Origin of the sequence: Rufibacter latericius (assembly GCF_003721515.1) — a bacterium.
GTDB classification, from domain to species: Bacteria; Bacteroidota; Bacteroidia; order Cytophagales; family Hymenobacteraceae; genus Nibribacter; species Nibribacter latericius.
The window spans coordinates 230,686-346,028 of sequence record NZ_RJJD01000008.1 but is presented as its reverse complement, the minus strand read 5'-3'; the positions used below and the strand labels follow the sequence as shown (position 1 = coordinate 346,028).

Here is a 115,343-nt window from a genome sequence, read left to right as displayed (position 1 = left end):
GATTGGAGAGTTGGCTCAACCAGAACATGCACGGCCAGATGCACTACATGGCCAACCATTTTGACAAACGTCTGGACCCGCGCTTATTGGTAGAAGGGGCTAAATCGGTGGTGAGTCTGTTGCTGAACTACTTTCCGGAGGAAACCCAAGCTGAGGATACGTTCAAAATCTCTAAGTACGCCTACGGCCAGGATTATCACTTCGTGATCAAAGATAAGCTCAAAACACTGTTCAACTACATTCAGGAAGAGATTGGCGAAGTGGGCGGAAGGGTGTTTGTTGACTCAGCTCCGGTGATGGACAAAGTCTGGGCAAAGAAAAGCGGGCTGGGCTGGGTAGGAAAAAACAGCAACCTCATCAGACCGGGCGTAGGCAGTTTCTTTTTCATCGCCGAACTCATCCTGGATCTGGAATTGGAACCAGATGGCCCTATCAAAGATTACTGTGGCACCTGTACCAAATGTATGGACGCCTGCCCTACAGACGCAATTTCAGAACCGTACGTGGTAGACGGCAGCAAGTGCATCTCGTATTTTACTATTGAACTAAAAGACCAGATTCCGCAGGAGGTAGAAGGGAAGTTTGGGAATTGGGTGTTTGGCTGTGACATCTGCCAGGATGTCTGCCCTTGGAACAGGTTCAGTAAAGCGCACCGTGAACCGGCGTTTGCGCCTCACCCAGAGCTGCTCCATCTTTCTCAGAACGATTGGATGGAGCTCACCCAGGAAGTTTTTCAGGAAGTTTTCAGGAAATCGGCGGTAAAACGGACAGGCTTTCAGGGGCTTACCCGTAACCTTCAGTTTGTGGTAAACGAACCCTCGGCCTTAAGAGGCGACCAGCACGTCACCGAAGACCTTATCTAAGATACTGTTGTAAGAGCCTGAGAAGTGAGTGTAGCACCATTCGCGCAGGGTTTCCACCTCGTTGTGGATCAACATGCGCATACTTTTGCGCAATTCCTTCTCAAATAAACTGGAGTCGAAGCTTACTTTGTCTAAGATCAGTTTTACGTACTCTAACATGGCTTAAGTAAAGATTGATTAATAATTGAATGTAGTATTGGTTTGTTATCTATCAGACGCAAAGATGCAATTTATAATTCAAGTATTTATACTGAATTTTAAAATAAATAACTGTTTTTATTAAAAATTGAACAAAAAAAAGACGGCTTTATACGAGCCGCCTCCTTTTTGTATTTTATCTAGAGCTTTAAGCAATGAATGGCATCACAATGGCATTCACCTGTGCTACGGTCAATGGTTCGTCAAAGGCCTCTGATGCAGCATTGGCATCTATGGCTATTCCGTTGAATGTTCCAACCAGGTTTACACCTCCTTGGGTAGTCGCCTCTTCCCCGTCATAGATCCCTTGGAATTCGGTTGGCAAGCCTCCTCTGTCTTTCATGGTAATCCACGGTTTCAGGCCAGCTACCCCGTTCATCATGTCACGACGCATGCGACGTAAGTGGGCCGCATGTCTCGCTTCTACCGAGTGAATCTGCAGGGCTGCCTGTAGTACGGCGTCATTGTTGATAAGGGCCGGAGCGGCACCTTTGTAGGCTCTCACGCCAGTGTCTTCAAAGGCCTGGGCCACAGCCAGCATGGTTGGGTAGCTTGTAAAGGTATTATTACCTAAAAGGCCATTAGCCGTCCAGTCGAAGTTAGCATCGGTGTACGTGGTGGGGGCTGCTCCGCCCAAGCCGGTGATAGCGGTTCGGAGAAAGTCCACGTGGGCTTTCTCATGGTCCCGGATCACACCGAAAGCGGTTTTACCTGCCGCTGAAGGGAATATGTCAGTAGCGGCGGCTTTCAGGTAAAAATGATATTCCAGGTTTTCAAGCAACAGCGCGAACTCCAGCACTTCGCGCACCGAGGGCGTAGCGGAGGTTTGCCCATACGCCTTGTTCAGCATAGAACCGAACGCTACCGGAATGGCGGCAGCGGCCAGTTTCTTTCCGAATCCGCCGAAATGCTTGAAGACAGACCTGCGTGGGTCAATACGGTCAAAGATTTCCGGATCTACTTTCTCTACTTCTTTTAGTATATTGAAGATATTCATGGCTTTCTTGAATTAGGTAGTTGGCAAATTGCTTCCGTTAATGGTCTCTTGGATGAAGGGCTGCGCGGCGGCCAGCACCTGGGCAGGCGTCAAGGCTACATCCAGGCCATTGGCATCCACGATGTTGCCCGAAGTGATACCGGCGGCTCCGCTGGCAAAGGTGCCGTTCTCAATCATGTCCCTGATTTCGGCGGCGTGCCTTGCTTCCACAGAAACAATTTTTCCCGCAATGCTCAGGAAAGTAGGGTTGGTCAGCAATTTGCCGGCTCCGTTATAGGCAGCCACACCCAGGTCTTCAAAGGTTTTAGCGGTGGCCAGAATAGAGGCTCTGCTGGCCAAGGCACTGGGATCTAATTTTGGAGTAAGGCTGGGGATGATCTGGCTTGGGGCTGCGGCAGTGATAGCGGCTTTGAAGAATTCGCGGTGCGCCACCTCATGGTTCCGGATGTCCGTAAGCACCTGTCTTTCGGTGGCGCTGGTGAACAGGGTAGAGAAGTTAGGCAGGGCCACCACCGCGGTGTAGAAGGCAGCTTCCAGTTGTTCCAGCGCATAGGCATAGTTCAGGATGCCCACATCATTGGAGCCCAGGTTCACCGTGCCCGGCATGTTGGTATCGGTCATATCATCGTCGTCATCGCAACCAGCCAGCAAAAGGGCCGAGGCAGCAACGCCGGCACCGGTGTACTGAAGGAAAGAACGTCGGTTGAGGGGATTCTTCAATCCCTGCAAAAAGTCCTGTTCAGGAATAGGGTTCGTGTTTTTTGACATAGTTTTAAAATTGAAGATGAAACAAGTGCATTTACCGGCGTTATGGATTGACCCAGGCTACCGGCTCCTCCAGAGCCTTTCTCCGTCGGAATCAGCGAGACCTACGACGTGCTCTATTCCCCCGGATTTCAGAGACTTGAAAAAAAGTGTAAAAATTTTGAGGTGTTCCCTGGCAGGCATTCGGTTTGGTAAGGATGGGACACCAAGGCTAGCCGGAAATTTGTACTTTTGTGAAATGAAAATGACGGCCGTTTTAAGGCTGTTTTAGTTAAAACAAATGAAAAAAGCGCTTTTCTTCTTTCTATGGTGCATGGGATGGGCTGCCTTGGGCGCGTCTCAGGACCATACCGTAGAATATGGCGCCACGGTCATCCCCATTGACCAGTATTTCACTATTTCTTTAAAGTCGCCGGCCACCCGCCCCACCAAAGTAGAAGGCTTCCCCGAGATTGAGGGAATGCAGAAAAGCACCCAGAAGTCCTTTACCACTACCATTACCCGAGGCACCAAAACCTCTATGGTGTACACGCTAACCCAGCAATATGCCCCCTTGAAAGAAGGAGAGGTGACCGTAAAGCCCTTCACGTTGCTGGTAGACGGGAAAAGTGTGCCCGTACCCGGAATAAAGGTGAAAGTGGGTGCCTCGCTTCCGCCGGTACCTGGAACAAAAGATAGCGCCGCTACGGCCGTGGTTCCTCCAGCCGCCCCTGAGTTTGTGGATGTGAAAGAAAATGCCTTCCTCACGCTGCATGTGCCCAAAGGCCGCGTGTTTGTGGGGGAGGCTGTGCCGATCTCCTTGTGGTTCTACGTGGCCGATGCAGATTTAGGGCTCCTGGATTTCTTTGAGTTTGAAGGCCAAATTGGCAACATTGTACGGCAACTGAAACAGCGGAGCGCCCTGGAGGAAGTGGTGCAGCAGGAAGAGATACAGCCCGAGAAAATCAAGATAGGGGAAAAGGACTTCACCCGGTATAAGTTACACGAGACCATTTTGTTTCCTATCACCTCACAGGCATTGCGCTTTCCGGTGGTAAGCCTCCGGATGATCAAGTACAAAGTGGCCAAAAATCCATCGCTGCTCACCCAGAACCGCTTGCCTGAAAACAAAACCTACTCCACCCAAAGCAAAGAGGTGGTGGTAAAGGCCTTGCCCCCGCACCCTCTCCGCGACCAGGTGGCGGTGGGCGTTTTCCGGTTAGAGGAACAGTTGTCCCGCAAGACTATCACCCTGAACCAGAACCTGGTTTATCACTTCAACATTGAGGGAGAAGGAAATATCAGAACCTTGCCCTCGCCCCAACGCCTGGCCGTCTCCAGCGAACTGGAAATCTATTCCCCCGAGATCAGGCAGCGTCAGGAGGTTTCCCGAGGGCAGATAGCAGGAGGTAAGGATTTCAGGTACTTTATAGTTGGGCGGCAGGCCGGTGAGTTTCCGCTGCGCGATCTGTTCCAGTGGGTGTTTTTCAACCCGGTGACAGCCCGATATGATACCCTTCAGCCCTCGCTTACCGTGCGGGTGCGGGGCCAGGAGGACCTAAATAGTTTTATAAGGGCCCAAGATGTGGGCGATTTTTACAATATTGCCGCCACAGAAAGCAATGAGCTCATCAGCATAGACCAATTCAAGGAGGTGCGCCTGTACACCAATGTGGCACTGGCGGTTCTGCTGACGGTTGCTTTGTTTATTTTCATACTTAAGAGAAGATGAGTAACACCTACGGATCTATTTTTCGGATCACCACCTTTGGCGAATCGCACGGTACGGCCGTGGGCGTGATCGTGGATGGCTGTCCTGCCGGGCTCCCCATTACCATAGAAGAAATACAGGCCGCGCTGGACCGGCGCCGGCCGGGACAGTCCAAGATCACCACGCCCCGTGATGAGAAGGACCAGGTTCAGATTCTCTCTGGTATTTTCAACGGGCAAACGCAGGGTACACCCATCGCGTTGGCGGTGTTCAACAAAGACCAGGCAAGCCACGATTACTCGCACATAGAGAACGCCTTCCGCCCCTCGCACGCAGACTATACCTATACCGCCAAGTACGGCTCCCGCGACCACCGTGGCGGAGGCCGAAGCTCGGCCCGTGAAACCCTTGCCCGGGTGGCAGCCGGAGTGCTGGCCCAGAAGTTCCTGGCGCAGCAAGGCATCCAGATTACCGCTTACGTTTCGCAGGTTGGACCCATTCATGCTCCCGCTGATTACACTCAACTTGACCTGAGCCGGGTAGACAGCAACATCGTGCGCTGTCCGCACCCCAAAACTGCCCAATCCATGATCCAACTCATTGAAGAAACCCGCGATAAGCTGGATACCGTAGGCGGTGTGGTGTCTTGCGTCATCACCGGGGTACCGGCTGGCTTAGGCGAACCCGTTTTCGATAAACTACACGCCGAGCTAGGCAAGGCCATGCTGAGCATCAACGCGGTGAAAGGCTTTGAGTACGGCAGCGGCTTTGAAGGCGTAAGCATGTACGGCTCGCAGCACAACGACGTCTTCTACACCGATGAAGATGGTCAGGTGAAAACCCGCACGAACCACTCAGGCGGCATCCAGGGCGGCATTTCCAACGGGCAGGACATTTATTTCAAGGTAGCATTCAAGCCGGTTGCTACCATTCTGCAGCCTCAAACCACTATTGACCAGAGCGGTCAGGAAATCACCTTGCAAGGCAAAGGCCGCCATGACCCCTGTGTTTTGCCGCGGGCCGTTCCCATTGTGGATGCGATGGCTGCGCTGGTCTTGGCAGATTTTGTGTTGCGGCAACGCACGAATCGGGTAGAATAGTAAGTGGTGGTTAGGGCCTGTTTTGGGAAAAGCAGGCTCTAAATGTTTTGGGAAAGAGTTTTTGTGGACGCAATCTGTTTTAGCTGGCGTAGCTGCAACTGTTCAATTTTCAAGAGCTATTCCGTTTCATTGCTTCTCTCCGAACGTTCACGGCCGCGGGGCCCCGTCTTCCGGGTTCGCGCTGTGCCAGCTTCCTTTGCTCCTTGTAGTCCCAATGCCTGGCGGCACCGGAACTTGCCTAGGCGCTCACCCGAAAGGCTGGAAATAAGAAATGCGCAGGATAATTAGTGAACGATTGGATAGCTACCCCTTTCACCATGGTTCAAGTCTGTGACTTGGACCTAAAATGACCGGCAGTTTGCAACTGCCGTGAGGCGCAAGCTCTAAATAAAGTGTTTCAGAAAGGCTTACTTAAACTAAAACCCGTTTCGGAGCAGTTTCTTGTAAAACTGTCCCGAAACGGGTTTTAGTTTTATTTCCCTACAAAATTTCTAGAACCCAGATGAGTGCCAAGACCGGCAAGAGGTATACCAGGGAGTACTTGAAAACGTATTGGAAGAAGGGGGGCATCTTGACTCCGGCTTGCTCGGCAATGGCTTTCACCATGAAATTAGGGCCGTTCCCGATGTAGGTCATGGCGCCGAACAGCACTGATCCGATAGAGATGGCTTCAAGGATAAGGAGGGTTTCAGGGGTTTGGCCCAGGCCATTGGCAAAGGCATATACCTGGGAGGTGTCGGCGTAGTTGAGATGATATTTGGCCATGCCCAGCGACAGGAAGTTGGCGTAGGTAGGGGCGTTGTCCAACACCCCAGATAAAGAACCTGCCACCCAGTAGAATACCGAAGGCGTCAGTTTGGAAGCGAACTCCGGTGAAGAGGCCAACTCAGCGGAAAGCTGAAGTGCGGGCATCATGGTAAAGAAAATTCCGAAGAATAGGAACACCACTTCAAGAATAGGGTCGAAGGAGAAATGGTTTCCGTTCAGGGCGGTACGGCTGGCAAACTTAAAGCACAGAAGCGCGGCCACTAGTTGGACAATCTCCCGCACAAACGAGACTTTGATGCCGCCTTCCAACGGAATATACGGCAACCAGTCAAAGGAACTGGGGTTCAAAAACGTAGCCCCAATGATGACGGCCAGCCAAAGGAGATTACGCTTTCCGGTGAAGAAGAACTCGGTGGTAGCTTCTATCTTGGCTTGCACTGCGGGTCTGGGGGTGAAACTCTCTTTGTTTCTGCTATCCAGAATGAAGAAGATGGCACAGAGGCAGGCATTGGCAACCATCCAAGGGGTGAGAAGGTGTTGCAATGTCCAGAAAAACGGTACTCCTTTCAGAAACCCGATGAACAGCGGCGGATCACCTAGCGGGGTCAACAAGCCACCAGCGTTGCTCACGATGAAAATGAAGAATACAATCTGATAGGGCTTGATACGGTGGTTATTGAGCCTGATGAACGGCCTGATAAGTAGGAGGGAGGCGCCCGTTGTACCGATCACGTTGGCGATGATAGCCCCAAACAGCAGAATACCCACGTTGATCAGCGGAGTGGCGTTCGCGTTGGCGTTAATGTAGATTCCGCCGGCGGCGATGTACAAAGAGCTGAGTAGAATAGCGAAAGAAGCGTACTCGGCCAGAGTTTCGGCGGGCAGGTGCGTGTCATGCAAGACAAACAGGTAATACGCCAAGACCAGCAGGCCCAGTCCTACCGAAATTTTCTTGAACTGGGTATGCCAGAAATGCGGGAAAAAAATGGGGCCGGTGGCAATCAGGCCGATGAGCAAGGCAAAGGGAATGATCAGGAAACCAGGTACATCTGGCGGGGTAGAGGCCAGCAGAACAGTGGCAAAAGGCATAGGCACACGGGTTTTGAAAGCAAAAGATAGAGGTAAAGGTACGTTTTCCGGAGAAAAGGCTGGGCGTTTCTGCCCTCATTTCCTGAAAACGGGTTCTAACCGGATAAAAGGTGGTACCCAAGAAGTAAGTAACAGGTATCGGAAATTCTCGCTAATTTTGGAAACTTAAATACTTGAGCGTAAGTTTTTACTATAAATAAGAAGACAGCCATGACTGATAATACAATCAAACAGGTTTCTGTGTACGCAGAAGCGAACCCGAACCCGGAGTCAATGAAATTCGTCCTGAACTCCACTTTGTTGGGCGAAGGCGGCAGCGTGGATTATCCAACTCTGGAAAGCGCTGTGGAGTCTCCTTTTGCGCAGGAACTGTTCAATTTTGACTATGTTTCCCGTGTGTTCATCGCGAGCAATTTCGTGACGGTGACCAAGAACTCACCAGTTGCCTGGGCGCAGCTGATCCCAGAATTGAGAACGTTCATCAAATCATATATTGAGGCGGGCGGACCTATCTTCATCGGGAACCCGGTGACGTCAACCGCGGCTTCCGCCTCAGCTGAGGTGTCTGCTGATCTTTCTGCCGAGGATACTGAAATCTCCCAGAAAGTGATTGACCTGCTGGAGAACTATGTGCGTCCGGCGGTAGAGCAAGACGGCGGTAACATTACTTTCCGCTCGTACAAAGAAGGCGTGGTGACCGTGAACCTGCAGGGTTCTTGCAGCGGCTGTCCGTCTGCTACCGTTACCCTGAAAGCCGGCATCGAAAACCTGCTGAAGCGGATGGTACCCGAAGTACAGGAAGTGGTAGCCGAAGGCGTAGTGCTGTAAGGTATTATTTTCCCATCATGAAAAAGGCCCTGAGAGATCAGGGCCTTTTTTCATGTCAAGGTTTTCCTGTTCTGCTTTCCTACTAAGCGTTAGTAAGCAAAATAAGGGAGAGAGGAGGCGTTCTATATGCCGGTAAAGAGATATTTCCGTTTCTTTTGCCTATTTTCAAAGCTGATTACTTAAACACACCTGAATGTCAACATCAGCTTCAAAGCATCCGAAGGGCCTTTATTACCTTTTCCTGGCGGAAATGTGGGAACGTTTCGGCTATTACCTCATGATAGGTATCTTCTTCCTGTACATGACCGATACTCAGAGCGGCGGAATGGGACTATCCAAAAACCAAGGCTCAGATATCTACGGTACCTTTATAGCATTAGTCTTCTTAACCCCTTTTATTGGTGGCCTTTTAGCCGATAGATTATTAGGCTACCGTCTTTCCATCACTATTGGCGGCGTGCTGATGGGGCTGGGTTATTGCGGATTGGCCATGCCCGGCGATACGTTCTTCTATCTGTCGCTGGCGCTTATTGTCATTGGTAATGGGTTCTTCAAAGCAAACATCTCCACGCTGCTGGGTAACCTATACTCAGAGCCTCAGTACCTTCCTCAGAAAGACACCGGGTACAACATCTTTTACATGGGTATCAATGTGGGGGCCTTTATCTGCAACTTCGTGGCGGCCTATCTGCGAAACACCTACGGCTGGGGCTTTGCGTTCCTGGCGGCGGGTGTGGGCATGTTCATCGGGCTCATCATCTTCTGGGCCGGAAATAAAACCCACCGCGACTATGACATCCGAAAACCGGCGCAGCCGCATGACATGCCGCTCTGGAAAGTGTTCGGGCTGGTGATTTTGCCGGCCATGGTAGTGGGAGTGCTAAGTTGGGTCCTGATTCCCGGCGACGTGTTTGGCTCAGATTCAACTGATGCGTTCATCTTTGGCTCTATTCCCATTATTCTGTTCTACGTGAGCCTTTGGGCCAAGGCCTCAGTAGAGGATAAAAAGCCCATTGCCGCGCTTCTGTCCATCTTTGCGGTAGTGGTGGTGTTCTGGGGTGTGTTCAAGCAAAACGGAACAGCGCTCACCACCTGGGCCGAATACTATACCGATCGTAGCTTGCCCCAAACGCTGGAAAAACCAGCAGCTTCTCTAGGAATGGTGCAGAAAGTGGATGCCACCCCCACCACCGTGCCAGCCTTTGACGCTGCCTTCCGGACCCGCACCGACGCCGAAGGAAAAGTAATCACCAAGGAAGGTCCCGCACCTTATCTGAATAACTTGCCCCAGGAAGAATGGCCAGAGCAAGGAAATTCTCTGTCTTTGATCTCCACCGAGTTGTTCCAGTCCATCAACCCGTTTTTTGTGATAGCCCTGACCCCGTTAGTGGTAGGTTTCTTCGGGTTTCTGCGCCGAAGAGGCAAAGAACCGAGCACCCCGGCAAAAATGGCTCTGGGCCTTTTCATCACAGGTCTTTCTACCTTGGTGATGGTAGGTGCCGTTTGGGCCGGTGACAACGGACAGGATAAAGTCTCCAGTTTATGGCTGGTAGGTACTTATTTCGTGGTGACGTTGGGAGAACTTTGCCTTAGCCCGATGGGCTTGTCCCTGGTGTCAAAAGTTAGTCCGCCCCGGTTGACGGCGCTTATGATGGGCGGCTGGTTTATTGCTACCTCCATCGGAAACAAGTTGTCCGGGATTTTGGCCAGCCTCTGGGATACCTATGACGATAAATCGTACTTCTTCTGGGTGAACTTCGCGGTAACCGTCTCTGCTGCATTGGTGCTGGTGCTCATGCTCAAGTGGCTGCGCCGAATCATGGAGAAACCCGCCCTGTAGATTGTTGCTGATAGAAGGGTAGACCTTCTACCAGTAACAAATCTCACCTTTGTAGACTATCCAAACAAAAACAAATTGCCCCTGCTTTAGGCTCGTTTCCTGGAAAACAGACCAAAAGCAGGGGCAATCTTTTTCTATTCCAATCCTCTCAGGAGGGGATCTTCTTTGTGTATTACAGCAGGATTCCGGCCAGAGCTGCAGACATATAAGACGCCAGCGTACCGCAGATCAAGGCTTTCAGGCCAAGAGCTGCCAGGTCTTTTCTCCGCTCGGGCACCAACTGCCCGATACCACCCACCTGAATAGCGATAGAGCTGAAGTTGGCGAATCCGCATAGGGCGAAAGAGGTAATCAGCAGGGTCTTAGGGTGCAGGTTGGCTTTGATGGCGGCAAGGTCAAGGTAGGCCACAAACTCGTTGATCACGATTTTGGTCCCCATCAATGAGCCAGCGGTGAACATATCCTGGGAAGGAACCCCCATCGCTAGTGCGAAAAGAGAGAACACGCTGCCCAGAAGGCTCTTCATGCTCAGGTTCTCCAATGGAATACCCACGGCATCAAGAGACATCCCCATTCCGGCTAGGGATCTTCCCAGGAAACCTAAGAAGTAGTCTACCAAGGCAATCAAGGCGATAAAGCCTACCAGCATGGCCACTACGTTCAAACCAACGCGTAATCCGTCAGAAGCACCGTGTGAGATGGCATCTACCAGGTTGGCGTCCTGTTTCTTAACTTCAATACCCACTTTTCCTTTCGTTTCAGAAACTTCGGTCTCAGGGAAAACGATTTTGGAGATCACCAACGCTCCCGGCGCAGCCATGATACTGGCGGCAATCAGGTACTCGGCGGGTACGCCCAAGGCAATGTACACGGCCATTACGCCACCTGCAATACAGGCCATACTTCCGGCCATAGAAGCCAAAAGTTCTGAGTTGGTCATGGTGGGCAGGTACGGCTTGATCATGATCTGGGCTTCTACCTGACCCACGAACACGCTGGCAACGTTAGAAACTGCCTCGCTACCGCTTACGCCCATCAGTTTGTGTACGCCGCGGGCCACAACAGACACAATGCGCTGCATGAGGCCAATGTGATAGGCAATGCTCACCAAAACGGCCACGAAGATGATGGTAGGCACAATCTTGAAGAAGAAAATCACGTCGTTGCCCACACCGAAAGCCCGGTCCATTTTCTCTTTGTTCACCAACGCCCCGAACACGAATTCTGCGCCGCGGTCAGAGAAGCTCAGGATTTGGGTGATGTAATGGCCCAGTTTCTGGAAAATCATTTGCCCGAAAGGAACCTTCAGGATAAAGAACGCTAGTCCAAGTTGGAGAGCAAGGCCCACCACTACCAGCCGCACGTTAATGGCTTTTCGGTTATTTGAAAGTAAGAATGCAATACCTAAGATCAGAACAATGCCAATCAGGCCGGTAAATCTGTTCATATAAAGTAGAAAGGGTTTTGATTTTTGGCTGGTTTGAAGGCAAAACTTGATCCTGGAAACGTAGCGATCATCGGGAGTGCCCTGGGTTTATTCGGCCGAAGCCACACTGATTAAAAAAAGAAAACCTGCCGAGGGAAAAACGGGTAGGCAAAAACAGCAACGTCGCCGGGGCGAAAGCAAGGAAGGGAGACGTCTTTGAGGCGCTGTTAAAAAACATGGTTACAAAAATACGGATATTTAGCTGTAAAACCTTAATGCCTAAAATATTATCTGGCCCTTTGGGAAGCAGTAAGGTTTTCTCCTGTTCAGGAAAAGAAAGAGCCTTTCCTTTACCACGTAAACGCGTCTTTTCTCCAGCCTTAAGCTGCTAAAATCAAATTAGGAATACCCTATTTTTAGGTCCGTTTTCTTTAAATAGGTCAAAAACAAGGATAAATGGATTGGCAAAACCCCTTGTCGTTTTAGAAGTGTTTTGGTGAAAAGAACCTGAAAACGGATGTTATACGCGTCGCTGCTTTCCCGTGGGGGCCTTCTACGCAGGTGACGGATGGAAGAAATGGGCCACCTTTCTGAGATTATTCGTTTCTTTATAGAAACTTTCCAAGTACTATGGATACTTCAAAGCAGTTGAACCGGACCCTGGGACTTCGCCTGGTGGTAGTGGTGGTGATCGGGAACATCATTGGGTCTGGGGTTTACAAGAAGGTGGCACCCATGGCAGCCGAACTGCACTCGCCGGGTTGGGTGCTCATCTGCTGGATTCTGGGAGGCATCATCACCTTGTTTGGGGCGCTCAGCAACGCCGAGATCGCCGGGCTTTTAGCCGATACCGGGGGCGAGTACGCCTATTACAAGCGCATCTACAATCGGTTTTTCGCGTTCATCTACGGCTGGTCGCTTTTCACGGTGATCCAGACGGCGGGTATTTCGTCGCTGGCATACGTCTTCGCGCAGTCCTTGAATAGTGTGGGGCCGTTGCCGGCGGTCTTACCGGGTTTGGCAGATTACAGCCTGGGCGGCGTGTTTTACCCGTTCGCCGATTTTAACGTGAAGCTGGTAGCCATCCTGCTCATTATCGTTCTTACCTGGATCAACAGCCGGGGCGTGAAAACAGGGGCGGGGCTGAGCACGGCCATTCTCATACTGGTGTTCGCCGGAATTTTCATGATCATCTTCTTCGGGCTCAGCAGCGGACAAGCAGACATCACCCGCAGTTTTGATGTGAGCACCACCAACAACACGCCGGTTACGTTCAGCGCAGTCTTCGCGGCGATGCTTTCGGCGTTCTGGGCGTACCAGGGCTGGGCCTCCATCGGGTTTGTGGGCGGCGAGATCAAAGATGCCAAGCGCAACATTCCACGCGGTATTTTCATTGGGGTGCTGTCGGTGATTGCCATTTACCTGCTGGTGAATGCGACGTACCTGGCCTTGCTGCCCATTCCGGTGCTGGAGCAGGTGTATGCCGCCGGAAACCAGATTGCTGCTATTGAGGCGGTGAAGAGTTTCTGGGAAGCCGGTGGGTTCTTTATCTCGGTCCTGATTCTCATTACCACCCTGGGTTGTACCAACGCCACTATTCTGGCCAGTTGCCGCACCTACTTTGCCATGGCCCGCGAGGGATTCTTCTTCCGGAAGGCCGCCGATCTGAATAAATCCCAGGTACCGGCCAATTCCCTGATTTTCCAGTGCGTGTGGGCCTGTGTTCTGGTGCTCTCGGGTACCTTTGACCAACTCACCGACATGATCATTTTCGCGGTGTTCATCTATTACGGAGCCACCACCCTGGGCGTGTTCATCCTGAGGCGTAAAATGCCCGATGCGCCACGTCCGTACAAAGTTTGGGGTTATCCGGTGGTGCCCGCCATCATGGTGCTTTTCTGTACTGCTTTGTTCTTCAATACCATCCTGGTTCGGCCCAGAGAGGCCGGAATAGGCATGATCCTGATGCTGACCGGTATCCCGATGTACTGGTGGTTCCTGAAAAACAATGTAGGGAAACAGGAACCCATGCCGATAGAAAAGAGCGCGTAAAGCCTTTATTGCTTTCCTTTTCTGATCCATTAAAAAATCCCGATCTTGTTTTAAGCCTGATTCTACAGAAACCAGCCTAAAACGAGATCGGGATTTTAGTTGAATATGGGAAAGTACCTGGCAGGCAGGATAAGTTTAGTGCAATGGCCTTCTTTTCACCATGCCGCCATCGGTGTCATCAATGCTCTGCTGGATCAGGAAGGCGTCTGGGTCAATGAGTTTCACTTCCCGGCGTAGAGCCGGAATCTCCAGCCGGGTTACCACGGTGAAGATGATGTCAATCTCCAGATTGTGGCCTCGCTTCCCGAAACCTCTTTTCCCTTGGTAAATAGTAACGCCTCGGCCCAGTTTCTCAGTAATGGAAACCCGTATTTCCTCACTCAGCGCTGAGATGATGGTCACGCCCGTATATTGCTCAATTCCGTGCAGCAGGAAATCAATCATTTTAGAGGCGGAAAAGTATGTTAAAATGGAGTAGAGTGCCACATCGGTGCCCAAAAAGAGGGCAGCGGTCATAAAGATGATGATGTTTAGAAGTAGGATCACGTCACTTACCTTTAAAACCGGGTACACTTTGCTCACCATCACAGCCGCAATCTCGGTGCCGTCCAGCACAGACCCGCCCCGCATGGCCAATCCTATCCCTAAGCCAATAAACACGCCCCCGAAAATGGCTGTGAGCATGGTATCTGTGGTGAATTCAGGAAAGGAGATAAAAACCAGACTCAGGGAAAGACCCACAATGGCCAGGGCACTTTTAATAGCGAAAAGGTGGCCTACGTACCGGTAGCCCATGAAGATAAACGGCAGGTTGAGCCCCACAATCAACACAGAGAGCGGTATCCCAAATAGGTGGGTCAGAAGCATGGAAATACCGGTCACGCCTCCGTCAATCAAGTGGCTGGAAAGCAAAAAGCCCTTAAGGCCCATGCTGGCCGATAGAATGCCCAGGAGAATGAGGATAACGTTTTTTACTTCTGAGGAAAAGGTAAAATGTTTAGTAGCGACTGTCTGCATTAAGAGGGGTTTGAGGTGGTTTCTGTGGTATGGAGCTTTTAAATATAAGTAAAATGCGTTTATAGTCTAGTTTAGAGGAACATTTGCCATTTAAGGCATTTAGCTTTTATTTTGTAATAATGCTGAATTACCTCCTCAGAATAGCGAAACATCATCTGAAATACCCCCTTATGTGGGTGGTGTTGCTCTGGGCGGTGACCTTGCCGGGTCAGGAGGTGGAAGTGTACCGGTTTCTGTTTTTCGGCCCTACTGCCAAAAACACCCTTGAAACGGACCTAGGTTCAGCAGACAATGAACAGGCGGTTGTAAAGCAGGAAGGCGTACACGCTTTTCCAGATGCCAAGGCTTCCTCTTCGCCCGTCCTCAAGTTTCCGCTGGCGCTGCATCCATTGCAGCCTGAGCTTCCTTCCCGCCATTTAGCTACCCTGGACCCAGACCCGCACGGCGGCATTTCCTTTGTCCCTGATTTCCACTCGCGGTTGTTGCTATCTTCGCAGCAGCCCAATGCCCCGTAGGCAGCCTTCCTGTTTCCGGCCTGAGAATCTACCAGCCTTAGCCAATTTGCGTAAAAAGACAAACCAGGGCAACCCTGAAGCCGTGTTGTTGTTAGCTTCGTTTTAAGGCTATTTTACTGAAAACAGGCCCAAATCTGCTGGACTACTTTGTGCCGCTGGTTTTCTGTTAACTCCTTCGTTGAACTTCAGTGTTCTCTGCGGTTGCGAAATTAAGTACCTGGAATTAACCTTCTGTATGGTTTTGCTTTAGGTGCTGGCAAACACAGCCCGTACCCTTTTCCTTGACATGAACCCTTGGTGGTCCGCTGGATTTTATCGGTTTCACCCTTGCGTTTACTTTCGATCACAAGTTAAAATTTATGACACACCTACCACATTTGGTAACCGACCTGGGCCTTATTCTTGGGGCCGCCGGCATTACCACGCTTCTCTTCAAAAAGCTGAAGCAACCTTTGGTGCTGGGCTACATCATTGCGGGGCTGCTGGTTGGCCCCCACGTGGCGCTGTTTCCCACCATCATGGAAAACGAGAGTATTACTATTTGGGCCGAGATTGGAGTTATTTTCCTTCTTTTCAGCCTGGGGCTGGAATTCAGCTTCAAGAAGCTGGTGAAAGTAGGAGGGGCCTCCTCCGTAATGGCGCTAATAGAGGTAGTGGTGATGCTGCTGCTGGGCTACCTGGCCGGAAAGATTCTGGGTTGGTCTACCATGGATAGCATCTTCCTGGGCGGTATTCTCTCCATTTCCTCCACTACCATCATCATCAGGGCTTTTGACGAACTGGGCGTGAAGTCGCAGCGGTTTGCGGGCCTGGTGTTTGGCGTCTTGATTGTGGAAGATCTGGTGGCTATTTTGCTTTTGGTGCTGCTTTCCACCCTGGCCGTAAGCCAACAGTTTGCCGGTACCGAGATGCTGGCCGCCGTCCTTAAACTGGCTTTCTTCCTGATGCTCTGGTTCCTGGGCGGAATTTTCCTCATCCCCACGTTTCTGCGCAAAGCCAGCAAGCTTATGAACGATGAGACCTTGCTCATTGTCTCCCTCGCGCTTTGTTTTCTTATGGTGATTCTGGCCGCCCAAGCCGGATTCTCTCCTGCTTTGGGCGCGTTCATCATGGGATCTATCTTAGCGGAGACCACCAAAGCCGAAAAAATAGAGCACCTTATTTCCTCAGTAAAAGACCTTTTTGGGGCCATTTTCTTTGTTTCCGTCGGAATCCTGATTGACCCTGCTACTATCGTTAATTACGCCGGCCCTATCGCGGTCATTACCATTGTCACGTTGGTGGGTAAATTCTTGAGTATCTCCGCAGGCGGACTGATCTCCGGGCAAGGCTTGAAAACCTCTATTCAGTCGGGGATGAGTGTGTCGCAGATCGGGGAGTTCTCGTTTATCATCGCTACCCTGGGCGTGACGCTTAAAGTAACCAGCGATTTCCTGTATCCAGTGGCGGTGGCGGTATCCGCGATCACCACGTTTACCACTCCCTACATGATTAAACTAGCCGAACCGCTGTACAGAACGGTTGACCGGGTTCTGCCGGAGAAGTGGCGTAAATCATTGAACCAGTACAGTTCCGGCACCCAGACCATCTCCACCACCAGTGACTGGAAACTGGTGCTCCAATCCTACGGCATCAATTTGGTGGTGTTCTCGGTGATCATCATCAGCATTGTGCTGCTTTCGGGCCGTTACCTCAATCCCCTTATTACCCAGCATGTGGTGGAAGGAACCTTGGGCAACATCGCCACTACGGTGATCACCCTCATCTTCATGGCTCCGTTTCTGTGGGCCTTGGCTGTGCACCATCCGCAGAAAGAGGCGCAAGGGCGTATTTGGGCCAACCGCAATTACCGAAGCCTGATCATTGTGCTTGAGTTTGGCCGCATTGCGGTGGCAATCCTTTTCATTGGGTTTCTGCTTAACCAATTCTTCTCGGTGCAATTAGCGGTTTTTGGCGGATTGTTGATCACTGCGCTCATGGTGGTTTTCTCCAAGAGAATCCAGCGATTCTATATCCGGATTGAGAACCGGTTTGTGCGAAACCTAAATGCCCGGGAAATCCAGGAGGCAGCCAAAATGCACCACACCCTTACGCCCTGGGATGTTCACCTTACCAGTTTTGACGTCATGCCTGAGTCTGCTGTGGTAGGGCAAAGTTTGCTCGATCTACAGATCAGGGAGAAATATGGGATAAATGTGGCTGTCATTGAACGCGGCGATCGCACCATTCTGGCACCTACGCGCAACGAACTGCTGTTCCCCAAAGACAAGCTGTACGTTTTTGGGTCTGATGAGCAGATGGAGGCGTTTAGGCAGTTTATCCAGAACAAAGTCCTGTTACCAGATGAAGTTGAAGGGCAGAAGGAAGAGGTGAGGTTGCAGAAACTGCAGGTGAAATCAGACTCCGCCTTGTTGCACAAATCCATCCGTAACTCCGGGGTCCGGGATAAGACGAAAGGCTTGATTGTGGGTATCGAAAGGAAAGGCCAGCGCATTCTTAACCCAGATTCTGAGCTTGTTTTTGAGGAAGGTGACCTTGTCTGGATTGTGGGTGTGCCCAGGCGCATCAAGCAACTGGAAGGTACGTTGGTGAATGAACCGGCCCCGTTGTAAACAGCAAAAGCCTTCAGGTTTCCAGACTCTGAGCTAATGTTTTAGCCCCGGTTTTAGGAAAACAGGGCTAAAGCATTTCAGGAGTAGTTTCCCGGATAGTCCAGAAGTGAATTGAAATTGAAAAAGCCAGATACATTTCTGGCCTTTTGGTTTCCTTTTCTAAAAGGAGGCCTAAAACATGGTTGGCTCAGAAACAGGTTTGTGGTGGTTTGCCATTTCAAGCCTCCTTTTGGAAAAGGACAGGTAAAGCAGTTCCAGAAGATTTTACTCCTGGGGTTAAGTCAGCCATAAAAGGAAGCAATAAAAAAGGCCGGGTAATTGCCCGGCCTTTTTTATTGCTTCCTTTTATGCTGACTGCAGGATTAGCCTGCGGTCACAACTGGCTTCACAGCCACTAGTTTCTCTTTGTCCACATTGGTGGTGTCCACCACAATAGGAGCGGCAATGAACAACGTAGAGTAAGTACCGGTCAAAGAACCAACCAGCATCGCGAAGGAGAAGCCTCTCAGGGTCTCGCCACCGAAGATGAACAGGATGATCACCACCAGCAATACCGTTAAGTTGGTGATGATGGTACGGCTGAACGTGCTGTTCAAGGCTGGGTTCACAATGTCACGGAACTTCATGCGTGGGTTCTCCTGGGTAAATTCCCGGATACGGTCAAACACAACCACGGTATCGTTGATGGAGTAACCAATGATGGTCAGGATAGAAGCGATGAATACCTGGTCCATCTCGAAGGAAACCCCAAACAGGTTGGCGATGGTAAAGGCGGAGAACACGATCAACACGTCGTGGATCAAAGCGATTACCCCACCCAAGCTGAACTGCCAGCGGCTGAAACGGAAGGCCAGGTAAAGGAAGATACCAGCGAAGGCAAGCAACACCGCAATCATGGCTGTCTTCTGGATGTCATCGGCCATGGTAGCCCCAACCTTAGAAGAACTTACAATTCTTGGGTTCTGCGTCTGGTATTCTTTAAGACCCTGTACCAGAGCAGTTCTTACAGCCTCATCCGCTTGGGTAGACTCGTCCTCAGCGATGTAACTGGTGGTGACTTTCAGACGGTTGCTGGCGCCATAGGTTTTCACCTCAGTACCCGCACCTTTGAATTCGTCATCCAACGCAGATCTTACTTCTGAGGCAGGAACCGCGCTGTTGAAGTCTACCACGTAAGAACGACCACCTTTGAAGTCCACGCCCAACGGCAGTTCACCTTTGATGAACACCGCCACAATACCGAACAGAATGAAGGCAGCCGAGAAAATGTAGGCTTTCTTGCGGTTACCCAGGATGTCAAACTTGATGTTCTTGAACCAGTTTCTGGAAAGCGGAGTCTCCAGAGAGAGGTTGGCGGTTTCTTTGCCTTTGGTCATCCACTCAATCAGTAAACGAGAGATGTAAACCGCAGTGAAGAAAGAGGTAGCAATACCAATCATCAACGTGATGGCGAATCCTTTTACCGGACCTGAACCGAAGAAGTACAGGATGATACCGGCCAATAACGTAGTCACGTTAGAGTCAAAGATAGAGCTAAACGCTTTGCTGTAGCCTTTCTTGATGGCTTCGCCCATGCTCAGGCCGCCGTGCAACTCTTCCTTGATACGCTCAAAGATCAGTACGTTCGCATCCACAGACATACCCATGGTCAATACCATACCGGCAATACCCGGCAAGGTCAAGGCAGTACCAAACTGCGCCAGAATACCAATGATGAAGAAGATGTTGAACAATAGGGCGATGTTGGCAATCAGACCACCTTTGCTATAGTACGCAAACATGAACAGAACCACCAGGCCCATACCGGCCAGAGCAGAAAGCAAGCCTTGGTTGATGGCTTCCTGACCCAAAGACGGACCTACAATGGCTTCTTCCACAATACGGGTAGGAGCAGGCATTTTACCGGCTTTCAGGATGTTGGCTAAGTCTTGGGCTTCTTCAATGGTGAAAGAACCAGAGATAGAAGAGTTACCGCCGGCAATCTCGCCTTGTACCACAGGGGCAGAGTACACATAGTTATCCAGTACAATGGCCACTTGTTTCCCTATGTTGTCACCGGTCAAGCGCTGCCATTTCTTAGAACCAGCGGCGTTCATGCTCATATTGATCTCCGGGCGACCTTGCTGATCGTAGTCCTGACGGGCATCTGCAATGTACTCACCGGTCAAAGGAGCTTTTCCTTCGCGGCCTTTTTTCACAGCGTACAGTTCCAGGAACTCAGCACCATCGTTAGAAACGATTGGCTTCACACCCCATAAGAACTTCAGGTTTTGTGGGAACAAGGCTCTTACTTCCTGCTTGGCAAACAAGGCGTTTACTTTGGCAGTGTCACGTACGTTGGTACCTAAACCGTTAGGCAGAGTAGTGAACAGACGAGCCAGAAGTGAGCTTTGGTTCGGGTTGATGGAGTCTTTCTTGGCAGCAGCGCTATCGGCTGGTTTGCTTAACTGGGCAGCTAAGGCAGAAGTGTCTTTGGCAGCGGCTCCGGTTAAGGCATTGGCAGAAGTATCAGCGGCAGAAGCCAAAGAAGCAGCACCGGCAGTGTTGCCTTTCAGTTTGTTTGCAGCCTCTTGTTTTACCAGGTAGTCATTCAGTTGGGTGAAATAAGGACCATAGTCCTGAATGCTCCATACTTCCCAGAACTCCAGGTTAGCAGTTCCTTGTAAGAGTTTACGCACACGCTCTGGGTTATCCACGCCGGGCAACTCGATCTGGATACGGTTGGTACCTTTCAGGTGCTGGATGTTTGGCTGGTTCACCCCGAACTTATCGATACGGGTACGAAGGATGTTGAAAGAACGGGCTACCGCGTCATCCACTTCTTTGTTGATGACCGCTAATACTTCCTTGTCGGTAGAGTTGTAGCTCAGGTTACGGGTAGTGCTGTTAGCGAAGATAGAAGCCAGTTTCGCGTTTGGCTGAATCTCGCGGTAAGAGTTGTAGAACAGGTTTACAAAGCTCTGCTGGCTTGTGGCCTGCAGTTTCTGGGCACGGGCAATCGCCTGCTCAAACGCGGCGTCTTTACGACCGCCGGCCATGGCACGGATGATTTCCACCGGAGAAACCTCCAGCGTTACGTGCATCCCACCTTTCAAGTCAAGGCCAAGGCCCAGTTCGCTTTCCTTTACCTGCTGGTAGGTGTACTCGGCTCCCAGGAAGTTGAACACCGGAGCTTTCCACACCGAGTCAAGGTACGATTGTCTTTTGTAGTGGTCTAGCTTGCCATTAGCCGTGGTGGCAAAAGCAGTAGCGTCTTTCTCAACGCCTTTAGAGACCAGCGAGAACGATAAATAGTAAAGGCACAACGCCGATACAATTACCGTCAATACCAGGATAAAACCTTTGTTACGCATTGGTGATAAGTGAATAGATAAAATTAAACGAAATGATAGCAGAGTTAAATACCAACGGATGATTCACCGCCTGACCCCTGTGGGCAGTGCGAAGATCAACGTGAGGCACAAGAAAATGCAGGGTTTCCCCGAAAACAGGCTCAAAACGCCAGGTTTCCGGAGGGTGCCGTCAGGGAGCGTTGGGAGAGATAGGCTGCGTTGCTACTTTCTGGAGCAGGAACGTCCAGGAAGGGGAGCCTAAAGAGGTGGTAACCGCCTGCTGCACCGGCGTCACAAACGTGATGGGCAGGAAAGGGGCTGGTTGGGCGATCTGGAAATCTACGAAGGAGGTGGTCGCCTCAAAGGTAACCTTCTGTTTCACCACCGAGGATTCCGCGTCACGACCCTGCTTGTTAACCGAGGTGTGGTCTACGGGAGAGGCAGCCGCGTGGGCGTACGCCGGAAGGGCCCTGTGGTTTACAGTAAGCGCCAACAGCAAGGCAATGCTGGTGAACAGCAGCCGCCAATTACGTTGTATGTAGTGCCCGGGTTTCATCTCTGTAAGCAAAGGTAGAGGATTCTTGAAATAAAACAAAAGCCTCTGCTGTGGGTTGAACAGCAGAGGCTTTTGATAAGTGCCCTTCCAGTAATAAATAGGGCTATTTTTTGATTTTGGAGTTCAGATACGTCACCAGCACCTCTAAACCCACCTCAAAGTTACGGTTGTTGGGGATGATGACATCGGCATCGTTCTTGAACGGCTTGATGTATTTCTCATAGGTGGGCGCCACGTGGTTGGTGTAGCGGTAGAGCACATCGTCCAGGTCATAGCCACGCTCTACTTTGTCACGCAAGATGCGACGCTGCAGTTTAATGTACTCTTTGGCGTCTATGTACACTTTCATGTCCAGCAGCTTGGCTACTTCTTCAAAGTAAAACACGAAAATACCTTCCACTACGACAATGGGCGCTGGCTTGAACTCCAGCTGGCGTGGTACCACGTTAGGGTTGTTGAACGTGTATTCTTTGCGGTAGACGGTCTCGCCTTTGCTTAGTTGAAGAACGTCATGAGCATAGGCCGCGCTGTCAATAGAACTCGGTAAATCGAAATTGTGGAAACCGTTTTCGTCTATGTACTGTTTGTCGCGGTCGTGGTAATAGTTGTCCTGAGAAACCAGGCAAATCTCCTCAGGTGCATACGAAGCCAGTAGCCTGCTCAGGAATGTGGTTTTCCCCGATGCGCTTCCTCCCGTTATTCCTACTATAAATGGCTTTTGATGCATAAATACGTATGGTTTACGGGGTGCAAAATTACTCTTTTGTAGGTACCAAGCCTAATGCCGGTTCAAAAGAATTTCTCAGGTGCCGGTTTGCACGTAACGGTGCTGCAGAAAGGAAACCAATTGCTGTACAGCCCGGCCCCGGTGGCTGATCTGGTTCTTCTCCTGGCTGTCCATCTGGGCGAAGGTTCGGTCCTGGCCCTCGGGCACGAAGATGGGGTCGTAGCCAAAGCCTTGCTCGCCCTGTGGGGCGTCAATAATGTGGCCTTCCACGATGCCATCAAACAGGTGCTGCTCGCCTTCCTCCAAAATTAATGCGATGGAGGTCCTGAACCGGGCTTTGCGGTTGGTCTTGTTTTTCAGGCCTTCCAGCACCTTCTGCATGTTGGCTTGGTTGTCGCGTTCCGGGCCAGCGTACCGGGCCGAGTACACGCCGGGCTCGTTGTTCAAGGCTTCCACTTCCAGGCCGGTGTCATCGGCGAAGCAGAGCACGTGGTATTTCTCCCACACGTAGGACGCTTTCTGCAGGGCATTTCCTTCCAGGGTGTCCTGGTCTTCGGACAGTTCCTCGGTACAGCCCAAAGCCTCCAGGCTGATCAGCTCAAAAGGGGCTCCCAGCAATTGCTGGATTTCTTTCAGTTTATGGGCGTTGTTGGAGGCGAAACAGATTTTCATGCGGTGTCTGGTATAAAGGATGGAAGTTAGGGGTAACAATGATACTACGTGTGTACGGCAGTTCAAAGCAATCAGAAACCGCCTTCATTTTGTAAAACCTGCCTTTCTGAGGGCCTTTAAAGCAGAGGTTCCTCTGCGTCAGTTTCTTCTGAACTACTCAACGCCGCAGTTCGCTTGCCCGTACCTGTAACTCATGTTTCTTTTTAATAGGTCCTCAGGCTTTTTGATGTAATTTTGCCGCGGCTTTCCTAATGGAACCGGAAAGTTTCCGTTTGGGCAAGAACGTCCCCGATGGCGTTTTAAAGCAAATTTCCTGTTTTAGAGCCTTTTTCAGGAAAACAAGCCGAAAGCAGGTGCTTTCCTGATAGGTTGCGTTTGGGTACTTCCGGTCACCCTAGGAAAAATGCCGCGCCGGTGACCACAAGGGGAGAAAGGCGACAAAGTAAGGGCGCAGTTAAGGTAAACAGCGCTAGACAGGTGTCCTGAAAAAAAGGGTGCCGCAGATGATAACAAGAGCAATTGATGAAGTTTCACAATGATGACGACCAGCCGGCAAGACGGCCCCGCGGACAGGCGATCTCCAGAAGGTTGAGCCGGATTTTTGCGGAGCTGTATTCTATCGCCTCGTTTATTGGTCGTTTTTTCAAGGAGGTTTTTCTTCCGCCGTATGAGTTCAAGGAGATTATCCGGCAGTGTTTTGAGATTGGCGTAAAGTCGCTGCCGCTTATTTCCCTTACAGGTTTTATCATAGGTATTGTGTTCATGAACCAGTCAAGGCCGTCATTGGCCGAGTTTGGAGCTACGTCCTGGCTACCTTCACTGGTATCACTGGCAATTGTGCGGGCGCTGGCTCCGCTGGTGACTGCCTTGATTGGGGCAGGCCGCATCGGGTCCATGATCGGGGCTGAGCTGGGTTCTATGAAAGTGACCGAGCAGATTGAGGCTATGGAAGTGTCCGCTACCAACCCGTTCAAGTTCTTGGTGGTGAGCCGGGTGCTGGCCACTACGTTCATGATTCCGGCCCTCATGATGTACACCATGCTGGTGGCTTTATTGGGTGCTTTCCTGAATGTGAACGCAAACGAAGGCACCAGTTTCACCACGTACTTTACCCAGGTTTTTGATGCCATTACCTTTCTGGATATTTTTTCTTCGGTGATTAAATCAGCGTTGTTTGGCTTCACCATTGGCGTGGTGGGGTGCTACAAAGGCTATCATTCGTCAAAAGGCACTGAGGGCGTAGGCAAAGCGGCTAATTCTTCCGTAGTAACGGCTATGTTCCTGGTCTTTATTGAGGAGCTGCTGTCGTTGCAGGTGATTACGGCGCTCAGGTACCTTTAATAAGTTTTAGCGATGAAGGAGACACAACCGGTTATAGATAGAAGCAACTGCGTCATCAACATCAGAGGGCTGGAGAAATCCTTCGGTGACCTGCATGTATTGCGCGGCGTGGACCTTGACCTGTACAAAGGCGAGAACCTGGTGGTGTTGGGAAAATCAGGCACCGGGAAATCGGTGCTGATCAAGATCATCTCAGGGTTGTTGAAGCCTGATGCAGGGACCGTGAACGTGCTGGGAGAGGAAGTAAACAAGCTCAAAGCCCGTGACCTAGACCATCTGCGCCTGAAGATTGGGTTCTCGTTCCAGAACAGCGCCTTGTATGACAGCATGACCATCCGGAAGAATCTGGAATTTCCTTTGGTGCGCAACCGCCGCGATATGACCCGGGGCGAGGTAGACCGCATGGTAGAAGTGGTGCTGGATGCCGTAGGACTTTCCCAAACCATCAACCAGATGCCCTCAGAGCTTTCCGGCGGACAGCGCAAGCGCATAGGCATTGCCCGTACGTTGATTCTTCAGCCCGAGATCATGCTCTACGATGAGCCTACCGCCGGTCTGGACCCCATTACCTGTATTGACATCAACAACCTGATAAACGAAGTGCAGAGCCGCTTCCATACCTCTTCCATCATCATCACCCACGACCTCACCTGCGCCAAAGACGTGGGCGACCGCGTGGTGATGCTCCTGGACGGCCAGTTCCAGCGCCAAGGCACGTTTGAGGAAGTGTTCAACACTCAGGATGAGCGGGTGCGATTATTTCATGATTACAATTTCATAAACTAAATGAGTGCAGTAGAAAATAGGAGAGCCGTTGTAGTAGGAGTCTTCGTGTTTTTGGCCCTGGTGATTCTGGTGGTCGGTATTTTTGTGTTGGGTGGCCAGCAGAAACGGTTCACCAAAACCATCCAGGTATCGGCCATCTTTGATGACGTAACCGGCCTGAAGATAGGAAACCAGGTGCTATTCTCCGGGGTACGGGTGGGCGTGGTGAAAAGCATCGCCTTTGAAGGACCCTCGCAGGTTGCTATCGCGATGGACATCACCGAGGAAGCCCAGAAATACATCCGGAAAGACGTGAAAGCCAAGATCGGCTCAGAAAGCTTTATCGGGAACAAGGCGATTGTGCTGTACGGCGGCACCCCGCAGATGCCGGTAATCCAGCCCGGCGACCGGCTAGCCACCGAGGCTCAACTCAGCACCGAGCAAATGATGGCGACCTTCCAGGAAAACAACAAGAACCTGGTAGCCATCACCACCGATTTCAAGAAGTTGAGCTCTGGTTTGGCCAACGGCGAAGGACTGGCCGGCGCTCTTTTGACTGATGACCAACTGGCCCAGAATTTCCAGGCCATTCTGGCGAACCTGCAGAAGACCTCGGCCACCAGCGTACGCGCATCCCAGGCTCTGGCTCAGTTCTCGAACAAACTGAATACTCAGGGCGGCCTAGCCGATGAACTGCTCACCGACACCGTCACCTTCAACCGCTTGCGGGCCACCATGACCCAACTGGAGCAGGTCATGAGCACCACCAACCAACTCACCAGCAAACTGAACCGCACCACCGACAAACTCGGCTCCAACAACAATGCCCTGGGCGTGCTGCTCAACGACGAACAGTTTGCCCTTGACCTGCAGATGACCATGCAGAACCTGGAAGCCGGCACAGACAAATTAGACGCTAACCTGGAAAGCCTGCAGCACAGCATCCTGCTCAACGGCTTTTTCCGGAGAAAAGCCAAACGCGACGCTAAGCAAAAGGAACGGGAACTAGAACGCCAGCAACGACTAGAAAAGCTGGAGCAGAAGCAGGATAAGAAGAAACCGTCTCCCGTTAAAACCACAACTCCAACGGGCCAAACCGTCCCTGATACACTGGCACCAGCTAATTAGGGTTCTATTCAGAATCAGCTATTCGTTTAGGCCTTTGTTTTGGGAAAACAGGCATAAACCTCTTAAAGAGCGAATCTGAATTTGTGGCAGTATAATGTAGAAAGGTCTTATGAGTTGTTGGTGAAAACACCAACAACGGCAGGCGGGCTGATGATGAGGGAACTCCTCTAAACTCAACTTCAAATATGTAGGGCACCTCTTGTGGGTGCCCTACATATTTGTTGCCACTGATAGTTGCGGGGGATGCGTTCAGAGACAAGGCCTGCTTTTTCTCTGGATTTTTCCTTTTAAAGGGAGTTATGGAAGATGTTCTTTCTCAATTAGGTAAATGTAAAATCGAGGTTATCGCCTCACTTTAGTTTGCAAACTGAAGGTTATAGTAGGTCTAGGTCACAGACTTGAACCATGAAAGGTTCTTTGTCTTAGCAGTAAAGGCTTAAACTAAAACCAATATTTCCAGTCTTTCGGGTGAGCGCCTAGGCAGGTTCCGGTGCCGACAGGCATTGCGACCTTCAGGGAGCAAAGGAAGCTGGCACAGCGCGAACCCGGAAGACGAGGCCTCGCGGCCGTGAGCGCTCGGAGAGGAACGATGCAACAACTAGGAAGTCGAAAACTGTACAACAGAAGCTACGCCCGCATAAGCCAACTGCGTTCACAGAATAACCCCACACTTTAAAATACGTTTTTAAGGCAAATTCCCCAAAACACCTCTAAAATCGCCTACAGCAAATAGGCATTCCAGGCATCCTCCGCCCAAACAACCCTGATATGCTCCCGCAAAGTCGTTGCTAGAGAATAGCCGGTGTAGGTAGACGAGATAGGGTACAGCGTGTGATGGCGGTTGATAAGTGTGGCGATCTCCAGTTTCTTGCAGTTCTTGTCCAGGAACTCCCGCAGGGTATAGGCCAGAGTTTTGCCGGTGTTCAGAACATCGTCTACCAGCACCACGGCGGTGTTCTCTAGGGTAGAAAGGGCAGGGGTGATGACGATGTCATGGGAGAGGGGCTCGGTTTTGTGCAGCGTCACTTCCATTAGTTGGACATCCAGGGGAGAGATGGCCCGCAGTTCCTGGGCTAGGAGTTGCGCCAAGAAGTAGCCGTTCTCGTGAATGCCGGCCAAGACCAGCTGTTTTTCCTCAAAGTTCTGTTCGTAGATCTCAAACGCCATGCGCTTGATTTTCTGCAGGATCTGGTGGTGGTCCAGGATGCGGTTCTCTTGGGTGAAGACCATGGTTTGTTGCTGTTTACAGGCCAAATTACCAAAATAATTGCCAAACCAGCCGCATGGTACCGGGCAGAGTTGTATCTTTGAAAATATTTCCAGGAAAAGGTTTTAATTGTGAGGCAAATGCCCTACTTTTGCAGTCCTATTCCAGAAATCCGTTGTTTAAAAATATAGAATAATGAAAAAGGACCTTCATCCTGAATACAGAGAAGTAGTTTTCCAGGACACTTCCTCAGACTTTAAATTCATCACCCGTTCTACCATGAACTCTAACGAGACCATCACCATGGAAGACGGAAAGACCTACCCAGTGGTTAAAGTGGAGGTTTCTTCTGCTTCGCACCCGTTCTACACCGGTAAAAACATCTACGTGGATACTGCCGGACGTATTGACAAGTTCAAGCAGCGTTACAAAAAATAAGCGTTTCGCGGTTCTCCGTACAGAAGTCTTCCTGAACCTCAGGAAGACTTTTTTATTTTTGCCTTATGAACATCATTCTCTTTGACGACCCGGTGCTGCGGGCCAACCTGTTGCCGCTTACCTTTACACGGCCTGTGGCCCAGATCCGCATCGGGATCATGACCATTGCCGAGAAATGGCAAACCATTTCCAGGGAATTGGTTTCTCACCTCACCCAGGGCTACCTGCAGGGAAAATTCCCGCAGCACCTGGATGGTGGCGACAACCTTTACGTGAACGGCGCCATCTGCCCCACCCCGGAACTGCTGGACCAAATCAGGCACCTGCCGGTGGGCGGCACCTTGTTCCATGATGAGATACTAGTAGCGCTTAACGCCGATCATCTGGAACTGCGGAGCGTGGATGAAGTGTACCAGCATAACACCTCTAAAAGGATTCAGGTAGAGCTTCCGGCGCATACAGTGGTGCGGCATCTGTGGGACATCTTCAAGTTCAACGGACCCCAGATTCGGGAGGATTTCAAACTGGTGACCCAGGGCCGCGAGAGCCAAAAAATCTCCGATCCACATACGGTGGCCTATAAATCCGAGGATATCTTCATTGAGGAAGGTGTGATTTTCAAAGCAGCCATTCTGAACGCCGAGGCTGGGCCCATTTACATAGGGAAGAACGTGCAAGTGCAGGAAGGAACCGTGATCAGGGGGCCGTTTGCCATCTGCGAGGATAGCGTGATCAACATGGGCGGTAAGATGCGCGGCGACGTGACCGTGGGACCTGGCTGCAAAGTGGGCGGCGAGATCAGCAACTGCGTGTTCTTTGGGTATTCCAACAAAGGCCATGACGGGTTCCTGGGCAACTCGGTGGTAGGGGAGTGGTGCAACTTCGGGGCAGATACCAACACCTCCAACCTTAAGAACAACTATTCCAACGTGCGGCTCTACAGCCACGCGGAGGAGAAAATGGAAGACACCGGCCTGCAGTTCTGTGGCACCATCATGGCAGACCATGCCAAATGCGGCATCAATACCATGTTCAACACCGGTACGGTAGTGGGCGTGGGCGCCAACGTATTTGGGGCAGGTTATCCGCCTAACTTTGTGCCTTCCTTTACCTGGGGCGGATCAGAGGAGGCGCAGACGTTCAAGCTGAATAAGTTCTATGAAGTGGCTGAAGCCGTGATGAGCCGCCGCGGATTGGCCGTTTCAGAGGAGGACCGCAAGATCTTCGACCACGTGTTTGAGGAGACCAAAGCCTCCCGCACCTGGGAAAGGGAGCCCGTGGGCACCACTGCGTAGGACCTGCAAAAACATAGAACCCCGGCGCCGGATGGTTTTTACGCTATTTTCTGAAAAGTAGGGCAAAAACGGTCCGGCGCCGTTATCTTTACAGACCAATTGGCGCGGGACCAGAGTTTCCGGGCTATCTGTTTAAAATTAACCTTCATACGTGCAGTTTTCCCAGATTTACGGCCACCAGGAAACAAAGCAACTGCTGCTGAACTCCGTGAAGTCACAGCACGTGGCCCATGCCCAGCTTTTCTTAGGATCTGAAGGGAGTGCCAACCTGGCGCTGGCGCTGGCCTATGCCCAATACCTTAACTGCGAGGACCCGCAGCCCCAGGATTCCTGCGGCGTGTGTCCCAGCTGCAACAAAATTAGCAAGCGCATCCACCCGGATCTGAATTTTGTGATGCCGGTGACCAAAGTGAAAGACCAGGATGCCCTGAGCAAGAACTTTGTGACCCAATGGCGCGCGTTCCTATCTGACAGTCCATACCAGACCCTCAACGACTGGATGCAGTTCATCGGGGCGGAGAACAAACAGGGTACTATTCCGGTAGGCGAGAGCCGCGAGCTGGTGCGCATGACCTCTTTGAAAGCCTTCGAGGCGAAATACAAAGTCATTGTCATCTGGCTGCCCGAGCTCATGAACGCCAGCGCCGCCAATGCGCTCTTGAAGTTGTTGGAAGAGCCGCCGGCAGCTACGGTGTTCTTGCTGGTGAGCAACGCCTCAGACAAGATCATGCCCACCATTCTGTCCCGTACCCAGCTGGTGAAAGTGCGTGCGTTTACCGATGAAGAAGTCATCCAATACCTGATGGAGCAGCAAGGAACGGAGCGGGATCGCGCCTACCAAGTGGTGTCTCTAGCCGAGGGAAACCTGCAGGCGGCCCGGGTTTTGAGCCAGGAAATGACCTCAGATTACTTCACGTTTTTCCTGAGCTGGATGCGCCTTTGCTACAACCACAAGTTTGACGGGGTGCTGGAGCAGAGCGAGGATTTCCAGAAGCTGGGCCGCGAGAACCAGAAGAACTTCCTGCAGTTTGCTTTGGGTTTGCTGAGAAAAGTGCTTTTGTACGGAGTAGATAGCAAGCTGATTGCGTTTTTGCCACCACCGGAAATGGATTTCGTGCAGAAGTTCGCGAAGCTTATTCACCAAGGGAATGGCGCACAATTGTCGCATGAACTCAACGAGGCGCATTACCACATTGAGCGGAATGCCCACCCTAAAATCACGTTTTTAAATACCTCTATACAGATTGCCCAGCTCATCAGGCCGGTGGCATAAACAGAGCACATGGAAACAACTGAACTAACGTCTCCCATCCGCATCGCTACGCGTGGCAGTCGGCTCGCTTTGTGGCAGGCCCACCACGTGGCAGATACGCTGCGCGCCAACGGCATGGAAGTGGAGATTGTGACCATCACCACCAAGGGAGACATCGTGTTAGACCGGTCTTTGGATAAAATTGGCGCCAAAGGCGTGTTCACCGAGGAACTGGAGGAAAGCCTGCGCACCGGCGCCACCGATATTGCCGTGCACAGCGCCAAAGACGTGCAGTCCACCATCCCCGATGATCTGGAACTACTTGCCTTCATGGAACGCGAGAAAGTGCACGACGTGGTGATTTCTTTTGATCCTTTGTTCAAACTGGGCGAGGGGCAGCAGGTCATAGGCACGTCTTCCACGCGCCGCCGTTCCATGCTCAAGCGCTTTTACCCTAATGTGATCACGTCTGAGTGCCGCGGAAACCTGCAGACCCGCATCCAGAAGTTGAAGGACGGTCAGTACGATGCGATTCTGCTGGCTTACGCCGGGGTATCACGTATGCAGTACGACCACATGATCGCGCAGCATCTGCCATTGGACAAGTTCATCCCGGCCGCCGGACAGGGCAGCGTGGCCATTGAGTGCGCCAAAACCCTGCCCTTGGAACGCAAGCTGAACCTGAAACTGGCCCTGGACCACAAACCCACGCACTTGTGTCTTCTGGCCGAACGGGCGTATCTGCGTACCATGGAAGGCGGCTGCAGCATCCCGTCCTTCGCGCTGGCGACCATAGAAGAGGACATCATTACCCTAAAAGCCGGAATTATCAGTCTTGATGGTGAGGAACTGATCTTAGAGGAATTAACCGGACCTTCTGCCGAGGCGGAAGCCATGGGCGAGCAACTGGCCAATATCGTGCTCAGCAAAGGCGGCGACCGCATCTTAAAAGCAATCAGAGAAGAAAAAGCATAAAACATTGAATAACGGAAACAGGTCTGGAGCGGTAATTGCGTTTTAGCCCTGTTTATCTAAAAACACCATGAAAAAGAGTTTGTACCTGTTGGCCTTGCTGGTGCTGTTAGGGGTTACCGCATTCGCCCAGAAGAAAAGCAAGAAAGATTACCTGGTCACCATCAGCACAAACCAGGGCACCATCCGGTTGGTGTTGTTTGAAGATACGCCCAAGCACCGCGAGAACTTCCTGAAACTGGTGAAACAGAAATTCTACGATGGCACCACCTTCCACCGCGTCATCAACGATTTCATGATCCAGGGCGGCGACCCCAACACCAAGGACGAAGACCCCAACAACGACGGAGCCGGTGACCCGGGCTACACCGTTCCCGCTGAGATTCTGCCGCACCACAAACACATTTACGGCGCCTTGGCCGCTGCTCGCATGGGAGACAATATGAATCCCAAAAGAGAATCCAGCGGATCGCAGTTTTACCTGGTGGAGAACCACGAGGGCGTGCCTTTTCTGGACAACCAATACACCGTGTACGGGCAAGTGATTGACGGCTTGTCAGTGATTGACAAAATCGCGGAGCAACCCAAAGACTACCGTGACCGGCCTGCAACGGACATTAAGATGACAGTGACAGCCAAGAAGATGCCTAAAAAGAAAATCACTAAATTGTACGGCTACCGCTACGAATAAACTCTATGAAGACGATCCTCATTACTGGTTCCAACGGTCTGCTGGGGCAGAAACTGATTAGCCTGCTGCACACCGAGCCTAACATCAAACTGATCGCCTCTTCGCGGGGGCAGAACAAACTAGCCGAACTTTACCCACAGGTAGCCTTCGCCGCCATGGACGTCACTGATGCCGAGCAGGTAGAGCAGGTGATCGCCGAAACCCAGCCTACGCACATCATCCATACGGCGGCCATGACCAACGTAGATGACTGCGAAAGCCAGCGTGAGGAGTGTTGGAAGCAGAACGTGGACGCGGTGGAGAACCTGGTGAAGGCCTCGGAACGGCACGGCGTGCACCTCATCCACGTCTCCACGGATTTCATCTTTGATGGCGAAAACGGCCCGTATTCAGAGGACGCTGAAGGCGCTCCGGTGAATTTTTATGGTCAAAGCAAACTTGCTGCCGAGGAACTAGTAAAAAGTGCCGCCTGCAAATGGGCTATCCTACGGACCGTGCTGGTGTTTGGCATTGTGCACGACTACGGCCGCTCCAACATTGTGCTGTGGGTGAAAGGCTCACTGGAGCAAGGCAAGCAGATAAAAGTAGTAAACGACCAACTCCGCACACCCACCCTCGCCGAGGACCTGGCCCAAGGCTGCTGGCTCGCCGCCAAACATGATGCCCAAGGAATCTTCAATATTTCCGGCGAGGAGCTGCTGACCCCGTACCAAATGGCTATTCAGGTAGCGGAGTACTTCAACTTGGACAAGTCCCTGATTGAGGAAGTAGACGGCTCTATCTTCACCCAGCCTGCCAAACGTCCGCCGCGCACTGGTTTTAACATCACCAAGGCTAAAACGCAACTCGGCTATCAGCCGCGTACCTTCAAGGAAAGCATCGCCATTGTGGCAGAGCAGATATAAGAAAAACAAAACACAACGGCCCTCCTGGAGATTTCAGGAGGGCCGTTGTGTTTTTATCTTGGAACAAAATGCCCATTGTTGGAGGAAAGCATTTCTAAATAGTTTCTTTCCTGCGGCGGGCCGGGAAGAAGGCCTACATTGAGGCCGAGACACGGCCTGCCGCAAGCAGTGGCTGTTCGAATGGCAGTTGCCTGCGTCAGTTATGGAACAGATAGCTTTAGCCAGGTGGTACTTTAACTGAAGCCTCACTGTCCGAGCGTCAGCGAGTTTGAGGCTTCTTGATTCTTTTGGTTACTTTTCTCATCAAGGAGAAAAGTGACAAACGCGGGCAGACCGCGACTGCAGCCCTGAGGCCCGGTAGGAAGGAAGTAGGAAGTAACTACCTTCAAAGTGGATTTGAGGCTGTCGCCTCACGGAAGTTGCAAACTTCCGACCATGGTAGGTCCAAGTCACAGACTTGAACCAGAATATAAATAGCAAACACCGACCACGGCGCGCAAGCCTCTAACCTGAAGTTTTCTAATATTCAACATTTTTAATGTTCCGTCGTAGAATGACCCTATGCCGAAACGTCTGCTCCGCACCCTCAAGGATTACTTCTCGTTCTCCCAACGGGAGCTGAAGCAGGTTTTTATTCTGATTTTCCTGATGTTGGTGCTCGTTGCGGCGCCTTTTGTTTTTTTCCAGGACGATGTTCCGTATGACCCAACCGCTGACCAACAAATACTGGACAGCCTGGTGGTGCAACTGGACAACCAAGCCGCCGAGGCAAAAGCTGAAAGGTCGTACGCCTACCGGCGCAAACCTATCAAACTCTATCGCTTTAACCCCAATGACCTCACGGTAGCACAATGGCAGGAGCTAGGGTTGAACAAATACATCGCGCAGCGTATTCTGAACTACCGGGCCAAGGCGGGCGACTTCAAGAGCAAAGCACAGCTTCAGAAAATCTATGGCCTGCCTGATTCGCTGTTCCAGCAATGGTACCCCTATATCAATCTGCCCGATGAAAGTCCGGGGTACGCGCGCACCTACGCCAAGGACCGGCCGTTTTTAAGCCCTTATCCGGAAAACAGGCCTAAAACCGAGTCCCCGCGCAAACGATGGGAACTGCAGCCTTTTGACCTGAACACCGCTGATACAACTGAACTGAAACAGATAAAGGGCATCGGGAGCAAACTTTCAGCGCGAATTGTGAGTTTCCGGGACAAGATGGGTGGGTTTCATTCGGTGGAGCAGGTGGCGGAGGTGTATGGGTTGGCGCCAGAGGTGGTGGACAGCGTAAGAAAATACGGATTCGTGGCCAAGGCGTATGAGCCCAAGCGAATCAACCTGAACACCGCTTCGTTTGAGGAACTTCGGCAGCATCCGTACATCGGGTTCAATCTGGCGAAGGCCATCGTCAATTACCGTACTCAGCACGGACTTTATCCAAGTGTGGAGGAACTGCGCAAAATCAAGATACTGGACGAAGCCAAATTCCAGAAGATGCAACCTTATCTGAGTATCCGGTAACGATTCAGACAGCCCGCCATTAACTCCATTTATTTCCAGAATTTTTCAGGGCAAAACCACTTTCAACCGCTTTTCATTAGAGCCTTGTTTTTCATCTGCCTCTGGTTTTAAAGCTGATTTTTCGAAAACAGGCAGAAAACAAAAAGTATCAGGTAGGTAGAAGTAGTGTCGTATTAATACTGAATTATGACTCGAAAAGCCAAATTTGGACGTACAACTGGGTTGAACTACTTGGTTTTTCAAAACTAATCGTACTTTCAAAGGAGCGGGTAATAGTACCTGGGGTAGTTTTCAAAGCGGTGGCCTTTGCACATTTCCCTGAACACGGGAGGGAAACAAAGCGCGCCTCTTATTTTAAGTAGAGGCATGGTCCGGAACAAACCGTTGTACTGGAGAGCCCATCGGTCTGAAAACGGCATGGCAATAAAAGGAGAGATAGTTTTATGAGGCGGACACAAGAACGGGTCAACAGCATCAGGGAGCCATCTGCTTTGTGTCAAATTCTGGAGGCAGCGCCAGACCTGTACCTTATTCTGTCGCCTGATCTCAGGATTCAAATGGTAACAGAGGCGTACCTGACCGCAACGCTCAGCAGGCGGGAAGACCTGTTGGGAAAATATGTTTTCGATGCTTTCCCCGCTAACCCAGACACTCCGCTCGCCAACTCAGTTGAGAACCTGCAGGCCTCTTTCCAACAAGTGCTGGAAACTAAAAAGCCGCATCAGATAACCACCCAACACTATGACGTGCCCAAACCATTGGAACTGGGCGGCGGCTTCGAAGAGAAATACTGGAGTGCCATCAACACTCCGGTGCTGAATGAGGAAGGCGAAGTTCTCTTTATCATCAATAAAATAATTGATGTCACGGCATCGGTCAAAAGCCAGGCGGGGGTGAAAAGCCTCCTGCGGGAGCGGAATGCCTTACAGGAAGGGTTGGAGCAGGCCTACGAAGTGCAGCAGAAGCTGCAGGAAGAAGACCGTCGGTTGAAAGAGGCTCAGGCCATTGGGCACATCGGGAGCTTTGAGTCGGTTTTGCAGGCCCAGGAACTGTACTGGTCAGATGAATTGTACCGAATTTTCGGATTAGAGCCCCAAAGCGAACAAGCCACCTTTGAGAAGTTCTCCGGGGTGGTGCACCCCGCAGATAAAACCCGTTTCGAGGAAGCCATGCGGCGGTTCTACCAGAGCAAAGGCGGCTTCGACCTAACTTACCGCATCTTGCGGGCCGATCAGCAGACCAGGGTAGTGCATACCCGGGCTACCGTGTACTTTGATGCCGGAGGCCAGGAACAGCGGGTGCATGGCACCGTGCAGGACATTACCGAACAGATGCTGGCCCAGGAAAAGCTGGAAGCCAGCGAAGCCTTGTTGCGCCAAGCCGAAGCCGTGGGCCATACCGGTAGTTACGAGGCAGATGTGGCCACCCGTGCGGTTAGGTTCTCTGATGAAATGTACCGGTTGCTGGGGCACGAACCCAACTCCGTAGAACCCACCCCGGATTGGGTAAACAGCATCACCCATCCCGACGACGTTCCCCTCATCAATAAACTCCTGGAGGACGCCCTGAAAAACCGGCACCCGTACCAGTACATCCGGCGCATTTACTGGCCCAACGGGCAAATGCGATACATTGAAGGGAAAGGCCGCATTGTCTGTGACGCGCAGGGCGAGCCCCTCAAATTCCTGGGCACCGTCTATGACATCACCGACCAGATCAGAACCGACCTCATCCTGAACACCATTAATGAGGTGTGCTTTGAGTTGGATGAACAGCTTCGGTTCAAATTCGCCAACCGCAAAGCCCTGGAGGCCTGGTTTAAGAGGGAGGAGGAGGTGCTGGGCAAAAGCTACTTTGAGGTTCTCCCCCAAAACCAAGACACAGAGATGGCACAGGTAATCTTATCGGCGGTACAAAAGCGGGAGCAGGTGCTGCAGCGCGTTCACAGCCCTGAGGAAGACAAGTGGTATTTCTATAATGTTACGCCATCGCCCACGGGCGTCATCGTCCTGTATTTTGACATCACCGATCGCGTGAAAGCCCGTTTGGAGATAAAAAAGCAACAGGACCAGTTTCAGCTGCTGGTGGAAAACATGCCCAGCCTTATTTCCCGCTGGGGAGAAGACTGCCGGTTGGTGTATTGTAATCCTAATTTCGAGGCTAAGTTGGGTCTGGTGCCAGGGGTTGGGTTGGGTAGAACCAACCAGGAGATGGGCTTGCCGCCTGAAGTAACCCTGCCATTCCGCCAGAGTCTGGAAGAGGTGTTTTCTACGGGACAGCCCCAGGACCACACCTGTACGTTGCTTACGTCCCAAGGAAAAATTAGCCTCCTGTCCCGATTAGTGCCCGAGGGAAAGCCAGAGGGCAGGGTAGAAAGCGTACTGGTAATTGCGCATGACATCACCCACATAAAGAAAGCCGAAGAAGAGATTAGGAAGCACCTGAACATTCTTCAGCAGGCCGAAGAGATGGTAGGCATGGGCAGTTGGGAGTATGACATCGCCTCTGGCGAAATTACCTGGTCAGAAGGGCTTTCCCGCCTGCTGGAGGTAGATAGGAACCAAGGCTCCTGGTCCCAGAATTTCCTGGTGGCTGTGGTGGAGGAAGACAAACCTATTGGCCAACGGATAATAGAAGCACTGCTGCAAAACCCGCATCCCTTTGAGGAAACTGTACGCGTAAGAACCCATCAGGGGATAAGAAAGCAGAAAATGAAAGGCATTGTGGTGACCGGCTCAGACGGAAAACCAGCCAAAGTATTGGGCGTGAACTGGGACATCACCGAAATGCAGCGCCTGGAGGAAGAGAACCTGGCCATTCGGCTGGGTCAGCAAAAAGAGCTTTTGGTGGCTATCCTCAACACGCAGGAAGAGGAAAGACGCCGCATCGCTGAGGGGTTGCACAACGGCATCGCGCAGTTATTGTACGCCGCCAAACTGAATCTGGGCCAGGTAATCCAGGATGAGTACATCCTGCAAAACAAGCAACTTCTGGAAAACACCTCCAAAACAGACGCAATCCTGGAAAAAGCCATTCAGCAGACCCGTTCGCTGTCGCATGAACTCATTCCCACGCCCTTGTCTGACCTTGGGTTGGCGGCGGCCCTCAAAGATGTCTGCTCTACCTTGTCCAGTAAGCAGCTGAAAATCAAGTGCTGGGTTTTCAATCTGCACACGCCCCTGGAAAAACACATGGAACTGGCGGTTTACCGCATTGCGCAGGAACTGGCCAACAACATAGTGAAACATGCCGATGCTACCCAGGCGGGCCTTCTCCTGCGCGAGCAAAGAGGCGCTTTAGTCCTGGAGGCTGAAGACAACGGGAAAGGGTTTGTGCCCGGGCAGTTACACAACAAAGGCCTGGGCCTGAAATCCATCCATGATCGCGTGAAACTGCTCAACGGAACCATTGAGATAGACTCGGCCCCAGGCCAGGGCACCACCGTCAGTATCTCTCTCCCACTGTCACTGCCTGAACCTGCCATTTAGGTTTTAGGGCCGTTTTCTTAAAATCAGATCTAAAACGGTTTTACATTTCAATTGTAGGGGCAATCCCTGGTGGTTGCCCTCATACGTTTGCTCCCGAAATAAGGCATCCACCAGGGATTGCCCTGCATTTTCTCATTACCGTTCTTGGGAACACGGCCCGCGGCAACACACCTTCTCCCCAGATTTGTAATACAGCCTACATTCCTTAATTTCCGGGGCGGGTACACCTTAGCGCAGGTGTACCAAAGGCAGAAAGTAACCGTTTCCTTTCCAAAACAGTTTATTCCAAAGAATGTGCGTGGCGCATTCGATCAACCATCGTTCCTGTTTCCTGAAATCACCAGATGACCAACCCTGCAACGTCTCTTCCTCACCTGCTCAAACAGTACCAGCGACGGCTCCTTAACCTCAGTGGCTCTAACCGATCGTTGGTGTTGCTTAAGCCCTCCGCCAGTCTGCACCTGGACCTTCAGGCCCTGGACTTCGCCCATAAAAGCCCGGCTTATGATTACGTGAAAGACCTGCTGGCCGGAAAGCAGAACATGACCCTGTGCCCCGTCGCCGATGCCCGCGATGCCACCCTGGCGCCGCTCACCAAAAGCCTCAAAACCATTCAGCGGCGGGCGCACATGATCTGGGAAGAGCGCGGCGCAAAGGAACTGTTTGTGGGCTGGCCCTTCGTGGAAGGCGCTTTCCCTGATGGTACGCTGGTGCGCTGTCCCTTGATTTTCTTTCCGGTGGAACTGCGCGTGAACGAAAAACGCCAGTGGCAGTTGGTTCGGCCCGAGGATACGCCCGCTTTCTTCAATAAAAGTTTCTTGCTGGCCTACGCGCACTACCTCAACGTGGTGCCCGATGAAGCCTTGATGGAAGAGGATTTCGATGAGTTTCCTTCCGATGACCTTCAGTTCCGGACCAAACTCTACGAGCTCCTGAAAGAAAGCAACGTGGAGATCAACTTCAACCAGGAACTGCTGAAAGACGCTTTGCAGCCTTTCAAGGCCTATAAACGCGAAGACCTGGAGAAAACTCGGAAACCGGGCCAACTGAAACTGCAACCCGAAGCCGTCCTGGGCATTTTTCCGCAAGCTGGTTCTTACCAACTCGCCGACTATGATGACCTTCTGGAGAATCCGCCCGCCGAGTCTCTAGAAGAACTACTTTTGCCGCAAACCGAGGTCACTTCGGCCCAGGCCCAACTAGAGCAGCAACTCTTCACCGCCTTTGACGCCGATGCCTCTCAAGAAGCGGCCTTGCGGCAAGTGAAATCAGGCCAGAGCGTGGTGGTGCAAGGACCTCCGGGTACGGGCAAGTCACAACTCATCTGTAACCTGGTCTCAGACTATTTGGCGCGGGGCAAAAGTGTGTTGGTGGTGTGCCAGAAACGCGCCGCCCTTGACGTGGTGTACCAGCGCCTGTCTACCACCGGCCTGGATCAATTCTCTGCCCTGGTGCACGACCTCAACCTGGACCGCCCGGCGGTATTTTCTAAAATTCGGCAGCAGATTGAGCAGGTAGAGGAGTACCAGCGGCAGAACGTGGCCTTGGGCAACATCCAGGCCGAGCGGCAGTTCCTGGAAACCAGCCGTCGCATCAACCAGATCTCAGACCGCCTGAACAGCCTCAAAGAAGCCTTGTTTGACACTGAGACCTGCGGTTGGTCGGTGAAGGAACTGTACCTGAGAAGTAGTCCCCGCGCGCCGCATTTGCCTGCTGAAAATATATATCTTCAATTCACCGCTACAACCTGGCAAGAGTGGCGCCCGCGCCTGCTGCATTACCTGCAAGACGCCGTGCTGCTGCAGAACCCTGATTTCCCGTGGAACGATCGTCGTTCTTTCCATCTTCATACCTGGGCTGAGCGCCAGAAATTCACCCAACTGCTTTCCCAAGTTCCGGGTGCGGTAAGCGAAGTGGCCAACCAAGTACAGGAACTGCTGCCCGGGCAGGAAGACGTGTGGGATGCTTTGAAAGCCTTGATGCAGGAACTTCCAGCCCTTTCAACCCTGCAGGACTCTCTCACCAATCCGGCTGTTTCGCGGCTGTTTTTCGGAAACTTGGCCCAAAATCAGGAGTACCGCCAACGCGAGGCGCAACTAACCCAATTGCAGCAAGCCACGGCCACAACTCAGGTAAAACTCACGCACGCAGAGGCCCAGCAGGTCATCCAATTATTGGCCGCGTATGACCAAGCCCACAGCGGTTTCTTGAGCAAGATCCAGTGGACTTTTTCCTCTGATAAAAAGAAACTGGCCGCCTTCGCCGAAAGTAAGAACCTGACCAACCCAGATACCGCCGTAGAGCACTTGCGTACCGCCCTGAAACAGTGGCAAACCCTGCAAGCCCAATGGCAGAACCTGCAAACCCTGGAACCTACCCTACAGATTCCCTCGGATTTCTTTCAGAACGAAGCCACCCAAGAACTGAACGCATTACAAATCGCTTGGGAGCAGCGGAAAACCCTGCAACGGCTCCTCGCCTATGACGTACTGCCCGATGCCCTGCTGCAAATGCCAACGGAGCGTTTCAGGGCCGTTTTCGCGCAAACGCTGCCAAAACTGAAACAGCTCCAGGAACAGTTGCTGGATTGGGAAAAGTGGCTGACTCCCTCTCAGATTGAAACCATTGCTACCAACCCTGCCACCGCCCAGCAAATGCAGCAAAGCCTGGCCGAGCACTTTGAACGCATGGTCCTTTTCGATGAACTGGTGCACACGCTTTCCCCTGAGCTCCGGGCCTGGCTGGAGGAATTACGCGCCACTGTGCCACAAAGCGTAGAAGCCCAGTTACAGGCCTTGGAGAACAGTGTACTCCTAGCCTGGGTGCAGCAACTGGAAAGCAGGCATCCCGTGCTTACCATTGTGAGTACCGGCGAACTGGAACGGCTGGAAACCGAGCTGCAGGAAAAGATCAAGCAGAAAGCCGAACTCAGCCGCCAGATCATCTTGCTCAACCTGCGCGAACAGACCTACCAGAACATGGAGTACAACCGCCTGGGCAACCCCGTCACGTACCGCCGTCTGCTCACCCAGGTAAGCAAAAAGCGCATGCTGTTTCCGTTGCGCAAACTCAGCGCCGAGTTCGGGGAGGAAATCAGGCAGCTGTTGCCCTGCTGGCTGGCTTCGCCCGAGACCGTGTCGGCGTTGTTTCCGTTGGAGCGCATTTTTGATCTGGTGATTTTCGATGAGGCTTCGCAGTGTTTCGCCGAGGTGGGCATTCCGGCCATGATCCGAGCGCAGCAGGCGGTTATTGCCGGTGATGAACAGCAACTGGGACCATCAGATCTGTACCGTGTGCGTTTCGGGAAAGACGAAGAGGAGACCGAGGAATTGTTGGTGGAGTCTTTGTTGCAACTGAGTGCCCTGCACCTGCCGCAGACCCTGCTTTCTGAGCATTACCGCAGCCAGTACCCCGAGCTGATCCAGTTCTCCAACCAGAATTTCTATCGGCAGAAACTCCAACTCATCCCCAAACTGGAGGCCATGAACACTTCTGAGCCCGCCCTGCAGTACCTGAAAGTAGACGGCGTCTGGGAAAACCAAACCAACCAAGTAGAGGCTGAGCGCGTGCGGGATCTGGTCTTTGAGCTGATGGGCAAAGGGGAGACCAACATCGGGGTCATCACCTTCAACTTCCCGCAGCAGCAATTGGTGCAGGACTTATTGGAAGAAGCGGCCTCGGCCCGGAATATGACCTTGCCCGAGGAACTCATCATCAAGAACATCGAAAACATTCAGGGCGATGAGCGGCAGTACATCATCTTCTCCATCGGGTACGCGCCGGATGCCACGGGTGTGGTGCGGGCCATGTTCGGGAGTCTGAACGCTGCCAAAGGCGAGAACCGCCTGAACGTAGCCATCACGCGCGCCATCAAACGGGTGTACGTGGTCACCAGCCTGTGGCCCGAGCAGTTCCCCACTGAGAACGTGAAACACCCTGGCCCCAAGCTGTTGCGCGAGTACCTGGCCTTTGCCCGGCAGGTGAGCGAGAACGGGTTTACGCCCCAGCCATCGCCGCCGGCCAACATCCCATCTGCGTTGCTGCTGTACCCGGCGCTTTTAGCCCAGTTTGGCGAAAATGGTACAAATACGCACTTATTGCTGGAACTTCCCTTCGCTGACCTTACTTTCCGCAACGGCAATAGGTACGAGGCCGTAGTATTAACCGACGACGATTTGTACTTCCGGAGACCCTCTGCCAAAGCATCGCACGCCGATGTGCCCTTGCGCCTGAAAGCGCGGGGTTGGAAATATGGGGCGGTGTACAGTCGTCAGTTCTGGAACCAGCCTGAACAGGTTTGGCAGAAATTAACACAACTGTACCAAATACCATGAAAGATAAGTTATTGGAGATCACCGCCGGGCTGTGCCTGCTCGTTGCTGTTGCGTGTGACTCTGGATCAGCGAAATCAGAAGAGACTACCGCAGAGACCTCCCCCAAAAAAGAAGGCAAAAAGAAGAAAGACAAGAACCCGGCCTCAGAGGGCTTTGCTGTGAACAACAACTATGACCTGCTGGAGATGAGCAAAATGGGCAAGAAGGCCGTGCCCGAAAGCTCTGGCCTGGAAGCCTCAGAGGACGGGAATTTTTGGACTCACCCCGACGCGGGGAATGAGGCCGTTCTGTACAAAGTCAATCAATCTGGCGAGTTACTGGAGACCATGAACGTGCAGGGCGCCAAAAACAATGACTGGGAAGACGTAACCCGCGGAAATGATGGCTTCTTGTACATAGGCGACATGGGCAACAACGAGAACACCCGCCAGGACCTGCAGATTCTGAAAGTAGACGAAAAGGCGAAGAAAGTGGTGGCCAGCATCCCCTTCAAGTACGCCGACCAAACCGAGTTTCCGCCCGCTAAAGCAAACCTGAATTTTGACGTGGAAGGCTTTCTGATGCAGAACAACGCTTTTTACCTGTTTACCAAAAACCGGGGCAAAGGCGATTGGGTGAAAGTCTACAAAGTGGCCAACCAGCCCGGAGCCGTGCAGACGGTAACCCCACTGGATAGCGTCCAGATCAGTACTAAAATCACCGCCGCCGATGTCTCTCCTGATGGCCGCCACATTGCTCTGTTGGGCGAAGGCTGGGCGTACCTGTTTGAAGCCGATAGCCCCGAGAACGTTTTCAAAGGAAAGAAAGAGCAGATTCCGCTGGGCAAAGTAGGCCAGGCCGAGGGCCTCGTGTTCGTCAACGATACAGACATGATGATCTCCAACGAAGCCGGCAGGCTGTTCATGCTCAGTCTGAAGAAGTAAGGTTTAGGGCCTGTTTTCAGAAAAGAAGCCTGAAACTAGAAAAGCCACTCAAAACAATTATAACATTGAAGAGTAGGGAAAGGCGGCATTGGTTGCCTTTTCCTTTTTAGCCAGATTGCTTTCCTGCGTCATAGAACCGAGTTCCTTTTTAGGCTGTTTTCCTTAAACCTGCCGGAAAACGCGTGGCTCCCTTTTCCGTTTTAGGAATGGAAAGCAAGAGGAAAACAACCATCCACCGTCTTAACTTGAACAACATGTCTAACATCATTCTAGTAACCGGCGCTACCGGTACCGTTGGTTCTGCCACCGTAAAAGCACTCTCTTTGTTAGGGACCGATGTACGGGCGGGGGTACGATCCCTTATCAAGGGAGATAGCCTGAAACGCCTGCCGGGAGTTGAATTGGTGGAGATCAACTTTGATAGGCCAGAAAGTTTGGCCGTGGCTTTCACGGGGGTAAAAACCGCTTTTCTGATCACGCCTTTCTCTGCTGATCAGGTGGAAATGGCCCGGAAACTGATTGATGCCGCCAAAACTACCGGAGTAGAACATGTGGTGCGCCTCTCCGCCCTCGGCGCCGAGGCCGTGCCGGGCATTCAATTAGGTAGATGGCACCGGGAGGCTGAGGATTACCTGAAAAGCACCGGCATGAAATACACCATCCTTCGGCCAGGTGGTTTCATGCAGAACTATGTGAACCAGCACGCCCCCAGCATCAAACAAAACAATGCCTTTTACCTGCCCCAGGGAGATGGCCGCGCGGGTTATATAGACGTGCGGGACATTGGCGAAGTGGCAGCCAGAATCTTGATGAACCCCGAGGAACACGCCGGGAAAGAATACTCGCTCACCGGCCTGCAAGCCCTTTCAGGATACGAGGTGGCCGAAGCACTTTCCAAAGCCACCGGCCGAACCATCCAATACATGGACGTTCCAGAAGAAGCCGCCCGAAACGGCATGCAACAGCAAGGACTACCCGCCTGGATGGTGGATAGCCTTATGGAACTGAGTGCCCTTACCCGCGCTGGCTACACTTCAGGCGTGACCAACGATGTGCAGGAAATCATCGGTCGGTCACCCTTCACCTTCGAGGAGTTCGCCCACACGTTTCGGGAGTGCTTCTAGTCTAGAAGGAAGATCAACGACTAAATGAAACCCGTTTAAGGGCCGTTTTTATAGAAACAGCCCTTAAACGGGTTCTCAGTTTTAAGCAGAATAGCTTTTCCGCTGCAGATTCTTCCCTTGAGGATTGGCCAAACGAGAGTTTGAGGCATTGAGCGCAGCTTATATAGAAGAGTGTTTCCTCCTGCAATAATTTTTTCGCTTGGTTTGACTTTAAGGGTACCACCCAACCTACCGTTCCCTTACAACCTCACTTGCCAGAGAATCTAAAGAAGCAGAACAAAGTCAACGCAGGCGGAATAGAAAGTCAGTAGTTGAATTTTAAATCAATCAATTAAACCTTATCTAGGATGTTATGCAATAAAAAGGCTCCGTTGAAACCAACGGAGCCTTTTTAGTAGAACCTATTAATTAGAATTAATGGTCATCTCTTTCTCTGGAAGAAGAACCACCGCGCGAAGAGCGGTTGCTGCTTCCGCCGGAGCGTTGGTCATCTTGGCCCTGGTTTGAGCCACCATACTGGGAACGGTTTTCGTAGCCAGATCCGCCGCCACCGAAGCTAGACTGTCCGCCTTGGGTGCCGCCATAGCCGCCACGCGAGCCCATTCCTCCGGATGAAGAAGAGCCGTATCCGCTGGAGCCGCCGTAGCTGCTACCACCTTGGCCATATCCGCCCATGCCGTAGTCACGGCTTTGGTCGCCGTAGCCACCGCCGGTAGAGGCACCGCCATGACCGTGGTCACTGCCGCCTCTGTTTGACCCAGAAGAGCCGTAGCCGCCGCGGGAACCCATGTCATTGCCCATAGAGCCGTAGTTAGATCCACCGAAGCCTCCGCCTTGTGAGCCATAAGAAGAGCCACCGAAATTTCCGCCTTGTGAGCCGGAGCCTGCCCCATAGGAAGAGCCACCGTAGTTGCCACCACCCTGGCCGTATCCGCCTCCCTGAGAAGTACGCGATCCGAAGTCGCCACCTTGTGCGTTGTGGGTGCTGTAGCCGCCCTGTCCACCGCCGCTCATGGAGCCATACCCGCTGTTGTCATTGCCACGGCCGCCACGTGAGCTTCCGCCGCCTTGCCAATCCTGGTTTCCGCCTTGTGATGAACCGTAGCCACCACGAGAGCCCATGTCATTGCCCATTGAGCCGCCGTAACCGCCACGAGAACCCATGTCATGTGAACCATAGTTGCTGCCGCCTCGGCCTGACCCTGAGCCACCACCATATTGGGTGCTGTAGGCGTTTCCGCCCTGGCTGTAGCCGCCATCATAATCAGAGTTTCCGTCGTAACCTTGTCCGCGGGAAGAACCACTGCGTGACCCGTATTCCTCACTGTAAGAACCGCCTCTTGAACCCATAGAGCCATAAGAGCCGCCTTGCTGATTGCTGTAGCCCTGGCTGTATCCGCCGTGGTCGCTGCCCTGGCCTCCGCCACCGTGCATGCCGTAGCCGCTCTCAGTGCCGTAGCCCATTTGGTTTCCGTAGTAACCAGAGCCCCCGTAGTTTGAATATCCACCGCGGTCAGACTCTGAACGGGAAGAGTTTCCGGCGTAGCCGCCTTGTGAACTCATGCCGTAAGGGTTGCTGCCCATGCCAGAACCGCCACCGTATCCACCTTGGCCGTAGTTACCGCCGCCTTGTGAACCTGAGTGGCCCATTGACCCGCCGTAACCGCCTTGGCCATAGTTAGAACCTCCTTGGTTGCCCTGGGCTCCGTAGCCGCCTTGGCCGTAGTTAGAACCACCTTGGTTTCCGTAGTTTCCGCCTCCTTGTCCGCCATAACGGTTGTGTTGGTCATCATGGTTGTTCCAGGAATTGCCGCCGCCAAAGCTGCCGCTGTTTCCTTGTGACCCGCCATAACCACCTTGTCCGCCCTGGCCGCCATAGTTACCTCCGCCTTGAGAGCCGTAACCTCCCTGGTCGCCGTTGAAGTTACCGCCTCCGCTGATGCCGCTCATAGAGGAGCTGCCCTGGTTGCCGTAATCTCCGCCCTGTGACCCGCCGTAGCCCATGCCACTGCCCATAGAGGCTGCTGAGCCAGAAGCGTTATCTGACCCTGACCCTGATTTGCTAGACTTGCCTGAGCTGCCTGATTTAGAGGTTGTAGACGAACCAGATTTAGAGCTGGCTTTTGGAGTGGAAGAGGTAGAAGCAGAAGATTTGCTTCCGCTGGATTTCTTACCTGAAGTAGTATCAGTTGTAGAGGCCGATGTGCCTGTTTTAGAAGTGGAAGAAGAGCCGCCGGAGGCTGTAGGAGAGCTGGTGCTGCCCATGCCTGCGCTGGAACTTGAACCAGAGCCTGTTCCGCCCGTCATGCCAGAGGTTGAACCAGCAGAACCCTGCGCGCCAGAGCCACCCTGTGAACCAGAAGATCCAAGAGAGGCATCTGAAGTGGAGCTTTTGCCCATAGCACCTGATGATGACGAGGTAGAAGCATTGGTTCCCATGCTACCGCCTGAGCCGGAAGCAGAAGAGCCCTGGTTGTCGTTTTGCTGCTCTTTTTGATTGTCTTTCATGGTTAAATCTCCTTTGTTTTTAGTTTGAATGGTGTATTGTAACCACTAGCCTCAGACCCGGGAAAGGTACTCAGTTCTGAGGCAAGTGTTTATACTATACGAACGGGTGTTTGCATGGTTAACTCATCCATTGCAATTTTTTAATTCTAGAAGATTCAATAGAAGAATAACCTTAAAAGTTGCGTTAATTCTGAAGATAAAATTATGAAAATGATTTCTCGGTGTGTTTTTTGGGATGGATTATTGAAAAAGAGGCAAAAAGCCCATCACCTGCTTTAAAGCCGTCTTCCTGAAAAAGGCCCTAAAACAGGTCTGTGCCAAAACTCTATTCAGAAGATAGGGGAGGCTTCCTTCGGGGGGATCTCTGGGCCAGGTATTCGGGAACTTGCTAGACCTCTCAGAACAAGTGGAGGAGAGGCACAGCGCATTTTATCTAAAATAACCTGAAGTGATAAGCTGAAATTCTTCTGCAACGAACCATACAAAGAGTAGAAGTCTCGGGAGTTTGTGCACTTCTTCTTTTCTGACGAAGGCACAATCAAACCTTCAACAGGTTAGTAAAGGCAAAGAAAGCTTGGTAAGGAATTGTTCAGTTCCCGTTTCTAGCAACGTTTTTCAATCTTGCCCCTAAAGGAGGAACGAAGCACGGCGGTTTTACTTTAGGCCTGTTTTGAGGATTTCTCGTTGGTTTCGCCCTGAAGGGTGATAGGTTTGGTTTTGGCCGGAACAGTCACGTCAGATAAAGGAACATCCACGTCCAGTTTGTCCAGAAGTTCCTGGGCGTCTTCTATCTCTTCTTTATCGGGTTCTGGAACATCGTGCTCATCGGCTTCCAAGGGTTCATAGTTCAACCGGATAAACATGGGGAAGTGGTCTGACCCGAAGAACGGAAGTCGCTTGATCCTGATCAGCCGGAAAGCCGGGTCATAGAAGATATGGTCCAGTGAGTACCGGAAGAAAGGCACGAAGGCATTGTACGTGTTAAAGAATCCGCGCCCGATGCGGGGATCAAGCAGACCGCTGATCTTCCGGAAAAGGTTGGTGGTGTAGGACCAGGCCACATCATTCAAATCGCCAATCACAATACTGGCATAGGGAGAGTCTTTCGCCATCTTGGCCACGGTAAGCAACTCGGCCTCGCGGGTGTCGGTGTCTTTGTTAAGGTGCGGCGGCTGCGGATGAACGGTGAACAGGTCAAATTTGCGGCCGGTGGGCAACTCTATCACCATGTAAAAGGAAGGAATTCCTTCTTCCACAAGGTATCTGACTTCGGTATGGCTGAGCTTGAACTTGCTCAGGAACATCATGCCATAGGTATTCTCCAGAGGGGCTTTGATGTCATAGGGGTAGATGTCGTGCAGTTCAGAAATGGCATCGGCCCAGCGCTGGTTGGGTTCGTTGATGAGCAGCAAGTCTGGATCGTTTTCCCTAACCACTTTCAAAAACCGCTCATAGCGCGTGTTGGACATGCGCACGTTGGAAATCATGATGCCGAACGAGTTCTTAGGGGCCTTTATTTTTGACCGAAGGGCCTGCACCCGCACCATAGGCGTGAATTTGTACACATGTACCAATTCGTTGACAATGGCCAGCACCAGCAACCCTGCAAATATCTTCTGGCTGAGCAACTCAAACCCAAAATGCCAGCCATACGCGGCCAGCACCAGCGTACCCAGCACCGCCACCTGTACCCGCGGAAAGTCAAGAATTCTGATCCACCAGTAGGTGCTTTTCACAAGGGTAAGCAAGGAAGCTAAAATAGCAAGACAGCCAAGCAGCTCAAGGGCGATTTTCATAGGTTAGGGAACAATTCAGTTCGTTCACATACTGTTTTTTGCGGATAGAGTTGCACCAGTAAAAATACGGGTCCAACCCCCGTGGAGGTACCCAACAAAAAAAAGTCGTTTCTAACTTGATTTGCGAAAATCAGGCCAGAAACGACTTGTAAAATTTTAAAGTCTGGAGAAGTTAAGGAGCCGCTTTTTCTACCCGTACCCCCACCGACATGATACCCGGCAGAGGGTCCTGGCGCATGTACTGGTTTACCCTTAGTTTGTAGGTACCAGCCTGCCGGAAACGGATGTTTTTCAGCGCCCTAAACCGATGGTCAAAGATATCGCCGGTGCCGTTTCCCCGGGGTTCGCCGGTTTTGGGGTCCATGAGGAACATCTCGTGCAGCATGGAATTGACCTGTTTCCCATCTGGCCCTACCAGGTAATGGCGCAGATACAGGTTGTAAAAAGGGTAATGCAGGGCATTGCGCACGTTGAAAAAAACGTTGTACTGCTGCGTAGTGTCAGTAATCTCAAAACTGAAGTCCGGGGCCAGCTTCACCGGCCACTGGTTGTCCGGAATGTCCTGGTTTTCCTCAAAAACGCGGTTAGCGTCACAACTGGCCAGAAACAAGCCCAAACTCAGCAACGACACAAAAAGGCGGAAACTCTTTCTCATCATGCTTCTGCTTTTGGCGCTCCGCCTTCTGGGTTACCCGGTTTGCGGTTCCGGTTGTTTCGGTTGCGGTTACGTCTGCTGCGCTGTTCGCCTTCTGGCCTCGGCCCGGCTTCTGCTCCTTCTGGCGAAGCTCCACCAGCCGGAGCCGCTGCTTGGGCCACCGGTTGCGGTCTATTCGGTTGAGGTGCACGCTGCCCCTGCGGACGTTCTCCCCGTGGCGGACGATTGCCTTGGTTGCCTTCTCTAGGCGGCCGATTAGGGTCACGTTCCCGCTCCGGACGATTTGGATCGCGCTCTGGGCGGTTAGGGTCACGTTCTGGGCGAGGCTTGTTTTGCGGCTGCTGGCCTTTTGCCTGTTGGTCACGCTCTGGCCTTGGCGGTCTGTTCTCGTTGCCCCGCGGCTTGTTCCCGTTCCGTTCCGGACGGGGTTTTGCTTCGCCCTCCACCGCTCTTCCTGACGGACGGTCTCTGCGCACCTCTGGGGTAGGAGCGGCCTGGGCCAGAACCTCCGTGGCAGATGGAGCAGCAGCGTTGCCCCCGTTCTTGTTCTTTTTCTTGTTGCGCTTTTTCTTGGCTTTGTATTGCTCGTCCAGACGGTCAAGGTTTCCTTCCAGGGACTCTACAAAGTCTACCACTTCTGGCAATTGCTTTTTCACTTCCTCGGCCAGGTTCTCGGGCATCTCGCCGGCGGCGTTCATTTTCAGAACTTCGTGCACGCGCTCTACGGTCACCGGAAACCAATTGCTGTCGCCCCGGTAGCCGAACCACATGATGCGTCGGAAAATATCGGTCTTCTGGAGGAAGGCGTCGCCGGCTTTGGTCTGAAGCGGACGGTTTACGTTAGGAATATCCTTGAGGGCATCCATGTACGTTTCCAACTCATAGTTAAGGCAGCACTTGAGGCGCCCGCACTGGCCAGACAGCTTGCTGGGGTTCAGAGAAAGGTTCTGGTACCGTGCTGCGGTAGTGGACACGCTCCGGAAATCGGTGAGCCAGGTAGAGCAGCACAGTTCGCGGCCGCAGGACCCAATGCCGCCCAAACGCCCGGCTTCGTGCCGCAGGCTGATCTGGCGCATCTCAATCCTGACCTTGAATTCCTCGGCCAGTTTCTTGATCAGTTCCCTGAAATCCACGCGGTCATCGGCGGAATAGAAGAAGGTGGCTTTGGTTTTATCGGCTTGGTATTCTACGTCTGAGAGCTTCATCTTAAGCTTCAGTTCCTGTACAATGGCGCGGGCGCGGTACATGGTGGTGGGTTCCTGCTCGCGGGCGAGGTTGAACTTCTCCATGTCTTTCTCTGTAGCCACGCGGTAGATGGTCCGGATCTCGTCGTTGTTCTGAACTTTCTTCTTGTTCATCTGCAGGCGCACCAATTCGCCTTTCAAAGACACGTGGCCAATGTGATGCCCGTTGGGTACGTCTACTACTACGGCATCGCCGGTGATGAGCGGCAGCCGGTTCACGTTCCGGAAAAACTCTTTGCGTCCGCCTTTGAAGCGGATTTCTACTATATCAAACTCTTTAAACGACACAGGAATTTCCATGTCTGAGAGCCAATCAAATACATTTAATCGGTTACAGCCTCCCGTGCTGCAACCGCCGTTGCTTTTACAGCCCGCTACTACCTCAGTGCCATCGGCAGAGGTGGTTTTGGTGCCGCAGCCGCCACTAGAACATGAACTACATCCCACAGGTCAATTTCCTTTATATAGATAATTCTTGTTTTCAAAAAATTAAAACTCCACCTACCTGAAAGCTACGTCTGTATTCCTCTAAATTACTTTGAATTATCCTCCTGATCTTGAATGTCTTACTTCAGGCGGAATTTGGAATACAGGCCATTCTAAAGCCTTTCTGCGGCAAATACTGAGAGCCTAATTAACAAATATAATAACTTAAATTGAATAGGCAGGCACGTTTTCTTGGGTTATCCACAAGGCGTTTTAGGGTTATTTTCACAAAAAGCCGCTTAAAATATCTGAAAACCCAAACAAACAGCATTTCTGCCTGTTTTATTCTACTGTTCTCCAAACAGTTTTGTTGATGTGGTTAGTTCTGATAACCACCTTCAGAAAACACAAACCCGCCCTGGCCTGAAAAGCACGCGAAGAACGCTCCCCGAATTTTGACTTAGAAGCCTGATTTTGTTACTTAGGCTTCTCGTCCAGATTCCTTGCCCTTATGACCTTCTCCTTTGCCGAATCCCTGACAGTTGACCAGCTGTGCACGCTCTTCAATGCCGCCTTTTCTGATTACATCCAGCCTTTTGCGCTCTCCCCGGAGGTCATGGCTCTGAAATTACGCCGTGACGGAACCTATTTAGCATTGTCTCCGCTGGCTTTAGACCAAGGAAAACCGGTTGGTTTCATCTTTCAGAACATTGGAGATTGGCACGGCAAGAAGACCGCCTACAACAGTGGTACCGGCGTCTTGACCGAGGCGCGTGGCCAAGGCCTCACTCCCAAAATGTACGCTTTCTCATTGCCCGTTCTAAAAGAGAATGGGGTGGAACAGTGTCTCCTGGAGGTGATACAGGAGAACAAGCGGGCCTTAAGGATTTATCAAGAGCTGGGCTTTACCATCACCCGAACCTTTCATGTTTTCCGCCACAGCAAGGCAGACCTGCAATGGCATTCCCATTCACCAGGGAATGTCTCCTTCCGACAGGTAACCGCACCTAACTGGTCTCTTTACCAAACCTTTTGGGATGTGGAACCCAGTTGGCACCAAAACCCTGCCGCCGTGGACCAGACCCTTGCCGATGTGCAGATAGTGGAAGCCTGGCTTCAGGAGCAATGCGTAGGGTATGGCATCATTTACCCCATGACCGGGGCCGTCTCTCAATTAGCTGTGGCACCTGCCTGGCGCAGAAAAGGGATAGGTCAAGGCCTGCTGCAACAAATGGTTTCTTTGACTTCTTCCCCGTTAATAGCCGTGGTTAATGTTGATGCCCAGGCAGAGCAGATGGTACAGTTTTTAAAGGCACGCCAAATGCCTGAACTGTTAGGCCAATATGAAATGCTGATGAAGTTATAAGTTTGGTTTTGGGGCAGTTTTTGGAAGGAAGGCAGAAAATTAAAGCAGCTTGATAGTTTGCTGACGGAGCAAGAATGGATGAATGCTGTAATATCAACTATAAAAAGTAAGTTTAGATGTGCGATTCTGTAGTTAGGTTCAAATCAAAAGTTTAAATGAAAAATATAGAGATACCAAAGTTTCATGAAACATTCAATCCAATCTTACAAGTCTTAAGCAATGGTGAAACTATCCATACTCGTGAACTTCAAAATTTAGTAATACAGAAATTCTACTCTCATTTACCGGGAGAGCTATTAAACGAAAAAACTAAGTCTGGAGAGTTACTTATAAACAATAGAATTGCTTGGGGGAAATCTTATCTTAAAAAAGGAGGGTATATTTTTTACCCTATAAGAGGCTTCGTAAAAATCACAGATAAAGGTGCGAATCAGAAATTCAACATTACTCTTAAGGAGATGGAGGATGATTCAAGCCTGTTCAATTTCTATTCAGAAGAAAAATCAAAGAAGGATTCAAGTATAGCGAATATAGCGAACTTAAAAGAAGTCAAAAGTTCCTCACCACAGGATCTAATAGATTCTGGCTTTTCGCAAATTGAAAGCGAGGTTAAGAATGAACTGTTAGAAAAACTTAAATCAATTGACCCTTACTATTTTGAAAAAGTAATTTTAAAATTACTGAAAAAAATGGGATATGGTGATTTCATAGAAACATCAAAATCATCTGACGGTGGTATTGATGGCATTATAAATGAAGACAAGCTGGGTTTAGATAAAATCTACATTCAAGCGAAAAGATTTACTGAAAATAAGGTTAGAGAAAAAGACATTAGAAACTTTATTGGGGCAATGGGTGGCGATACCAATAAAGGTGTTTTCGTAACAACTTCTCTTTTTGATAAAGGTGCTGAGCAAAAGGCACGTGATGCCCACCACAAAATCATTTTAATTGATGGCTTAAAATTGGTTGATTTGATGCATGAATTTAATGTAGGCATTCAGATCAAGTCTGTATATGAGGTAAAGCAATTAGATCAAGACTTTTTTGAGGAACAGTAAAATAGGTTGTAAACTCCTGCTACCATTTTAACCCTTTTTCTGGGTGTTTTCCCAAACCTGAGGGGAAACTTGTTGAAAGACTTAAAGGAAAATCCCCGGCAGAATTTCACATCTGCCGGGGATTTCTGTAAATGATCAATAAAAAGCGTGATTAGTAGTTGTGCTTCCGTTTCTTTTTCGCCCGGAAATAGGAAACCACGCCGTAACTGATGATGGCGGCAACGGCGGCTTTTCTAAGAAGCCCTCCGCGGTTGTGTTTCCACTCGGCTTTGTAGCCTTTCTCGGCGAAGATGTTAGGCACATGGCCGCTCTTGAGGTCCTCTATGATTCCTTCCACCACGTTGATGCGGTCTGCCAGGATCAAAGGCAGCCAATGGCCATAATCGTTCTCACTTTTCTTGAAGGCCATCCGGCGGATCATGCCACTCAGGCCCGAAGGTGGGGTGGAAGTACCAAACACGGCTGTTACATCGGGGCGTTCGTTGGAGTGCAGGACCTCAACGGTTCTGGGTTGTAAGGTAGGACGGTCCCAAGTATACCCCTTGTGCTCCTCGTTGGTGCGCCTCTTCATTGGGTACGTGGGATCGTTTTTAGGATCGGCGTCAATGCCCCATCCTTTTATATGCGAATAGTCTCTTGCGGTATTTTCCATGGTCTTTTTTCGTTACAGTCCGGCTGATGGTGAAATAAGGATAGGTTTGATGCAGTTGTCCAGTTTCTCAGAGAAGATACGGTACGCATCAGAAACCTCCTCAAGGGGAATGCGGTGCGTGATAATGGCCTTCGGATTCAAGACCCCGTTCTGCACGTGCTCAATCAACCTAGGCAATAAACGTTTCACAGAGGCTTGGTTTGCCCGTATGGTAAGCCCTTTGTTCAGCACGTTCCCGATAGGAATCAGGTTATCGGTAGGGCCATAAACCCCCACAATGGAGATAATGCCGCCTTTTTTCACCGAGTTGATGGCCCAGTGCACCGCTGTGGCAGAACCTGCCTGTAATAATAGCTTTCTACCGGTGATGGTTTGCATGGCATTTCCTGCGGCCTCGGCACCTACGGCATCAATGCAGCAATCTGCGCCCATCCAGTCGGTTTCCTTTTTGATGAACACCACCGGGTCACCAATCTCATTGAAATTGTAAGCCTCGCACTGGGCGTAGTTCCTCACAAATTCCAGCCGGTAGTCTACCTGGTCAATCACAATTACGCGGCCGGCGCCAAAGAGCCAGGCGCATTTGGCGGCCATGATTCCTACCGGGCCAGCGCCAAAGACCACCACTGTGTCGCCGGTCTGGATCCCAGCCATCTCGGCGGCCTGGTAACCGGTAGGTACCACGTCGGTGAGCAGTACGGCGTCATCAGGGTCCATGCCTTCTGGGATTACGGTAGGGCCTACGTTGGCGTAAGGCACACGGGCGTATTCGGCCTGGCCTCCGTTGTAGCCCCCGGCGGTGTGCGAGTATCCGTAGATACCGCCTACTGCGGTGGCTTGTGGGTTAGATTCATGGCAGTTGCCGTACAGTTCCTGCTTACAGAACGCGCACTGACCGCAGGCTATGTTGAAGGGCACCAATACGTGGTCGCCTACTTTCACTTTGGTTACCTCAGGACCAACTTCTTCTACTATTCCGGTAAATTCATGCCCAAAGGTCATGCCCACGCGGGTATCTGGCACAGAGCCGTTGTATAAGTGAAGATCAGACCCGCAGATGCAGGAACGGGTTACCCGTACAATGGCGTCTTGCGGATGTTCTATCTTGGGCATGGGTTTTTGACTGGCACGGACCCGCAAAGGTCCTCGGTAATTCATGGCTAGCATAAGAATTCTCCTTGGGGTTAGAGTGAGACATCGTTTACGTGGGATTTCAATTCAAGAAGTACTTTTTTATTTCCTGTTCTGAAAAGATTTAATACCACAGAGTTTTTTTACTTCCTGAGCACCTGAAAGTTTCAGTAAGTTCTTTGTTCAGGGGTAAATACGTATTTATACGGTGTTCCCTAGAGAAGTTCTAAAAACCTAAGACCTGTCCTCAACTGTTGAGGGTAGAACCAACTGAATAATAGAAGGTAGCCGATTAAAAGGTTTTTTCTTGCCCGAAGATTGTGCAATGTTCCCTTTGAAGGCCTAAAGATGAGCGGCTATCAGAAAAAGAAGCAGGAGGGGAAGCAAAGCCGGTTTAAAGCCCGTTTTCAGGAAAAGGCCTTCGAACCAGGGAGGCGATAAACAACAGGATGGCCTTACGGATTTGCCTAAAAGAAATGTTTCTACTTTTGTGGCCAGCCAAGCGTTGACTTGGTCATTTTACACCTTGATTTCCGCTGAGCGTCAGCTTACCCTTATGAGCATTTCCATCAGAGCGATAGAAGAGAAAGACAACCTGGCCTTGGCCGAACTTATCAGAAAAGTTTTCCGGGAGTTTAAGATTGACAAACCGGGCACAGTCTACACAGACCCCACCACCGATGCCCTGTACCAACTGTTCCAGACCCCGGAAAGTGCGTACCTGGTGGCCGAGGAAAACGGCGAAATCCTAGGAGGCTGCGGCGTGTACCCCACGCCAGGTTTGCCGGAAGGATGTGCCGAGCTGGTGAAATTCTACCTGGCCGCTGAGACACGGGGCAAAGGCATAGGATACCAGTTACTGGAAATGAACCTGAAATTAGCGCAGGAACTGGGCTATAAACAACTGTACCTAGAGTCCTTCCCAGAATTAGGCAAGGCGGTTAGTATGTATGAAAAGGCGGGCTTCAAGCCCTTGCCGCATGCGTTGGGCAACTCGGGCCATTTCGCCTGTACTATCTGGATGCTGAAAGAATTCACCCAGAAATAAGGGGAGGCTTTTAGGCCTGTTTTCCCGAAAGCAGGCCTAAAAGGAGATTATTTGCCTAACCACTCTTTGAAGGCTGCGGCGCGCTCGTTGCTGATGATGATTTCCTTGTCGGTGACGGGTTTCACGTACACTTTCAGGCGGCCTTTCAGGTACGGATGGATTTCGTCTATGGAGTGGATGTGGGCTATGAACTGACGGTTTAACCGGCTGAAGTGCTCAGGGTCCAGCAATTCCTGCAGGGTATCCAGGGTATAGTCGGTGATGAAGCGCTGTCCGGCGGTGGTGATGAGGAAAACGATCTTGTCCTCAGCGTAAAAATAGGCGATCTCATCAGTAGAGACGGACCGTATTTTCTGACCGGTTTTCACCAGAAAACGGGTTTTATAATTGGGTGTGTCAACTGGGGAGGAGTTCTTGTTCAGCAGGGCCATGATCTGCTGCATGTCCAGGCCGGGGGTGGCCGGCTGACTTTTGCGCAGGGCCTTGAACTTGTCCATAGCCGCGGCCAGGTCCTCGTTGCTGATGGGCTTGAGCAGGTAGTCAATGCTGTTCACCTTGAACGCCTTTACTGCGTACTCGTCATACGCCGTGGTGAAGATGATGGGGCATTTTACCTCTACCTTCTGGAAGATCTCAAAACTGTTCCCGTCAGACAAATGGATGTCCAAGAAGGCCAGGTCAGGCGCGGGGTTTGCCTCAAACCATTTCACCGCATTCCGGATGGAATCTATGGTGCCCACCACCCGGATGCTGGGGTCGTAGCGCAGCAATTGGGCTTCCAGTTTCTCGGAGGCCAGGTATTCGTCTTCGATCAGGAGGATGTTCATCAGGCAGCGTTGTTTAGAAGCGGTAATTTAGCAATGAAATCGTGGGCGGTTACTTCTACATCCACTTTTTTATCGGTGATGAATTTGTAGCGGTTGATGATGTTCTTCAAACCCACTCCGGTAGACTCTTCGCGGCTTTCGCGCAACTGCAGGTTGTTCTTGATGATGATGTAATCGCCTTCCACAAACACGTCAATGAACAGAGGCTCGTCGCGGCTCACAATGTTGTGCTTGATGGCGTTTTCCATGAGCAACTGCATGGTCAGGGGAGCTACCTGGTGGTTCAGGAGGTGATCTGGCACATCCATGTTCACCTGCAGGTTCTCCCTGAACCGGATCTTAAGCAGGAATAGGTAGGAGTAAATGAAGTCTAGCTCGGTGTGCAGGGTCACCAACTCTTTGTCTTTGTTCTCCAGTACGTAACGGTACACTTTGGATAGCTGCTCCACGAACTTGGCCGCCAGATCCTGGTCTTTGTAGATAAGCGAAGAAAGCGCGTTCAGGCTGTTAAACAAAAAGTGCGGGTTTACCTGCTGCTTCAGGGATTCAAACTGCACTTTAATGGTTTCCTTCTTCAGCTTCTCAGACTGCATGAGGTAGCGGTGCCACTGGTTGTAGAAATAGATCCCTGACCGGATAAAGTGCACGAACAGCAGGATGATGCTGCCAAACACAAACACTTCCTTGATGTTGCGCATGGCATTGGGGTCTCCGAAATCATAGGCGATCTGCCCTAACATTAACCGAGGCATGATCTCAAACAGCACCATCACCAGCAAAATATAGACCTGCACCGCCACCCATTCATAGATAAAGCGGCGTAGCCCGTACTCGCGCCAGTCATACTTCCGGCTTAGGCGTTTGGCAATGCGGCGCGTTCCTTCCAGCACCACGTTCACCATGAGGGCATTGTAGAGCAACCGGAAAACGTCGGTGGCCTCAAAGTCCCGCAACCCGGTACGATGGATAAAAAAGAACGTCCAGAATATAAGGAAAGCGATGCCCGTGTTGCCCAGATAGCGCAACAAGTGCTTATGCTTGAATTGAAATTTTTTCTTCATAAAGGGCGACTGCACAAACAGCCTGTCCAAAAACTCGGTAGAGAGCAGCATAGTTCAAAAAGCCAGTAGGCGCTTTACCGTGGTGAAAGATAAGATGGAATGCGCTCTACTCATAATTGAAAAGTTGATAAAAATCTAATACCCTTATTTTTATAGAAACTATCTTAAAACACCTTACGGCGGCACTTACCCCTTCTGTTGTTTGCCCTTAAGAGAGAAATAGGTGCTGCCGTTGGTGGTTCCTTTATTTATTCAATTCTTTCCTTTAGCGGTTTCCCAATGCCGCCTGACCGTCTCATTAAAATCTTGGGTTCCAACGCGTCATTAAAAGTTGCCGTAAGAACCTGTGGTAAGGCATTACTTTCGCTAAGTTTGCAAATAGAAGTTTTGGGCACAAGCAAGCAAGGGAATCCTGACCAAGGCGGAAATTAACCTCCTGAACCTGTGCTATCTATGGACTAAGTACTTACCTATTTATACTGTTTCTTTTCTATTGTCTTTTTGTCTTTTATGAAATCTATGAATACTGCTTGGGCTTTTTTGGTAGTGGCGGGTCTGTGTGAAATTGGCTGGGCCATTGGGTTGAAATATACCGAAGGGTTTACCAAACTCTGGCCTACCGTCATCACCGTGGTGATCATGATTCTCAGCTTTGTCTTGTTGGCCCAAGCCATGCGCACCTTGCCGGTGGGTACCGCCTACGCTTCCTGGACTGGAATTGGGGCAGTAGGAACGGTGGTCCTGGGAATGTTCCTGTTTAACGAGCCCAAAGATGCCGTGCGCCTGATTTGCATCGGGTTGATTATTGCTGGGGTACTGGGGTTGAAGTTTTTAGCGAAGGAATAAGGGAGGAAGTTGTTTCTGTTTTAAGGATGATTTGAGAGAAATAGGCTTAAAATAGATGCTCTTTTGATATTTAGAGGGATGGTTTGTGCATGCAGTTGGCTTGTGCTGGCGAAGGCCCGGAGTTTGCGTGGGTGCATAAGCTTTCTTGTTCCATAGCTGGGCTCCGTGCGCTCACGGCCGCGGGGCCCCGTCTTCCGGGTTCGCGCTGTGCCAGCTTCCTTTGCTCCTTGCAGTCGCAATGCCTGGCGGCAACGGAACCTGCCTAGGCGCTCACCCGAAAGACTGGAATAGGGTTCTTTCAACTGGGGCGTTGTATAGCAGCAGTATTGGTTCTTAATCTTCTTTTTCTTCTCTCATGGTTCAAGTCTGCGACTTGGACCCACTATGACCTGCAGATTGCAAAGCAGTGAGGCGCATTGTTGTCTCACCGAAGGCTTCAACTTTCTAATTTTTAAAGACAGTGGTTCCTTCTTTAAGCCCAATTTCCGGAAACAAGCTTAAAAGGAGCCGGGCTTTCTTCTGTAGGCGAAGAGGGAATCAGAGGTGAGCAGGTAGAGGAATCTGTCTCCCACCAGTACTTGTCGGTAGGGAAGGGGCTGTTCGGGTAAGGCTATCGTGCGGGTCTGAAACGAGTAGAGGTGCTGGAAATGCAGTTGGTTCTGAGATAGGTAGTAGAGCTCGTCGCCTGCAAAGCCCACGTAAGTTAGATTTGGCAGAGGAATCTTCTTTTGGTAATTACCCATATTGTCAAAGACGTAGATGCCCGAGGTGCGGTCTACCATGTACAGCTTGCTTTGGTATTCTCGCAGGAAGGTGATGTCGTGCTGGCGGCGATCCAGCAGCAGTTCCAGCGGGTTTTCAAAGACTACCCGGTTGATGCGGGTATCTACCTTAAGCAATCGGAAAGTGGTCTCGTCAAAAAGCCAGAGCCGGTCATCAGCGGCAAGCGTGGCAGCCCGGATGGTTCCATCGGTGTAATCCCGTAAATCGGCGAGGCCCAAAGGCGTCAGGAAACGATCTAGAAGTTGTACCCGCTGGCGGTCATCATAGAAGACGGTAATCTTGGCCGGACTCCAGGCTTCCGCCATGGCTACGCGGCCTTGTATGGGCGGCGAAAAGGTATTGACAGCCCTTCCTAGGGTGTCTAATTGAATGATGTTCTGCCGGGCATCTGACAGGTAAACTCGGTCAAAACGGTCAATGGAAAGCAGGGTATTCCCTTTGGCCGGTAGCCGAAAGGCAAGTGTCCACGCCGGAGTCTGGGCCTGCAACGTGACAGGAACCAAAAACAGCCAAGCTAGCAGCCCTAACCAGAAACTAAGCAGGCTCTTTCTCAAAATACGTAAGGGTGAGTTCCTGACCATCATATACCGCATAGGAGCAAAAATTGACCCATTCTCCTAGGTTCAGGTAACGGCTTCGCTCCCCAATAGGCAGATCCAAGGGTAAATGGCGGTGCCCGAAGACGTAAAAATCATGGTGCTGCCGTTCTTCCACCCGTTGGCAGTAATGTACCAACCACTCGTCATCGCCCTTGAATACTTCGTCAACCTTGGTGTTCTGGATGCGGCTTCGGCGTGACCAGAAACTTGCCAATCCAATGCCCATGTTGGGGTGAATACGGGCGAAAAACCACTGGCTTACCGGATTAGCGAAGACTTTCTTCAGGACCTTATACGTGTAGTCTTTCGGGCCGAGGCCGTCACCGTGGCCAATAAAAAAGGAATGGGGTCCGATTTGAACGGAGACGGGTTTCCGAAGCACGGGGATGTTGAGCTCCTTGGGGAAGTAGTCAAACATCCACATGTCATGGTTTCCCGTGAAAAGGTAGATAGGAATGCCACTGTCCGCGATCTCGGCGAGTTTGCCTTGTAACCGGATAAACCCCCTCGGAATGGCATGCTTGTACTCAAACCAGAAATCAAAGATATCGCCTACCAGGAAAATGGCCTGCGCATCTGCTTTGATCTGATCCAGCCACCGCACAATTTTTTTCTCGCGCGCCAGGCTCTGCTCGGGGGAAGGTACCCCTAAATGGAAATCTGAAGCAAAGTAGACTTTTTTACCAGGCGGCAGGTGGTCAATCGGTGTGATCATCAACGAGGAAAAGGATAAGTTCTTTGGGGCCGTGGGCACCCATGACTAAGGTTTTCTCAATGTCGGCGGTACGACTGGGGCCACTGACCAAAGATAGCATAGACGGCAATCGGTTGCCGTACTTGCCCTGCACAAACTGTAAAGCCTGTTTGATGTCTGGTACCAGCTGCGACAATTTGGCTACCACCAAGTGCATGGCCGGATACACAGAAAGTCTCCGGCCACTGGCGTTTGCGGAGGAAACCAGGATGCTGCCGGTACGCGCCACCAGGGCTTCGCAGGTAGTGAGCGATGCCTGGGCATTGCCGATGAATTCCTCCTCGGTGCCGTTGAAATTGATGCCGCCGGCGTGCAGGATTTTCTTCAGGGCTGGTTCCCACACGTACATGTTCTCTATGCCGCGCTCTTTCTTGAACTCAAAGAGCTGGTCAAAGAAGTCTTCCTCGTTCTCGCAGTACACAAAGGTACCGCTGTTCCGGATGAAGGTTTCGGCGAAAAGCACCGAAAGGTCTTCCAGCAAGGGGCCGTAGACCGAGGTAGAGAAGTCTGGGGTAGGAGGCAGAAAAGGCGCTGACTTAGCCAGCGCCTCTCTTACCTTGCGGAGCACAATCTCTTTGGATTTGGCTTCGTACATGTTGTATTTCCGTTTAGGGCCTACTTTTCAGAAAAGGGCTACGAATTGAATGTAGTGCCTTCTCCGCTGGAAGACGGTGCACCAGTAGGCTCTGCAGCCGTAGGCGTGTCTTCCTGGTTTTGCTGCGCACCAGATGGGGTGATGATATGGTTTTCACCGGCCACTTCACTCTGGGTTTTGCTACGGTCTGTACCGGCAGTATGAGCCTGGTAGTTAGTTAAGCCCTCGAAAGGTCTTGGGCCAACCAAACGCTCCAGATCATGCTGGAAAAGGATTTCCTTCTCTAACAGTTCCTGCGCCACCATTTCCAACTCGTTACGTCTGTCAGAAAGTAACTGAAGGGTACGGTTATAGGCATCGCCTACCAGCACTCTTACTTCAGAGTCAATCGTTTCAGCGGTAGTTTCTGAATAAGGCTTCGTAAACGTGTTGTCTGGCTGCTTGGAGTCATAAAACGACAGGTTCCCGATGCGGTCATTCATGCCGTACATGGTCACAATGCTGTAGGCCATTTTGGTAATTCGTTCCAGGTCACTCAAGGCACCGGTAGAGATTTTCCCGAACACGATCTGCTCAGCTGCACGGCCACCCAGGGCCATACACATCTCGTCTACCAACTGCTCTGTGTTGTACAGGAACTGCTCTTTCGGCAAGTACTGGGCATACCCTAACGCGGCAACACCACGTGGAACGATACTTACTTTCACCAACGGATCACAGTGCTCCAGGAACCAACCCGCAATGGCGTGGCCGGCTTCGTGGTAGGCCACGATTTTCTTTTCCTGCGGAGAGATGATTTTGTTTTTCTTCTCCAAGCCACCAATCACACGGTCAATGGCATCGTTGAAGTCCTGCATTTCAATCGCCTTTTTGTTCCGGCGGGCAGCGATCAAGGCCGCCTCGTTACACACGTTGGCGATCTCAGCACCGGCGAAACCAGGAGTCTGGGCTGCCAATTTCTTCGCATCCACGTCACTGGCCAACGTCAAAGGTCCTAAGTGCACCCCGAAGATATGGGTACGGCCGTTGATGTCTGGTTTGTCAATGCTGATCTGGCGGTCAAAACGTCCTGGGCGCAGCAAAGCAGAGTCCAGAATGTCTGGGCGGTTGGTGGCAGCCAGGATGATAACTCCAGAGTCTGTCGCGAAACCATCCATCTCTACCAACAGGGAGTTCAGGGTGTTCTCGCGCTCATCGTTCCCGCCTGGCATCTGCCCGCGGCTTCTGGAACGACCAATCGCATCGATCTCGTCAATGAAGATGATACACGGGGCCTTGGCTTTCGCTTGCTTGAACAGGTCACGCACACGGGCAGCACCCACCCCTACGAACATCTCCACGAAGTCTGACCCAGAAAGGGAGAAGAACGGAACCTCGGCCTCGCCGGCAACGGCTTTAGCCAACAAGGTTTTACCGGTACCCGGAGGACCTACCAGCAACGCACCCTTCGGGATTTTACCTCCCAGAATGGTGAACTTGGTGGGGTTTTTCAGGAACTCGACAATCTCCTGGATTTCTTCTTTGGCTTCCTCCAGGCCGGCTACGTCTTTGAACGTGATCTTCACCTTGTTCTCGGCGTCAAACAGTGCGGCGCGCGATTTTCCGATGTTGAAGATCTGTCCGCCAGCTCCCCCGGTGGCCATGCGGCGCATCAGGAACCAGAAACCTACCATGAGCAGGATGAAGAATGGCCAGCCCATCAGGAGTTCCAGAAGTCCGGTACGTTTCTCAATCTCCAGAGGCACCCGTTGCTCGCGCGGAAGGTTTGCCTGCAATTGATCTAAATCCTGCTTAAAGCTCTCAGCGGTGATGATAGGGAAGTGGTACTGAGCGCCCTGGGTGTTCATGCTGAACCCTCCCCCGCGGCTTTCCAACTCGGCACGGTACTTCTCGTTTTTGAGCGCTTCCTCTTTCAAGGTTACCTCAGCCACGTTGTTGTTCACTACCGCTACTTTCTTCACGTCCTGCGCCAACAGCATTTCCTCGAAACGAGGCTGCCGGATTTCAATGGTGGCGTTGAGGTTATTGTAATATGTAAGTCCGAAAATAAAGATCACTAAAGCGGCCAGAACCCAAATCTGCATGGTTGGGCGCGGCGGAGTGGTGGGTATTATTTTCCTTTTTTTCTTTTTTTCTGGTTTTTCTGTCATGGGTTGTTCTCTCTCAATAAAAGGTAAACCTCTGGGCTGGCGCTTTGTTTAGCGTACAGCCGTAGCAGAGCCCTCGGTAGGCTCTACGTGCGTAATCTCGGCATCGCCCCAGAGTTCTTCCAGTGCGTAGAAATTACGTTTGTCCTTAAGAAAGATATGGGCTACTACATCAACGTAGTCAAGCACCACCCACTCGCGGTTGGTGCGGCCTTCACTCTGCCAAGGGTGTTCTTTGGTAAGTTTGAAAACTTCTTCTTCAATAGACGTAGCAATGGCATCCAATTGGGTGTCTGAGCTAGCCGAGCTTATGATAAAGTAGTCAGAGACGGCATTCTTCAAAGATTTCAGGTTAAGAACGACAATATCGGCTGCTTTTCTTTCCTGCATGCCTTTTACTACCAGTTCTGCCAATATGTCGGAATTGTCCTGAATCGTGTTGTGTTTCATTTGGGAAATATAAATTTGATCTTCAAAAATACGAATGTCTTTGCAAAAAATTTCGCCAGATACCCTTTTTATAGGCCAGCAACTTATTTTTCTGCCAGAATGTGCCTCTACCAACACAGAGGCACATGAGCTTCTTTACAAAAATGGGGCCACGGATGGTTGTGTCATAGTGGCTGGTGCCCAAACGGGTGGGCGCGGCCAACGTGGCAATACCTGGGACGTGGAACCTGACAAAAACATTACGTTATCTGTCATTTTAAAGCCAACCTTTTTAGAGGCCCAGCACCAGTTCTCGCTCAACATTGCTGTTTCACTGGCAGTACTTGACCTGGTGCAGGAATACCTGCCTGCCGGTGCTACCCTCAAATGGCCCAATGATCTGTACTGCCACAACCAAAAAGTAGGCGGCATTCTGATCGAGAACTCCGTGAGCGGCCGGTTTCTTCAGCACAGTGTGGTAGGCATAGGGCTCAATGTGAACCAAGTAACCTTTGCTCATTCACGCGCCACTTCGCTGGCTTTACTCACCGGGCAGCAACTTCCGCTTTCCAGGCTCATCAGCAAGTTACTGGAAAATATGGAGCGCAGATACCTTATGTTACGCAGCGGAGCAGTTGAGGCGCAAAAAAGGGAATACCTACAGCACTTGTACCGCTACCAGGAATGGCATTCTTTCGAGGTGGGAGGACAGATACGGCCCGGGCAGATTACCGGTGTAGACGCTGCCGGACGTTTGGCAGTACTCATAGAACAGAAATTGCAGTTCTTCCAGTTCCAGGAAATAAAATTTGTGATAGAGGATTAATGGTTTTGGCCTAGTTTTTGAAATATAGCCTTAAAACAATTTGAAACTTTAAAAGGGCTTATTGGTTTATTTGTAGAAATAGATAGAGAAAATCCTATTGTTTTGTTTGTAGTTTAAGGATCCCTTGTTATATTTGAACCAATCCGAAAGGAGACACCAACTTCTTGGCACATATGGTATGAAAATTTTTACACGTGTTTTCCTGGGGATTTTAACCCTGGGCATAGTTTTAGGCAGCAAAGCATCTACTCTGGGCGTGGTTCCCGGCGGTTTGCCTTTGGGTACCCATACGGCTACTTCTGCAAAATCTGATACCGTTTTCCAGAATTGGAGAACGTCTGCGAGTTTAACGGTGACAGATTTTGGGATATTGCCTGCTGTTAATTTTTCTTCCTATAACCCGAACATAAAAAAATATTCTCCCTTGCATTACCTGACTAAAAGTCCGGGTGTGATGGCCACCAAACCAGGCCTGCGCCAGGTGGCGGCGGTATATGCCAGTGCAAGTAAAATCCTTACCGGAGGGCAGGGAACCAAGGAGCCTAAATTGATTCCTTCTCTGAACGCTTACCCCAACCCCTCCAGAGGAGTAACCCGCATTTCGCTTAGCTCGCTGGGTGATGAAACCTATAAGATCAGAATCTCCAACGCGATTGGGAAAGTATATAAAGAGATTCCGGTAGCCAAGCCTACCACTACTGAGACCATTGTGGTGGACCTTTCTCCCTTGCCGGCCGGCATCTATTTCTATAGCCTGCTGGTGAACGAAAAGATGGTGGAAACCAAACGACTGATTCTGCAGCAGCAATAATCTTTCGCTGCGTAAGTTATAGAAGAGCCAGCCTAAGCTGGCTCTTTTTTTATTTATTGGGGTTGGCAAGAGGCTAGACGTTCAGAAAATTGCTAATTTCGAGGGTTCAATCTTTAACACATCATGTTGCAATACAATCGGATCAACAATCTGGTGGGTTGGCTGGTATTTGCGGTGGCCACCATCGCGTATGTACTTACCCTAGAGCCAACGGCCAGTTTCTGGGACAGCGGAGAATTCATTGCCTGTTCCTATAAGCTCTTAGTGCCGCACCCGCCCGGGGCTCCTTTTTACCTGTTGCTGGGCCGTATTTTCTCTTTGTTTGCAAGTGAACCGGCGCAGGTAGCCTGGTGGGTGAATCTACTCTCGGCCCTTTCCAGTTCCTTTACTGTGCTGTTCCTGTTCTGGACCATCAGTATCCTGGCCCGTAAACTTCTGGTGCCTTCCCAGCGCCCCAGCACTTTGGGCGCGATGGCCACCGCTACTGCCCCTGAAGAAACCGTGGTGCCTACCTTGGGCCAAACCATTGCCATCATGGGCGCTGCTGCCGTGGGAGCCCTTGCCTTCACGTTTTCAGACTCTTTCTGGTTCTCAGCGGTAGAAGCAGAGGTGTATGCCTTCTCTTCTTTCTTTACTGCTTTTGTCGTGTGGGCCATGTTGCGCTGGGAAAGCCGCGCGCACGATGCCGTTTCAGATAAATGGCTGATTTTGATCGCTTACATGGTGGGCCTTTCTATTGGCGTCCATTTGCTGAACCTGGTAGCCATTCCTGCTTTGGCCTTCATTTTCTTTTTCCGGCTTAAAAAATACACGAATAAAGGCGCTCTTATCACCCTGGTGGTGAGTGCCGTGATTTTAGGTGTGGTATTGGTGGGAATCATCCCAGGCTTGCCTTCCATTGCCGGTTCTTTTGAAGTGTTGTTTGTGAACAGCTTCGGGTTGCCGTTTGGCGCAGGCGTGATCTTCTTTGTGGCGCTGTTCATCGGGCTCATCGTGTGGGCCGTACGTTACGCCATCAAAACCGGAAACCGGACGCTGCACACCGCGCTGTTGAGTTTTATCTTCGTGCTAATCGGGTACTCTTCTTACCTGATCATCCCAATCCGCTCGGGCTACGACCCAACCATTGATGAGAACGACCCTGAGAATATTGTAAGCTTCGTGTCTTACCTCAAGCGCGAGCAGTACGGTGACCGTCCGTTGCTGTTCGGGCCGCAGTTCAATGCCGAACCTGTTGACCAGAAGGAAGGCGCTGCTCAGTATATCAAGGGCGAAGACAAATACATTGAGGTTGGCCGCAAGGTGGAGCCGGTGTATGATTCCAAAGACAAAGTGCTGTTGCCGCGTCTGTACAGCAGCCAGCCAGGGCATATTGCCCAATACAAAAAGTGGGTAGATATTCAGGAAGGCCAGAAGCCCACCTTTGGGCAGAACATGAGCTTCTTGATCAATTACCAGATGGGACACATGTTCTGGCGGTACTTCGGCTGGAATTTTGTGGGCCGCGAGGGTGACATCCAGCAATCTGGTGTGCTGTGGCCATGGGAAGGCAACGATGGCCTGCCTGACCGCATCTCTGAAAGCAAAGCTCGTAACAACTTCTTCATGTTGCCCTTGGCGCTGGGGATTCTGGGCTTGATTTACCAATTGAGAAGAAAACAGCGCGATGCCTTTGTGGTTGGTCTTCTGTTCTTCTTCACCGGTATTGCCATTGTGCTGTACCTGAACCAGCCGCCTATTGAGCCGCGCGAACGGGATTACACTTTCGCCGGGGCTTTCTACGCGTACTGTATCTGGATTGGCCTGGGCGTTCTGGCTATCGCCGATTTCCTGCGCAGAACGTTGAAGTCTGATATTCTGGCAGGCGTAGTTGCTTCTGTGATAGGTTTGCTGATCCCGGGGGTGATGGCGGCCCAGGGCTGGGACGACCATGACCGTTCAGACCGTTACCATTCCGTTGACTCGGCGAAGAACCTACTGAGCTCGGTGGCGCCTAACGCTATCCTGTTCACCAACGGAGACAACGATACGTTCCCGCTGTGGTACGCCCAGGAAGTGGAAGGTTTCCGGACCGATGTACGCGTGGCCGTGTTGAGCTACATGAACACCGATTGGTACCTGGATCAGATGAAACGCCAGGCCTACCAATCTGAGCCGTTCCCCATGAGTCTGGAAAACGAGAACTATCGCCAGGGAATCAACGACTACCTGCCCTATGTGGAGCGTCCGGAAGTAGCCAGCGGAATTGACCTTCAGCAGTACATCCAGTTGGTGAAACAGAACCACCAGGCCCTGCAGATTGGAGACCGTGCCGGACGCACGTACCTGTCTTTTCCTACGAAGAACTTCTTCCTGAACGTGGACAAAAACGCGGTGCTGGCGAACAATGCCGTAGCACCTGCTTACAGAGACTCCGTCGTGAGCCAGATGCGCTTCACCATTGACAAGAGTGGTCTGGAGAAAAAGCACTTGGCCATTCTGGACTTGATTGCCAATAACAACTGGAAACGACCGGTATACTTCTCCACCACCGCCGATAACTCTGACTTCATGGGCTTGGACAACTACCTGCAGTTAGAGGGACTTGCTTACAGAGTGGTTCCGGTGCAAAGCAGAAGCAACGACCAGATGGGCTACATCGCCAAAGACATCATGTATGACAACATGATGAACAAATTCTCTTGGCGCAACCTGGACCGCACGGATATTTTCTACGACGAAAACTACCTACGTTTCCCGGCCAACGCCCGCGACAAGTATTACCAACTGACCCTGGAGTACCTGAAAGCCGGCGACAAAGCCACCGCCAAGAAGATCATGGACTACTGCTTCGCGCAGTTGCCAGACAAATCCATCCCGTACGACTACTACATTCCGCCGTTCGTGGTGCCGTTGTACGAGGTAGGCGATCAGAAACGCGCCCAGGAGATCGTGAACACCATGTCCGCCCGTTCAGATGCCGCGCTGCGGTACTACTTTACCCAAAGCTCCATGTTCGAGACCGAGATCCGCATCAACCTGTTTATCATGCAGCAGTTGATTCAGGTGTCGCGCCAGGTAGGCATGACCCAGAAATCAGCCGAAATTGAGCAGAAGTTCATGCAGTACTACGGCCAAATGGGCAAGTAACTGTATTAAATTGAACAGAACGGCCGGTCAGAGATGACCGGCCGTTCTGTTTTTAAGTATCTCCCGTTTTTAGGTTGTTTCCGGAAAAATGGCTTGAAAACAGGAGGCTTGTTCCAGGGTTTAGCCGTATGAAAGGAGGGAGAAGGCAATCTTGGTAGTGTTCTTCTTTTGCCTGAAATCCCGAGAAATAGCTTCTGTTACATTTCTGCGGAAATACGGCTACCTTTGCAGGCAATTCAGAAAAGCAGTGCGGCTGCAGATCAACGCATAACATCCATGGAAAACAGAAATTACAGAGATAGAGACGGTGGCGGAAAGCCAAAATTCTACGGCCCACCCAAGGTAGATAAAATGGAGATGGTGTTCGGCCTTCGGCCGATCCTGGAAGCCCTGCACGCCGGTAAGACCATGGAGAAAATCTATCTGCTGAAAGGAGCCAAGCACAGCATCAGCCAGGAGATCACCGAACTGGCCCGCGAGGCGCAGATTCCTATCTCTTTGGTACCGAACGAGAAGCTGGACCAACTTACCCGTAAAAACCACCAGGGTGCGGTAGCCTACCTGTCCGCGATTTCTTATTCTCCCCTGGATGAGATTGTAGCCTCTCTTTTTGAAAAAGGCAAAGATCCATTGCTGCTGGTTCTGGACCGGATTACCGATGTCCGGAACTTCGGGGCCATTGCCCGGAACGCCGAGTGTATGGGCGTGGACGCCATTGTGATTCCCAGCCGCGGAGCTGCCCAGATCAACGCCGATGCCCTGAAAACCTCGGCCGGTGCTCTGAACCTAATCCCGGTTTGCCGCGAGCATAACCTGAAAGATACCCTGCACTTCCTGAAGCAATCTGGCATCAGGGTAGTAGCCTGTACCGAGAAAGCCGACGATATCCTCACCGATGCTGCCGTGGACCTCACCGGGCCTGTAGCTGTGCTCATGGGCAGCGAAGAAGACGGTATTTCTCCTGAATACCTGAAAAGAGCCGATGTGCGCGTGAAAATCCCGATGATTGGTCAAGTGCAATCCTTGAACGTGTCGGTGGCCAGTGGCATTATTCTTTATGAAGCCCTGAGACAGCGCAAAGCGGAATAGGTTTTTGTTGGAGAATGATATTTCTAAGGTATAGCCTTTTGGGTCTTTTTTCATGAAATCAGGCCTAAAAGGCTATTTGCATGAAAGCCTTTTGGAGGAGAAATTGCATATTTATTTCCTGACTCCAATGCAGCCTTTTGTTCCCCAACAGGGTCTTGAGTAAAAAGCTACCCTATGAAAAATACTTTACTCCTTCTGTTTCTATCGCTGTTCCTGTTTTCCTGCTTTGACAAGGAAGATGCTCCCGCCGTACTGCCCAGTGGTACTTACACCGGGACTTTCCAGCGGTCAAGCCCTATTGCAGACTACCCCAGAGCCAATGTCACTTTAGTCTTTGACGGCAATTCTTTCTCTGGCAGCAGTGACCACTTGAAATATCCGGCTATTGGGCAAGGAACCTATCAGGTAAATGGGCAGGAAGTGACTTTTAAAAATGCTTCGTTCATGACGGCAGAGTTTGACTGGACACTCATTTTGGACGGAGCCTTTGCGCTGAGCACAAATCAGGAAGGAGGAATTACCCTTACCCGGAAAACGGGAGAGGTAACCGATGTGTACCACTTGGTAAGGCAGTCTGAAACCAACTAGAGCTTTTCCTTCACGCAAAAAGGCGGAGCACCCTGAACTCAGGATGCTCCGCCTTTTTGCGTAGTGATTGATCTCTAAATATAGTTCTGCCCTTTCATGGCTTTGGCATCGGCCACGAAGTCTTTAACTTTTTGCTCATCTTCCCGTCGGCACACCATGAACACGTTGTCATAGGCTGCCACAATGTAATCTTCCAGACCCTGCACTACTACCAATTGGTCATGCGGGGCTTTGATGATACAGTTCCTGACGTCATAGGCCAGCACGTTGCCATCAATCACGTTGCCCTCAGGGGTTTTCTCAGACAAACTGTAGAGCGAGTCCCAACTGCCTAGGTCAGACCACCCGAAATCACCCAGGATCACAAAAACGTTGTCTGCTTTCTCCATGATGCCATAGTCAATGGAGATGTTACGGCAGTGCGAGTACGCCCGGTTGATGAACTGTTCTTCCTGGTCGGTGTCCAGCACCGGAATGCCTTCCTCAAAGGTCTCGGCCATGTCGCCTAGGTACTGGTGGAATGCTTTCAAAATGGCCTGGGCATTCCAGATGAAGATGCCGGCATTCCAGACAAATTCACCGCTGTCCAGAAACATTTGGGCAATCTCCAGCGAAGGTTTCTCAGTAAAGGTTTTTACCTTTTTGAGGTGCAGGTTCTCGTCGGCAATGAATTGGATGTACCCGTAGCCGGTGTGGGGACGGGTCGGCTTAATGCCCAGCGTTACCAGAATCTCGCTTTTAGCGGTAGCAGCCAGTGCTTCTTTTATGCAGTTTCGGAAAGAATCTTCCCGCAGGATCACGTGGTCTGCGGGCGCAATTACAATGTTGGCGTTAGGGCTTCGCTTCGCGATCTTAAAGCAGGCGTAGGCAATACAGGCCGCCGTGTTCCGTCCGATTGGTTCCTGTAGGATCTGGTTTTCTGAAAGGTCAGGCAGATGCTCGCGTACCAGGTTGGCATAATCGCGGTGCGTGACCACAAAGATGTTCTCGGGCGGGCATATGCCTTCAAATCGTTTGACCGTGGTCTGGAGCATGCTTTCGCCAATGCCCAGTACATCATGGAATTGTTTGGGATGATTCACTCTGCTGAACGGCCAGAAGCGGCTCCCAATGCCTCCTGCCATGATTACTACATAGGTATTGTCGTTCATTTTATACTAATCCTTCTTTTAGTAAATCATGCAGGTGCACAAAGCCGGCAAATGTGCCATTTTTGGTGACGATGAGTTGCGTAATATTTTTTTTCTGCATGGTGACTAAGGCTTCTACGGCATATTCCCCGCAATCGATGGTGAGGGGCGAGGGCGTCATGATATCCGAAGCTTTGATACCGGCTAAATTCTCAAAATTGGAGAGCATCCGGCGTAAGTCTCCATCGGTGATTATACCGGTTAAGTTACCAGAATTATCCAGAACTGCAGTAGCCCCCAACCGTTTTGAAGAAATTTCAATGATGATCTCCTTCAGCGTGGCATCGGTGCTGACCTGGGGCGCCGCGTTCAGGCTGTAAATGTCGCCTACTTTCAGGTAAAGCCGCTTGCCCAGGGAACCCCCGGGATGCAGGGCCCCAAAATCCTCTTTGCTGAAATTACGGGATTCCAGGAGACAGACCGCTAAGGCATCACCCAAAGCCAGGTGGGCAGTGGTGCTGGTGGTAGGGGCCAGGTTATTAGGGCAGGCTTCGCGCTCAATGGTGGCGTTCAAAACAAAATCGGCTTGTTGGGCCAGATAGGAATCTGTGTTGGATACCAAAGCGGCCAGGGGGGTCCCTTTGCGTTTAAGGAGCGGTACCAATACTTTTATTTCAGGTGTGTTGCCGCTCTTGGAGAGGCAGATCACGAAATCATCGGCCTGGATCATTCCCAGGTCACCGTGGATGGCATCGGCGGCGTGCATGAAAAGGGCAGGGGTGCCGGTAGAGTTAAGCGTAGCCACTATTTTGGAGGCAATATTGGCGCTTTTTCCAATACCAGTGACCACCACGCGGCCCCTGATGGCCAGAATTGCCTGCACACACGCCTCAAAGCTGTCGTCTATGTAGTCGGCTAGCTGAAGAATTGCGGCAGCTTCTTCCTGCAACACTTTTTTTGCGGTGCTTTTGATATTTTTCGTGATATTCAAGTTAGATTTGTATTAGACAAGACAACAAAAGAAAGTACAAACCTTGTTTCTCACAACAAGCATATTACATGTTAGTAAAACAAGAATCATTAAAGAACAAATTAAAGGAAGTTTTCGGCTATAGTCAATTCAGGGGAAACCAGGAGGCGATTATAGAAAACATCATGTCTGGCAAGAACACCTTCGTGATCATGCCTACTGGTGCCGGGAAATCACTTTGCTACCAGCTCCCTGCTTTGGCCATGGAAGGGACGGCTATTGTGATTTCGCCCCTTATCGCGCTGATGAAAAACCAGGTGGATCAGTTGAACGCTTTCGGGATAAATGCCCAGTTCCTGAACTCCACGCTTTCAAAAGCGGAGATGAACAAGGTGAAAAAGGAAACAGTGAGCGGCGAGGTGAAACTGCTGTACGTAGCCCCAGAATCGCTTACCAAAGAAGATACCCTTGATTTTCTGAAACAAGCCAAAATCGCCTTCGTAGCCATTGACGAGGCGCACTGTATCTCAGAGTGGGGCCATGACTTCCGGCCCGAGTACCGCAAGATCAGAGGCATCATTGACAACATCGGTAATCTTCCCATCATTGCGTTGACCGCCACGGCCACGCCCAAGGTGCAGCTGGACATCCAGAAAAACCTGCAGATGGACGATGCCTCGGTGTTCAAGTCTTCTTTCAATCGTACAAATCTGTACTACGAGGTAAGACCTAAGCACAACACCAAAAAGCAGCTTATCCAGTACATCAAAAAGCACAAAGGCAAAAGCGGGATCATCTACTGCCTCAGCCGCAAAAAGGTAGAAGAGATTGCTGAGTTGCTGCAGGTGAATGACATTAAAGCGTTGCCGTACCACGCCGGGTTGGATTCTAATATCCGCATGGCCAACCAGGACGCGTTCCTGAACGAAGACGTGGATGTAATTGTAGCCACGATCGCGTTCGGCATGGGGATTGACAAGCCCGATGTTCGGTTCGTGATTCACTACGACACCCCTAAATCCATTGAAGGCTACTACCAGGAAACCGGCCGCGGCGGTCGTGATGGACTGGAAGGCAACTGCCTCATGTTCTACAGCTACGATGACATTGTGAAGCTGGAGAAATTCAGCAAAGACAAGCCCGTTACCGAGCGCGACAACTCCAAGTTGCTTCTGCAGGAAATGGCCTCTTATGCAGATTCAGCCGTGTGCCGCCGCCGCCAGCTGTTGCACTACTTCGGGGAACAGTATGACAAGGATTGCGGCTTCTGCGACAACTGTACGCACCCTAAAGAAAAGTTTGAGGCCGAGCAGGAATTAACCTACGCTTTGAAAGCCGTTGTTCAGACGAACCAGCGTTTTGCGATAGAACACCTGGTGAACGTAATCATCGGGTTCAAAGACCAGTACGTGGAAAGCTACAGCCATGACCAGTTAGAGGTGTTTGGCGTGGGCAAAGAGCAGGAACCCACTTTCTGGAACTCCATCATCCGTCAGGCCTTGTTGTTCGATTACCTGGAGAAAGACATTGAGAATGTAGGTACGCTCAAGATCACTGAGAAAGGCGAGAAATACCTGCAAAGCCCGCACGCCATCAAGTTCGCCAAGGACCACAACTTTGACGAGGAAGTGCAGCAAGAGGAAGAGAAAGAGGAAACCCAGGCCGCTGCCGGGCATGATGCCGTTCTCTTTGACATGCTCAAGGCGCTGCGCAAGAAACTGGCCAAAGAGATGAACCTTCCGCCGTATGTGCTGTTCCAGGACCCGTCTATCAAGGAGATGGCCACCACGTACCCTACCACCAAAGAAGACTTGGCGCACATCGCAGGGGTGGGCATGGGCAAGGTGCAGAAATTCGGGAAGCCGTTTTTGGAGCTGATTTCCAAATACGTGGAGGAAAACGACATTGTCACCGCTGCTGATGTGGTGGTGAAAACCACGGTGAACAAGTCCAAACTCAAAATCTACGTGATTCAGCAAATTGACAAGAAGATGGACCTGGAAGAGATCGCATCCTCCAAAGGCCTGACCATGTCTGAACTGATCGAGGAGATTGAGCACATCTGCTATTCCGGTACCAAACTGAACTTAGACTACTACATAGACGGAGTGCTGGACGATGACCGCCAACAAGACGTGATTGACTATTTCATGAGTGCCACCACCGATAACATGGCTACCGCCATCAAAGAACTTGGCACCGACGATTACACCGAGGATGACCTCCGCCTCATGCGGATCAAGTTCCTCTCTAAATACGCGAACTAAATTCAACCAAAACAGAAAAGCAGGTGGAGACATCTGCTTTTCTGTTTCCATGATGTGGCACCATTTTGGTGGTGTTTTATAGAAAGCAGCCTTAAAACGGCAGCCCCTGAACGATAAAACTGGCTTGAGCCCCGTGCTTGAGCTTAAACCCTTGCTTGTATGAACGTACTGATCATTGGGGCGGGTGGCCGCGAGCACGCCCTGGCCTGGAAAATTAGCCAAAGCCCTTACTGTGAGAGAATTTTCGTGGCTCCGGGAAACGCCGGTACCGCCCAGATTGCCACCAACGTAGACATCTCCATCACTGATTTTGAGGAACTGGCTAAATTCGCCACCGACTTTAACATCATGATGTTGGTAGTAGGCCAAGAGGCAGCGCTGGTAGAAGGCATCGCCGACTATTTCGCGGAAAGAGAGTACCTGCAGCATATCTTGGTGGTAGGTCCGCGCAAAGCCGGTGCCCAACTGGAAGGCAGCAAAGACTTCTCCAAGCAGTTCATGCTCAAGTACGGCATCCCTACGGCCCGTTACCAGACCTTCACCGCAGATGATTATGACCAGGCATTGACGTATCTGCAGAACCATCCATACCCGGTGGTCTTGAAAGCCGATGGCTTGGCTGCTGGGAAAGGCGTAGTGATTGCCCAAAACGTGGCCGAAGCCACCGAGGCTATCACAGGCATGCTGAAGAACAACAAATTCGGGAGCGCGGGCAGCAAAGTGGTAGTAGAGGAGTTCTTGCAAGGCATTGAGCTTTCGGCTTTCATTCTCACCGACGGCAAGGAATACGTGCTCCTGCCCGAGGCTAAAGACTACAAGCGTATCGGCGAAGGTGATGCCGGCCTGAACACTGGTGGCATGGGCGCCGTTTCACCTGTTCCGTTCGCCGATGAAGCTTTTATGAACAAGGTGCGTTCCCGCGTGATTGAACCTACCCTACAGGGCTTGCAGCAGGAAGGAATTCCCTACACCGGGTTCCTGTTCATCGGGTTGATGAACACCAACGGCGACCCGTACGTGATTGAATACAACGTGCGCTTAGGCGATCCAGAAACCGAGGCCATTCTGCCCCGCATTAACTCAGACTTGTTTGAGCTTTTCAAGGCCCTGCATGACCACGAATTGGGCCAGTTTAAGCTGGAGGTAGACGCACGGTCGGCCACTACTATTTTCCTGGTGTCTGGCGGATATCCTGAGGACTATGAGAAAGGCAAGGAAATCCAGGGCTTGCAAACGGCACTGCCTGAAAACGCGCTTTGCTTCCACGCCGGAACCAAGCAAACTTCATCCGGGAAAATCGTGACCGATGGCGGAAGGGTGATTGCGGTCACCGGACTAGGCCACGATATGGAAGAAGCTTTGGAGAAAGCCAACGCCGCTGCTGCTCAGATTCAGTGGGAAGGCCGTAATTTCCGGTGTGACATTGGTTTTGACCTGAAACGCTATTTGGCAGAGCAGTTGTAAAAACATTAGAGTAACTGCCTTCAGAGGAATAGATCAGACGACTTCTATTTTAAGGCAGATTTCCGAAAAACAAGGGTAAAATGACGAAGGCCAGCCGCACCGCTGGCCTTCGTCATTTTTGAGGGCACCGGTGACATTGATCTTTGCGGCTGATTTCCGTAAAACCCATTTCATCAAACCTGATATCCATGTCACTTCAACCTGACTATACCACCGCCGAGGAAGCCGTTAAACTGATTAAATCCGGAGACCGTGTTTTTGTGCATGGGGCCGCCATGACCCCGCTCAGGCTGGTGAATGCCGTTTCTGCCCGCGGACCGGAACTTCTGGGCGTGGAGTTCATTCACATGCACACCGAAGGCCCGGCGCCTTACACTTTCCCAGAGCACGCCGAAAGCTTCAAGACCAACGCCTGCTTCGTGGGGGGCAACATCAGGCAAGCCCTCAATGAAGGCACCGCCGATTACATCCCCATTTTCCTGAGCGAGATTTCCCTTTTGTTCCGCCGCAACATTCTACCCCTGGATGTAGCCTTGGTGCAGGTTTCTCCGCCAGATATCCACGGTTTCTGCAGCCTGGGATCATCGGTAGATGTGGCTCTATCTGCAGTGGAAACCGCTAAAATATTGATTGCCGAAGTGAACCCGCGCGTGCCACGTTCCCACGGAGATGGGGTGGTGCACATCAGTAAATTCCACGCGAAGGTACAAGTAGATGAGCCGCTGCCAGAGCACAAGAACAAACCTGCCGGAGAGGTTGAAACCCAGATTGGGCAATTGGTGGCTTCTTTGGTGGAAGACGGAGCTACGCTGCAAATGGGCATTGGCGGCATACCAGACGCAGTGCTGGCGCAGTTGGGCAACCACAAAGACCTGGGCATTCATACCGAGATGTTCTCAGACGGCATTATTCTGTTGGTGGAGAAAGGCATTATCACAGGTGCCAAGAAGAAAGTCCTGAAGCACAAGATTGTCTCCTGTTTCGTGAACGGTTCCCAGAAAGTATTCGATTTTCTGCATGACAACCCTGCCGTGGTGATGAAGGAAACGGTGTTCACCAATGACACGTCCATCATCCGGCAGAACCCTAAAACCACCGCCATCAACAGCGCCATTGAGGTAGACCTCACCGGCCAGGTCTGCGCTGATAGTATTGGCATGTACCAATTCTCGGGCGTGGGCGGTCAGATGGACTTTATGCGGGGCGCGGCTTTGTCTGAAGGAGGGAAGCCGATAATCGCGCTTCCTTCTATCACCAACAAAGGAGAGTCCAAGATTGTGAATGTGCTCAAAGCAGGAGCCAGCGTGACCACCACCCGCGCCCACGTGCACTACATTGTCACGGAGTTCGGCATAGCTGATTTATACGGAAAGAACCTTCGCCAACGCGCCAAAGAACTTATCCGCATCGCACACCCTACCCATCAGGAAGAACTGGAAAGACTCGCTTTTGAACGGTTTAAGGTGTTGTAACGAACAGTTAGCAGTAAACACTTAGTTTTTAGTGAAGGCGCGTTTAGTAATGGTGCGTCTTTGGAGGTTGCCTGTCAAAATAAACGACTTCCATAGTATATGTCATCCTTTCAGGATGACGAAGAGAGAGCAATATTAAGTTTATGATGGTACTATGACGCGGATTTACTTCCGTGACTTACTGTTCATGTATAGCAAGGCACGGACGCAAATCCTTGCCGTAGAGGGCACCTGTGAGGTCTTGCTTTTTAAGGTTGTTTTCAGAAAACAACCTTAAAACAGAAGAGCCTGACTAATCAGTCAGGCTCTTCTGTTATTGCTGTAGACTACCGCAGATTAGCAGTACTCTTCAAAGGCTCCTTGCAGGTTGTCTACGATGCGGGTTAAGTCATTTCCCTCGATGTGGTGACGCTCAATCACGTGCACCAACTCGCCGTCTTTGAACAACGCAATGGATGGAGAAGACGGAGGATAAGGCAACATGAACTCACGCACTTTGGCAACGGCTTCGGTTTCCATGCCGGCAAACACGGTTACCAGTTTAGAAGGCTTCTGCTCGCTGCTAGCCACGGCCATTTTAAGGGCTGGGCGAGCTTTGGCGGCAGCGCAACCACAAACAGAGTTAACGGCTACCAATACGGTGCCTTCTTTCTGCGTCAATACGGACTCCACTTCTTCGGGCGTCATCAGTTGCTCAAAGCCAACGGAAGTAAGGTCTTCCCGGATAGGGGCGACCATATATTCAGGATACATTGCCATGGGTATGGGTGATTTTAAGGTGAATTCTGTTTCTGACGTAAATTTACGAAATCAAGTGTAAAACAATGCGCGAATGGTTCTGGTTTCCAAAAGGATACTATTTCTTTGTTTAGAAACTGTGAAAACCGTGGTGTATATGCGGTAAGCGTCTGCTCTTGAAACAAAAAGTCCAATTGTCCTTCTTGAACCTATCATCAGGGAAGAGGAGCGTGAGCCGGATTCTGTAGAAACTCCCAATCAGTTAATGTGTTCAAAAAGGAGAGAATATCAACTTTCTCTTTTTGGGTGAGCGTGAGACCCAACGTTCCATCTGTCCGTAGAAACGTTGGGTCTAGGGTAGGGGAAGGAACTATGCCGTGGGTATAATGGTCCAGCACCTGTTGTAGCGTCTCAAAACAACCGTCATGCATGTAGGGAGCGGTTACCATGATGTTACGCAACGTGGGCACCTTGTATTTCCCAATATCTTCCGGCCGATGGGTGATGCGTCCTCGGCCCCAGGCGATTTGCTCGTGTTCCTCTGAGAAGGTTTGCGCTAAGCCATTGTTGCGGTAGCTTTGGTCCGTGAAGGAATCAGTGGCGTGGCAGGGGGCACACTGCTGGCGCACCAAAGCCAGTCCGCGTAACTCCTGGTTGTTCAAAGTGGCGTTTGGCTCTTTTCGAACATGCCGGTCGTAGGCTGAATTGCCGGTGATGAGGGTACGCTGGAATTGAGCCAATGCCCGCGCTATGAGGGCCGATGTGATGGAATCAGTTCCAAAGGCGGCTTTAAACTGTGCTGGGTACTCTACATGGTTTTGAAGTTCCAGCACCAGTTCCTTCAAATTCTGCGCCATCTCGTCTTCATGCGTTAAGGGACCTAACGCCAGAGACTCCAGGTCTTTGGCTCCTCCGTCCCAGAACCAGCCTTGCATCCAGGCTAGGTTCTGCAGGGCGGGAGCGTGTCTAAGCAGTGGTTTTCGGCTGGCTCCTGCGGTGGTTAATGCCCTGCCATCAGAAAAAGCTTTTTCCGGCTGATGGCAAGAAGCACAACTGATTTGGTTATTGCCGGAAAGTATTGGGTCATAAAACAACTTTTTGCCTAACAACACGCCTTCGCGGGTAAATGGATTGCGCTGCGGAAAAGGTACGGCTGTTCCTAAGTTGGCAGGGGCAGTTAATACGAATTCTGAAGGCGTAACAGGTTCCGTTTCCTCTGAGGCACAGCTGAGAGCGAAAGTGCTACCCAATAGGAATAGTACCTTCGCTCTGAACCGGGAAAGAGGCAGGTGCAACCGCATGGGCTATTTAAGCCGGAACATTTGACGGATGTTATCAGCCACCAACCCGGCGGGTGCGCCGCCCATTACCGTTGAGAAGCCCATAGCGCTTAAGTCAATCACGTTAGGTCCGCCAAACAGGACTTTGGTATTTGTGATGAGTTCCAGGGTTTTGTTTTGACCCGTCAGGTTCCAGTCATCGGGTAGGGGAAGCGTGATGGTGCGGTAGTTGGCATCATGGCCAATGTGGTAAATGAAGTTTTTGAAGGAGGCCTCCGTGGGGTTATAGTACTGACCTTCGGCTACCAGAAACTTATATCCGGTGTCCCAGTTCCAGGCCATCTGGTGGTTGGGGTCCAGGTCACCTACCTGGTCTGTTGAATGGTTATGGGCTTGGTCAACGCCTACGCTGAAGGTGATGGAACGGTACCTGCCGGCAGGAACCTCAGGTAAATCAAAACTCTCCTTGCTGGTATCAGCCATTTTTTCCATCAAATGATAGCTATTTGGGGCGGCATACTCGCTGCCATCTGCTCGGGTAAGTTTCACGTTGCTGATGTAGTACCGCAGTTGGTTGAACCTAACCTTATGGCCGTGGGTATTAGTGTACTCCTGCCCCAGCACCAAGGGCTGGGAATCAAAGGTGTGCTGGAAAGAGATGGTGACCGTACTAGGGCTTTCCGGCGCGTCATCATCAGAGCAACTCCACGTGAAAAGAACCAAGGTAAGGAAGAAAACAGAGGTAAGTCTTTGGTAAAGATGGGTAAAAGAAGCCATAGAGAGTCTTGATAAGTGGGGGAATACAACTTAGGAAATATCCGATTATGAGCCTCTTTTCAGAAAACGGCTCCAAAAGCGGAAAGTAAAAGAATGCGCCCATTCTGAGATTTGATTAAAAGTGGTACATCGTGACTCTGCGCTTATCATTTATGAGGGTCTGAGAAGCGTGGGTCTTTGATGAACGTTTCGTCTGTGAGGGTATGCAGGAAAGCAATTATCTGCCGTTTTTCTGTAGTGGTTAAGCCCAATTTAGCGCCTCCAAATTCATTGCGGGCTTCCTCAATGAGTGGGTCAAGGTTGGGGTTGGTCATGTCAATGTGCTCGTTGTAATGGTCCAGCACCTCCTCCAGAGTTTTGAACCGGCCATCATGCATGTAGGGAGCGGTTAGGGCAACGTTCCGCAAAGAAGGCGTCCTAAACTTTCCCCGGTCACTTTCAAGCCCCGTTATAAGCCATCGGCCCGCGTCTATGGGGTTGGCATCTAACCCATTGTTATGAAAGGTGTGAAACGTCTGGAGCGTGCCGCCGTGGCAATCGCCGCAATTACCACCCCGTAAACCGATGTTCGGGTCTGGATGGGTCAGGAAAAGGCGCATGCCCAGCAGTTCATCTACGGTGAGGTTTTCTTTGCCTTCCTGGTAGCGATCAAATTTAGAATTAGAGGAGATGAGGGTGCGGGTAAACTGCGACAGCGCCTTGAGCAGGTTTTCTTTGGTAACAGGACCCTTCCCGAGGGCTTTCTCAAAGAGCGCCGGGTATTTCTCTGTGCCCTGAAGTTTGGTGACCGCCAGGCTGAGGTTTTGGTGTAGCTCGATGGGGCTTTCCAACGGAATGATGGCCTGCTCTTCCAAAGAAGTAGGCCCTCCGTCCCAGTTGAACCTAGACACCCACAGAAGGTTCGCCAATGACATAGCACTTCGGGTTCCGGCGATGCCGTCTACTCCTTTGCTTACCGCTTGCCCATCTGTAAAAGCGAATTCCTGTTTATGGCAGCTTCCGCAGGACATGGTATTGTTCGCCGAAAGGGCTTTCTCATAAAAGAGCATGCGGCCTAGCTGAACGCCCTCTTCGGTAAGCGGATTATCTGCCGGTATGGCTTTGGGAGCGCCAAATCTACCGGGAAATTCCAGGTTGTAAGGCTTGGGTCCGAGGTATTCAGGCTCTGTTTCAATCGGGGAGCTCTCTTGTGAACAGCCCGCTACCAGCAAAACCATGGCACTCAATCCTAAGAAAGCAAACCTCCGGAAAATCAGCATGAGGTAGATGTAAGTTGGTTGACGCAAGAGGAGGGCTTTTGCATATGCTTCTGGCCTGTTTTTCTGATTTTAAACGTAGAACGCATTTCAGAAATCAGTTCTTGCAAATAAAGTCAGATTAAAATACAAAATGCCTATTCTACTTTAAGCGCTACCCAAGAGAATCCTTGCCGCCTGGGTGGAGCTGTATTTGACTTGCCTGGCTAAAGGAAGTAAAAGAGAAACATGTCGTGACGTTGAAAACTTTTATGGTAAAGATAGAACGGGAATTCAAGAAATGTTACCTTTGCAGGGCAAAACCCAGGAGGTGCCTTTCTCTCAGAAGTTGCAGAAAAGCAGAGGATTAATGAAAATTTATGCCTGTCGCTTGGAAGTTTAGATGGAACCTTGTAGTTTTGCAAACTCATTTAGAATCAGAGTCAAAAGCATTTATCTATATTCACAACCATGGCTAACCATAAGTCAGCATTAAAGAGAATCAGATCTAACAACGCGAAACGCTTGCTGAATCGCTATCAGGCGAAAACCACCCGTACCTTTGTAAAGCGTTTAAGAAACACAACCGACAAAGCCGAGGCGCAAGAGCTGTTTAAGACGGTATCTGGTATGCTGGACAAGTTGGCTAAGAAGAACGTGATCCACAAAAACAAAGCGGCCAACAACAAATCAAAGCTGGCTAAATTTGTAAATACATTAGCTGCTGCTTAATTCTTTTAGGTAGTATTTAATTCTTGGGTAATCATCAAAAGCCTTGCTAACCGCAAGGCTTTTTGTGTTGTATAGCGGTTTAGGTCCTCTTTTGGGAAAACAGCCTTAAAGCGGAGCTTACATATTTTCTGGATACAAAAGCAAAAGGGCCAGTCCTCAGAAAGAAGACTGGCCCTTTTGCTTTTAAAAGTAGCCTGCTACTGTTGCAGTCGCTTAGTGTACTACACTCAGCTTGATCATGTTGGCGCGTTTCTTCTCCATTACCGGCATAGAGCCGATGTTGATGAAAATGTCGCCGGTTTCCAGGTGGCCTTCCTTTACCAGAATTTCCTTCAGGTCAGCGATGGTCTCATCCGTAGACACAAAACGGTCATAATAGTAGCCCCTGATTCCCCATACCAGGTTCAGGGTGTTCAACAACACGCGGTTATCGGTGAAAACGAAGATGTCTGCTTTAGGGCGGTGTTTCGCTAGCTGAATAGCAGTGTAGCCAGACTTGGTAAGGCAGATAAGCGCACGGGCATCGGTGTCACGGGCCAGGGTCACGGCACTTGCTACCACGGTGTCGTTGTAGAAAGTGGGAGACTGGTTGTTGAACACAAAGTTGCGGTGGAAAACGGCCGCCTGAGTTTCTACCGACTGGATGGTGCGGGTCATGCTGCGGATAGTCTCAATAGGATAAGCACCGGCAGCGGTCTCAGCAGAAAGCATCAGGGTATCGGCACCGTCCATAACGGCGTTGGCTACGTCATTGGTCTCAGCCCGGGTAGGACGCGGATTGGTGATCATGCTTTCCATCATCTGGGTGGCCACAATCACGGGCTTGCCTTGCTGGTTGCATTTCTCCACAATCATCTTCTGCAGCATCGGAACGCCTTCCATGCCTACTTCCACACCCAAGTCACCACGGGCAACCATGATGGCATCGGTGGCTTCAATTATAGAGTCAATGTTGCGGATGGCTTCTGGCTTTTCAATCTTGGCTACCACCTTGGCGTCTTTACCACGCTCCGCAATGATGCGTTTGATCTCATGGATGTCTTCCACTTTGCGGACAAAGGAAAGCGCGATCCATTCTACATCGTTGTCCAGGCCAAAGTGCAGGTCCTGGATGTCTTTTTCGGTAAGCGATGGAGCGGTCACCACGGTGTCTGGCAGGTTCATGCCTTTACGGGGTTTCACCACGCCACCATACACTACTTCCGTTAGTACTTCGTTTACGCCGTCAGTGCTGAGTACGCGTACCTCCAGTTTACCATCGTCAATCAGGATGGCGTCACCGGGACGAACATCCTGGGCCAGGCGGGCGTAGCTGTGCGACAACCGCTGGGGGGTACCCATGGATTTGTCACAGACAAAAGTAAGCTGCTGCCCTTCCACAATCTCAATGGCGCCATCCTGGACGTCATTGATCCTGATTTTAGGACCCTGCAAATCTTGCAGCAAGCATATATTGAAACCTTCTTGGGCGTTGATGGCACGAACGTGTTCAATTACCTTTAAGTGCTCGTGGTGGGCGCCGTGGGAAAAATTAAGGCGAAATACGTCTACCCCTTCCTGAATAAGTGCGCGCAGGCGCTCAGGGGTGTTGCTGGCGGGGCCAACCGTTGCAATAATCTTGGTTTTGTTGAAATTAATAGCCATTTGCTAAAAAAGCAGGTTTTCTTTATAACGTAAACAATGTGGGTCAAAGGAGCGCACGTACTGCACTAGGGGTACGGCATTTAGGGTCTGCAGAAGCTCTTGCTGAAGATGGCTGAGCCCGCCTGACACCTGAATTACATAGTCATATTCTTTGATATCTGGCACCAGGAAAGGGGAGGGCAGGGTGCTGGTGCCCACTGAGCGGTTCCTGAACAAACGCAAGGAGCCGTGCTCGGCACGGTGCAGGTAGTTGGAGATAATCAACCGGCCTTTGTTCAGGTAGTCAATGCACAAATCTGCCTGTTTCACCAACCTGATGCGGAAATACTTGTTCAGTGCCCAGGCAAGAGTGTGTTCCTTGCTGGAAGAGACCACTCCATATAAGTCGAAATCAAAATCGTAATCAACGTCTAGACGGATAGATTTCATGGGTTGCGGTACTCTTGGGTAAGTGAAAAAGTTGGGCTGGCAATTTAAAGAAGTGAATTGGAAACTCAAGTGAAGTTTTTAGAAAAGTGACACAATAAAACAATCTCTTGTATTTTGTTTGACATTGTGTTCCCAAATCTATTTCTTTGCACTGTGTTTTAAAAAACTTCTAAAAAAATGTCAGAAATCGCAGAAAAAGTAAGAGCTATCATTATTGACAAATTAGGCGTTGAAGAATCTGAGGTAACGCCTGAGGCTAGCTTTACAAACGACCTGGGTGCCGACTCTCTTGATACCGTTGAATTGATCATGGAATTTGAGAAAGAATTCAATGTGTCTATTCCAGACGATCAAGCTGAGAATATTGCAACGGTGGGCCAAGCGATCAGCTACCTGGAAGAGCACGCTAAGTAATCTCCTCCTCCCTTTTTTCTTCTATCGATCCAATTTTACCTAATCAATATAGGTTCTTTTCCTCTACTAGCAGCGTATGGAGCTTAAGAGAGTTGTTGTAACAGGCCTAGGCGCGCTCACCCCAATTGGTAAAACCGTGGCAGAATACTGGCAGGGGCTTTCCAATGGGGTAAGCGGCGCGGCGCCTATTACTCGCTTTAATGCCGGTAAGTTTAAAACCCAGTTTGCCTGCGAGATCAAAGGCTACAATCCAGAAGACTACTTTGAAAGAAAAGAAGGTAGAAAGATGGATTACTTCACCCAGTTTGCCCTCATCGCCAGCAATGAAGCCATCGCTGACTCAGGTATTCTGGAAAATGTGAACAGAGACCGCGTAGGCGTGATCTGGGGTTCTGGCATTGGCGGTTTAAAGACTTTCCAGGATGAGTCCATCCAGTTTGGTTTAGGAGATGGTACCCCACGGTACAACCCTTTCTTTATTCCTAAAATGATTGCCGACAGTTCCTCCGGCAATATCTCTATCAAGTACGGTTTCAGAGGCCCTAACTTTGTGACCACCTCTGCTTGCGCTTCGTCTTCAGACTCTATTGTGGCGGCTTTGAACTACATTAGGCTAGGCATGGCCGATGTGGTGGTGACCGGCGGTTCTGAGGCAGCGATCACGGAGTCTGGTATTGGCGGGTTTAATGCCCTCAAAGCCATGAGTGAGCGCAACGACGACCCATTAACGGCCTCCCGGCCGTATGACAAAGACCGCGATGGTTTTGTGTTGGGTGAAGGTGCCGGCGCTCTGGTGCTGGAAAGCTATGAGCACGCTAAAGCCCGCGGCGCCAAGATTTACGCCGAAGTTATTGGCGGTGGCCTGTCTTCAGATGCGTACCATATTACCGCACCAGACCCTAACGGCGAAGGCGTAGTACTGGTCATGCAGAATGCCTTGCGTGATGCAGGTATTACCCCAGACCAGGTAGATTACATCAATACCCACGGAACCAGCACACCACTTGGGGATGGAGCCGAGGTGACCGCGATCCAGAAAGTATTTGGAGAGCACGCCTACAACCTGAACATCAGCTCTACCAAGAGTATGACCGGGCATTTGCTGGGTGGTGCGGGCGGTGTGGAGGCAGTAGCGGCTATTCTGGCGATCCAGAACGGCATTGTTCCGCCCACCATCAACCACTTCACCGATGATGATACCATTGATCCTCGCCTGAACTTTACCTTTAACGAGGCCCAGAAGCGCGAAGTAAACATTGCCCTTAGCAATACCTTCGGATTTGGCGGACACAACACCTCTGTGATTTTCAAGAAACTCACTGAATAGCATTGAGCCCGATCAGACCGGTCTTTCGCGCAATCCATAGATTCTTTTACAAAGACAAAGCTTTTGTAAACGCCATCACCCATATTACGGGCATGGCGCCAGACAATCTTCACCTGTACCAACTGGCTTTCACACATACCTCGTTTGTGCGCCAGAATTTACAGGGAAGCCAGGAAACAAACGAACGGCTGGAATTTTTGGGTGATGCTATTTTAGGCGCGGTCATCGCAGAGTACCTTTTCAAGAAATACCCCTACAAAGACGAAGGCTTCCTAACGGAGATCCGGTCTCGCATGGTGAACCGAGAGTCTTTGAACAGCCTGGCCGTAAAGGTGGGCTTGCACTCTCTTATCAAGGTAGACAACATCTCTGGGGTTACCCGCCATAAGTTCATCAACGGCAATGCCCTTGAAGCGTTGGTTGGCGCCGTGTACCTGGACAAAGGCTACGTAGACACCAAAAGCTTCATCCTGAAAAAGCTGGTGAAACCGCATTTTGACCTGCACCAACTTACCACCACCACCAGCAATTTCAAAAGCAAACTCATTGAGTGGGCACAGGGCCAAAACCGCAGCATCCGGTTTGAGATTGTGGGGCAGAAGCAGAGTGGCTCCACCACCGAGTTTACTGCCGCAGTGGTAGTAGACAATGACATCATCGCTAGCGGCAGCGGCCTTTCCAAGAAGAAAGCCGAGCAGGCTGCCGCTGAGAAAAGCATGGAAGTACTCCGGTCCACCGGTTCTATCCTTTCCTGATCCTCTTTTCTGATTTCGGGCTCTTTTCCAGAAATCGGCCTTAAAGCCTTTCGCTTCTTTCACAGATACTTTCGGAAACTTGATCTCTTTCTTAATCCTTTTCTTCCGTTCGGATAAAAGATAAGCTTCCTGAATCTTGTTTTCGGCAGGAGGTATCCTAATTCAGTTTCACTCCATTTCTTGGTTCTACCAGATAGGTTCTTAGTTTTGCAGGGAGCGCGGCTGCGTGTTTTCCGTAGCCAGACTTGCGTGTTTTAACTTGCAAGGCTGTTCTTGCGTTAAAAAGGCTAAACCGAACCTACCTATGAAACTTGCCGGCGCTGCCCTCAACCAAACCCCCCTGGATTGGGATAACAATCTCCGAAACATCAAAACGGCCATTGAACAGGCCAAAGAACAAAATGTAGACATTCTCTGCCTGCCCGAGATGAGCATTCCCGGGTACGGCTGCGAAGACCTTTTCTTAAGTGAATGGGTGAGTGTGGAGTGCTTCGAGCGGTTACTGGAGATAAAGGAATGGTGCGAGGGTGTGATTGTCTGCGTGGGGCTTCCCATCCGGCTGAACAACACAACCTATAACTGCGCCTGCGTTATCAAAGACAAAGAAATCCTGGGCTTCACGGCCAAACAGTTCCTGGCTAATGACGGCGTGCACTATGAGCCGCGCTGGTTCAGTTCCTGGATTCCGGATTCGGTGGCGGAGTTTGAGGCCATGGGGAAAACCTACCCAATAGGCGACATCATCTATGAGCATCAGGGCATCAAGTTCGCCTTCGAGATCTGCGAAGATGCGTGGCGCAACGAGAACCGACCGGCCTATCGGCACAAGCCTAAAGGGGTGCAACTCATCATCAACCCCAGTGCCAGCCACTTTGCCATGAGCAAAACCGATGTGCGCTACCATCTGGTGGTAGACGCGTCAAGGCAGTTTGAGTGCACCTATCTGTACGTGAACCTGCTCGGCAATGAGGCTGGCAAAATGATCTACGACGGCGAAATCATCATCGCGCAGAACGGAAACCTGGTGTTGCGGAATCAGCTGCTTTCCTTCAAGAGCGTGGACTTTGAGTGTGCCGAGGTTTCCTTTGAGACGCCCCTTCCACCAGTGGAGATGGACCTTTTGCCGGTAGACGAGAACGTGGAGTTTATCTCGGCCATTTCGCTGGCCCTTTTTGATTATCTGCGCAAAAGCCGCAGCCGTGGGTTTGTACTCTCGTTGAGCGGCGGCGCCGATTCTTCTTTATGCGCCGTAGCCGTGGCCGAAATGGTACGCCGGGCGCTGGAGGAAATTGATTTGGAGGAGTTTGCCCGCAAAACCAACTGCCTTACCCCCAACGAAATTTCCGATTACAAGCAGCTTCCTATAAACGAGGTCCGAAACCTACTGGTGGGCAAGTTGCTGATCACGGCGTACCAAGGCACCGTCAACTCCTCTGATGACACCTACCGTTCAGCGGAAGAACTGGCGAAATCCATTGGGGCCGTTTTCTTTAACTGGACTATTGACGAGGAAGTGAAAAGTTATCGGGGCAAGATTGAGCACGCCATCGGCCGGAGCCTTACCTGGGAGCACGATGACCTTACGTTGCAGAACATCCAGGCCCGTGTTCGTGCCCCCGGTATCTGGATGCTAGCCAACCTGAATAACTCCCTGCTGTTGGCTACCTCTAACCGGTCTGAGGCCTCGGTAGGGTACGCCACTATGGACGGTGACACGGCCGGAAGTATCTCGCCTATTGCGGGCGTAGACAAAGCGTTCATTAGGCAGTGGCTGGTGTGGGCGCAGCAGCAACTGGGCTATGAAGGCCTGCAGTACGTAAACAACCTGCAACCCTCCGCTGAGCTTCGGCCCCTGGAAAACACCCAGACCGATGAAGAAGACCTCATGCCGTATCCGCTGTTAAACCAGATTGAGCGCCTGGCTTTCTATGACCGGTTATCGCCGCAGCAGGTGTTTGAGAAGCTGAAAGGCACTTACCCCGATGAGCAGTTGCGGCAGTTCGTCCAGCGGTTCTACTCGCTCTGGAGCCGCAACCAATGGAAACGTGAGCGCTACGCGCCGGCCTTCCACCTGGATGACTACAACGTGGACCCTCGCAGCTGGCTCCGGTTCCCCATCCTTAGCGGTGGCTTCCGGGAGGAGTTGAGTGAGCTCAGGTAAATGTTGCTTTAGATAAAGACAAAATCAAAATCCGTTTAGAGCTTGTTTTAGCAGAAACAGGCCCTAAACGGATTTCATTTTTCAGAGGATTTAATCGGCTGTAGGCCTACCTATAAAAGTGGAAAACCTATTTTGGGGCTGGTTTGAGGTTTGCTAATTTGAGTCCCCTCGGAATTCCCTGCGGAAATCGGGCGAACTTGTCTAAACCCGAAAAGGTCAGGGTTTTTCCTTTGCCTTCGTAAGAAAATGAATTGATGCCTCCTATCGTCACCGCGGTAGTGACCAAAAGATTGAGGGGAAGGGTGAAGGCGCCGTAATAGCCGTGTGCCAGGGTGAATAAGGTATACACCGGAATAGACCACCCATATCTTTTTGGTTGCGCATACTGAATTCTATATTGTCTGATAGCGCTTTGATGGATGGTCAAGCATTCGCCTGCAGGTTCTGTTAAAAGAACGAGGGAGCTGTCACTTGCCGCTATCAATTCCCCCTTGATCAAGGCCCCCTGCTTGGGCTGTAGTTTGATGTAGGACCCATACTGATGCACATCGATCTGATCTGTAGATGGTAAGTATTTGGGGAAGCCACAGGCCCCCAGGAAAATAAGAAGCAGGCTAGGGAAGAGGAGCCTGGTGCTCAAAGGCTGAAAATGTTTTGGTATCGATCTTAGATTCCCAGAACTGTTTCTCCATGGTGCTTTCATAGCGTTTGTAGTTTTTTGCCTCTCCTTGCAGGTACTTCCTGGGTTTGTCTATCATCTGTTTCAGCTTAAGCAGATCTTTCTCCTGTAGCCAGTTTTCCCGCATCCATTCCAGATAATAGCCTTTGGAGAAAAGGAACAATTCATAGTCGGTTGCTGGGGACGGTAAAGTAAAATTGAATTGGAAATCATTGCCTGGCATAGAGATCAAGTGCTGGGTAGAATGGTTAAGGGTTCTCAAAGCGGCAGCGTCTGGTTTCCCATCCTTGAGAATACCGGTTGGCGAAAGAACTACTGGTTGTACCTGCTCTTTGATATTGGTGAGTGCCGCATAATCCAGGCGCCACAAGCCTTTATTCAGGACGATTTTCATCTTGATGGTAGGGCTGCGGGACCTGTTTTGCAACGGAACAAACTGCCGGTTTATGGCAATGGGCCCCGTCTCGTTCAGCCCTGATTGCAACACCCAAACTTTCTTCTGTTCTTCCCAGAGGTAGACCTCTACATCGCCTAATTCTTTTTTTATTCCGCCCTTCAGTTTCTCCTTTGTGTCAGAGCCGGTCTCCAGTTTAGCGAAGATGTCACCCACCTCGTCACCCATATACCCCATGGCACTGTAGATAAAATACGTGGTCATCAGGGTTTGCCGGAAGTGGAGGATTAAGCCCAGGTTCTCTGGGTTCTGCACTCCGTCAAAGGTCAGGGAAAGGGTTTCCTTGGTGCTTAGATTCGCTTCATCGGCTAACGAAAACCGCTCCTGCCGGTCTTCCTGCTGGAGCAGCGAGGTGATGTTGCCTTCGGGTCCGGTACCTAAGGAAAGAGCGTACTTGTTATAACACAGATAAAAGTCATTGGTGGGGGATTGATAGACGCGTTCCCCTTCTTTCCTGGGATACGCCAAGAGCTTTACTTCCTGCAGGCAATGGGTTTCCAGGGCTTCGTTCCTCATGTAAAGAGAGAAAGTATCTCCAGAGACAGCCGGGTTGTTTAGCGCATCAATATCAAAATACTCCAGAGACGGGCTGATGGCATTGGAGAACCCCTCGGCATCTGCATAATGGAAACTGTCTTCCTCCTTCAGGTAAAAAGTAGGGCATGACCCGAAACACGCTTTGGGGTTGGCCAGGCACAAAATGCCTACCGCTATATCAACGCCCGTCAATATGGCTAGGGCCGCAATTCTCTCTTTTTCTGAGGTTTGTAGTTTAGTGTTGGTTTCAAAAATGGAAACACTATCCATGGGAAGGGAGAGGGCACCTTCCTGGAGTACGTTTCGGTTGAAATCGTATTTGGTGCCGTGGCCCTGAAGCGTGTTCAACGTGGTATCTATTCCCCAGGTGTCTTTCAGGATGCAGATGTCCCCGTTTCTGAGGTGGGCTTTTAAGAAAGGCTTAGTCTGAAGGTTTTTGGTATGGTGGAGCAAAGCGTTGGCATCCTGATAGGTAGACCGGAAATAATGCTTCGCACAGGATTGCGCAATCAGGAGCACTACTGCCAAAAGGGCTGTAAAAAAGGATAGTTTCTTTGCCATTGCCTCACTTATAAACCGGTCGTTCTAAATATTAGGCACTTACTATACCTTAAGGTACTCATTTATTCGGAACATTCAATCTGATGCTCCTGCTTCGGGATACTTTCTTTTTGAGGGACCGATATTTAGGTTGTGTCCTGATTATCAATAATATGGAGTTGGCTTTGGACGGGTTGGGGGCTTCAAAAATCAAAGCTTATTTATGAACAGGACACGGGTAATAAATTCTCTATTTTGAACCTGTCAGCTGCTTTCTGCCTGGTTTCCGTAAAACAGGATCAAAATGCCTCCCCTAATAGTCAGGGTAGGGAATAGGTTCAGAATCACTCATCAGCTCTCTTATGGAAGACCTGGAATGTCCTTTATTTCTGAATGCGCTGGAGCAGAGGGTCTGGCAGTTCGCTGTAGATGCGCACGGGGAGCAGCGCCGCAAATACCACAATGAACCCTATGTGAAGCACCTGGAGCGGGTGGCCCAAACCGTAATGGCCTACAGTGGCACCAGTGGCATGGTCATGGCCGCCCTCCTGCACGATGTACTGGAAGATACTCCGGTAACCGAACCCCAGCTGCAGGTCTTTCTGGAGGAAGTTTGCCAGGGCACCATCGTGAAACCCGCCGAGGTCCTGCAGATGGTCATCGACCTTACCGATCAGTTCACCAAACAGAATGCCCCGGGGCACAACCGCAAACGCCGCAAACAGATGGAAGTTGAGCGCCTGGCCCAAATCTCTTCCCGCGCCCAGACCATCAAACTCGCCGACATTATTGACAACACCCGCGACATCATCCAGCACGACTTCAGTTTCGCGAAGGTGTATATACCCGAGATTGTGGCTTTGCTGGAGGTCTTGAAAAGGGGAGAGCCTTTCAGGCTGTACATGCTGGCCTGCTATGAGGTGCAGAAAGCCGTTATGCGGTTAGAGGAGGACAGAAACCGGTTCCATTCCCCTGCTGAGCAGGAGGCAGGGGAAACAGAATAAGGCCGCTGGTTTAGGACCCTTTTTCTGAAAACAGGCCCTAAACCAGCGTGAATACCAAGGCTATTTCCCACCGCTCAAGACATCATCGTTCTCTATGGTTTTCTTTTGTTTCTGGCTGGCCTGCATCTTCCCGAAGGTCCAGTCAAAGCCAATCCGGAAGGTGCGGTTGAAGTTGATGTTTTGTGCCGTTTGCTGGTAACCAGGCGTAACTACGGTGTACTTGAAGTTAATGGTACTGGAGAACGGATTATTTACCCCGAAACTAACCGAGCCTTTGTCCTTCATCACTTTCTTGCGTACCGAGAAACCGGCGTAGTAATTCTCCCCGATATTCACCTGCAGCATTTTGCTCTTGGAATTGTAACCAGCGTTAGCTTGTGCGGTAAGGCCTTTGCCAAACTCATAACTGGTGCTCAGGTTCAGGTTGTATTGCAGCCCTTCTCTTTTCTGGCTTTTGTCTTCTAACACCACGTAATTCAGGTTCAGGCTAGGGCTGATGGTCCAGGCGGCCAAGGGCTTGGTAGCGCCCGACAGGCTGAGGCCGTACACCTTGTTTTTGCCTATGTTGTCATGGGTGATCAGCATGACCTCCCGCAACTGATCATTCACCACCAGCTGCTCGGGCGCTACTACCTGTTGGATAGAATTGTCTGTCTGGCGCAGGAACACCGATGCGTTAATAGAGGTAGTTTTGAAATAGGTGTTATAGCCGATCTCATATGCGTGGGTCAATTCAGCATCCAAAGTAGGGTTGCCGCGGTACCCGAAGTTAAAGTCTTCCAGCTGCAGGAAAGGGTTCAAAGAATAGATTTGCGGACGCTGGATGCGCTGGGTGTAACTCACCCGCACGGTGTGGATGGTGTCAATGGTGCGGGAAATGCTCAGGCTGGGAATCACGTTCTGGTAAGCGTCTTTGAAGGTGCTCCGCACTAACTGGGTTTCCTGGGCAGCTTCATCCCATTGGGAGTTCAGAAACACGCCTTTGGTGTTGGTGTGCTCATAGCGGGTGCCCAGGTTCACATCAAATTTCTTCAGCTGGAATCCATAAGTGGCATACGCCGCCTTTACATCCTGGTCATAGTCAAAGTTATTGAGGTTGGTGGAATCCGCTTGGGTTGGGAAGGCATAGGTGTAGGTGGTGCGGCTGCTGGCATCCCGGAAAATGGCTTTGGCGCCCAATTCCAGCTTACTGCCATTCTTAAAGGTTTGGGTGTAATCCAGTTGCAGGGTTTTCTCCTCGCTGGGCGCGGTGTTGTCGTTTTTCTGGCGTTGCACTAACGGGGCCTCGGGAGAGTAGAGCAGGTTGTCATAGAGGTCATTGGACTCATTGTGGTTCAATTGAGCCAGAAAGGTCAGTTCCTGCTTGGGCTTAAAGGTGCGGGTATACCCGAAGTTCATGTCATAGCCCCCGCCATTCCAGGGATTTTTCAGGTCTGAGTATGCCACCGGAAGTTGGTCAGAGCCTGCGCCCCGGTTCAGGGTGGTTTGGTAACCAGAGCCCGAGAAGTAGTTGCGCCGGGTAGAGACGCCCAGATGGAAGGCGTTCAACGTATCTGGGTCAAAAGTCAGTTCTGCTTTGACATAGAAGCCATGGTTCAGGGAAAGATTACGGCTTTCCTGCTGGAGGGTAAGCTCTCCGTCATTAGTTCGGTTCACCACATTGAGTCTCCGCTGGTTGTTGTCATAGCCGCTCAGGGTGGTGCTCAGGCCAAATTTGGCTTTCTTCACGTTGAGGCTGCCATTCACGTTTCGGTAGCGGTTGCCCAGAGAAAGGCTGGCTTTCCCGTTCACACCTTGCAGGCTGTTCTTTTTGGTGGTGATATTGATGATGCCGGCTGTACCCTCGGCATCATACTTCGCCGACGGACTGGTAATCACCTCTATGCTCTTGATGATGTCCGCCGGAATCTGTTTCAGGGCATCGGCTAAATTGTTAGCCAGAATGCTGGAGGGTTTGCCGTCCATTAGCACCTTGAAATTGGCGCTGCCTCTGAGCTGCACGTTGCCGTCTCCATCCACCGTTACTGAGGGCACTTTCCGGAGCACTTCTGAGGCGGTGGTGCCTTGGTTGCTGATATCCTGCTCGGCGTTGTACACCAGGCGATCGCCTTTGTCTTCTATCAATGCTTTCTGGCCCACCACCGTCACTTCCTGCAGTTTGGTGACATTTGATCTCAGGCTGAGATGGGGTAGGATAATCTCCTGTTTATCGGCTGAAATGGTGAAAGAAGGCAAAGAAGAGGTAACGTACCCCAGGTAACTTACAGAAATTGAATAAGCTCCGTACGCTACTTTGGAGAAGCTGAAGCTGCCTTTTTCATCGGTGATGGTGCCATCTATGGGTTTGCCGGTGGCGGTGCTGGTGAGCGTAACGGTGCCAAATGCCACGGGTTTTGTGGTAAGGGAGTCCAGTACCTGGCCAGAGATTTTTCCGGCTAGGCTTTGGGACTGAGCCTGCAAAGGCGAAGATATGATGAGACAAAGAAAGAACAGGGAAGCAAGGATTGAGAGACGCATCGGATTTCTTTTGAAGTAGCTAGGGTGTATCACATCAGGTTCACAGGGACGCACTTTTCCTGTCCGCAGCTACGGTCTGTAGCCGGGTGGTAAGGAGAATGGCATCTGGTTAAGGGATTGGTAAGCAGTTGATGCGCGCAACTGTCTATTAGATGTGCGACAAACCGAAGCGGTTGCCTGAACTCTAAAAAAATTTTGTTTTGATGCTATTTTTTGAAAATCAGGCCTAAATCATCTTCAGCACTTACTTTGAAGACGATCTTTTCAAAAGAAGCCAGAAACGATGAAGGGCTGTGATTAGAAGCACAAGTTCCGGAAAGCAACCCTCCAGGAAGAAACGGTCTTAGGTCGAAACATGTACCCCGGCTACGATTGGGCAAAAAAAAGAAGCACCCCGTTGAGAGTGCTTCTGGTGAAAGGGGGATATGGATGGCTTAGTTACTTTCTCCGCCTTTGGCGTCATCGTTGCGGATGGACTTGCTGCGGCGCGGTTTCTGGTTCATCTCCATTTTCCCGAAACGGTACGAGAAACTCACCCGCACGCTTCGGTTATAGTTCTGGTTGATGCTGTTCTGCAGGAAGTAATCATTGGCCAGCTCAGATTTGAACTGAATGGTCTTGCTGAACGGATTGTCTACCCCAATACTCAAGGTGCCTTTCTTTTCCCACAGCTCCTTACGCACACTGAAGCTGGAATAATAAAAACCCGAGAATTTTCCCTGAATGCTGGGCCGGGGCGAACTAAACGACCCGAAGAACTGCGCCGCCAATCCTTTCCCGAAGTCATACCCCGAGTTCGCGTTCACGCTGTACTGCATGGCCGCATTGCTCTGGATTCGGTCCGCTACGTTGCTCTGAAGCTTGATGTAGTTCAGGTTGAAGCTTCCGCCAATGTTCCATTTAGGCACCGGTTTGGTATTCCCCGAGAAACTCAAGCCGTAAGTCGCATTCTTCCCGATGTTGTAGTACGTGGTATACGCCACATCTTTCTGCTGCCACAAAACTTCATCTGAAGGTTGCAGGGCGCCCGGCTCCCCCACCACTCTCCTGAAACTCTCAATGGCGTTGTTGGTTTGGCGCCAGTACAGAGACAGGTTAATGGAACTGGTCTTAAAGTAATTGCTGTAGCCAAACTCATACGAATGCGACAACTCGGGCTCCAGTTCCGGGTTCCCGAACGACACGTTCTTGGCATCAATGATGTTCACGTACGGGTTCAGGTACCAGATCTGCGGTCGTTGAATCCGTTGGGTATAACCTACCCTGAACGTCTGGCTTTTGATAGTGCGGGAGATAAGGATGTTGGGGATGAAGTTGTAATAGTTGTCGGTGAACGGGTCTTGGTACGGTTGAATGTATTGGCCATCAATGTTGGTGTACTCAAAACGGGCGCCTGATTTCACGTTATAGTTTTTCAGGAACTTGAAGCCGTACGAAGCATAGGTGGAGTACACATCCTGGTCATAGGTGAACTGGTTGGGCCGCAACTGCTCAGCCTCCGTGGACAGCCGAATGCTGCGGTACAAGGCGTCACTTTCAGCGTGGCGCAGGATGCCTTTGGTGCCAATCTCCAATTGGGTTTTGTTTTGGAACGGATGCACGTAATCTACCTGGAATGTCATCTCGCGGTTACTACCGTCATTGGTGTTGCGTAGGAGCGTGTCAAGGGCGTAGTTCTGGTTCAGGAAAATGTCCTGGTCTGTGGCGCTGGTGTTGGCCCCTTTGTTCCACTGTGCCAGTACTGAAAGCTCTTGTTGTGGTTTGAAGATGTGGGTGTAGCCCAGGTTCAGGTCTACCGATCCGTTCTTGTTCCTTCCCCGCATTACGTTCTCAATTTCCTGGAAGGTGTTAGCTCTACTGGTTTGGGAGTGTTGTAATCCCTGGTTGCGGCCATAACCGCGGTACACATTAACACCGCCCGTCACCGTGTTCAGGGAGTCTAGATCGGCATCAAACCCAATCTGCCCGTACACTCCGCCGCCTCGGCGCTTAGATTCTCCCAATTGGTTCAAGGTGCTTTCTCCTTCAGTATCCGGATTGGTAATGCGGTGCAGTTCGCTTTCATTTTTGCCGTTGTATTGCTGGTGGGTACCTAAGCTGGCATTAAAGCCCACTTTGCCGCGCCGCACGTTCACGTTGGCGTTTCCGTTGGAGTTTCGCGTACCCACTGAGGTACTCACGCTTCCGTTCACGCCGTACATCGTGTTCTTCTTCGTGATGATGTTGATGATACCGGCAGTACCCTCGGCGTCATACTTAGCCGACGGGCTGGTAATCACCTCCACAGTTTTGATCATGTCTGACGGAATCTGCTTTAAAGCGTCTGCCACGCTGTTGGCCATGATGCTGGAGGGCTTGTTGTTGATGAGCACCCGAACGTTAGCCGATCCGCGCAACTGCACGTTCCCGTCTAGGTCTACCGTAAGCGAAGGCACTTTCTTGAGCACGTCTGAGGCATTGCCGCCAATGTTGGTGATGTCCTGCTCGGCATTGTACACCATGCGGTCCACTTTGTCCTCTACCAATGGTTTCTCGCCTACCACGGTTACTTCCTTCAGTTTGTTCTGCACGGGTTTAAGCACAATGCGGCCTAAAACCACCTCAGAGTCTTTGTCTGAAACGGTTACTCCGGTGCGGGTGAAACTCTCATAGCCAATAAAACTCACCGAGACAGAATACGTCCCGAAAGCCACCCGGGACAAAGTGAACCGGCCACGATCATCGGTTACGGTGCCGTCAATGGGTTTGCCGGTGGCGGCATTCACCAAGGAAACTGTAGCAAACTCCACAGGTTTGTTTGTGGTGGAATCCATTACAACTCCGCTTATTTTTCCGGAAGCCATCCGTTGAACGCCTCCACCCGAAGCAGTCACGGTAGAGGGGGTGGGAGCAGGGGAGGGAGTTTGGGCCTGTAAAGAGGCCGCCGCCAGGCACAGGCAAGCAATCAAAAAGGGGTGACGCATGAAAAGGGTTGTAGAGAGTGTTTAATAAAGGGTTGAATAAAAGGTATAGTGATTGAAGAATTGAATTTTAAATAAGGCTTTTCAGTGGCATTTATTTCCGGAACTTAGATGATTAGGCCACAGCTCTTGGACATTTAAAAAGATGAATGGTTTAGCGGCAGGTTGAAATAAATTCACTGGCGAAAAGGGGTTGATTATGGCAAAGACATCCACTTAAAGAATAAGCTGCTTCCCTCCGCGATAATATTTTTGGAGCCATTTTTCTGAAAGTAGGGATAAACTGAGGCAGGACCGTCTGGAAAAACAAACGTGAGACATATAGTATTAATTGTATATATACTGATCATATATTTGAAGCTCTTTGAGAAGATTTTCTTTTTGCCCGGTTTTTAGAAATACCCTTAAAAGAGAAGAGCGATGCCGCACCGGCATCGCTCTTCTCTTTATTATTTAAGAAAGGTTATTGAACCCCACCACCATCGCCTTGCTTGGCGTCATCGTTGCGGATGGATTTCTTGCGCTTAGGCGGACCTTGCTGCTGCAATTTCCCGAAGCGGTATTCAAATGTTACCCTGAATCCGCGATTATATTGCGTTACCAAAGAGTTGGTTCTAAACGGCTGGCCTGAGGTAATGCTTCTGCCTGATAACTCATTTTCGAATCTTAAAGCCTCTCTGAACGGATTATCCATTCCCAGACTCAAGGCACCTTTTTTCTCAAACAGTTCCTTCCGAATAGCCAGGTTGTGGTAAGAGAAAGAGGAAGCTATTCCTTGCAATTGAATACGGTCAGAGTTGAAACCACCAGAGAACTGGGCACTTATTCCTTTCCCGAACGTGTAGCCCGAACTCACGTTGATGTTGTACATCCAGCCAGAATTTGAGGCAAACGGGGCATTCAGATCAACATAGTACAGGTTCAGGTTACCGTTGATGTTCCAGGCCGGAATGGGCTTGGTTGAACCAGAAAGGGTAGTGCCGTACGTCTTGTTTTTAGCAATGTTGTTGAAGGTTACGTACGTGATCTCGTCAATCACATCAGAAACAGACTCAATGGCGTTATCAGTCACCCGCATGTACGCCGATAAGTTGATAGAGGTAGTTTTAAAGAAGGTGCTGTAGTTGATCTCGTAAGAATCGGTTAACTCAGCATCCAGTCTTGGGTTACCGTACACTACCACATTTGGCCCCTGCTGCTGACGGTACGGGTTCAGGAAAAACAATTGCGGTCGTTGGATCCGTTGGGTGAACGAAGTCCGCAACTTCATGTTAGGCTTCAGGTCATACGCCAGCGTTACGTTAGGGATGAAGTTGTCATAGTTGGTGGTGAAGTCCTGCTCTGGGTTGTCAAAATTTCCGGCCACATCGGTGTACTCGTAGCGTCCGCCAAACTTCAGGGCGGTTTTCTTGTTCAGGTTGAACCCATAAGAAAGGTACGTCGCCATCACGTTCTGGTCATAATTGAAACCACTGTTCAGGTCTACACCGTCATACAGGGACTCACTGGAGACATCGCGTAGAATGCCTTTTGCCCCAATTTCTAGCAAGGTGTTCTTAGGCATGGGGTGGGCATAATCTGCCTGGAAGGTAAGTTCTTTGTTCAATCCTTCATTTTCATTAAGGGTGATAGATCTTAACGGTCCTTCCACTTCATACCTGGTTTGGTTTACGTTATTATCCTGATCGGTCTGGCTGTATAGCGCCAATAACGTTAATTCCTGCTGAGGCTTTTTAAACTGGTGGGTAAAGTCCAGGTTCAGGTCCATGCTCAACCGTTTGTTGTTGTTTTTCATGGACAGGTTATATTCATCTACCAGTGTGGGGTCTGAAAAACCAGTTTGGGCCTCGTTTTGCTCGGCAATGGTGGTGGTGGCAGACTGGTGAGACCGCATCTTAAAGCTTCCGGTATTTACCCTGATGCCTGCCGCAAGGCTGTTCTTTTCGTTGAGGTCATATTCAAGACCTAGCTGACCAAACCCAAACATACCATCAACCGTGCTAGTGCCTACCTGGGCCACATTGTTCTCAAACACCTCACCGGTAGTGATGTTTTTGGTCTGGTTCATCTGGTTGATTTCCATGCCTCCCTTGCTGTAGAACCTGTTCACGCCCGCATTCACGTTGATGCCAAGTTTCCCTTGCTTGATGCCTACGTTTCCGTTACCGTTGCTGGCGCGGGTACCGCCAGTCAAGGTCACCGATCCGGTTACCCCTTGCAAGCTGTTTTTCTTGGTGATGATGTTCACAATTCCGGCGGTACCTTCAGCATCGTATTTCGCCGATGGGCTGGTAATCACTTCCACGTTTTTGATCACGTCAGCGGGAATTTGCTTCAATGCATCGGCCACGCTGCCGGCCATTACGGTAGAAGGTTTGCCGTTGATAAGCACGCGCACGTTTCCGCTACCGCGCATCTGGATGTTTCCGTCCTGGTCTAAAGAGATTGACGGTACTTTCTGCATCACGTCGGCGGCGGTGCCTCCGGTGTTGGTGATGTCTTTCTCGGCGTTGTACACCAAACGGTCTACTTTGTCTTCAATCAAAGGCTTTTCGCCTACCACGGTTACTTCCTGAAGCCTGGTTTGCGAAGCCCTTAACACTATTCTGTTCAGGTTGGCTTCCTGGTCGTTGGCTGAAATAGAGACGTTTCTCAGTTCTTTGGTTTCGTAGCCAATGAAGCTGATGTTAAGGGTATAGGTACCCTGCGCGACTCTGTTCAAGGAGAAGCGGCCTTTTTCATCGGTGACGGTACCGTCTACGGTTTTGCCGGTACCCGCCTGAATCAGGGCGATGGTGGCGAACTCAACCGGTTTAGCACTGGTAGAGTCTACAATGGTGCCGATGATTTTTCCTGTTCCTGAGGCCGCCTGAACAGCAGGTGCCCCCGCAGCAGGGTTGGTTTGTGGACGTGGAGAATTTACTGGGTTCTGCGCCCAGAGCGGGGCAGAGGCGGCGCAGCTTAACAAGGTTAAGAGCAGAAGTTTTTTCATACAGAATTTAAGAAGATTGCTTTTAGCGGCTGCAAAGATACTGGAGGAAAGTCCCGAAGTCGTGGCCCGGGGCTACGCTCTCCAAAAAACATCCGTATTTTTTCAGTCAAAGCATTAGTACGAAGAGGCACGTGAAAATTACAGTGCCTCTTCTAAAAAGGAAGTTTTTAACAAAACCTTAACAACTTACCCCTAAAGCGTTCTCCTTAAAATGAAGAGAATGAAAGGATTATCGTTTTAGGGCTGGTTTCCTGAAAAGGGCAAGAAAACGGGCAGAAGGCTCATGGACAGAAGAGGAAGATACTGAAGAGAAAATCAGCAGACGAATAGCGGAAAGTTGCCCGAATAATTACCGGCCCGATAAGGTAGAATGCGATAGATGGATTTTTTAGCCGATGGTGGCGGAATCCTGAAAAGGTAATTTCTTACAACCAACCTTCCCTCACCGCTTTGGCCACCAGTTCTGAGGTGCTGGCTGACCCGGTTTTGGCCAGAATGTTCCGGCGGTGCGTGTTAACCGTATGCTGACTGATATACAGTTTCTTTCCGATCTCGGTACTATGTTTTCCAGAAATGAGCAGAGATAGGATTTCTTTCTCCCGTTTGCTTAACATGTCTTTATCTGAGCAGAAAACATGCTTGGCGTTCACGTCAATGTAAGAGGGTTCCCCGTCAAGGCCAATGAACGACAGAACCGGTTTGCCTTCGTGCTTCAGGTGGGAGATATCTGTATGCACCACAAAAGAGCGTAGCACGGCACCAGCCTCATCAGCCTGAATGGTGACGGTCTGGTGCAGAATGCGGAGGTAATTCCCATCGGCTTTCCTGATGCGGAAATCATACCTCACCTTGTACTTCAGGCTCTTGCCCGCCGGCAACTGGAGGAAGAATTCTTTGGCGGCATTCTCAAAGTTCAGGAAACAGGGTAAATCATCGGGGTGAATGCGGTTGAGCACTTCAGGCACGGTGAAATTCTCCGGAGGAAACCCAAGAATGTCTTGGACGTTGTCACTGACGAATTCTATCCTGGCTTCGGGGCAGTTGAAGATGAAGTAATAGTAATCTCCAACCTGAAAGATGTTCAGTAGTTTTTTATGGACCTCCAGCTCAAAATCTATCTCCGGAGCTGTTGATTCCTTGGAGACTTGCCTCCAGATTTTCTGGGCGCTTTCATACGCAAGTAATTCCATCTTAAGGGGATATTTAGAGTATTCAATAGGATATCTTTTCTTGTATTAATCTTTTTCTGAATATACAGAGAGAGATTGAAAAAACGCTATCTCATCTGCAAGAAATAATTAAAAATTTGTATTTAAAGGGAATATTAAGAATTCTTTAAGCTAAAAACTCCTATTTATTATGAAAATAGCTTGCTGGCAAAAAGGATTTTAAGCCTATTTTCCTGAGAACGGGCCTAAAACGGGAAAGCCCCGGCTACGCATTTACTGCAACAGCCAGGGCTTTCTGCCTCTGAAAAATAGGATGCTTAGTGGTCAGACATCACGCGTAGCACCATGCCGTCTAGGGCTGGCGTCACCCTGATCTGGCACGAAAGACGGCTGGTATCCCGCAGGTTGGGCAGGTTTTCCAGCATGTACAATTCGTCGTCAGATGGTTCTGGCAGTTCAGGAGCCTCCAGAAGTTCTACGTGGCAGGTGGCACAAAGGGCCATGCCGCCGCAGGTAGCCAGAATGTCAAACTCGTTGGCTTTCAGGGCTTCCATCAAACTCAAACCCATATCTGTGGGCACGGGAACGGCAACGCGCTCGCCTTCTGGGGTCTCTACGTAAACAGTGATGTCTTCTTGCATGGCATTACATGGTTGGCACTCCGTTCACGGTAGTGTATTTCAAAACGAATTTCTTGTCTGGGTAAATAAAAGAGTATGCGCTCTGCGCCATCAGGGCTGCCTCATGATAACCGCAAAGAATTAGCTTCAGCTTGCCCGGGTACGTGTTGATGTCGCCGATGGCGTACACCCCCGGTATGTTGGTGCTGTAGTCTACCGTATTCACCACAATCGCCGATTTCTCCAGTTCCAGTCCCCAGTTCTCCAACGGCCCTAATTTAGGCACCAACCCGAAGAGCGGGATAAAGTAATCAGTTTCTATCTCGTAAGGATCTGCTCCGTCTGGTACCAGGGTTACCGCTTTCAGTTGCCCGTTGCCGTGTACCTCGGTCACGTTCGATTTCAAAAGCAAACGCATGTGGCCTTCCTCGGCCAGGCTGGAAACCTTGGCCGCCGACTCAGGGGCTCCTCTGAAGGTAGTGCCGCGGTGCACCAGGGTAAGTTCTTTGGCTACATCCGCTAAGTAAATGGCCCAGTCCAAGGCAGAGTCACCGCCGCCGGCCAGCACCACGCGCTTGTCACGGTAGTACTCTGGGTCCAGGATCATGTAGTTAACGCCTTTGCCGCCTTCAAAGTTGGTCAGGTTCTCAATTGCTGGCTTGCGGGGCTCAAAGGAACCCAGGCCACCGGCAATCACTACCACCTTACAGAAAATCTCGGTTCCTTCTGAGGTCACTACCCTGAAAGAGCCGTCTTCCAGTTTGTCCAGGTCCTCTACGCGTTCGCCTAAGGTGAAGGTAGGGTGAAAGGGGGCAATCTGCTCCATCTGGTTTTTGATCAGGTCACCCGCTAGAATAGAGGGGAAGCCCGGGATGTCATAGATGGGTTTCTTAGGGTAGATCTCGGAAAGCTGGCCGCCTACCTGGGGCAGGGCGTCTACCACGTGGCACTTCATTTTAAGAAGACCTGCTTCAAACACCGCAAAAAGCCCAACCGGCCCGGCGCCAATAATACAGATATCAGTAGTTACAGTTGACATATATGGTTTATAAATCTAACAGGCAGTCTGGCCAATGCTTTTCCGCCCTCACTAGAGCACACAAAACCTACACTTTCAGGTTTGCGCCCACAAAGTAACATCATTTTCGGGTAAAGTGTTTCCTTAGAAGCAGAACTGATTCTTGCCCCCTATAGATTAAATTGTAATTTTAGCCCCACTAACGGTTTCTACATGCTGAACTTCATCACCTGGGACGTTTCGCCCGATATTTTTTCGCTTGGCCCGGTTACGGTACGCTGGTACGGTCTGCTGTTTGCCATGGCCTTTGTGCTCACCCAACCCATTGAGAAATACATCTACCGCAAAGACGGCCGCACCGATGAAGACGTGGACATCCTGACCATGTACATGATCATCGGTACGGTGATTGGCGCGCGTCTGGGCCACTGTCTTTTTTACGACCCGGGGTATTATCTGTCTAACCCTCTGGAGATTTTAAAGATTTGGGAGGGCGGTCTGGCCAGCCACGGCGGTACCATAGGTATTCTGCTGTCACTGTACCTGTTCTGCCGCAAATACAAGTTTGATTACCTCTGGGTGCTGGACCGTATTGTGATTGTGACCGCACTGGGTGGGGCCTGCATCAGGCTGGGGAACCTCATGAACTCTGAGATCATTGGTAGGCCCACTGATGTGGCGTGGGCGTTTAAGTTTGTGCGCAACAACGAGCTGTTCAACGGTGTACCGGCTTATGTAGACCCGCGCCATCCAACGCAGTTGTATGAAAGCCTTTTCTGCGTGTTCCTGTTCATTTTGCTGTATGTGCTCTGGAAACGCGGTGCCGGCCAGGTACGCGGACTGCTGTTTGGGTTGTTTGTGACGCTGCTGTTCTCGTTCCGTTTCCTGGTGGAGTTCCTGAAGGAAAACCAAGAGGAGTTTGAAAACGCCTTGCCTCTGAACATGGGCCAGTGGCTGAGTATTCCATTGGTTTTGGTGGGAATTGCCGTTCTATTCTATGCCGCTCGGCAACCTAAAACACCCAGAAAAGTCACTGCCTAACAGGTTAGGGGTTACTTTATAGAAAATAGCCTGAAAACAGGAAGGTCCCACAGAGAAATTTGTGGGACCTTCCTGTTTTCAGGCTTCTCTGTTGTTATGCTTCCAGGGCAATTACAACGTGTACTGGAACAGGTTTCCTTCCTCATTGGTGATGACCAGGTTCTGATTGTCTTTGAAAAGAACCGCTTCGGCCTGGCCGATTTTAGGTAAGTCCAGCACCTGGGGATTCTGTCCGAAGAACTGGGTGGAACCTTTGGCCACGGGGTAGAGGTACAGTTTGCCGTAAGTCAGGACCGCCAGGCGACGGCCATCGGGGCTGAGGTCGGCGGAGGTAACCAAGCCGGGCAGTTCTTTCTTCCCGATGAGGCGGGCTGTGTGTGTGCCGGCGTCATCTGAGAGTTCGTACATCTTCGCGAAGCGCGAGGCACCGCGGTCTTTGGAAATGAGGTACAGTTTGCCGTTCTGCCAGAAAAAAGCCTCACAATCAAAGTTTCGGTTGGCCTTCTCAATTTTCCCTGAGGGCATGTCTTCATAGGTGAATTTGATCACCTGCGGTTTGAAGCCGTTTTTAAGCGATACTTTGTAGATGCGCAGATCGGTTCGTTTGTTGCTGTTGTTGCCCATGTCGCCAATGTAAAGGTTGCCTTGCGTGTCACGGGCCAGGTCTTCCCAGTCGGTGTTGGTGGCGCCTTCTATGGTAACTTCCTGCAGCAGTTTGCCTTGTTCATTTATCTTGTAGAGGATGGGGGCGTTGCCGGCATCGTTGTGCGTCCAATAGGTATTGGGCTTATCGGCCACTTCCAGGCCCGAGCTTTCCACCACCGCACTGGGTAATTTGGCCAGATGGGTCAAAGGGCTGAAAACGACAGGAGTGGGGGCCTCGGTGGAAGACGTAAAAGGATAGTAACTGCTGAAAACAAACGTTAACGGCAAAGCCGAAAGCACACACCATTTGAGGTAGGGGTAACGTTTCATGAAGGTCTGGTTATAGGGTGATGAATGTTGTTTTCTGGCGTGACCAGAACTTTATTTAACGACACTGCTGCCCTTGGGTTATCAATAAAGCGCAAAGAGGCTGTTTCTGGCCTGTTTTCCCAGGTATAAGCCCAAAACGAAAGCTCCACCGCCAGTACTGACAGTGGAGCTTTCTAAAGGGGTTTTTACTTAAATCAATTTGCGGGGAAGGCTCCGTCTGGCTCAAAGTTCAAAGCGACGGAGTTCATGCAGTAACGCTTGCCGGTTGGCTCGGGGCCGTCATCAAACAGGTGGCCCAAGTGCCCGTCGCAGCGGCCGCACAAGACCTCAATCCGTTCCATGCCAAACGAGTTGTCTGCCTGGTAGATGACCGCCTTTTTCCGGATGGTTTCAAAGAAGCTGGGCCAACCACAATCGCTCGCGAACTTGGCATCTGACCGGAACAGTTTGTTTCCGCAGGCGGCGCAGTAATAGGTGCCTCGGCCGGTGAAGTTCCAGAGCTTGCCGGTAAAAGCCCGCTCGGTGCCTTTCTTCCGGGAGATGTAGTAAACATCCGGAGACAGCACTTTTTTCCATTCGGCATCAGAGACGTGCAGTTTGGTGGTGTCAGTGCGGGAGTAATAGGGGTTCTTGGTTTGCTGCGGATCAGTGACGGTGGTCTGGGTGACCGCTACTGAGGTAGCGGGAGCATCCTGCTGACCGGTTTTCTCGGCGGCCCTTTGGCAACTGAGCAGAGGCAAAAACAAAAATAGATAATAGAAAAGAAGGCGTTTCATGGCAGTACAGATAAGGAACGTGCTGGTTCTCTCATAACATATACGTTCCCCGTAAAGTTTGTGGATTCCCGCCGAAGAGCTGAAAAGAAACGTGTCCTTGGGTTTAAGGCCTGTTTTCAGAAAACGGGCCTTAAACCCAAGGACACACCTCAATCTTTATTTCTAAACAAAAAAACCGAAGCTACACCCCAATGTCTTCGTTCCAAACCGCGGGTTTCTCCTGGATGAACCTCTGCATAAGGCTGAAGCATTCCTGGTTGTCTTCAACGGTCACGTTCACGCCTCGGGAGCGCAGCAGTTCTTCTTCGCCCATGAACGACTTGTTCTCACCTATTACCACGTTAGGGATGCCATACAACAAAATGGTGCCCGAGCACATAGAACACGGCGACAAGGTAGTGTACAGGATGCACTCGCGGTATACCGAGGCCGGTTGCCGGCCCGCGTTCTCCAGCGCATCCATCTCGCCGTGGAGAATGGCGCTGCCGTCCTGCACGCGCTTGTTGTGACCTCGCCCGATGATCTTGCCCTTGTGCACCAACACAGACCCGATGGGAATGCCGCCTTCTTCGTATCCTTTTTTCGCCTCTTCTAAAGCCGCTTGCAAAAACTCGTTCATGTTCTGGATAAAATTTGTTCTTTGATTTTGATCAAGAAAGGTAGAATAATCAAACTAAGCAAACCCGCCGAGAGGGCTGCTATCATAATGTAATATCGGTTCATTTTCCCGCCCGCCATAATCCAGAGCGCCACCACCACGCACACAATCACCCCAGACATTAACCAGAAGCCCCAAAAAGGTTTCTTCTCCAGAGACCGTTCCTCCTTGGGCAACTCGGATAGGAAGACCGCCATCACAAAGCCTCCCACCACTGACAGCACCTGCTGCAAAAGCGAGAACAACGGTCGGGTGAAGGGCTCAGGCAAAACATCTTCGGCCAAATAAGGAAACAGCCGCACACCCAGACCGGTGCGGTGGGTAAAGGAATCCCAGGTAAGATGCGAGACAATGCCCACCAGCAACGACAAAATCACCACCGGCCAATGCCTTTTGAAATAAGGAAGCCAATTAAACCGCTTGAATCGGTTCAGCCGAAGCCGCAGAAAGTTGGGCAGGTGATCTATAAGCGTATTCCGTACTATTAAATGAAAGACAAAGCAGAGCAAAATGCCCATGGGCAGGTTGAAGTAGAAAATGCCTTTCCAGGTATGGCTGTGCGGGTCATGCAGACTCATTCGGATGAATTTCTCGAAATCGGGGGCCATGCTGCCCACAATCAGCCCGGTAGCCGAGCGCCAGCGGTACTTCAGTCCAATAAACGGTAAGACAACAGCCGGGTGGGAAAAGGTGAAGGGCATTGGATAAAAACTTAGATAACCTTAACGGCAGGGCGGGAAAATTGATACAACATAGTTTTCTGTACAGATCAATTTGATTGGGGAAGAGCTGCTTGCCAAGGAACTTTGCTTTTCCTGTTTTAGGCCCCTTTTCCGAAATCAAGGCAGAAACCCCCAGGAACCGAGATTTAACTAACCCAACCCTTTACGGCACCGGATCATACCCGTGCCCGCCCCAGGGGTGACAGCGCCCAATTCTTTTCAGCCCCATCCAACCTCCTTTGAAAGGCCCGTACTTCACGATGGCTTGGTGCGCATAGGCCGAGCAGGTGGGCGTGAAACGGCAACTCCCCGGCGTAAGCGGCGAAATCATGTAGCGGTACACCCACACAATGCCTAGGAAAAGGTGCCTGAAAAGCCAGTTGATTACCTGCATATGCTGCTAGTTTCGGGAAAAAAAGTCACAAATCCTTACCTTTGGGTTTTCTAACTAACACACGTTATGCTAAAAAAGATCTATAGTTTACTTCTTCTAGGTTGCCTGAGCTTGTCCATGACGGCTCGCGCCGATGAAGGCATGTGGTTGCCGCTGCTGGTAAAGCGCCTCAACCACGTGGATATGCAGAAACAAGGCCTTCAACTGACCGCCGAGGAAATCTACAACGTGAACAACGCCAGCCTGAAAGACGCCATTGTGCAGTTCGGAGGCTTTTGTACCGGCGAGTTCGTGTCCAAGGAAGGTCTGCTGCTCACCAACCACCACTGCGGCTATGATGCCATCGCGTCTAACTCCACTCCGCAGGACGACATCCTGAAGAACGGATTCTGGGCCATGACCAAGCAACAGGAGAAGAAAAACGAAGGCCTCTTCGTTGACATTCTGGTGCGCATGGAAGACGTGACCGGCCAGGTGTTGCAGAGCATCACGCCACAGACGCCAGAGCAGGAGCGGACTCGTCTGGTAACCGAGCGTTCCAAATCCATCGCCGATGCGGCCAAGAACAACGGTCAGTACGTGTCATACGTGCGCGATTTCTTCAATGGCAACGAGTTCTATATGTTTGTGTACGAGCGTTTCTCTGATGTGCGCCTGGTGGGAACTCCGCCGGAAAGCATCGGGAAATTCGGGGGCGATACGGATAACTGGATGTGGCCGCGCCATACCGGCGACTTCTCCATGTTCCGGGTGTACATGAGCCCAGACGGCAAGCCCGCCGAGTACTCTGAGAAAAACGTACCGTACCGTCCTAAGCACCACCTGCCGGTTTCCATGAGCCCCGTGAAGGAAGGCGATTTCTCCATGGTTTTCGGATTTCCGGGTAAAACCACGCGCTTTATGGCTGGCTCTGGTTTAGGTATGGCGGTGGAGCAATCCAATCCGGCTCGTATCAAATTGCGCGAGCGCCGTTTGGCTTTGATGAAAGAAGCCATGGATGCATCGCCCGCTGACCGCCTGAAACTGGCTTCCAACTACGCCAGCATCAGCAACTACTACAAATATTACATTGGGCAGAACGAAGGCATCAAGCGTATGAAAACGCTGGACAAAAAAGCCGCCGAGGAGAAAGCCTTCCAGGAATGGGCCAACGGGAATGCTAACCGCAAAGCCCTTTATGGCACCGCCCTGGCAGATATTAACGCCTCCTACGCCGGACAGCGCACCTACAACCTGTCGGCTATTTACCGCACCGAGGCTGCTTTTGCTCCCCAACTGATTGCGCACGCCTACCAGTACACCCCGCTCTACAACCTGCTCAAAGCCGGCAACGTGGACAAGGCCAAACTGCAGGAACTGGTAACGGCCTACAAAGACATGAACAAGGAGTTTTACGCGAGCTTCGTGAAGTCTTCTGACCAGAAAATCTTCGCCGAGCTGATGCAGATGTACTTCAACGATGTGCCCAAAGCGCAGCACGCCGACATCTTCAAAGACTTGACGGCTACCTACAAAGGTGATTTTAAGAAGTGGGGCGCCGATGTATACAGCAAATCCCTGCTTTCTTCTGAGGCGAAAGCCAACGCGTTTTTGGCCAATCCTACGCAAAAGGCCCTGGAAACAGACCCAGCGTTCAAGTTCATGCGGGCGGTACAAACCAATTACCAAGACAACGTTCTGCCCAAGCTGAATGAGTACAATGCCGCTTTGGGCCGCGCCAACCGTCTGTACGTAGCCGGTCTGCGTGAAATGCACCCAAACAAAGTGTTCTACCCAGACGCTAATTCTACCTTGCGTCTAAGCTACGGAACCGTGAAAGACTACGAGCCGCGCGATGGCGTACAATATAAGTACTACACCACGTTGCAGGGCATCGCCGAGAAAGAAGACCCAACCAACCCGGAGTTCATTGTGCCGGCTAAACTGATGGAGCTATACAACAAGAAAGACTACGGTAAGTACGGGCAGGACGGCGAGTTACGTGTAGGCTTCATCACCAACAACGACATCACGGGTGGTAACTCCGGTTCGCCGGTGATCAACGGACGCGGTGAGTTGATAGGCCTGGCCTTTGACGGAAACTGGGAAGCCATGACCGGTGACCTGGTATTCGATCCAGAGTACAAGCGCTGCATCAACGTAGACATCAAATACGTGCTCTTCGTGATTGACAAACTCGCGGGCGCTGGTCACCTGGTGAATGAGATGACCCTGGTTGACAAAGGCAACCCGAATAACACGTTCAACCCCGCCATCAACGACGTGAACATGACCGGCAAGATGGAAGTGGAAACCGCCGATTCTGAGATCAAAATCAAGAAGAAAAAGAACGAGACCAAGATCAAGAAAGAAACCAAAAAGCAGAAGAGCTAAGCTTTTTCAGGCCTCTTTTCTGAGAAATAGACCAAAAACGCCCGGAGAGTCTCCGGGTGTTTTTTTTTGTCTCAAAAGTGAAAGGGTTCTGTATTTCTAGTAGGCTACCTTCCCTGCCTCAGGGTCAAAATCATACCCTCGCCCTTGCTGCATGTTTTCACCAGCAAGCGGGAAGGCGTCTGCGTCTGGATTGTTGGTGAAAAACACCAACATGGCGGCTGGGCTGTCTAAAGGTAAGTCTACTTGCAATGCACATAGCAAAGCACCTGCTCGCATTTTCCCCACTTCCTGTTCTTACACTGTTTTCCCGTTGATTTAGCAATGGCGGTACATTGTGGGTTGGAAAGGGACGTAACTTCCTTGGATGGTTGAGAGGGCGCCGAGAAGGACAATAGCAATCCAAGGCAAGCCGTGGAAGTGAGAGCCGTAAAAATTCTTTTCATGGATTTTAATTTTGAGGCAATAGGAAGGAATAGGTTGTATGAATATAGTAAAACTAAATATTTAAGGACTACCATTTTAAAGGAAGATTCGTAAAGCAGAGACCCACCACGTCCACTGTCTATGCCGCGACTTCTACGTTTTGGTTTGCTTCTCCTTTTACTGTGCCATCCCTTGTATACCCAAGGGCAAATCAACAATTCAGCGGTAGGAGCGCGGGCCGTGAGTTTGGGCGGAGGCGCGGTGACCTTAGCCGATGTCTGGTCGTTGAGCAACAATCCCGCGGGCATAGCGGCCCTGAAGAAACCTGAACTAGGCGCTTACGCCCACAACCGATTCTCCCTGAAAGAACTTACCACCGTGGGCTTGCTGGGGGTGTACCCAACGACAAGGTTCGGGGCTATTGGCGTAGACGTGCAGCGCTTTGGTGGGGAGTTGTACAATGAGCAGCGATTAGGAATCGGGTTGGCGCACCAATTGGGTGTAGTACGGCTCGGACTGAAAGCCGATCTGTTACAGGTGCGGGTACAGGAGTGGGGCAGTCGCAAAGCGGTGGCCCTGAGCATGGGAATCCAGTCTGACCTGTTACCCAAACTTTCCTTCGGGGCACACATCTACAACCTGAACCAAGCCAAACTGGCCGAGTTTGAAGACGAGCGCGTACCCACCGTCATGAAACTTGGGCTAAGTTTTCAGGCAGCTACCAAAGTGCTGCTGGTGTTGGAAGTCGAAAAAGAGTTGGAGTACCCGGTGGCGGTTAAAGGCGGTATCGAATATCGTTTGCTTCCTGCCCTCGGTCTGAGAACCGGGTTTAACACCGGAACCCGGGCGGGTGCCGCAGGCGTGGATGTTCGTTTCAAGCAGTTCCAGGTAGCCTATGCTCTAGGGACGCAACATCAATTGGGCATCAGCAATTACTTGTCTGTGGCTTATCAGTTGAAGAAGGAGCTGCAGCCATGAGGTTCTGCTTTTTGCTTCTTTTCCTGATTTGGGGCCTAAAACAGAGGGTAGTTGGCCAGGACGTTCCCCGACCCGCAGTAGATGTGGAACTGCTGGTGCAGGAGCTTTTCGCGCAGCAAGACGATGAGAACCCCGTTTCCTACGAAGACCTTTACGAAACCCTCCTTCAGTACTACCGCCAACCTTTGGATTTGAACCGAGCTTCCAGAGACGAGCTCCGGGGGCTTTGGCTACTTTCCGAGGGGCAGATTTCTGCTCTGTTGCAGCACATACAAGAGAACGGCCGCCTGATCAGCCTCTATGAACTACAGGCCATCCCTGGGTTTGATTTGCTGACCATCCGGAGGCTACTTCCGTTTGTCACCCTAGCCGCCATGGGCCAGATGGGGCAACGTTCCTGGAAAGAACGCCTAAAGAATGCCGATACCCACACGTGGCTATTCAGGTATGACCGCACTTTGCAGGAGCGCCGGGGCTACACTCCGCCCGAAGGACGGTCCATCACCCGTTACGTAGGTTCTCCGGATAAATATCTGCTCCGGTACCGATTAAGCCATCCGAAGGATTTCAGCTTCGGAGTCACCGCCGAGAAAGATGCGGGAGAGTCCTTCACGTGGAACCTCGGCCAACGGATCTACGGCTTCGATTTCCTCTCGGCGCACGCCCAGGTGTATGACCGAGGGGCCTTCAAGACCATCGCCTTGGGTGATTACCAACTTCAGTTTGGGCAGGGCTTGCTGCTCTCCAGCGGCTTGGGCGTGGGCAAAGGCAGCGAGACCATTACTACTGTCCGGCGCAACCAATTGGGCATTCGGCCGCATACCTCCTCATTGGAAGCCAACTTTTTTCGGGGAGTTGCCACCACGCATCATTGGCGGAGAGTTGAAACCACTTTGTTTTACTCCAATCGCAGGGTAGACGCTTCTGCCGGAAATAATTTGCAAGAAGATACTACCTTAGTAGAGTTAGGCGGACTTCAAACCTCAGGCCTGCACCGCACGCCCACTGAGTTGGCTAATCGGCAGAGGGAGCGGGAACAGGTGCTGGGCGGCAATGTCACCTACCGGAATCCTGAACAAACTTTCAGCTTTGGGCTAACGGCTTTGCACACCTTCTTCAATGTAGCGCTGCAGCAAAAACCAGAGCCGTACAATATGTTTACCTTCAGCGGGAAACAGAACACGGCGGTGGGGCTGCACTACAGTTATCTGTGGCAGAATCTTAACTTCTTCGGGGAAACCGCCCGCTCAGGAAATGGCGCTTCGGGTACCGTGAATGGGGTCTTGGCGAGTTTGTCTGAGAAAGTGGAAGTGGCGTTGCTGTACCGGTATTACGCCCGTGAATTCCACACGCTGTACGGATCCGCTTTTGGCGAGGCAAGCCGAAACCAGAACGAAAACGGGCTGTATACCGGTCTTAAACTGAAACTAAGCAACCGATGGCAACTCACCGGCTATTACGACCGCTTTTCCTTCCCATGGCTCCGTTACCGGGTAGATGCCCCTTCTGATGGAGAAGAATATTTAGTACGGTTGCAGTTCATGCCCTCCAAAACCACGCTGCTTTACGGCCAGTACCAGTTTGAACGCAAAGCCCGCAACCAAACCAACGCAGGGGAAGCCCTTCGGCAGGTAACTGATACCCATGCCCATCGCTTCCTATTGCTCCTGGATGTAAGTCCTCTGCCGACCCTCCGGTTACGTTCCAGAGTCCAGGCCAGCCGTTTCCGGCAAAGCGGCCCCAGCAGAACCGGTTTTTTCACCTCTCAGGATGTGAGTTGGGAATACAAAGCCACCCGCCTCAGCGCCCGATACGCCCTTTTCCATACCGATGATTATGACACTCGCCTCTATGTACCAGAACAGGATGTGCTGTATGCCTTTTCAATCCCCGCCTTTGCTGGTAGAGGTACCCATGTGTACCTGTTGGCTCAGCAAGGCATCTCCCGCCACTTAGATTTTTGGGTTAAGCTAAGTCATACCCACTACCGCGGGCAACGTACCGTCAGTTCTGGGTTAGAGCAAATCCAAGGGCCCAAGCGCACTGATGTGCGGGTACAGGTGCGTTATCGTTTTTGAATGGTTTCCCAGAATTCAGGCCGCAAACGATATGTCTTTAAGGAATGAGAGATTGTGATGGTGCCCCTTGTGGCGTTCCACCCACAAAGTCTTTCTGGGGCAATGGAAGCGGGTCTATTTGGTACAATAAGAAATAATGCGCCGTGATTGTAGGTTCATCGAAGCGTGCAAAAACCGTTACTGGTAAAGAATACCAATTAAGGTCAATCTCCTGTGAAGAAACCAGTATGACCCGCCTGTTTTCTTTATGGGCGAGGGCCCATGCCCAATCCAGCATCTGATAGAGACTTAACTCGTTTTTTTCCAGACTGCCTGGCTGGAAAAAAGAACTTGGTTTTAACTTAGGTAGGTAAAGGATTGGCTTGCCATAATAGGCCACAATGGAGGATGGAATGATGTCATCTTCCAAGACGAGAATGTCTGAAACCGGTACCTGCTCTTTCAGGAATGCCGCCGTTTTCTTTGCTGGGTGGAAAGGATGTTTAACGTCTATATAAGTTGCATATGCCCCCACAATCAACTGGATAGAAGTAGCAAGGAAAAGAAATGTTTGCAGTCGGGTAAACGCAATACGTGCTTTAAGAGAGGTGTTTCGGTAAAAGTAAAGGAGCCAGGTGAAGGCTAAGGTAAAGAGAAAGAAGTGCCCGAAATGCCTGATACTTCCCACATACTTGAATGCGAAAAAGGAGCTTAGGAGACCTATCAAAAGCAAATAAGGCAAGAAGAGCCGTTTCACTGATTTAAAACAGTGCAGCACAAACAGAATAATCCCTAAGGACAAGAAGGCTTCACAAGTATAACCTGCTAAGGAAGGGCTCAAGGTAGAGGAGTTCCAGAAGTCCAC

Annotated in this window: 91 protein-coding genes (2 of these 91 only partly in view); 44 read left to right on the top strand and 47 right to left on the bottom strand. The window is 51.0% G+C overall.

Annotated elements, in window-relative coordinates; all coding sequences use genetic code 11:
• Positions 1-863: the 3' portion of a tRNA epoxyqueuosine(34) reductase QueG gene (gene queG / locus EFB08_RS13485; protein WP_123127479.1), read on the top strand. Its footprint begins 112 nt before the window's first position; 863 of the gene's 975 nt are visible here — the last part of the coding sequence; its start codon lies beyond the left edge, outside the window; it ends in the stop codon at positions 861-863.
• Here queG and EFB08_RS13480 read toward each other — a convergent pair.
• The 3 genes from EFB08_RS13480 to EFB08_RS13470 form a co-directional block, all read right to left on the bottom strand.
• Positions 825-1,022 carry a hypothetical protein gene (locus EFB08_RS13480; RefSeq protein ID WP_123127478.1) on the bottom strand — a complete coding sequence of 66 codons (198 nt, stop codon included), beginning with the start codon at positions 1,020-1,022 and terminating at the stop codon, positions 825-827. The two genes, queG and EFB08_RS13480, sit on opposite strands and share 39 nt — an antisense overlap.
• 187 nt (positions 1,023-1,209) lie before the next feature.
• The gene (locus tag EFB08_RS13475; protein WP_123127477.1) at positions 1,210-2,058 is read right to left on the bottom strand and encodes a ferritin-like domain-containing protein; all 849 of its coding nucleotides are present in this window, start codon (positions 2,056-2,058) and stop codon (positions 1,210-1,212) included.
• Between the two features lie 12 nt (positions 2,059-2,070).
• Complete coding sequence (locus tag EFB08_RS13470; RefSeq protein ID WP_123127476.1) at positions 2,071-2,826, bottom strand: ferritin-like domain-containing protein; 756 nt, start codon at positions 2,824-2,826, stop codon at positions 2,071-2,073.
• 277 nt (positions 2,827-3,103) lie between these two features.
• On the opposite strand from EFB08_RS13470, the gene EFB08_RS13465 reads away from it, so the two are divergent.
• Together EFB08_RS13465 and aroC are read left to right on the top strand one after the other, a co-directional pair.
• Positions 3,104-4,534, top strand: a complete 1,431-nt coding sequence (locus tag EFB08_RS13465; protein ID WP_123127475.1) for a BatD family protein — start codon at positions 3,104-3,106, stop codon at positions 4,532-4,534.
• The gene (aroC, locus tag EFB08_RS13460) at positions 4,531-5,613 is read left to right on the top strand and encodes a chorismate synthase (RefSeq protein ID WP_123127474.1); all 1,083 of its coding nucleotides are present in this window, start codon (positions 4,531-4,533) and stop codon (positions 5,611-5,613) included. Before EFB08_RS13465 ends, aroC begins: the two co-directional genes overlap by 4 nt.
• Positions 5,614-6,093: 480 nt before the next feature.
• On the opposite strand, the gene EFB08_RS13455 is transcribed toward aroC, so the two are convergent.
• Positions 6,094-7,470 carry a sodium:proton antiporter gene (locus EFB08_RS13455; RefSeq protein ID WP_123127473.1) on the bottom strand — a complete coding sequence of 459 codons (1,377 nt, stop codon included), beginning with the start codon at positions 7,468-7,470 and terminating at the stop codon, positions 6,094-6,096.
• Between the two features lie 210 nt (positions 7,471-7,680).
• Between EFB08_RS13455 and EFB08_RS13450 the strand changes: the two genes are divergently transcribed.
• A complete protein-coding gene (locus EFB08_RS13450; RefSeq protein ID WP_123127472.1) occupies positions 7,681-8,298 on the top strand; it encodes a NifU family protein in 618 nt (205 codons plus the stop codon).
• Between the two features lie 193 nt (positions 8,299-8,491).
• Complete coding sequence (locus EFB08_RS13445) at positions 8,492-10,138, top strand: peptide MFS transporter (protein ID WP_123127471.1); 1,647 nt, start codon at positions 8,492-8,494, stop codon at positions 10,136-10,138.
• Positions 10,139-10,310: 172 nt separating this feature from the next.
• On the opposite strand, the gene EFB08_RS13440 is transcribed toward EFB08_RS13445, so the two are convergent.
• Positions 10,311-11,585 (bottom strand): NupC/NupG family nucleoside CNT transporter, encoded by a 1,275-nt coding sequence (locus EFB08_RS13440; protein WP_123127470.1) that lies wholly within the window; start codon positions 11,583-11,585, stop codon positions 10,311-10,313.
• Positions 11,586-12,194: 609 nt separating this feature from the next.
• Between EFB08_RS13440 and EFB08_RS13435 the strand changes: the two genes are divergently transcribed.
• Entirely contained in the window at positions 12,195-13,616 is a 1,422-nt protein-coding gene (locus EFB08_RS13435; protein ID WP_123127469.1) for an APC family permease, read from the top strand.
• A gap of 135 nt (positions 13,617-13,751) precedes the next feature.
• Here the strand turns inward: EFB08_RS13435 and EFB08_RS13430 are convergent, their stop codons facing one another.
• Complete coding sequence (locus EFB08_RS13430; protein WP_123127468.1) at positions 13,752-14,633, bottom strand: YitT family protein; 882 nt, start codon at positions 14,631-14,633, stop codon at positions 13,752-13,754.
• A 119-nt stretch (positions 14,634-14,752) separates the two neighbouring features.
• On the opposite strand from EFB08_RS13430, the gene EFB08_RS13425 reads away from it, so the two are divergent.
• Positions 14,753-15,148 (top strand): hypothetical protein, encoded by a 396-nt coding sequence (locus EFB08_RS13425; RefSeq protein WP_125077740.1) that lies wholly within the window; start codon positions 14,753-14,755, stop codon positions 15,146-15,148.
• A 359-nt stretch (positions 15,149-15,507) separates the two neighbouring features.
• Positions 15,508-17,760: a cation:proton antiporter gene (locus EFB08_RS13420; protein ID WP_123127466.1), complete on the top strand. Its 2,253-nt coding sequence runs from the start codon at positions 15,508-15,510 to the stop codon at positions 17,758-17,760.
• Positions 17,761-18,122: 362 nt separating this feature from the next.
• Here the strand turns inward: EFB08_RS13420 and secDF are convergent, their stop codons facing one another.
• The 4 genes from secDF to EFB08_RS13400 all read right to left on the bottom strand — a co-directional run bounded on the left by secDF (position 18,123) and on the right by EFB08_RS13400 (position 23,047).
• Complete coding sequence (secDF, locus tag EFB08_RS13415; protein WP_123127465.1) at positions 18,123-21,113, bottom strand: protein translocase subunit SecDF; 2,991 nt, start codon at positions 21,111-21,113, stop codon at positions 18,123-18,125.
• A 169-nt stretch (positions 21,114-21,282) separates the two neighbouring features.
• Complete coding sequence (locus tag EFB08_RS13410) at positions 21,283-21,648, bottom strand: hypothetical protein (protein ID WP_125077739.1); 366 nt, start codon at positions 21,646-21,648, stop codon at positions 21,283-21,285.
• Between the two features lie 103 nt (positions 21,649-21,751).
• A complete protein-coding gene (locus EFB08_RS13405) occupies positions 21,752-22,375 on the bottom strand; it encodes a uridine kinase family protein (protein ID WP_123127463.1) in 624 nt (207 codons plus the stop codon).
• A 75-nt stretch (positions 22,376-22,450) separates the two neighbouring features.
• Entirely contained in the window at positions 22,451-23,047 is a 597-nt protein-coding gene (locus EFB08_RS13400; RefSeq protein ID WP_123127462.1) for a non-canonical purine NTP diphosphatase, read from the bottom strand.
• 522 nt (positions 23,048-23,569) lie between these two features.
• On the opposite strand from EFB08_RS13400, the gene EFB08_RS13395 reads away from it, so the two are divergent.
• Genes EFB08_RS13395 through EFB08_RS13385 form a run of 3 tightly spaced genes read left to right on the top strand, consistent with a single transcriptional unit; the run spans position 23,570 to position 26,281 of the window.
• A complete protein-coding gene (locus EFB08_RS13395) occupies positions 23,570-24,388 on the top strand; it encodes an MlaE family ABC transporter permease (RefSeq protein ID WP_123127461.1) in 819 nt (272 codons plus the stop codon).
• Between the two features lie 12 nt (positions 24,389-24,400).
• Positions 24,401-25,174: an ABC transporter ATP-binding protein gene (locus EFB08_RS13390; RefSeq protein ID WP_123127460.1), complete on the top strand. Its 774-nt coding sequence runs from the start codon at positions 24,401-24,403 to the stop codon at positions 25,172-25,174.
• Positions 25,175-26,281: an MlaD family protein gene (locus EFB08_RS13385; RefSeq protein WP_123127459.1), complete on the top strand. Its 1,107-nt coding sequence runs from the start codon at positions 25,175-25,177 to the stop codon at positions 26,279-26,281.
• 720 nt (positions 26,282-27,001) lie between these two features.
• Here the strand turns inward: EFB08_RS13385 and EFB08_RS13380 are convergent.
• Entirely contained in the window at positions 27,002-27,511 is a 510-nt protein-coding gene (locus EFB08_RS13380; protein WP_123127458.1) for a phosphoribosyltransferase family protein, read from the bottom strand.
• Positions 27,512-27,683: 172 nt separating this feature from the next.
• Between EFB08_RS13380 and EFB08_RS13375 the strand changes: the two genes are divergently transcribed.
• The 11 genes from EFB08_RS13375 to EFB08_RS13325 all read left to right on the top strand — a co-directional run bounded on the left by EFB08_RS13375 (position 27,684) and on the right by EFB08_RS13325 (position 44,425).
• A complete protein-coding gene (locus EFB08_RS13375) occupies positions 27,684-27,926 on the top strand; it encodes a type B 50S ribosomal protein L31 (protein WP_062544188.1) in 243 nt (80 codons plus the stop codon).
• 65 nt (positions 27,927-27,991) lie between these two features.
• Positions 27,992-29,221 carry a GlmU family protein gene (locus EFB08_RS13370; RefSeq protein ID WP_123127457.1) on the top strand — a complete coding sequence of 410 codons (1,230 nt, stop codon included), beginning with the start codon at positions 27,992-27,994 and terminating at the stop codon, positions 29,219-29,221.
• Positions 29,222-29,372: 151 nt separating this feature from the next.
• A complete protein-coding gene (locus EFB08_RS13365; RefSeq protein WP_123127456.1) occupies positions 29,373-30,494 on the top strand; it encodes a DNA polymerase III subunit in 1,122 nt (373 codons plus the stop codon).
• 9 nt (positions 30,495-30,503) lie between these two features.
• Positions 30,504-31,448: a hydroxymethylbilane synthase gene (hemC, locus tag EFB08_RS13360; protein WP_123127455.1), complete on the top strand. Its 945-nt coding sequence runs from the start codon at positions 30,504-30,506 to the stop codon at positions 31,446-31,448.
• Between the two features lie 67 nt (positions 31,449-31,515).
• Positions 31,516-32,136: a peptidylprolyl isomerase gene (locus EFB08_RS13355; RefSeq protein ID WP_123127454.1), complete on the top strand. Its 621-nt coding sequence runs from the start codon at positions 31,516-31,518 to the stop codon at positions 32,134-32,136.
• A 5-nt stretch (positions 32,137-32,141) separates the two neighbouring features.
• Positions 32,142-33,041, top strand: coding sequence for an SDR family oxidoreductase (locus tag EFB08_RS13350; protein WP_123127453.1), 900 nt, complete (start codon positions 32,142-32,144; stop codon positions 33,039-33,041).
• A gap of 561 nt (positions 33,042-33,602) precedes the next feature.
• Entirely contained in the window at positions 33,603-34,556 is a 954-nt protein-coding gene (locus tag EFB08_RS13345) for a ComEA family DNA-binding protein (RefSeq protein WP_123127452.1), read from the top strand.
• A 443-nt stretch (positions 34,557-34,999) separates the two neighbouring features.
• Positions 35,000-38,044 carry a PAS domain-containing protein gene (locus EFB08_RS13340; RefSeq protein ID WP_123127451.1) on the top strand — a complete coding sequence of 1,015 codons (3,045 nt, stop codon included), beginning with the start codon at positions 35,000-35,002 and terminating at the stop codon, positions 38,042-38,044.
• Positions 38,045-38,388: 344 nt separating this feature from the next.
• Positions 38,389-42,378 (top strand): AAA domain-containing protein, encoded by a 3,990-nt coding sequence (locus EFB08_RS13335; RefSeq protein WP_123127450.1) that lies wholly within the window; start codon positions 38,389-38,391, stop codon positions 42,376-42,378.
• Positions 42,375-43,301: an SdiA-regulated domain-containing protein gene (locus EFB08_RS13330; RefSeq protein WP_123127449.1), complete on the top strand. Its 927-nt coding sequence runs from the start codon at positions 42,375-42,377 to the stop codon at positions 43,299-43,301. Before EFB08_RS13335 ends, EFB08_RS13330 begins: the two co-directional genes overlap by 4 nt.
• Before the next feature lie 254 nt (positions 43,302-43,555).
• Positions 43,556-44,425, top strand: a complete 870-nt coding sequence (locus tag EFB08_RS13325; RefSeq protein WP_123127951.1) for an SDR family oxidoreductase — start codon at positions 43,556-43,558, stop codon at positions 44,423-44,425.
• A 414-nt stretch (positions 44,426-44,839) separates the two neighbouring features.
• Here EFB08_RS13325 and EFB08_RS13320 read toward each other — a convergent pair whose 3' ends face one another.
• The 4 genes from EFB08_RS13320 to ricT form a co-directional block, all read right to left on the bottom strand.
• Positions 44,840-46,933, bottom strand: a complete 2,094-nt coding sequence (locus EFB08_RS13320; protein ID WP_125077738.1) for a hypothetical protein — start codon at positions 46,931-46,933, stop codon at positions 44,840-44,842.
• A 659-nt stretch (positions 46,934-47,592) separates the two neighbouring features.
• Positions 47,593-48,729, bottom strand: a complete 1,137-nt coding sequence (locus tag EFB08_RS13310; protein ID WP_123127446.1) for an endonuclease/exonuclease/phosphatase family protein — start codon at positions 48,727-48,729, stop codon at positions 47,593-47,595.
• Positions 48,730-48,901: 172 nt separating this feature from the next.
• Positions 48,902-49,384 carry a gliding motility lipoprotein GldH gene (locus EFB08_RS13305; protein WP_317125600.1) on the bottom strand — a complete coding sequence of 161 codons (483 nt, stop codon included), beginning with the start codon at positions 49,382-49,384 and terminating at the stop codon, positions 48,902-48,904.
• Positions 49,384-50,928: a PSP1 domain-containing protein gene (gene ricT, locus EFB08_RS13300; protein ID WP_123127444.1), complete on the bottom strand. Its 1,545-nt coding sequence runs from the start codon at positions 50,926-50,928 to the stop codon at positions 49,384-49,386. The genes EFB08_RS13305 and ricT overlap by 1 nt, the downstream gene beginning before the upstream one ends.
• Before the next feature lie 637 nt (positions 50,929-51,565).
• On the opposite strand from ricT, the gene EFB08_RS13295 reads away from it, so the two are divergent.
• Positions 51,566-52,420, top strand: a complete 855-nt coding sequence (locus tag EFB08_RS13295) for a GNAT family N-acetyltransferase (RefSeq protein WP_123127443.1) — start codon at positions 51,566-51,568, stop codon at positions 52,418-52,420.
• Positions 52,421-52,575: 155 nt separating this feature from the next.
• Complete coding sequence (locus EFB08_RS13290; RefSeq protein ID WP_123127442.1) at positions 52,576-53,481, top strand: restriction endonuclease; 906 nt, start codon at positions 52,576-52,578, stop codon at positions 53,479-53,481.
• A gap of 151 nt (positions 53,482-53,632) precedes the next feature.
• Here EFB08_RS13290 and EFB08_RS13285 read toward each other — a convergent pair whose 3' ends face one another.
• Together EFB08_RS13285 and EFB08_RS13280 are read right to left on the bottom strand one after the other, a co-directional pair.
• Positions 53,633-54,133: a hypothetical protein gene (locus EFB08_RS13285; protein ID WP_123127441.1), complete on the bottom strand. Its 501-nt coding sequence runs from the start codon at positions 54,131-54,133 to the stop codon at positions 53,633-53,635.
• 12 nt (positions 54,134-54,145) lie between these two features.
• On the bottom strand, positions 54,146-55,300 hold the full coding sequence (locus tag EFB08_RS13280) for a zinc-dependent alcohol dehydrogenase (protein WP_123127440.1): 1,155 nt from the start codon (positions 55,298-55,300) through the stop codon (positions 54,146-54,148).
• Between the two features lie 427 nt (positions 55,301-55,727).
• Here EFB08_RS13280 and EFB08_RS13275 point away from each other — a divergent pair, with 427 nt between their 5' ends.
• Positions 55,728-56,312 carry a GNAT family N-acetyltransferase gene (locus EFB08_RS13275; protein ID WP_227006336.1) on the top strand — a complete coding sequence of 195 codons (585 nt, stop codon included), beginning with the start codon at positions 55,728-55,730 and terminating at the stop codon, positions 56,310-56,312.
• Between the two features lie 47 nt (positions 56,313-56,359).
• On the opposite strand, the gene EFB08_RS13270 is transcribed toward EFB08_RS13275, so the two are convergent.
• Together EFB08_RS13270 and EFB08_RS13265 are read right to left on the bottom strand one after the other, a co-directional pair.
• On the bottom strand, positions 56,360-57,139 hold the full coding sequence (locus EFB08_RS13270; protein WP_123127439.1) for a LytR/AlgR family response regulator transcription factor: 780 nt from the start codon (positions 57,137-57,139) through the stop codon (positions 56,360-56,362).
• Positions 57,139-58,200, bottom strand: coding sequence for a sensor histidine kinase (locus EFB08_RS13265; protein WP_165864891.1), 1,062 nt, complete (start codon positions 58,198-58,200; stop codon positions 57,139-57,141). The genes EFB08_RS13270 and EFB08_RS13265 overlap by 1 nt, the downstream gene beginning before the upstream one ends.
• Positions 58,201-58,719: 519 nt before the next feature.
• Here EFB08_RS13265 and sugE point away from each other — a divergent pair.
• Complete coding sequence (gene sugE, locus EFB08_RS13255) at positions 58,720-59,046, top strand: quaternary ammonium compound efflux SMR transporter SugE (RefSeq protein ID WP_227006335.1); 327 nt, start codon at positions 58,720-58,722, stop codon at positions 59,044-59,046.
• 497 nt (positions 59,047-59,543) lie between these two features.
• Here the strand turns inward: sugE and EFB08_RS13250 are convergent, their stop codons facing one another.
• The 5 genes from EFB08_RS13250 to rsfS are packed head-to-tail and all read right to left on the bottom strand — an operon-like array spanning position 59,544 to position 64,374.
• Positions 59,544-60,383: a hypothetical protein gene (locus EFB08_RS13250; RefSeq protein WP_123127435.1), complete on the bottom strand. Its 840-nt coding sequence runs from the start codon at positions 60,381-60,383 to the stop codon at positions 59,544-59,546.
• Entirely contained in the window at positions 60,364-61,143 is a 780-nt protein-coding gene (locus tag EFB08_RS13245; protein ID WP_123127434.1) for a UDP-2,3-diacylglucosamine diphosphatase, read from the bottom strand. Before EFB08_RS13245 ends, EFB08_RS13250 begins: the two co-directional genes overlap by 20 nt.
• On the bottom strand, positions 61,127-61,777 hold the full coding sequence (locus tag EFB08_RS13240; protein ID WP_123127433.1) for a LutC/YkgG family protein: 651 nt from the start codon (positions 61,775-61,777) through the stop codon (positions 61,127-61,129). The genes EFB08_RS13245 and EFB08_RS13240 overlap by 17 nt, the downstream gene beginning before the upstream one ends.
• A 38-nt stretch (positions 61,778-61,815) precedes the next feature.
• Entirely contained in the window at positions 61,816-63,927 is a 2,112-nt protein-coding gene (gene ftsH / locus EFB08_RS13235; protein ID WP_123127432.1) for an ATP-dependent zinc metalloprotease FtsH, read from the bottom strand.
• A gap of 48 nt (positions 63,928-63,975) precedes the next feature.
• The gene (rsfS, locus tag EFB08_RS13230; RefSeq protein ID WP_123127431.1) at positions 63,976-64,374 is read right to left on the bottom strand and encodes a ribosome silencing factor; all 399 of its coding nucleotides are present in this window, start codon (positions 64,372-64,374) and stop codon (positions 63,976-63,978) included.
• Between the two features lie 34 nt (positions 64,375-64,408).
• On the opposite strand from rsfS, the gene EFB08_RS13225 reads away from it, so the two are divergent.
• The 5 genes from EFB08_RS13225 to EFB08_RS13205 all read left to right on the top strand — a co-directional run bounded on the left by EFB08_RS13225 (position 64,409) and on the right by EFB08_RS13205 (position 70,796).
• Complete coding sequence (locus tag EFB08_RS13225; RefSeq protein WP_227006334.1) at positions 64,409-65,179, top strand: biotin--[acetyl-CoA-carboxylase] ligase; 771 nt, start codon at positions 64,409-64,411, stop codon at positions 65,177-65,179.
• A 178-nt stretch (positions 65,180-65,357) separates the two neighbouring features.
• Positions 65,358-65,990 carry a T9SS type A sorting domain-containing protein gene (locus EFB08_RS23790; protein ID WP_227006333.1) on the top strand — a complete coding sequence of 211 codons (633 nt, stop codon included), beginning with the start codon at positions 65,358-65,360 and terminating at the stop codon, positions 65,988-65,990.
• Between the two features lie 123 nt (positions 65,991-66,113).
• Positions 66,114-69,119: a glycosyltransferase family 117 protein gene (locus EFB08_RS13215; RefSeq protein WP_123127430.1), complete on the top strand. Its 3,006-nt coding sequence runs from the start codon at positions 66,114-66,116 to the stop codon at positions 69,117-69,119.
• A 276-nt stretch (positions 69,120-69,395) separates the two neighbouring features.
• On the top strand, positions 69,396-70,208 hold the full coding sequence (gene rlmB / locus EFB08_RS13210) for a 23S rRNA (guanosine(2251)-2'-O)-methyltransferase RlmB (protein WP_123127429.1): 813 nt from the start codon (positions 69,396-69,398) through the stop codon (positions 70,206-70,208).
• Positions 70,209-70,382: 174 nt separating this feature from the next.
• Positions 70,383-70,796 carry a hypothetical protein gene (locus EFB08_RS13205; protein WP_123127428.1) on the top strand — a complete coding sequence of 138 codons (414 nt, stop codon included), beginning with the start codon at positions 70,383-70,385 and terminating at the stop codon, positions 70,794-70,796.
• Between the two features lie 74 nt (positions 70,797-70,870).
• Here the strand turns inward: EFB08_RS13205 and EFB08_RS13200 are convergent, their stop codons facing one another.
• Positions 70,871-71,947 carry a mannose-1-phosphate guanylyltransferase gene (locus EFB08_RS13200; protein ID WP_123127427.1) on the bottom strand — a complete coding sequence of 359 codons (1,077 nt, stop codon included), beginning with the start codon at positions 71,945-71,947 and terminating at the stop codon, positions 70,871-70,873.
• Position 71,948: 1 nt separating this feature from the next.
• Positions 71,949-72,917, bottom strand: a complete 969-nt coding sequence (locus EFB08_RS13195; protein WP_123127426.1) for a KpsF/GutQ family sugar-phosphate isomerase — start codon at positions 72,915-72,917, stop codon at positions 71,949-71,951.
• 68 nt (positions 72,918-72,985) lie between these two features.
• Between EFB08_RS13195 and recQ the strand changes: the two genes are divergently transcribed.
• The 3 genes from recQ (at position 72,986) to EFB08_RS13180 (ending at position 78,099) form a co-directional block, all read left to right on the top strand.
• Positions 72,986-75,163, top strand: coding sequence for a DNA helicase RecQ (recQ, locus tag EFB08_RS13190; RefSeq protein ID WP_123127425.1), 2,178 nt, complete (start codon positions 72,986-72,988; stop codon positions 75,161-75,163).
• Between the two features lie 159 nt (positions 75,164-75,322).
• Complete coding sequence (purD, locus tag EFB08_RS13185; RefSeq protein ID WP_123127424.1) at positions 75,323-76,627, top strand: phosphoribosylamine--glycine ligase; 1,305 nt, start codon at positions 75,323-75,325, stop codon at positions 76,625-76,627.
• Positions 76,628-76,815: 188 nt separating this feature from the next.
• Positions 76,816-78,099: an acetyl-CoA hydrolase/transferase family protein gene (locus tag EFB08_RS13180; protein WP_123127423.1), complete on the top strand. Its 1,284-nt coding sequence runs from the start codon at positions 76,816-76,818 to the stop codon at positions 78,097-78,099.
• Between the two features lie 336 nt (positions 78,100-78,435).
• Here the strand turns inward: EFB08_RS13180 and EFB08_RS13175 are convergent, their stop codons facing one another.
• The 4 genes from EFB08_RS13175 to EFB08_RS13160 form a co-directional block, all read right to left on the bottom strand.
• Positions 78,436-78,852, bottom strand: coding sequence for a BrxA/BrxB family bacilliredoxin (locus EFB08_RS13175; protein WP_062545952.1), 417 nt, complete (start codon positions 78,850-78,852; stop codon positions 78,436-78,438).
• 200 nt (positions 78,853-79,052) lie between these two features.
• The gene (locus tag EFB08_RS13170) at positions 79,053-80,138 is read right to left on the bottom strand and encodes a cytochrome-c peroxidase (RefSeq protein WP_123127422.1); all 1,086 of its coding nucleotides are present in this window, start codon (positions 80,136-80,138) and stop codon (positions 79,053-79,055) included.
• Between the two features lie 3 nt (positions 80,139-80,141).
• Positions 80,142-80,894, bottom strand: a complete 753-nt coding sequence (locus EFB08_RS13165) for an MbnP family protein (protein ID WP_123127421.1) — start codon at positions 80,892-80,894, stop codon at positions 80,142-80,144.
• 146 nt (positions 80,895-81,040) lie between these two features.
• Positions 81,041-82,180 carry a cytochrome-c peroxidase gene (locus EFB08_RS13160; RefSeq protein WP_227006332.1) on the bottom strand — a complete coding sequence of 380 codons (1,140 nt, stop codon included), beginning with the start codon at positions 82,178-82,180 and terminating at the stop codon, positions 81,041-81,043.
• Positions 82,181-82,600: 420 nt separating this feature from the next.
• Here EFB08_RS13160 and rpsT point away from each other — a divergent pair, with 420 nt between their 5' ends.
• On the top strand, positions 82,601-82,861 hold the full coding sequence (rpsT, locus tag EFB08_RS13155) for a 30S ribosomal protein S20 (RefSeq protein ID WP_123127420.1): 261 nt from the start codon (positions 82,601-82,603) through the stop codon (positions 82,859-82,861).
• Between the two features lie 213 nt (positions 82,862-83,074).
• Here the strand turns inward: rpsT and pyk are convergent, their stop codons facing one another.
• On the bottom strand, positions 83,075-84,505 hold the full coding sequence (gene pyk, locus EFB08_RS13150; protein WP_123127419.1) for a pyruvate kinase: 1,431 nt from the start codon (positions 84,503-84,505) through the stop codon (positions 83,075-83,077).
• 3 nt (positions 84,506-84,508) lie between these two features.
• Entirely contained in the window at positions 84,509-84,934 is a 426-nt protein-coding gene (locus EFB08_RS13145) for an IPExxxVDY family protein (protein WP_123127946.1), read from the bottom strand.
• Between the two features lie 177 nt (positions 84,935-85,111).
• Between EFB08_RS13145 and EFB08_RS13140 the strand changes: the two genes are divergently transcribed.
• The 4 genes from EFB08_RS13140 (at position 85,112) to nadE (ending at position 89,591) form a co-directional block, all read left to right on the top strand.
• A complete protein-coding gene (locus EFB08_RS13140) occupies positions 85,112-85,348 on the top strand; it encodes an acyl carrier protein (protein WP_048919546.1) in 237 nt (78 codons plus the stop codon).
• A gap of 76 nt (positions 85,349-85,424) precedes the next feature.
• On the top strand, positions 85,425-86,675 hold the full coding sequence (gene fabF, locus EFB08_RS13135) for a beta-ketoacyl-ACP synthase II (RefSeq protein ID WP_123127418.1): 1,251 nt from the start codon (positions 85,425-85,427) through the stop codon (positions 86,673-86,675).
• A 2-nt stretch (positions 86,676-86,677) separates the two neighbouring features.
• Positions 86,678-87,430, top strand: a complete 753-nt coding sequence (gene rnc, locus EFB08_RS13130; protein ID WP_227006331.1) for a ribonuclease III — start codon at positions 86,678-86,680, stop codon at positions 87,428-87,430.
• A 304-nt stretch (positions 87,431-87,734) separates the two neighbouring features.
• A complete protein-coding gene (nadE, locus tag EFB08_RS13125; protein WP_123127417.1) occupies positions 87,735-89,591 on the top strand; it encodes an NAD(+) synthase in 1,857 nt (618 codons plus the stop codon).
• A gap of 127 nt (positions 89,592-89,718) precedes the next feature.
• Here the strand turns inward: nadE and EFB08_RS13120 are convergent, their stop codons facing one another.
• The gene (locus EFB08_RS13120; RefSeq protein WP_123127416.1) at positions 89,719-90,231 is read right to left on the bottom strand and encodes a hypothetical protein; all 513 of its coding nucleotides are present in this window, start codon (positions 90,229-90,231) and stop codon (positions 89,719-89,721) included.
• Positions 90,206-91,822, bottom strand: a complete 1,617-nt coding sequence (locus EFB08_RS13115) for a hypothetical protein (protein ID WP_123127415.1) — start codon at positions 91,820-91,822, stop codon at positions 90,206-90,208. Before EFB08_RS13115 ends, EFB08_RS13120 begins: the two co-directional genes overlap by 26 nt.
• Before the next feature lie 341 nt (positions 91,823-92,163).
• On the opposite strand from EFB08_RS13115, the gene EFB08_RS13110 reads away from it, so the two are divergent.
• Positions 92,164-92,805: an HD domain-containing protein gene (locus EFB08_RS13110; protein WP_227006330.1), complete on the top strand. Its 642-nt coding sequence runs from the start codon at positions 92,164-92,166 to the stop codon at positions 92,803-92,805.
• Between the two features lie 60 nt (positions 92,806-92,865).
• Here the strand turns inward: EFB08_RS13110 and EFB08_RS13105 are convergent, their stop codons facing one another.
• The 6 genes from EFB08_RS13105 to EFB08_RS13080 form a co-directional block, all read right to left on the bottom strand.
• Positions 92,866-95,322: an outer membrane beta-barrel family protein gene (locus EFB08_RS13105; RefSeq protein WP_123127414.1), complete on the bottom strand. Its 2,457-nt coding sequence runs from the start codon at positions 95,320-95,322 to the stop codon at positions 92,866-92,868.
• Between the two features lie 434 nt (positions 95,323-95,756).
• The gene (locus tag EFB08_RS13100; RefSeq protein ID WP_123127413.1) at positions 95,757-98,285 is read right to left on the bottom strand and encodes a TonB-dependent receptor domain-containing protein; all 2,529 of its coding nucleotides are present in this window, start codon (positions 98,283-98,285) and stop codon (positions 95,757-95,759) included.
• Positions 98,286-98,745: 460 nt separating this feature from the next.
• Positions 98,746-101,274 (bottom strand): TonB-dependent receptor domain-containing protein, encoded by a 2,529-nt coding sequence (locus EFB08_RS13095; protein ID WP_123127412.1) that lies wholly within the window; start codon positions 101,272-101,274, stop codon positions 98,746-98,748.
• Positions 101,275-101,699: 425 nt separating this feature from the next.
• On the bottom strand, positions 101,700-102,464 hold the full coding sequence (locus EFB08_RS13090; protein WP_123127411.1) for a helix-turn-helix transcriptional regulator: 765 nt from the start codon (positions 102,462-102,464) through the stop codon (positions 101,700-101,702).
• A 296-nt stretch (positions 102,465-102,760) separates the two neighbouring features.
• Positions 102,761-103,084 (bottom strand): 2Fe-2S iron-sulfur cluster-binding protein, encoded by a 324-nt coding sequence (locus EFB08_RS13085; protein ID WP_123127410.1) that lies wholly within the window; start codon positions 103,082-103,084, stop codon positions 102,761-102,763.
• Positions 103,085-103,088: 4 nt separating this feature from the next.
• Complete coding sequence (locus EFB08_RS13080) at positions 103,089-104,102, bottom strand: NAD(P)/FAD-dependent oxidoreductase (protein WP_123127409.1); 1,014 nt, start codon at positions 104,100-104,102, stop codon at positions 103,089-103,091.
• A 192-nt stretch (positions 104,103-104,294) separates the two neighbouring features.
• Between EFB08_RS13080 and lgt the strand changes: the two genes are divergently transcribed.
• The gene (gene lgt, locus EFB08_RS13075; protein ID WP_123127408.1) at positions 104,295-105,122 is read left to right on the top strand and encodes a prolipoprotein diacylglyceryl transferase; all 828 of its coding nucleotides are present in this window, start codon (positions 104,295-104,297) and stop codon (positions 105,120-105,122) included.
• Positions 105,123-105,233: 111 nt separating this feature from the next.
• Here the strand turns inward: lgt and EFB08_RS13070 are convergent, their stop codons facing one another.
• The 5 genes from EFB08_RS13070 to yidD form a co-directional block, all read right to left on the bottom strand.
• The gene (locus EFB08_RS13070; RefSeq protein WP_123127407.1) at positions 105,234-106,097 is read right to left on the bottom strand and encodes an esterase-like activity of phytase family protein; all 864 of its coding nucleotides are present in this window, start codon (positions 106,095-106,097) and stop codon (positions 105,234-105,236) included.
• Between the two features lie 194 nt (positions 106,098-106,291).
• Complete coding sequence (msrB, locus tag EFB08_RS13065; protein WP_123127406.1) at positions 106,292-106,873, bottom strand: peptide-methionine (R)-S-oxide reductase MsrB; 582 nt, start codon at positions 106,871-106,873, stop codon at positions 106,292-106,294.
• Positions 106,874-107,054: 181 nt separating this feature from the next.
• Positions 107,055-107,492 carry a nucleoside deaminase gene (locus EFB08_RS13060; protein ID WP_123127405.1) on the bottom strand — a complete coding sequence of 146 codons (438 nt, stop codon included), beginning with the start codon at positions 107,490-107,492 and terminating at the stop codon, positions 107,055-107,057.
• On the bottom strand, positions 107,489-108,232 hold the full coding sequence (locus EFB08_RS13055) for a DUF4184 family protein (protein WP_123127404.1): 744 nt from the start codon (positions 108,230-108,232) through the stop codon (positions 107,489-107,491). The genes EFB08_RS13060 and EFB08_RS13055 overlap by 4 nt, the downstream gene beginning before the upstream one ends.
• A gap of 184 nt (positions 108,233-108,416) precedes the next feature.
• Entirely contained in the window at positions 108,417-108,647 is a 231-nt protein-coding gene (yidD, locus tag EFB08_RS13050) for a membrane protein insertion efficiency factor YidD (protein ID WP_123127403.1), read from the bottom strand.
• A 66-nt stretch (positions 108,648-108,713) separates the two neighbouring features.
• On the opposite strand from yidD, the gene EFB08_RS13045 reads away from it, so the two are divergent.
• The gene (locus tag EFB08_RS13045; RefSeq protein WP_165864890.1) at positions 108,714-111,020 is read left to right on the top strand and encodes a S46 family peptidase; all 2,307 of its coding nucleotides are present in this window, start codon (positions 108,714-108,716) and stop codon (positions 111,018-111,020) included.
• A 96-nt stretch (positions 111,021-111,116) separates the two neighbouring features.
• Here the strand turns inward: EFB08_RS13045 and EFB08_RS23350 are convergent, their stop codons facing one another.
• Positions 111,117-111,296, bottom strand: coding sequence for a hypothetical protein (locus EFB08_RS23350; RefSeq protein ID WP_125077737.1), 180 nt, complete (start codon positions 111,294-111,296; stop codon positions 111,117-111,119).
• Positions 111,297-111,584: 288 nt separating this feature from the next.
• Here EFB08_RS23350 and EFB08_RS13040 point away from each other — a divergent pair, with 288 nt between their 5' ends.
• Together EFB08_RS13040 and EFB08_RS13035 are read left to right on the top strand one after the other, a co-directional pair.
• Complete coding sequence (locus EFB08_RS13040) at positions 111,585-112,421, top strand: PorV/PorQ family protein (protein WP_123127402.1); 837 nt, start codon at positions 111,585-111,587, stop codon at positions 112,419-112,421.
• Positions 112,418-114,499, top strand: a complete 2,082-nt coding sequence (locus EFB08_RS13035) for a ComEA family DNA-binding protein (protein ID WP_123127401.1) — start codon at positions 112,418-112,420, stop codon at positions 114,497-114,499. The genes EFB08_RS13040 and EFB08_RS13035 overlap by 4 nt, the downstream gene beginning before the upstream one ends.
• 37 nt (positions 114,500-114,536) lie before the next feature.
• Here EFB08_RS13035 and EFB08_RS13030 read toward each other — a convergent pair whose 3' ends face one another.
• A protein-coding gene (locus EFB08_RS13030) for a hypothetical protein (protein ID WP_123127400.1) crosses the window boundary here: on the bottom strand, positions 114,537-115,343 show its 3' portion. The gene runs 738 nt beyond the window's last position; the window shows 807 of its 1,545 coding nt (coding positions 739-1,545); its start codon lies beyond the right edge, outside the window; the stop codon is at positions 114,537-114,539.

Bases quoted from the DNA above. Each gene is read 5' to 3' on its own strand.
- EFB08_RS13480 (WP_123127478.1), bottom strand. From the start codon at position 1,022: ATGTTAGAGTACGTAAAACTGATCTTAGACAAAGTAAGCTTCGACTCC.
- EFB08_RS13475 (WP_123127477.1), bottom strand. From the start codon at position 2,058: ATGAATATCTTCAATATACTAAAAGAAGTAGAGAAAGTAGATCCGGAA.
- EFB08_RS13470 (WP_123127476.1), bottom strand. From the start codon at position 2,826: ATGTCAAAAAACACGAACCCTATTCCTGAACAGGACTTTTTGCAGGGA.
- EFB08_RS13465 (WP_123127475.1), top strand. From the start codon at position 3,104: ATGAAAAAAGCGCTTTTCTTCTTTCTATGGTGCATGGGATGGGCTGCC.
- aroC (WP_123127474.1), top strand. From the start codon at position 4,531: ATGAGTAACACCTACGGATCTATTTTTCGGATCACCACCTTTGGCGAA.
- EFB08_RS13455 (WP_123127473.1), bottom strand. From the start codon at position 7,470: ATGCCTTTTGCCACTGTTCTGCTGGCCTCTACCCCGCCAGATGTACCT.
- EFB08_RS13450 (WP_123127472.1), top strand. From the start codon at position 7,681: ATGACTGATAATACAATCAAACAGGTTTCTGTGTACGCAGAAGCGAAC.
- EFB08_RS13445 (WP_123127471.1), top strand. From the start codon at position 8,492: ATGTCAACATCAGCTTCAAAGCATCCGAAGGGCCTTTATTACCTTTTC.
- EFB08_RS13440 (WP_123127470.1), bottom strand. From the start codon at position 11,585: ATGAACAGATTTACCGGCCTGATTGGCATTGTTCTGATCTTAGGTATT.
- EFB08_RS13435 (WP_123127469.1), top strand. From the start codon at position 12,195: ATGGATACTTCAAAGCAGTTGAACCGGACCCTGGGACTTCGCCTGGTG.
- EFB08_RS13430 (WP_123127468.1), bottom strand. From the start codon at position 14,633: ATGCAGACAGTCGCTACTAAACATTTTACCTTTTCCTCAGAAGTAAAA.
- EFB08_RS13425 (WP_125077740.1), top strand. From the start codon at position 14,753: ATGCTGAATTACCTCCTCAGAATAGCGAAACATCATCTGAAATACCCC.
- EFB08_RS13420 (WP_123127466.1), top strand. From the start codon at position 15,508: ATGACACACCTACCACATTTGGTAACCGACCTGGGCCTTATTCTTGGG.
- secDF (WP_123127465.1), bottom strand. From the start codon at position 21,113: ATGCGTAACAAAGGTTTTATCCTGGTATTGACGGTAATTGTATCGGCG.
- EFB08_RS13410 (WP_125077739.1), bottom strand. From the start codon at position 21,648: ATGAAACCCGGGCACTACATACAACGTAATTGGCGGCTGCTGTTCACC.
- EFB08_RS13405 (WP_123127463.1), bottom strand. From the start codon at position 22,375: ATGCATCAAAAGCCATTTATAGTAGGAATAACGGGAGGAAGCGCATCG.
- EFB08_RS13400 (WP_123127462.1), bottom strand. From the start codon at position 23,047: ATGAAAATCTGTTTCGCCTCCAACAACGCCCATAAACTGAAAGAAATC.
- EFB08_RS13395 (WP_123127461.1), top strand. From the start codon at position 23,570: ATGAAGTTTCACAATGATGACGACCAGCCGGCAAGACGGCCCCGCGGA.
- EFB08_RS13390 (WP_123127460.1), top strand. From the start codon at position 24,401: ATGAAGGAGACACAACCGGTTATAGATAGAAGCAACTGCGTCATCAAC.
- EFB08_RS13385 (WP_123127459.1), top strand. From the start codon at position 25,175: ATGAGTGCAGTAGAAAATAGGAGAGCCGTTGTAGTAGGAGTCTTCGTG.
- EFB08_RS13380 (WP_123127458.1), bottom strand. From the start codon at position 27,511: ATGGTCTTCACCCAAGAGAACCGCATCCTGGACCACCACCAGATCCTG.
- EFB08_RS13375 (WP_062544188.1), top strand. From the start codon at position 27,684: ATGAAAAAGGACCTTCATCCTGAATACAGAGAAGTAGTTTTCCAGGAC.
- EFB08_RS13370 (WP_123127457.1), top strand. From the start codon at position 27,992: ATGAACATCATTCTCTTTGACGACCCGGTGCTGCGGGCCAACCTGTTG.
- hemC (WP_123127455.1), top strand. From the start codon at position 30,504: ATGGAAACAACTGAACTAACGTCTCCCATCCGCATCGCTACGCGTGGC.
- EFB08_RS13355 (WP_123127454.1), top strand. From the start codon at position 31,516: ATGAAAAAGAGTTTGTACCTGTTGGCCTTGCTGGTGCTGTTAGGGGTT.
- EFB08_RS13350 (WP_123127453.1), top strand. From the start codon at position 32,142: ATGAAGACGATCCTCATTACTGGTTCCAACGGTCTGCTGGGGCAGAAA.
- EFB08_RS13345 (WP_123127452.1), top strand. From the start codon at position 33,603: ATGCCGAAACGTCTGCTCCGCACCCTCAAGGATTACTTCTCGTTCTCC.
- EFB08_RS13340 (WP_123127451.1), top strand. From the start codon at position 35,000: ATGAGGCGGACACAAGAACGGGTCAACAGCATCAGGGAGCCATCTGCT.
- EFB08_RS13335 (WP_123127450.1), top strand. From the start codon at position 38,389: ATGACCAACCCTGCAACGTCTCTTCCTCACCTGCTCAAACAGTACCAG.
- EFB08_RS13330 (WP_123127449.1), top strand. From the start codon at position 42,375: ATGAAAGATAAGTTATTGGAGATCACCGCCGGGCTGTGCCTGCTCGTT.
- EFB08_RS13325 (WP_123127951.1), top strand. From the start codon at position 43,556: ATGTCTAACATCATTCTAGTAACCGGCGCTACCGGTACCGTTGGTTCT.
- EFB08_RS13320 (WP_125077738.1), bottom strand. From the start codon at position 46,933: ATGAAAGACAATCAAAAAGAGCAGCAAAACGACAACCAGGGCTCTTCT.
- EFB08_RS13310 (WP_123127446.1), bottom strand. From the start codon at position 48,729: ATGAAAATCGCCCTTGAGCTGCTTGGCTGTCTTGCTATTTTAGCTTCC.
- EFB08_RS13305 (WP_317125600.1), bottom strand. From the start codon at position 49,384: ATGAGAAAGAGTTTCCGCCTTTTTGTGTCGTTGCTGAGTTTGGGCTTG.
- ricT (WP_123127444.1), bottom strand. From the start codon at position 50,928: ATGGAAATTCCTGTGTCGTTTAAAGAGTTTGATATAGTAGAAATCCGC.
- EFB08_RS13295 (WP_123127443.1), top strand. From the start codon at position 51,566: ATGACCTTCTCCTTTGCCGAATCCCTGACAGTTGACCAGCTGTGCACG.
- EFB08_RS13290 (WP_123127442.1), top strand. From the start codon at position 52,576: ATGAAAAATATAGAGATACCAAAGTTTCATGAAACATTCAATCCAATC.
- EFB08_RS13285 (WP_123127441.1), bottom strand. From the start codon at position 54,133: ATGGAAAATACCGCAAGAGACTATTCGCATATAAAAGGATGGGGCATT.
- EFB08_RS13280 (WP_123127440.1), bottom strand. From the start codon at position 55,300: ATGCTAGCCATGAATTACCGAGGACCTTTGCGGGTCCGTGCCAGTCAA.
- EFB08_RS13270 (WP_123127439.1), bottom strand. From the start codon at position 57,139: ATGAACATCCTCCTGATCGAAGACGAATACCTGGCCTCCGAGAAACTG.
- EFB08_RS13265 (WP_165864891.1), bottom strand. From the start codon at position 58,200: ATGAAGAAAAAATTTCAATTCAAGCATAAGCACTTGTTGCGCTATCTG.
- sugE (WP_227006335.1), top strand. From the start codon at position 58,720: ATGAATACTGCTTGGGCTTTTTTGGTAGTGGCGGGTCTGTGTGAAATT.
- EFB08_RS13245 (WP_123127434.1), bottom strand. From the start codon at position 61,143: ATGATCACACCGATTGACCACCTGCCGCCTGGTAAAAAAGTCTACTTT.
- EFB08_RS13240 (WP_123127433.1), bottom strand. From the start codon at position 61,777: ATGTACGAAGCCAAATCCAAAGAGATTGTGCTCCGCAAGGTAAGAGAG.
- ftsH (WP_123127432.1), bottom strand. From the start codon at position 63,927: ATGACAGAAAAACCAGAAAAAAAGAAAAAAAGGAAAATAATACCCACC.
- rsfS (WP_123127431.1), bottom strand. From the start codon at position 64,374: ATGAAACACAACACGATTCAGGACAATTCCGACATATTGGCAGAACTG.
- EFB08_RS13225 (WP_227006334.1), top strand. From the start codon at position 64,409: ATGTCTTTGCAAAAAATTTCGCCAGATACCCTTTTTATAGGCCAGCAA.
- EFB08_RS23790 (WP_227006333.1), top strand. From the start codon at position 65,358: ATGAAAATTTTTACACGTGTTTTCCTGGGGATTTTAACCCTGGGCATA.
- EFB08_RS13215 (WP_123127430.1), top strand. From the start codon at position 66,114: ATGTTGCAATACAATCGGATCAACAATCTGGTGGGTTGGCTGGTATTT.
- rlmB (WP_123127429.1), top strand. From the start codon at position 69,396: ATGGAAAACAGAAATTACAGAGATAGAGACGGTGGCGGAAAGCCAAAA.
- EFB08_RS13205 (WP_123127428.1), top strand. From the start codon at position 70,383: ATGAAAAATACTTTACTCCTTCTGTTTCTATCGCTGTTCCTGTTTTCC.
- EFB08_RS13200 (WP_123127427.1), bottom strand. From the start codon at position 71,947: ATGAACGACAATACCTATGTAGTAATCATGGCAGGAGGCATTGGGAGC.
- recQ (WP_123127425.1), top strand. From the start codon at position 72,986: ATGTTAGTAAAACAAGAATCATTAAAGAACAAATTAAAGGAAGTTTTC.
- purD (WP_123127424.1), top strand. From the start codon at position 75,323: ATGAACGTACTGATCATTGGGGCGGGTGGCCGCGAGCACGCCCTGGCC.
- EFB08_RS13180 (WP_123127423.1), top strand. From the start codon at position 76,816: ATGTCACTTCAACCTGACTATACCACCGCCGAGGAAGCCGTTAAACTG.
- EFB08_RS13175 (WP_062545952.1), bottom strand. From the start codon at position 78,852: ATGTATCCTGAATATATGGTCGCCCCTATCCGGGAAGACCTTACTTCC.
- EFB08_RS13170 (WP_123127422.1), bottom strand. From the start codon at position 80,138: ATGCGGTTGCACCTGCCTCTTTCCCGGTTCAGAGCGAAGGTACTATTC.
- EFB08_RS13165 (WP_123127421.1), bottom strand. From the start codon at position 80,894: ATGGCTTCTTTTACCCATCTTTACCAAAGACTTACCTCTGTTTTCTTC.
- rpsT (WP_123127420.1), top strand. From the start codon at position 82,601: ATGGCTAACCATAAGTCAGCATTAAAGAGAATCAGATCTAACAACGCG.
- pyk (WP_123127419.1), bottom strand. From the start codon at position 84,505: ATGGCTATTAATTTCAACAAAACCAAGATTATTGCAACGGTTGGCCCC.
- EFB08_RS13145 (WP_123127946.1), bottom strand. From the start codon at position 84,934: ATGAAATCTATCCGTCTAGACGTTGATTACGATTTTGATTTCGACTTA.
- EFB08_RS13140 (WP_048919546.1), top strand. From the start codon at position 85,112: ATGTCAGAAATCGCAGAAAAAGTAAGAGCTATCATTATTGACAAATTA.
- fabF (WP_123127418.1), top strand. From the start codon at position 85,425: ATGGAGCTTAAGAGAGTTGTTGTAACAGGCCTAGGCGCGCTCACCCCA.
- nadE (WP_123127417.1), top strand. From the start codon at position 87,735: ATGAAACTTGCCGGCGCTGCCCTCAACCAAACCCCCCTGGATTGGGAT.
- EFB08_RS13115 (WP_123127415.1), bottom strand. From the start codon at position 91,822: ATGGCAAAGAAACTATCCTTTTTTACAGCCCTTTTGGCAGTAGTGCTC.
- EFB08_RS13110 (WP_227006330.1), top strand. From the start codon at position 92,164: ATGGAAGACCTGGAATGTCCTTTATTTCTGAATGCGCTGGAGCAGAGG.
- EFB08_RS13105 (WP_123127414.1), bottom strand. From the start codon at position 95,322: ATGCGTCTCTCAATCCTTGCTTCCCTGTTCTTTCTTTGTCTCATCATA.
- EFB08_RS13100 (WP_123127413.1), bottom strand. From the start codon at position 98,285: ATGCGTCACCCCTTTTTGATTGCTTGCCTGTGCCTGGCGGCGGCCTCT.
- EFB08_RS13095 (WP_123127412.1), bottom strand. From the start codon at position 101,274: ATGAAAAAACTTCTGCTCTTAACCTTGTTAAGCTGCGCCGCCTCTGCC.
- EFB08_RS13090 (WP_123127411.1), bottom strand. From the start codon at position 102,464: ATGGAATTACTTGCGTATGAAAGCGCCCAGAAAATCTGGAGGCAAGTC.
- EFB08_RS13085 (WP_123127410.1), bottom strand. From the start codon at position 103,084: ATGCAAGAAGACATCACTGTTTACGTAGAGACCCCAGAAGGCGAGCGC.
- EFB08_RS13080 (WP_123127409.1), bottom strand. From the start codon at position 104,102: ATGTCAACTGTAACTACTGATATCTGTATTATTGGCGCCGGGCCGGTT.
- lgt (WP_123127408.1), top strand. From the start codon at position 104,295: ATGCTGAACTTCATCACCTGGGACGTTTCGCCCGATATTTTTTCGCTT.
- EFB08_RS13070 (WP_123127407.1), bottom strand. From the start codon at position 106,097: ATGAAACGTTACCCCTACCTCAAATGGTGTGTGCTTTCGGCTTTGCCG.
- msrB (WP_123127406.1), bottom strand. From the start codon at position 106,873: ATGAAACGCCTTCTTTTCTATTATCTATTTTTGTTTTTGCCTCTGCTC.
- EFB08_RS13060 (WP_123127405.1), bottom strand. From the start codon at position 107,492: ATGAACGAGTTTTTGCAAGCGGCTTTAGAAGAGGCGAAAAAAGGATAC.
- EFB08_RS13055 (WP_123127404.1), bottom strand. From the start codon at position 108,232: ATGCCCTTCACCTTTTCCCACCCGGCTGTTGTCTTACCGTTTATTGGA.
- yidD (WP_123127403.1), bottom strand. From the start codon at position 108,647: ATGCAGGTAATCAACTGGCTTTTCAGGCACCTTTTCCTAGGCATTGTG.
- EFB08_RS13045 (WP_165864890.1), top strand. From the start codon at position 108,714: ATGCTAAAAAAGATCTATAGTTTACTTCTTCTAGGTTGCCTGAGCTTG.
- EFB08_RS23350 (WP_125077737.1), bottom strand. From the start codon at position 111,296: ATGCGAGCAGGTGCTTTGCTATGTGCATTGCAAGTAGACTTACCTTTA.
- EFB08_RS13040 (WP_123127402.1), top strand. From the start codon at position 111,585: ATGCCGCGACTTCTACGTTTTGGTTTGCTTCTCCTTTTACTGTGCCAT.
- EFB08_RS13035 (WP_123127401.1), top strand. From the start codon at position 112,418: ATGAGGTTCTGCTTTTTGCTTCTTTTCCTGATTTGGGGCCTAAAACAG.